The 115343-nt window shown below is 60.4% G+C and carries 80 protein-coding genes (2 of these 80 running past the window's edge); 41 read left to right on the top strand and 39 right to left on the bottom strand.

The annotated features are described in order from the left end of the window. The 6 genes in view from DX909_RS20535 to DX909_RS20510 are tightly spaced (at most 58 nt apart) and all read left to right on the top strand, a layout consistent with a single transcriptional unit that may run on beyond the window. Nucleotides 1-24, top strand: the 3' end of a protein-coding gene (locus tag DX909_RS20535; protein ID WP_128547081.1) for an MOP flippase family protein. It extends 1413 nt beyond the left edge of the window; the window shows 24 of its 1437 coding nt (coding positions 1414-1437); its start codon lies off the left edge, out of view; it ends in the stop codon at nt 22-24. A gap of 3 nt (nt 25-27) precedes the next feature. Beyond that, on the top strand, nt 28-984 hold the full coding sequence (locus DX909_RS20530; protein WP_128547080.1) for a hypothetical protein: 957 nt from the start codon (nt 28-30) through the stop codon (nt 982-984). A gap of 54 nt (nt 985-1038) precedes the next feature. After that, entirely contained in the window at nt 1039-1911 is an 873-nt protein-coding gene (locus DX909_RS20525; protein WP_128547079.1) for an alpha-1,2-fucosyltransferase, read from the top strand. Nucleotides 1912-1949: 38 nt separating this feature from the next. Continuing rightward, nucleotides 1950-3047, top strand: coding sequence for a glycosyltransferase family 4 protein (locus DX909_RS20520; protein WP_229311128.1), 1098 nt, complete (start codon nt 1950-1952; stop codon nt 3045-3047). A 41-nt stretch (nt 3048-3088) separates the two neighbouring features. Beyond that, complete coding sequence (locus tag DX909_RS20515) at nt 3089-4165, top strand: acyltransferase family protein (protein ID WP_229311127.1); 1077 nt, start codon at nt 3089-3091, stop codon at nt 4163-4165. 58 nt (nt 4166-4223) lie between these two features. Next, a complete protein-coding gene (locus tag DX909_RS20510) occupies nt 4224-5087 on the top strand; it encodes a glycosyltransferase family 2 protein (RefSeq protein WP_128547078.1) in 864 nt (287 codons plus the stop codon). 5 nt (nt 5088-5092) lie between these two features. Here DX909_RS20510 and DX909_RS20505 read toward each other — a convergent pair whose 3' ends face one another. Then, nucleotides 5093-5635 carry a PKD domain-containing protein gene (locus DX909_RS20505; protein ID WP_164851352.1) on the bottom strand — a complete coding sequence of 181 codons (543 nt, stop codon included), beginning with the start codon at nt 5633-5635 and terminating at the stop codon, nt 5093-5095. Nucleotides 5636-5839: 204 nt separating this feature from the next. On the opposite strand from DX909_RS20505, the gene DX909_RS20500 reads away from it, so the two are divergent. Continuing rightward, nucleotides 5840-7153 (top strand): T9SS type B sorting domain-containing protein, encoded by a 1314-nt coding sequence (locus tag DX909_RS20500; protein ID WP_128547076.1) that lies wholly within the window; start codon nt 5840-5842, stop codon nt 7151-7153. 79 nt (nt 7154-7232) lie between these two features. On the opposite strand, the gene DX909_RS20495 is transcribed toward DX909_RS20500, so the two are convergent. After that, nucleotides 7233-9854: a T9SS type A sorting domain-containing protein gene (locus DX909_RS20495; RefSeq protein WP_229311126.1), complete on the bottom strand. Its 2622-nt coding sequence runs from the start codon at nt 9852-9854 to the stop codon at nt 7233-7235. A gap of 789 nt (nt 9855-10643) precedes the next feature. On the opposite strand from DX909_RS20495, the gene DX909_RS20490 reads away from it, so the two are divergent. After that, nucleotides 10644-11078 carry a response regulator transcription factor gene (locus DX909_RS20490; RefSeq protein ID WP_128547074.1) on the top strand — a complete coding sequence of 145 codons (435 nt, stop codon included), beginning with the start codon at nt 10644-10646 and terminating at the stop codon, nt 11076-11078. 241 nt (nt 11079-11319) lie between these two features. Continuing rightward, complete coding sequence (locus DX909_RS20485) at nt 11320-12504, top strand: glycosyltransferase family 2 protein (protein ID WP_128547073.1); 1185 nt, start codon at nt 11320-11322, stop codon at nt 12502-12504. Nucleotides 12505-12696: 192 nt separating this feature from the next. Here DX909_RS20485 and DX909_RS20480 read toward each other — a convergent pair whose 3' ends face one another. Together DX909_RS20480 and DX909_RS20475 are read right to left on the bottom strand one after the other, a co-directional pair. Then, nucleotides 12697-14409, bottom strand: coding sequence for a GMC oxidoreductase (locus DX909_RS20480; protein WP_128547072.1), 1713 nt, complete (start codon nt 14407-14409; stop codon nt 12697-12699). Between the two features lie 50 nt (nt 14410-14459). Then, nucleotides 14460-15002: a gluconate 2-dehydrogenase subunit 3 family protein gene (locus DX909_RS20475; protein ID WP_310589868.1), complete on the bottom strand. Its 543-nt coding sequence runs from the start codon at nt 15000-15002 to the stop codon at nt 14460-14462. 387 nt (nt 15003-15389) lie between these two features. Here DX909_RS20475 and DX909_RS20470 point away from each other — a divergent pair, with 387 nt between their 5' ends. Beyond that, nucleotides 15390-18461 (top strand): SusC/RagA family TonB-linked outer membrane protein, encoded by a 3072-nt coding sequence (locus DX909_RS20470; protein ID WP_128547071.1) that lies wholly within the window; start codon nt 15390-15392, stop codon nt 18459-18461. A 12-nt stretch (nt 18462-18473) separates the two neighbouring features. Then, a complete protein-coding gene (locus DX909_RS20465) occupies nt 18474-20000 on the top strand; it encodes a SusD/RagB family nutrient-binding outer membrane lipoprotein (RefSeq protein WP_128547070.1) in 1527 nt (508 codons plus the stop codon). Nucleotides 20001-20054: 54 nt separating this feature from the next. On the opposite strand, the gene DX909_RS20460 is transcribed toward DX909_RS20465, so the two are convergent. The 3 genes from DX909_RS20460 to DX909_RS20450 form a co-directional block, all read right to left on the bottom strand. Beyond that, on the bottom strand, nt 20055-20726 hold the full coding sequence (locus DX909_RS20460) for a hypothetical protein (RefSeq protein WP_128547069.1): 672 nt from the start codon (nt 20724-20726) through the stop codon (nt 20055-20057). Nucleotides 20727-20922: 196 nt separating this feature from the next. Then, nucleotides 20923-21681 (bottom strand): glucose 1-dehydrogenase, encoded by a 759-nt coding sequence (locus tag DX909_RS20455; RefSeq protein WP_206513027.1) that lies wholly within the window; start codon nt 21679-21681, stop codon nt 20923-20925. Between the two features lie 67 nt (nt 21682-21748). Beyond that, nucleotides 21749-22336 carry a TetR/AcrR family transcriptional regulator gene (locus tag DX909_RS20450; RefSeq protein ID WP_128547068.1) on the bottom strand — a complete coding sequence of 196 codons (588 nt, stop codon included), beginning with the start codon at nt 22334-22336 and terminating at the stop codon, nt 21749-21751. Nucleotides 22337-22469: 133 nt separating this feature from the next. Between DX909_RS20450 and DX909_RS20445 the strand changes: the two genes are divergently transcribed. The 3 genes from DX909_RS20445 to DX909_RS20435 are packed head-to-tail and all read left to right on the top strand — an operon-like array spanning nt 22470 to nt 24442. Continuing rightward, a complete protein-coding gene (locus tag DX909_RS20445) occupies nt 22470-22985 on the top strand; it encodes a GNAT family N-acetyltransferase (RefSeq protein WP_128547067.1) in 516 nt (171 codons plus the stop codon). After that, the gene (locus DX909_RS20440) at nt 22972-23463 is read left to right on the top strand and encodes a MarR family winged helix-turn-helix transcriptional regulator (RefSeq protein ID WP_128547066.1); all 492 of its coding nucleotides are present in this window, start codon (nt 22972-22974) and stop codon (nt 23461-23463) included. Before DX909_RS20445 ends, DX909_RS20440 begins: the two co-directional genes overlap by 14 nt. Nucleotides 23464-23479: 16 nt before the next feature. Then, nucleotides 23480-24442 carry a ketopantoate reductase family protein gene (locus DX909_RS20435; RefSeq protein WP_128547065.1) on the top strand — a complete coding sequence of 321 codons (963 nt, stop codon included), beginning with the start codon at nt 23480-23482 and terminating at the stop codon, nt 24440-24442. On the opposite strand, the gene DX909_RS20430 is transcribed toward DX909_RS20435, so the two are convergent. From DX909_RS20430 to DX909_RS20420, 3 genes are all read right to left on the bottom strand, one after another. After that, the gene (locus tag DX909_RS20430; RefSeq protein ID WP_229311125.1) at nt 24420-27122 is read right to left on the bottom strand and encodes an ABC transporter permease; all 2703 of its coding nucleotides are present in this window, start codon (nt 27120-27122) and stop codon (nt 24420-24422) included. The genes DX909_RS20435 and DX909_RS20430 overlap by 23 nt on opposite strands. A 160-nt stretch (nt 27123-27282) precedes the next feature. Next, a complete protein-coding gene (locus tag DX909_RS20425; protein ID WP_128547064.1) occupies nt 27283-29262 on the bottom strand; it encodes an alpha amylase C-terminal domain-containing protein in 1980 nt (659 codons plus the stop codon). A gap of 89 nt (nt 29263-29351) precedes the next feature. Continuing rightward, complete coding sequence (locus DX909_RS20420; RefSeq protein WP_128547063.1) at nt 29352-30095, bottom strand: Mut7-C RNAse domain-containing protein; 744 nt, start codon at nt 30093-30095, stop codon at nt 29352-29354. A gap of 139 nt (nt 30096-30234) precedes the next feature. Here DX909_RS20420 and DX909_RS20415 point away from each other — a divergent pair, with 139 nt between their 5' ends. Next, nucleotides 30235-31965 (top strand): PAS domain-containing sensor histidine kinase, encoded by a 1731-nt coding sequence (locus DX909_RS20415; RefSeq protein ID WP_128547062.1) that lies wholly within the window; start codon nt 30235-30237, stop codon nt 31963-31965. On the opposite strand, the gene DX909_RS20410 is transcribed toward DX909_RS20415, so the two are convergent. The 5 genes from DX909_RS20410 to DX909_RS20390 form a co-directional block, all read right to left on the bottom strand. Next, the gene (locus DX909_RS20410; RefSeq protein ID WP_128547061.1) at nt 31950-32546 is read right to left on the bottom strand and encodes a biliverdin-producing heme oxygenase; all 597 of its coding nucleotides are present in this window, start codon (nt 32544-32546) and stop codon (nt 31950-31952) included. The two genes, DX909_RS20415 and DX909_RS20410, sit on opposite strands and share 16 nt — an antisense overlap. Next, nucleotides 32543-32974: a response regulator gene (locus tag DX909_RS20405; protein WP_128547060.1), complete on the bottom strand. Its 432-nt coding sequence runs from the start codon at nt 32972-32974 to the stop codon at nt 32543-32545. The genes DX909_RS20410 and DX909_RS20405 overlap by 4 nt, the downstream gene beginning before the upstream one ends. Before the next feature lie 3 nt (nt 32975-32977). Beyond that, nucleotides 32978-35218: an ATP-binding protein gene (locus tag DX909_RS20400; RefSeq protein WP_128547059.1), complete on the bottom strand. Its 2241-nt coding sequence runs from the start codon at nt 35216-35218 to the stop codon at nt 32978-32980. 168 nt (nt 35219-35386) lie between these two features. Beyond that, on the bottom strand, nt 35387-35752 hold the full coding sequence (locus DX909_RS20395; RefSeq protein ID WP_128547058.1) for a VOC family protein: 366 nt from the start codon (nt 35750-35752) through the stop codon (nt 35387-35389). Nucleotides 35753-35766: 14 nt separating this feature from the next. Continuing rightward, nucleotides 35767-37800, bottom strand: coding sequence for a glycoside hydrolase family 3 protein (locus DX909_RS20390; RefSeq protein WP_128547057.1), 2034 nt, complete (start codon nt 37798-37800; stop codon nt 35767-35769). Between the two features lie 137 nt (nt 37801-37937). On the opposite strand from DX909_RS20390, the gene DX909_RS20385 reads away from it, so the two are divergent. Further along, nucleotides 37938-38321: a DUF3471 domain-containing protein gene (locus tag DX909_RS20385; protein ID WP_229311124.1), complete on the top strand. Its 384-nt coding sequence runs from the start codon at nt 37938-37940 to the stop codon at nt 38319-38321. Nucleotides 38322-38391: 70 nt separating this feature from the next. On the opposite strand, the gene DX909_RS20380 is transcribed toward DX909_RS20385, so the two are convergent. Next, complete coding sequence (locus tag DX909_RS20380) at nt 38392-39621, bottom strand: PQQ-dependent sugar dehydrogenase (RefSeq protein WP_128547056.1); 1230 nt, start codon at nt 39619-39621, stop codon at nt 38392-38394. A gap of 264 nt (nt 39622-39885) precedes the next feature. Here DX909_RS20380 and DX909_RS20375 point away from each other — a divergent pair, with 264 nt between their 5' ends. Both DX909_RS20375 and DX909_RS20370 read left to right on the top strand, forming a co-directional pair. Next, a complete protein-coding gene (locus DX909_RS20375) occupies nt 39886-40650 on the top strand; it encodes a cytochrome b/b6 domain-containing protein (protein ID WP_206513026.1) in 765 nt (254 codons plus the stop codon). A gap of 1 nt (nt 40651) precedes the next feature. Further along, a complete protein-coding gene (locus DX909_RS20370) occupies nt 40652-41398 on the top strand; it encodes a molybdopterin-dependent oxidoreductase (protein WP_128547055.1) in 747 nt (248 codons plus the stop codon). A 23-nt stretch (nt 41399-41421) separates the two neighbouring features. Here the strand turns inward: DX909_RS20370 and DX909_RS20365 are convergent, their stop codons facing one another. Further along, nucleotides 41422-42852: a DUF1593 domain-containing protein gene (locus DX909_RS20365; protein WP_128547054.1), complete on the bottom strand. Its 1431-nt coding sequence runs from the start codon at nt 42850-42852 to the stop codon at nt 41422-41424. Nucleotides 42853-43386: 534 nt separating this feature from the next. Here DX909_RS20365 and DX909_RS20360 point away from each other — a divergent pair. From DX909_RS20360 to DX909_RS20345, 4 genes are all read left to right on the top strand, one after another. Beyond that, nucleotides 43387-46461: a sensor histidine kinase gene (locus DX909_RS20360; protein WP_128547053.1), complete on the top strand. Its 3075-nt coding sequence runs from the start codon at nt 43387-43389 to the stop codon at nt 46459-46461. Nucleotides 46462-46465: 4 nt separating this feature from the next. After that, nucleotides 46466-47110: a response regulator gene (locus DX909_RS20355; protein WP_128547052.1), complete on the top strand. Its 645-nt coding sequence runs from the start codon at nt 46466-46468 to the stop codon at nt 47108-47110. Next, nucleotides 47088-48017 carry a helix-turn-helix domain-containing protein gene (locus DX909_RS20350; RefSeq protein ID WP_128547051.1) on the top strand — a complete coding sequence of 310 codons (930 nt, stop codon included), beginning with the start codon at nt 47088-47090 and terminating at the stop codon, nt 48015-48017. The genes DX909_RS20355 and DX909_RS20350 overlap by 23 nt, the downstream gene beginning before the upstream one ends. Nucleotides 48018-48115: 98 nt before the next feature. Next, nucleotides 48116-48877, top strand: a complete 762-nt coding sequence (locus DX909_RS20345; protein ID WP_128547050.1) for a nuclear transport factor 2 family protein — start codon at nt 48116-48118, stop codon at nt 48875-48877. Here the strand turns inward: DX909_RS20345 and DX909_RS20340 are convergent. Further along, entirely contained in the window at nt 48874-49578 is a 705-nt protein-coding gene (locus DX909_RS20340; protein ID WP_206513025.1) for a formylglycine-generating enzyme family protein, read from the bottom strand. The two genes, DX909_RS20345 and DX909_RS20340, sit on opposite strands and share 4 nt — an antisense overlap. A gap of 120 nt (nt 49579-49698) precedes the next feature. Between DX909_RS20340 and DX909_RS20335 the strand changes: the two genes are divergently transcribed. Then, the gene (locus tag DX909_RS20335) at nt 49699-50265 is read left to right on the top strand and encodes a pentapeptide repeat-containing protein (RefSeq protein ID WP_128547049.1); all 567 of its coding nucleotides are present in this window, start codon (nt 49699-49701) and stop codon (nt 50263-50265) included. On the opposite strand, the gene DX909_RS20330 is transcribed toward DX909_RS20335, so the two are convergent. From DX909_RS20330 to DX909_RS20310, 5 genes are all read right to left on the bottom strand, one after another. Further along, complete coding sequence (locus tag DX909_RS20330; RefSeq protein WP_128547048.1) at nt 50255-50575, bottom strand: hypothetical protein; 321 nt, start codon at nt 50573-50575, stop codon at nt 50255-50257. The genes DX909_RS20335 and DX909_RS20330 overlap by 11 nt on opposite strands. A gap of 88 nt (nt 50576-50663) precedes the next feature. Then, a complete protein-coding gene (locus tag DX909_RS20325) occupies nt 50664-52445 on the bottom strand; it encodes a DUF885 domain-containing protein (RefSeq protein WP_229311123.1) in 1782 nt (593 codons plus the stop codon). A gap of 73 nt (nt 52446-52518) precedes the next feature. After that, the gene (locus DX909_RS20320; RefSeq protein WP_128547047.1) at nt 52519-53442 is read right to left on the bottom strand and encodes a phosphate/phosphite/phosphonate ABC transporter substrate-binding protein; all 924 of its coding nucleotides are present in this window, start codon (nt 53440-53442) and stop codon (nt 52519-52521) included. Nucleotides 53443-53523: 81 nt separating this feature from the next. Then, nucleotides 53524-54426 (bottom strand): pirin family protein, encoded by a 903-nt coding sequence (locus DX909_RS20315; RefSeq protein WP_128547046.1) that lies wholly within the window; start codon nt 54424-54426, stop codon nt 53524-53526. 125 nt (nt 54427-54551) lie between these two features. Next, entirely contained in the window at nt 54552-55880 is a 1329-nt protein-coding gene (locus tag DX909_RS20310) for a vanadium-dependent haloperoxidase (protein WP_128547045.1), read from the bottom strand. Nucleotides 55881-56099: 219 nt separating this feature from the next. Between DX909_RS20310 and DX909_RS20305 the strand changes: the two genes are divergently transcribed. The 4 genes from DX909_RS20305 to DX909_RS20290 all read left to right on the top strand — a co-directional run bounded on the left by DX909_RS20305 (nt 56100) and on the right by DX909_RS20290 (nt 67817). Next, entirely contained in the window at nt 56100-56972 is an 873-nt protein-coding gene (locus DX909_RS20305) for an alpha/beta fold hydrolase (protein WP_164851351.1), read from the top strand. A gap of 182 nt (nt 56973-57154) precedes the next feature. Next, nucleotides 57155-64426, top strand: a complete 7272-nt coding sequence (locus DX909_RS20300) for a HAMP domain-containing protein (protein WP_206513024.1) — start codon at nt 57155-57157, stop codon at nt 64424-64426. Between the two features lie 10 nt (nt 64427-64436). After that, nucleotides 64437-65723: a sensor histidine kinase gene (locus DX909_RS20295; RefSeq protein WP_128547043.1), complete on the top strand. Its 1287-nt coding sequence runs from the start codon at nt 64437-64439 to the stop codon at nt 65721-65723. Nucleotides 65724-65792: 69 nt separating this feature from the next. Beyond that, nucleotides 65793-67817: a beta-L-arabinofuranosidase domain-containing protein gene (locus tag DX909_RS20290; RefSeq protein ID WP_229311122.1), complete on the top strand. Its 2025-nt coding sequence runs from the start codon at nt 65793-65795 to the stop codon at nt 67815-67817. Nucleotides 67818-67879: 62 nt separating this feature from the next. On the opposite strand, the gene DX909_RS20285 is transcribed toward DX909_RS20290, so the two are convergent. Then, nucleotides 67880-70225, bottom strand: coding sequence for a hypothetical protein (locus tag DX909_RS20285; RefSeq protein WP_128547041.1), 2346 nt, complete (start codon nt 70223-70225; stop codon nt 67880-67882). 339 nt (nt 70226-70564) lie between these two features. On the opposite strand from DX909_RS20285, the gene DX909_RS20280 reads away from it, so the two are divergent. Then, nucleotides 70565-70981 (top strand): hypothetical protein, encoded by a 417-nt coding sequence (locus tag DX909_RS20280; RefSeq protein ID WP_128547040.1) that lies wholly within the window; start codon nt 70565-70567, stop codon nt 70979-70981. A 196-nt stretch (nt 70982-71177) separates the two neighbouring features. Here DX909_RS20280 and DX909_RS20275 read toward each other — a convergent pair whose 3' ends face one another. The 7 genes from DX909_RS20275 to DX909_RS20245 form a co-directional block, all read right to left on the bottom strand. Continuing rightward, nucleotides 71178-72869: a caspase family protein gene (locus DX909_RS20275; RefSeq protein ID WP_164851350.1), complete on the bottom strand. Its 1692-nt coding sequence runs from the start codon at nt 72867-72869 to the stop codon at nt 71178-71180. Between the two features lie 58 nt (nt 72870-72927). Further along, complete coding sequence (locus DX909_RS20270; RefSeq protein WP_128547038.1) at nt 72928-76356, bottom strand: nSTAND1 domain-containing NTPase; 3429 nt, start codon at nt 76354-76356, stop codon at nt 72928-72930. A gap of 7 nt (nt 76357-76363) precedes the next feature. Then, nucleotides 76364-78235, bottom strand: a complete 1872-nt coding sequence (locus DX909_RS20265) for a CHAT domain-containing protein (protein ID WP_128547037.1) — start codon at nt 78233-78235, stop codon at nt 76364-76366. A gap of 90 nt (nt 78236-78325) precedes the next feature. Further along, nucleotides 78326-80440: a sensor histidine kinase gene (locus DX909_RS20260; protein WP_128547036.1), complete on the bottom strand. Its 2115-nt coding sequence runs from the start codon at nt 80438-80440 to the stop codon at nt 78326-78328. Continuing rightward, complete coding sequence (locus DX909_RS20255; RefSeq protein WP_128547035.1) at nt 80437-82401, bottom strand: DUF5995 family protein; 1965 nt, start codon at nt 82399-82401, stop codon at nt 80437-80439. The genes DX909_RS20260 and DX909_RS20255 overlap by 4 nt, the downstream gene beginning before the upstream one ends. A gap of 279 nt (nt 82402-82680) precedes the next feature. Then, on the bottom strand, nt 82681-83520 hold the full coding sequence (locus DX909_RS20250; protein ID WP_128547034.1) for a gasdermin: 840 nt from the start codon (nt 83518-83520) through the stop codon (nt 82681-82683). 16 nt (nt 83521-83536) lie between these two features. Continuing rightward, nucleotides 83537-86587 carry a caspase family protein gene (locus tag DX909_RS20245; RefSeq protein WP_128547033.1) on the bottom strand — a complete coding sequence of 1017 codons (3051 nt, stop codon included), beginning with the start codon at nt 86585-86587 and terminating at the stop codon, nt 83537-83539. Nucleotides 86588-86761: 174 nt separating this feature from the next. Between DX909_RS20245 and DX909_RS20240 the strand changes: the two genes are divergently transcribed. The 10 genes from DX909_RS20240 (at nt 86762) to DX909_RS20195 (ending at nt 103980) form a co-directional block, all read left to right on the top strand. Next, nucleotides 86762-87703, top strand: coding sequence for a M20/M25/M40 family metallo-hydrolase (locus tag DX909_RS20240; protein ID WP_128547032.1), 942 nt, complete (start codon nt 86762-86764; stop codon nt 87701-87703). 437 nt (nt 87704-88140) lie between these two features. After that, complete coding sequence (locus DX909_RS20235; RefSeq protein ID WP_128547031.1) at nt 88141-89715, top strand: hybrid sensor histidine kinase/response regulator; 1575 nt, start codon at nt 88141-88143, stop codon at nt 89713-89715. 39 nt (nt 89716-89754) lie between these two features. Beyond that, nucleotides 89755-93384 (top strand): response regulator, encoded by a 3630-nt coding sequence (locus tag DX909_RS20230; protein WP_128547030.1) that lies wholly within the window; start codon nt 89755-89757, stop codon nt 93382-93384. Between the two features lie 63 nt (nt 93385-93447). Then, a complete protein-coding gene (locus DX909_RS20225) occupies nt 93448-93813 on the top strand; it encodes a response regulator (protein ID WP_128547106.1) in 366 nt (121 codons plus the stop codon). Between the two features lie 9 nt (nt 93814-93822). Next, nucleotides 93823-94632: a CheR family methyltransferase gene (locus DX909_RS20220; RefSeq protein WP_128547029.1), complete on the top strand. Its 810-nt coding sequence runs from the start codon at nt 93823-93825 to the stop codon at nt 94630-94632. Beyond that, entirely contained in the window at nt 94614-95198 is a 585-nt protein-coding gene (locus tag DX909_RS20215; protein ID WP_128547028.1) for a chemotaxis protein CheB, read from the top strand. Before DX909_RS20220 ends, DX909_RS20215 begins: the two co-directional genes overlap by 19 nt. Before the next feature lies 1 nt (nt 95199). Then, on the top strand, nt 95200-98220 hold the full coding sequence (locus DX909_RS20210; protein WP_128547027.1) for a PVC-type heme-binding CxxCH protein: 3021 nt from the start codon (nt 95200-95202) through the stop codon (nt 98218-98220). Between the two features lie 43 nt (nt 98221-98263). Then, a complete protein-coding gene (locus tag DX909_RS20205) occupies nt 98264-99073 on the top strand; it encodes a polysaccharide deacetylase family protein (RefSeq protein WP_128547026.1) in 810 nt (269 codons plus the stop codon). A 122-nt stretch (nt 99074-99195) separates the two neighbouring features. Then, a complete protein-coding gene (locus tag DX909_RS20200) occupies nt 99196-102408 on the top strand; it encodes a DUF1553 domain-containing protein (protein WP_128547025.1) in 3213 nt (1070 codons plus the stop codon). Between the two features lie 123 nt (nt 102409-102531). Continuing rightward, a complete protein-coding gene (locus DX909_RS20195) occupies nt 102532-103980 on the top strand; it encodes a DUF1501 domain-containing protein (RefSeq protein ID WP_128547024.1) in 1449 nt (482 codons plus the stop codon). A 6-nt stretch (nt 103981-103986) separates the two neighbouring features. Here DX909_RS20195 and dinB read toward each other — a convergent pair whose 3' ends face one another. After that, nucleotides 103987-105069: a DNA polymerase IV gene (gene dinB / locus DX909_RS20190; protein WP_128547023.1), complete on the bottom strand. Its 1083-nt coding sequence runs from the start codon at nt 105067-105069 to the stop codon at nt 103987-103989. A gap of 237 nt (nt 105070-105306) precedes the next feature. Here dinB and DX909_RS20185 point away from each other — a divergent pair, with 237 nt between their 5' ends. Beyond that, on the top strand, nt 105307-105660 hold the full coding sequence (locus DX909_RS20185; RefSeq protein ID WP_128547022.1) for a hypothetical protein: 354 nt from the start codon (nt 105307-105309) through the stop codon (nt 105658-105660). Then, complete coding sequence (locus DX909_RS20180; RefSeq protein WP_128547021.1) at nt 105639-105929, top strand: hypothetical protein; 291 nt, start codon at nt 105639-105641, stop codon at nt 105927-105929. The genes DX909_RS20185 and DX909_RS20180 overlap by 22 nt, the downstream gene beginning before the upstream one ends. 98 nt (nt 105930-106027) lie before the next feature. Here the strand turns inward: DX909_RS20180 and DX909_RS20175 are convergent, their stop codons facing one another. The 7 genes from DX909_RS20175 to DX909_RS20145 all read right to left on the bottom strand — a co-directional run bounded on the left by DX909_RS20175 (nt 106028) and on the right by DX909_RS20145 (nt 114621). Then, entirely contained in the window at nt 106028-106564 is a 537-nt protein-coding gene (locus tag DX909_RS20175; RefSeq protein WP_128547020.1) for a CopD family protein, read from the bottom strand. A gap of 137 nt (nt 106565-106701) precedes the next feature. Further along, entirely contained in the window at nt 106702-109332 is a 2631-nt protein-coding gene (locus DX909_RS20170) for an ABC transporter permease (protein ID WP_229311120.1), read from the bottom strand. A 7-nt stretch (nt 109333-109339) separates the two neighbouring features. Further along, nucleotides 109340-109681, bottom strand: a complete 342-nt coding sequence (locus DX909_RS20165; protein ID WP_128547019.1) for a PadR family transcriptional regulator — start codon at nt 109679-109681, stop codon at nt 109340-109342. A gap of 234 nt (nt 109682-109915) precedes the next feature. Further along, a complete protein-coding gene (locus DX909_RS20160) occupies nt 109916-111109 on the bottom strand; it encodes a sialidase family protein (protein ID WP_128547018.1) in 1194 nt (397 codons plus the stop codon). Nucleotides 111110-111232: 123 nt separating this feature from the next. After that, nucleotides 111233-112738 (bottom strand): carboxypeptidase regulatory-like domain-containing protein, encoded by a 1506-nt coding sequence (locus DX909_RS20155; RefSeq protein ID WP_128547017.1) that lies wholly within the window; start codon nt 112736-112738, stop codon nt 111233-111235. Nucleotides 112739-112767: 29 nt separating this feature from the next. After that, nucleotides 112768-114162 carry a CsgG/HfaB family protein gene (locus DX909_RS20150; protein WP_128547016.1) on the bottom strand — a complete coding sequence of 465 codons (1395 nt, stop codon included), beginning with the start codon at nt 114160-114162 and terminating at the stop codon, nt 112768-112770. 33 nt (nt 114163-114195) lie between these two features. Then, a complete protein-coding gene (locus DX909_RS20145; protein WP_128547015.1) occupies nt 114196-114621 on the bottom strand; it encodes a curli production assembly/transport component CsgF in 426 nt (141 codons plus the stop codon). A gap of 146 nt (nt 114622-114767) precedes the next feature. Here DX909_RS20145 and DX909_RS29945 point away from each other — a divergent pair, with 146 nt between their 5' ends. Next, on the top strand, nt 114768-115343 hold the 5' portion of the coding sequence (locus DX909_RS29945) for a glycosyltransferase (RefSeq protein WP_229311118.1). Its footprint extends 1293 nt past the window's final position; only the first 576 of its 1869 coding nucleotides appear in the window; the start codon lies at nt 114768-114770; its stop codon lies off the right edge, out of view.

Below are 115343 nucleotides of genomic sequence, written 5' to 3'. Positions count from 1 at the left end.
CGGGAATTCAGAAAAGCGGTCTGATCGATGGAACGACTGATCTTAAAAAGCCTCTACCTGGTCGCGCTGATCAAATATCCGAGAATCCGGAACGATCTGCGGTATTTTATCCGGGACAACTACTACTGTAAACTCTATCAGGTCCGGTATCTGCTCCAGGATTACGTCGTAAAAAGCAGATATAAAATAACCGATTATCAGGGCGAATTCGACCAGGAAATGCGGTACGTGATTCCGTTTGCCTACTGGCACCATCTGAACGGAACGCTTCAGAAAACCATCTCGGCGAAGAATACGAAAGAGTTTTACTTTTTCAGCGAAAACCACGAGGAGCGATACGACAAACGCATCTGGACCGAATCCTACGCGCATTACGACGTGCCGAACATGACGCACAGCAATTCGTACAGCTACCGGAAATGGGCGCCGGTGCCGTTCAAGGCGCATTATAAAAACGAGGTGTTCGTCTTCGATAAACCCATTCTGGTGATCGCCAATAAATACAATCTGGAGTGGGACCAGCCGCCGATCAACTACCTCGGCATCGACGATCTGGAGCGCATCATCACCACGTTTACATCAAAATACCAGATCATTTACAACCGGCCGTTATCGACGCATATCGTGCAGGATAACAGCGAGGTATATGACCTGAACGAACACGTCTGGCTGCGGGAAAACCATCCGGAAGTGATCCTGATGAGCGACCTTTTCGAGCAGTATAAATCCACGGTGGTGAAGAATTTCAATCACCTCCAGCTGATGGTTTACGCCAACAGCAATCACTTCATTTCGATGCACGGCGGCACGGCGGCCTTTGCCAGTTATTTCGGCGGGACCAATATTATCCTCTCCAACCCGAACTGGGGAATGGAACACCACTTCAACGAATATGCGAACCTGTTTCCGAAGTTTTCCGGTGCCCGCATCCTGCACGCCCGGACGAGGGAGGAGGTTTTTAATTACCTGAAGGCCTACTATTAAAAACAGGCGGAAAAGCGGAACCGGCGGGATTCGGTCAGTAAACGAAAATCGGAAATGATTGTCACGAAAATTACGAGTGGTCTGGGAAATCAGCTGTTTCAATACGCGGTAGGCCGGAATCTGGCCCTGCTGAACGGCACGTCCCTGTACTTCGATCTGAGTTATTATAAATCGACGTATGACACCGATACGGTCCGGCATTTTAAACTCGACCGCTTTCATATCAATTACAGCGTTCTGAACCGTTCCCCGCTCGAATACATCTCGAAAGGCACGAAGCTGTTTCCGAACCGGACCTTCAAACCCTTTTTCTCCTTAGTAAAGGAAAAACACTTTCATTTCGACGAGGAAGTGCTGCATTCGACCGGCTTCTGGATTACGCTCGACGGTTTCTGGCAGTCCGAAAAATACTTCTGGGAAAACGCGGACGTCATTCGTCGGGAACTGTCGTTCAAAGACGTCGACGAGGTGAATTTCACCCAATACAAACAGGAAATCACGGGCAGCGAAACGCCGGTTTCGATGCACATCCGGCGGGGCGACTACGTGACGCACCCCGACTTCAGCAAGACGTTCGGGTTTGTCGGGATGGAGTATTACCGGCAAGCCGTCGCGCTGGTGCGGGAGCGGTTTCCGTCGCACCGGTTTTTCGTCTTTTCGGACGATCATGCGTGGGTAAAGGACAATTTCGATCTCCGGGAGAATGACGTTTTCGTCGTCAACGAGGGGCAGGATGCCGACCTGAAAGACCTGCAGCTGATGAGCCTGTGCCGGCATAACATCATCGCCAACAGCTCCTTCAGCTGGTGGGGCGCCTGGCTGAATCCGAATCCCGACAAGCTGGTGATCGCACCGGCGAGATGGTACCGGAACAAACCGGACTGGAATACCAAAGACCTGGTGCCGAAAGGCTGGACCCGGCTATAAGTTTCAACTTAATCCCGTCTGATAAAAAGACAAACGGCATGATCAAGGTTCTATTCGACCACCAGAAGTTCACGACGCAGAAGTACGGCGGTATCAGTCGGTATTTCGCCAATATTCTCCAGTTCATCAAGGATACGCCGGATATGGATTATGAACTCGGTGTGCTTTACGCCAAGAATCATTACCTCCATAACGAGCACCTTCTGCTGAATAACAACCTCGGCGATCTGCTGCTGAAGCAACGGTCGAAGCCGCCTTATTTCATCAACGAAAAGTACTGCAACTACCTCCTGAGCAGCGATAACTTCGACGTCTTTCACCCGACGTATTACGATCCTTATTTTCTGAAAAATCTGAAAAAGCCGCTGGTCGTCACGATCCATGACCTGACGTATGAGCGGCTGCCGGAATACTTCTGGGCGGAAGATCCGCTGACGTATCAGAAACGGCTGAATCTGGAACGCGCCGACAAGATCATCGCCATTTCGAACACGACGAAGAAAGACCTGCTGCGGTATTACGAGGTAGATGAAAGCAGGATCGAAGTGATTTATCACGGGATGGAAACCGACGCTCCGTTCGTGACCCGCCCCGTCGCCCATCTGCCGAAGCACTACCTCCTTTATGTGGGCGACCGGAGCGGATACAAGAATTTTTATCTTTTCATGAACGCTTTCAAACAACTCTCGTCGGTCTATCCCGACCTGCACCTCATTCTGACCGGGGGCGGGAATCCGGGTATTGCCGACCGGGAGTTCATCCACCGGCTGAAACTCGGCGATAAGGTGCGGCACATCAACGCGACGGACGAAGAACTTAACTACCTGTATCAGAACGCGGCCCTTTTCGTTTATCCGTCGCTGCACGAGGGCTTCGGCCTGCCGATTCTGGAAGCTTACAAAGCCGGTTGCCCGGTGCTGCTGAGCGATACCGAATGCTTTCGCGAAATCGGGGCCGACGCGGCTTTATTCTTTAGCCCGCACGCCGTCGACGACCTGATTTCGGTGATCACCGGCTTTCTTTCCGATAGTGAAAAGCGCCGGGAACTGGTCCGGAAAGGGACGCAGCGGCTGGGCGATTTCACGCTGAAAGAATCCATGGAAAAGACGCTCGACATCTATCGGGCGCTGGCCTGAGCATGGTATTTCAGGCATAAACTTTGCACTATCCGGTCAATATGATGAGGTTCAGGACCATCGACGTTTTCAGGGGAATTGCTGCGGTCATGGTCATTTTTTTTCACATGCAGCACCTTTCGATTCTGTCCGGCAATGCCTTTATCGCCAAGAGCGATACGTTCGTGGATTTCTTCTTCGTGCTGTCGGGTTTCGTCATGACCCACAGCAACCTGAAGAAGATCGACGACCTGGCTTCGGCCCGGCAGTTTGTGGTGAAGCGGTTCTACCGCATCTACCCGCTGCACCTGTTCACGCTGCTGCTGATGCTGGGTTTTGAAAGCTTCCGGTACGTGGTGGACCGGTTTTTCGTGCCGCTGACCAACCCGGTTTTTGAAAAGAACAACCTGTTGTCGTTCCTGGCCAATCTGACGCTGACGCAGGCGCTGGGCCTGTTCGATTCGGTGACCTGGAATGACCCGAGCTGGAGCATCAGCGCCGAGTTTTACGTATACATCCTCTGGGCCCTGTCCCTGCTGGTATTCCGGAAGAACCTCGTGGCGCTGTGCGGAACCTATCTGGCCCTGGTCGCCTGGTTCATCGCGGCCCACGGCGGCAACATCATTTACAATTACGACTACGGTTTCATCCGGTGTCTGTACGGTTTCCTGGTCGGAGTGCTGACGTACCGGGTTCATCAGAACCTCGTTCCGCCGGCCGGTTTCCGGTTCAACTCGGTCCTGGAAGGGGCGGTGGCGGCCCTGACGCTGGTGTTCCTGTATTCCTTCACCCACCCGACGAGCTGGCTGATGCCGCTCTGGTTTGCGGTGGTCATCCTGGTATTTTCCCGGGAAGCCGGGGCGGTTTCCGGCGTACTTTCCCGGCCCCGGTTCGAGTTTCTGGGTAATCTGTCGTACTCCTACTACCTGAACCACTTCATCGTGCTGGCGGCCATGGACCTGTTTCTGTTCAAGGTGCTGAAACTGCCGCACACCGCCTGGGGAGAATGGGTTTACCTGCTGGTCTGCCTGACGCTCATCCACGGCATGTCGGTATTCACCTACCGGTATGTGGAACTTCGGTTTCAGAGCAAACCGCATTCGAAAATCAAAAACCGGCCTGCCGTCGCATCGGTCTGACCGCCTGAAATACGCAGAGCAATTTCTTCAATATTCACTTTTTAAATCGCAGTCTGGTATGGGATTCTTTCGTCCGCCGGCATGGTTGAATCAGTTCGATTATCCGTTTACCAAATCGGAGGAAATTCCTCCCTATCTGTTCGACAGTATCAACAAAGGTCTGGACCGCATCCAGAGCCCCGACCCCCTGGTCAGCATCGTCATTCCGGCCTGGAACGAAGAGGTCAACATTCTGCGGAGCGTAGCTTCCCTGTCGCATCTCAAGACCAAATATCCGCTTGAAATCATCGTCGTGAACAACAACTCGACCGACCACATGCAGGATACGCTGGACCGGCTGCACGTCCGTTCGGTTTTCCAGCCGATCCAGGGCTGGGGACCGGCCCGGCAGAAGGGGCTGGAAGCCGCCCGGGGCAAATATATTCTGACGGCCGATGCCGACGGGCTGTACCCGGAATGCTGGGTGGATGAGATGATGAAGGTGCTGACGCAACCGGGCGTCGTCTGCGTCTACGGCCGGTATTCGTTCATTCCGAGCGAGAAGTTTCCGCGCTGGAAGCTGTCGATTCTGGAGACGATGAAGGACGTGATCGCCGAACTGCGCCACTTCAAACGGCCGCACCTGAACGCCTACGGCATCAGCATCGGCTACGTTCGGGAGCAGGGGCTGAAAATCGGTTACGTGATGAAGAAAATCCGCGGGGAAGACGGCCGGATGTGTTTCGAACTGATGAAGCACGGCACGGTGATGCAGGTAAAATCAAACAAAGCCCGGGCCTGGACGGGGACCCGGACGCTGGAGAAGGACGGAAGTTTCGAAAAGGCGCTGGTGAACCGGATTGCCCGGGAGCTGGACCGGTTCACCAGCATGTTCACCCCGCAGGCTCCGCACGACACGAAGACGTCGACCAACGAGCGCTGAGCGAATTATTTGGCAATGAGCTTGGTCGTGCAGACCCCGTTTTTCACCGTGAAGGTTCCGGTCCAGTTGCGGGTTTTGGATTTGGCATAGAAGCCGTAGGTGCCGGTGGGCATGCTCAGGGAGACGAAGCCGTCGCCCCCGCATTCCGTCGGCGCCGAAGGCTGAAAGCGGGTGATCATCCCCTGAAGTACGTTATTGACGAAGACCTCCACGTCCGACCCGTTGTCTCCATTGGTCCAGAACGTCACCGTGCCGCTGGCCGGGATGCCGGTCACCTCGACACTTTTCTGCACCTCGTCGGCCCCCTGGTTGTTCTTCACGGCCAGCGAAATCGTATAAATACCGTTTTGGTGGTAGGTCACGGTCGGGGTTTCTTCCGTCGATGCCTGGCCGTCGCCGAAGATCCACTGATACCGGTCCGCATGCTGCGACTTGTTGGTGAACTTGAAATGACCGGGCTCGTTCGGGACGGGGGTGAAGGCAAAATCGGCGATGGGTTTCGGCTTCACGGCCGGCTGGCAGCCGAACATTCCAACGAGAAGGATCAAAGAAAGGAAAAGGCTTTTCATGTAATGAAAATTTGGTGAATGCAACTCCTATCCTGATCATCAGAAATTGTACCAATTGCTTCCTCCGGACCTGATTAAATAAGTGACGCGGCTCTTTAACCCGCATTAATTTAGGGTTAAACGGCAGAATTAACCAACTTGCCCGACCGGTCTGGTCCTATTTTTGGATGGTTTTGAGTGAACATGCCGGACTGTTTCCTTCATACTGCCCCCTGGCGTCGGATAAAGGCACGCCTTCGGCCGACGGCGGCCCTGTTGCTGCTGCACCTCGTTACGATCGGATCGGTCCGGGCGCAGTCGTGCAGCGGGGTGCTCGGCCCGGCCGTTCTGAACGAAACGTTCGGCGCCGGTCCCACCGGTCCGCTGGCGGCCGGGAAAACCACCTATGACTACCGGTCCCGTAGCTGTCTCGACGACGGCGAATATACCGTAGCCGACACGGTGGAGGGAAGCTGCCACGGAACGGCCTGGCACGAAGCGCCGGAAGACCATACGCCCGGCGATACGAGGGGCAATATGCTGGTCGTCAATGCATCGTATCAACCGGGGGAGTTCTATAGCCAGCTGGTTTCGGGACTTTGTGTCGGAACCACCTACGAGTTTTCATTCTGGGTACTGAACGTTAACCTGATCCGTCCGCCCGGCGCCTGCGGGCTGCTCGTCCCGCGCGACCCGATCATCGCCATGCGCATCGAAACGGCCGCAGGCGTAGTGGTCCAGTCGGTCAGCACCGGTTCCATCCCCCGAACCACAGGCCCCACCTGGGTCCGCTGCTCGATGCTGTTCACGGTGCCGCCTGAACGGGACGTCATCCTGCTGAAGCTGATCAACGAGGGCTTGGGCGGCTGCGGCAACGACCTGGCCATCGACGACATCCAGTTCCGGCCCTGCAACCCGACCCTGACCATCGCCTTCGCCGAAACCACCGCCGATCATCTCCAGGTCTGTGAGGGCGGGCCGGCCGTTATCCGGTCCACGCTCGGCGAGGGATACGTCAATCCCGCGTACCAGTGGCAGGTGAGCGACGACGCGGTGAACTGGAAGGCCGTTCCGGGCCAGAACGGCCTCGAACTGAAGCTGGAGGCCGATTTTCCGGATAAAAAGTACTATCGTCTGCTCTGCACGCAGGCCCCCAATTTCGGCAGCATCGGCAATACGCCCTGCCGGGCCACCTCCAACACCCTCTCGGTTTCGACGCAGGACTGCGCCCGGTTCAAAATCTCCATCCCCGACGTATTCACGCCCAACCAGGACGGCACCAACGATCAGCTGGACGTCTACTGCAAGGACTTCATTTCCTTCCGCCTGACCATCTACAACCGTTGGGGGAGCGTCATCTTCGCCAGCGACCATCCCGACAAGCGGTGGGACGGTACCTACCTCGGCCTGCCCTGCATGGAAGGCGTCTATCTCTGGGTGGTCCGGTTCGAATATGCCGAGGGCAGCCGTCCGGCCCGGACCATCGTCAACCGGGGCCGGGTGCTGCTGGTGCGGTAAGCCGGGGACCAAAAAAAACGGCCGCAAACCTGAGTTAACAGATTCACGGCCGGGGAGGTCAGAGATTGGTAAGTCCGGATTATTTTACTTTCAGCACCTTCCGGAACGCCCGGTCATTGCCCTGTTTGATCTCAAAGATGTAAACCCCCAGCGGCAGGCCGGAAATATCCACCTTCCCGGAAAACGTCTGCCCGCCCTTGCTCATCGAGACCTGCTGATGAAGCGTGCCGCGACCGGCTTCGAATACATTCACTTCCACTTTGGCCGGGTTGTCGTTTTCCAGGCGGATGGTGACCTGCTCGACGGCGGGGTTCGGATAGACGCTGACGGTGCTGTGCAGCGACAGGGCGGTTTCGGCCGTCGGGGCCTGCGTGGCGCTGACGCGGGCGTTGGGCGCCTGGTCGGCCGCGGTCACGAACATCGGCGTTTCCGTGACGGTCAGCGTCACCTTGCCCTGCACGGTGCTGACGGTTTCCACCTCCATGCTGTCGCTGCCGGCCTTCAGGCGGTAGATGTTCGCCAGCGTGGCGCTGCCCAGATCGAGCGTGTAGGAGGCCGTGCGGCCCTGTTCGTCGGGAACCATCAGCGCATAGGCCGATTTGCCGTTGCGCTCATACCGGTCGACGATCGGGTCCTGATGCAGGGTTTGCCTGTAGGTGTATTCACCCAGCAGCTTCCCGGCCTGGTAGAGGTAATCGGCGGCCGGACGGCGGGTCATGTTGCCGTTGGCCAGACCGGAGGTGCCGAACATACCCGGGCCGTCGTTGTCGTCGTACATCTGGTAGAAGAATACCTTCTCGATGCCCTGGCGGGCGTAGAACAGAGCCGTCCGGATGATCCAGTCGCCCTGGGTATGGAGGGCGGTTTTGCTGCCGATGGGGATGGCCTTCAGCGGGCTGCCCTGGTTGATGTCGTAGCCGGCTTCCGTAATCCAGACCGGCATGTCGTAGCACTGCTCATGGGCGGTTTTGATGAAGTCCTGAGCCACCTTGTAGACCGGAGTCACTTCCGGGGCCGCTCCGCGGGTGGAAGTGCCGCTCTGGGCCGAAGAGGTGTTGTCTGAGTACATGTGATAATTGATCACGTCCCAGCACAGGTTGACGGTGCCGTCCGGCTTGTAACCCCGGTATTGTTTGCACCAGTCGATCATGCCTTTGAGATAGTCGGCGCCGATGGAGGCTGAAGCCAGCCCGCCGATCACCACCTTCATGTTCGGATCGGCATTTTTGACGCCGACGCCCGGACCCATCGTGTTCTTATGGCCGTCGTAAAAAGCCGATAAGTTGGCGGCATATTCGCGGGCGGTCTGGTACGCTTTGCGGCCTTTCCACCATTTATCCCGTTCGTTTTCGCACTCGATATACTTGATTAAATTCAGCCCGATCTTGACGGAATTGGGCGTATCGCCGGTCCAGCGGGGCGTGTTATGAACGCTTAGCAGCGCCGGGTTTACATTGGTATTGCTGCCGTAACGGGCGGTATACTGGAAGGCCATTTTAGCCTGCTCGATATAAGACATCGGATCGCTGAAATTCTTGCCGTGACGGACGGGCACGTTTTCATGATCCTGTTCACCGGCCGGGTAAGTGGCCACCATCCAGTCGGGCAGGGTTTTCAGACAGGCCAGTACCTCGATCCCGGCGGCTTTGCAGCGTTCGTAGATGAGGTCGTAGTTCCAGCCCCCGCTGATGGTCGGGTTGTAGCTGTAAACGCCTTCGGACGACTCCAGCTTCTGCCAGTCCATGTAATGGCGGATGCCGGAGAAGGACTTGGCAATGTTCATTTTGAGTTCGTTGATCTGCCAGGGCGTGTTTCCGTCCTCGAAGTTCCACTCGTAGGCGTTTACGCCGAACATATCCTTCATTTTGATGGACTTCTGCGGCACCGGCGAAGGCTGGCCCGTGGGGGGCGTATAGGTACCGTAAAGTTCGATTTCGTTCGGGAAGGCGCCGTAGCTGTTGATCACCAGGTAACGGGCATTCTGAACCAGGGTGTCGACCCGGAAACGGGCATCGCCCGTGGCCTGCCGGGCCGGATCGGGGCCGACCCAGCTGTAATATTCGAAACCTTTGAATACACCGATCTGAATCCGCTGCCAGTTTTGGGTAATGACCGAAAGCGTCATCGGGTTGTCGCTGATAATCCCTTCCGCGTCAAAGAATTTAATGCCGTCGATCACCATGTTTTCGCCGTCCTTCAGCGGGTAGTAGGCGTCGTAGTTGTTCAGGATTTTGCCCCAGCCGGTCTGCACCTGGACGTTCGTAACCCCGTCGAACAGCCCTTCCAGGTTGTTGGTGGCATTATTCAGCTGATACCAGCGCTTGCCGTCGATGGGAATCTTGGTGGTCGAGATCGTCACGGAGGGCGGGGGCGTGGTTGTCGGGGGAGGGGTGGTCGTCGGCGGGTTGCTCAGGTTAGGGTTCGGCCCGGTCGGCTGGCCGTATACATTGATTTTCTGCGGAATGTCGTTGCCGAACTTATGAATCACGATGGCATCGGCTTCTACGGCGGTCGTCAGGGTAAGGTTGACCCAGGCCATATAATCGAGGCCCTCGAACTTGCCGAGGTAGGTCTTCGTCGTTCCCTTGAGCGCATAAATGGACACGGGGTTTTCGGTAAAGATGCCTTCCCGATCCCAGAAAGCGAGCCGGCTGACGAGCGCCCGCTTTTCGAGCTGGAGCGTCACGTCGATGTATTTCATATTACTTTGCCAGACAGGTTGAACCAGATTGTCCAGATTATCGGACAACCAGGGAGAATAGTCCTGACCTGTGTTTTCGCTGGGCGTAATCGTTACAAATTTGATTCGTTCTTCAGTTTGTGCAAAACAAATTACGGTAGAAACAATAAACAGTAAGGACAGTAGAACTTTTCTCATATTGAGGGTTTTTTAATAAGTGTTTATCTCGCATTAAATTCTGATTAATAGGTAACAAATACTCTGCCGCTTTTTAGGGATTTTACCTGATAGGAGATGTATCAGAAAGTAAGAGAATATTGAGTTGATTTATATCAGCCGGAATTTTTCCCCGAACCACCGGGCGGATGAAGGGGAAGGAAGCGGTCCGGAGAGCCTGATAAATTGTATTATTTTATGTCTCCTTTATCCCGGAAAAACAGACTCATCGAAAAGTTTGTATCGGTTAAATCTAATTTTTAATTACCGGCGTTATATTTTTCAGGGAAGGAAACTACTTAGCGCAAAAATATTTTACCATTTTATTTGTTTACCTTGAGTATCCCCTCTATCTTTGGTCAGGTATTCATAAAGGTCAGATCGGAACGGCTATAAAAAAGCGTTTTTATCCTATCGGAGGCCGGTTTCTCCTCCTGGCGACCAGAAAGCCAACTATACGGTTATTAAGTAGATTTACTCAATATTTTTTCGATTCCGGGTTCCCCTGCACAAAACTAGTGCGGGCGTAATACCTCTGAAAGATTACAATTGTCTGTTTTCTCTGTCTTTACCTTCTTCATCTTAAAAAATAGTATGCCGTCAGATCTGTGCAGGGTGCGGTTGAGCCTGCTGATCGTCGAGGAGAACCGGTTTCTGGCCCATGTCCTGAGACAGACGTTTCAGGAAGAATACAACGTCTGGGTAACGCACGATGCCGTGGAAGCGTTGATCTGGCTGGATCAGGGCCTTGGGACCGATTTTCTCATCACCGATCTGGATCTGCTGCCGGCCGGCGGGCTGGACCTGATCCGGCGGGTAAGAAACAATCCCCGGCATACGAATTTGCCAATTCTGGCCATTTCTGGCGTTCAGGACGATTCCGCCCTGATTCATTCCCTCGAAACCGGGGCCGATGCCTGCATCCCCAAGCCGTTCAGCCCCCGGGAGGTCCGGGCCAGAGTGCAGGCCCTTCTACGCCGGACCTCCGGCGCCGGCCTGGCTTCTTCGTCCTGGCTGCGGACCGTTTAATCAGTCATTTGCCGGACCCTCCAAACCCGGCCGGCCTCCAATTACCGAATACTAACATTTTGCCGCCCGGCGCGTCTCCTTCAGACTGGTATACTATTTGCTCACACATGAAAAATCAATTTTCAGCGGTGACCGGAGCAACTCAGGCTGAAAAGCGCATCCGCGGGACAGACGCCGGATTTTTATTTATCAGACAAGGCCCCGCTTCCGGTTGCCCACCAGACCAACTCTTTTCCCGGCTATGGACGTATTGGGATACGTGGTTTTTCTTCTGATGGGAGGCTTCCTGTCATTCAATGTTTTCTACATCCTGATTTCGGCCGTCGCGGGCCGTCTCGGCGGTCGCGACGACCAGCCGCTTTCCCGGAAGCCCGGTCGCATCCGGCGCATCGCCGTGCTGGTCCCGGCCTACAAGGAGGATAAGGTCATTCTGGATTCGGTGGAAGCCAACCTGAAGCAGACCTATCCGTTCGACTCCTACGACATTTTCGTCATCGCCGACTCCTTTCGTTCCGAGACGCTGGAGCGGCTGGCGGGTTTGCCCGTGAAAGTGCTTGTGGTCAGCTTCGAAGAATCGACCGTTCAGAAATCGCTGACGAAGGCGCTCGACCTGCTGCCGGAAAACGTCTACGACATCGTGCTCGTCTCGGACGCCGACAATCACATGGCCCCCGATTTTCTGGAGCGGATCAACCTGGCGTTCGACGCGGGCTGGCGGGCCGTACAGGGCCACCGCGTCGCCAAAAACACCAACACCAGCGTGGCGGTCTTCGACGCCATGAACGAGGAGGTCAACAACCAACTGTTCCGGAAAGGCCAGCGGGCGCTTGGGCTGTCGGCCTCCCTGATCGGGTCGGGCATGGCCTTCGAGCCGCAGACCATGAAACGCAACATGGCCCGGATCAAATCCGTGGGCGGTTACGATAAAGAACTGGAAATGAATATTCTGGTCGAGGGCGTAAAGATCGCCTACCTGGAAGACGCCTATATCTACGATGAGAAAGTCCAGAACCTGGAGGTGTTCGAACGCCAGCGGACCCGCTGGATCGCGGCCCAGGTTCACTTCGTCAAACTGTATTTCAAAACCGGCGTGCAGCAGTTGCTGAAAGGGAATATCCACGCGGCCAACGCCTTCATCAAGGGCCTGATTCTGCCGCGCACGCTGTTTCTGGCCGTCCTGTTTCTGGGCACGTTCGTGGGGCTGGTTTCCGGCAGCGGCCTGCTGCTCGGCACCTTCGGCGGGATGCTTACCCTGCTGATGGCCGGCCTGCTGCTCTCCATTCCGGGTTACCTGTGGCAGAAAATCTCCGTACGGGATTTCATGACCTTTCCGATGCTGATCTTCCGCATGATCCGCTCCCTGCTGAAAATCAAAGCCGCCGGCAAGAAGTTTCTGCACACCCCGCACGGGGAGACGGGACACTGAGGAGTCCGGGCGGCTTTTGACCCCCAACCCCCTTCAGGGGGATGTTTGGGGAAGCGTTCATCCTGAAGAACGATGGACGCCCGACCACCCCCGACCCCCTCCTTGCTAAGGAGGGGGTGGCTCCGCAGGGTTTGAATCGGGCAGCGCTCTCCCCCTCCTTGCTAAGGAGGGGGCTGGGGGGTGGTTACTCTTTCACAAATTCGCCTTCTTCATCTCCTTCACCGCATAATCCACCGCGCGGGCGGTCAGGGCCATGTAGGTGAGCGAGGGGTTCTGCGTCGAGGTGGAGGTCATGCAGGCGCCGTCCGTCACGAACACGTTTTTGCAGGCATGAAGCTGGTTCCACTTGTTGAGCAGGGAGGTTTTGGGGTCCCTGCCCATCCGGACACCGCCCATCTCGTGGATGTCCAGCCCCGGGTTGCGTTTGTCGTCGCGCACGCGGATGTTTTTGAAGCCGGCCGCCGTGAACATCTCCGTCATCTGCTCCTGATAATCCTTCACCATCTGGTCGTCGTTGTCGTCATAGGCGATGGAAATTTTCAGCTGCGGGATACCGAACGGGTCTTTCAGGCCGGAATCCAGCGCCACGTAGTTGCTCTCTTTCGGGATGGTTTCACCCATCATGTGTGAACCGACGTACCAGCCGCCCAGCGTCGGGTTGACCAGATTCTCCTTCAGGCTCGCGCCGAGGCCCTCCTGGTTGGTCCGGGACATCCGGCCCGCCGAGAAACCGGCCGCATAGCCGCGCAGGAAGCCGGTTTCCTGCTTGTAGACGTTCCGGAACCGCGGAATGTAGGGGCTGTTGGGCCGCCGTCCGTCGGTGGTGGATTCCAGAAAACCGTCATATTCGGCCGAGATGCCCGCCCGGTAGTTGTGGAAGGCCACGTATTTGCCCAGCAGGCCGTTGTCGTTGCCCAGCCCGTTCGGAAACCGGTTCGAGGTGGAGTTGAGCAGGATCAGGTTGGTGTTGAGCGCGGCCGCGTTGACGAAGATGATCCGGGCGTAATATTCCGTCATCTGTTTCGTATCGGCGTCGATCACCCGCACGCCGGTCGCCTTGCCTTTCTTCTCGTCGTAGATGATCGAATGCACCACCGCGTTGGGCCGCAGCGTCATTTTACCGGTCCGGGCGGCCCAGGGGAGGGTGGACGCGTTGCTGCTGAAATAGCCGCCGTAGGGGCAGCCGCGTTCGCAGATGGTCCGGTGCTGGCACTGCGCCCGGCCCTGCTGGAGGTGGATCGGCTGCGGTTTGGTGATGTGCGCACAGCGGCCCATGATCACGTGCCGGTCCTTGTAGCGGGCCGCCACCTGCTTCTGGAAGTGACTTTCGACGCAGTTCCACTCGTGCGGGGGCAAAAACTCACCGTCGGGCAGGGTGTCCAGCCCGTCCTTATTCCCGGAAATACCGGCAAACTTCTCCACATAGCTGTACCAGGGCGCCATATCGGCGTATCGGATGGGCCAGTCGACGGCGAAACCGTCGCGGGCGGGGCCTTCGAAGTCGAATTCCGACCACCGCTGGGTCTGCCGGGCCCACAGCAGCGACTTACCGCCGACCTGATACCCCCGAATCCAGTCGAAGGGCTTCTCCTGCACGTAGGGGTGTTCGTTGTCCTTCACGAAAAACTGCGTGGTTCCCTCGTAGAAGGCGTAGCATTTGCTGATGATGGGGTTGGCTTCCCGAACGGCCCGCGGAAGCTGGTTGCGGTGCTCGAACTCCCAGGGCTGCATCATGGTGGTGGGATAGTCCGTCACGTGTTTGACGTCGCGGCCCCGTTCCAGGACAAGCGTCCGGAGTCCTTTTCCGGTAAATTCCTTGGCGGCCCAGCCGCCACTAATGCCCGAACCGATCACGATGGCGTCGTAGGTCGCGGCTTTTACTGCATCTATGGCAAGATTCGACATGTCTTTACATGGAGGCCCTCCCGGCCGGTCTGCCGGATCAGGCGCAGGGTTTATTCTTTGGCGGAAATGGGTTTTTGTTTGACCGGAACGCAGCCGTGATAACGGCCGGGGGCGAATTCGAAATGCGTCAGGTTGGTCATGACATATTCGGAGGTCAGGTAGCCCCGGATGGTCAACCCCTTGACCATCCCGAAAAAAGCTTTCTGGTCGGCGTCGGCGGATTGTTCCATCGTTTTCAGGACGTCCATGCGCTGGCCCGCGTCACCGGCCGCGAAGGCCTTGCCGTAGGTCTGCTGTGCGAGGCTCTCGACCGCGGTCAGTCCTTTCGAAAGAGTTTGCTGCGCGGAAGGTTCCAGGCAGTCGGTGACGATTTTCTGGATGAACTGGTGGACGCCCAGGGCTTTGGCGCCGGGGGTTTCGGTGGCCGGCAGGATGGTTTCCGCGACTTCGGCCAGCAGGGCCTCCGCGACGGCCGGCAGCAGCGGCTTTCCGGTCTGCACGGTCGCCCGGGTCCAGCCGTTGGCCCAGGCCGGCAGGCTGACCAGCCCGGCGGCCGCCATCGCCATCGTTTTCAATGCGTTACGTCTTTCCACGTGGTAATCAGGTTACTATTTCTCGTTGGTTACTTCAGGTTAATCGGATTTTTAACTCATAGGCAACTCCCGGAAGTGTCGATCAGCGGTCGCTCCGGGTCAAGGGAGAGATCTTACGATAAATCGTACCTATTGTCGGGAGGCAAACGAGACAAAGATAACCAAATTTCCACAGGGGACCGATAAGAGAGCAGGAGTAGTGACAAAAGCCGGCCTGCTACGCCCCGGTTGTCCGGCATTCCATCCCGATTCAATTATTTTTTGCCCTAAGGGACTGTATTTTTACTTAGATTACCTATATCTTCCAATCGGACATATAGATTTTAAGTAGTAAGGCTCAGCGAGTGGAAAACGGATCGTTAACGGAACTCTAAACTCTAACCGCTTATGAAAACAAATTTATTGATTCTGAGGGTGATATTCCTCAGTCTGCTGTCAACGCTGAGCCTTGCCCAGACGGTCGAAGTCCGGGGGCGGGTGACGGAAGACGGCCAGGGCACGGCGATCAACGGCGCCAACGTGCTGATCAAGGGCACCACCCGCGGAACCCTTACCAACGATAAGGGGGAGTACACGATCCAGGTGCAGAAGGGCGCCACGCTGAAATTCAGCTCCATCGGTTTCGTGGCGAAGGAAGCCGTTGTCGGCAACTCCACGACCATCGACGTCGCCCTGACCTCCGAGGAAACCACCCTGAACGAGGTGGTCGTCACGGCGCTCGGGATCCGGAAGGAGAAGAAGGCGCTCGGCTATTCGGTATCCGAAGTGAAGGGGGAGGAACTGGTTCAGGCCCGGACCGTCAACCTGGCCAATAACCTCCAGGGCCGCGTCGCGGGTCTGAACGTCGCCAACACGGCCACCGGCCCGGGCGGCTCGGCCCGGATCATCATCCGCGGCAACGGCTCCATCTCCGGCAACAACCAGCCGCTGATCGTCGTCGACGGGACACCGATCAACAACGACAACCTCGGCTCGGCCGGGATGTGGGGCGGGGGCGACAGCGGGGACGGTATTTCCAGCCTGAACCCCGACGAAATCGAAACCATCTCCGTCCTGAAAGGAGCCACGGCGGCCGCGCTCTATGGCTCCCGGGCCTCGAACGGGGCCATTCTGGTAACCACCAAGGGCGGCAAGGCCAACCGGGGCATCGGCGTAGAGGTCAACAGCAACTACGTGGCCGAGGATCTGCTCATCAAGCGCTTCAAAGACTATCAGTACGAATACGGGATGGGCAGCAACGGCATCAAGCCGACCACCATCACGGAAGCCATGACCTCCAACAGCTGGGGCGCCAGACTCGACGGGTCGCCGACGATCCAGTTCGACGGCCAGCTGCGGCCCTACTCGGCGGTGAAGGATAACCTGACGAATTTCTACCGCACCGGAAGCACCTTCACCAACTCCGTCGCCCTGACCGGAGCCACGGAAAACATCACCTACCGCCTGTCGATGAACGACCTCAACAACAAGTCGATCATCCCGAACAGCGGCCTGCGCCGGAACAATTTCGCCCTGAACCTGAACGCGAACCTGGGCCGGAACCTGTCCATCGTCACGAACGTCAAATACATTCTCGAAAAAACCAAGAACCGGCCCCGCCTGTCGGACTCGCCGGGCAGCGCCACCTACGCCGTCAACGCCATGCCGACCTCGCTGGGCGTGGTCGCCCTGGAGGGAAGTCAGTTCAACCCCGACGGTTCGGAGAAGGTCTGGTCGGACAACATCTACATCCAGAACCCGTACGTGGCCGCCTACAACTGGAAACAGGAGGATAAGAAAGGCCGCGTGATCGGGGTGATCGAGCCCCGGTACAACATCACCGACTGGCTGTATGTCCGGGGCCGGCTGGGCTTCGACAATTTCAACTACCGCAGCCTCACCATCACGCCGTATGGGACGCCGTTCCAGCTTCGGGGCGGAATGAGCGTCAACAACCGGAATTTCACCGAAACCAACCTGGAGGTCCTGCTGGGTCTGAACCGGAAGTTCGGCGATGCCTTCGGAGTGAATGTCCTCCTCGGGGGGAACCTCATGAAGCAGGTCTACCAGAACTCCAGCTACGGCGGCAGCAACTTCAACATTCCGTTCTTTTACGACATCTCGAACATCGACCCGGCCGCCCGCAGCCTGAGCGAAAACTACATCGAGAAGCGGATCAACTCCGTGTTCGGATCGGCCGAGTTCTCCTACAACAGCTACCTGTTCGTGACGGCCACCGCGCGCAACGACTGGTTCTCGACGCTGTCGCCGGCCAACAACAGCATCCTGTATCCGTCGGTGGGAGCCAGCTTCGTGGTGTCGGAGGCCTTCAAGCTGCCGAACTTCCTGAACTATCTGAAACTGAGAGCTTCGTGGGCGCAGGCCGGAGGTGACACCGACCCCTATAACCTGTCGCTGTATTACGGTCTGGCCGGTGCCCACCTCGGCGCTCCCTTGGCCCAGATCAACGGCGACCGCGTCCCGAACTCGAATCTTCAGCCGCTGACCTCGACCACCTCCGAGGCCGGTCTGGAAGCCCGGGTGTTCAACAACAGGCTCGGAATCGACTTCGCCGTCTATAACCGGAAGACTACCAACGATATCGTCGGGGCCACCATCTCCAACACGTCCGGATACAACAGCGCACTTTTCAACGTCGGCGAGATCGCCAACCGCGGGATCGAACTGCTGCTGAACTACCGCGTGGCCACTTCCCGGGATTTCAGCTGGGATGCTTCGTTCAACATGGGGTACAACAAGAGCGAGGTAGTGAGCCTGTACGGCGACCTCAAGACGCTGCGTGTCGACGAAAACCGGACCCGGATCGCCTACATCCACCAGGACGTCGGGCTGCCCTACAGCCAGGTGAAGGGCTTTACCTACAAGCGCGACGCGGCCGGGAACGTCGTCTATGACTCGCAGGGATACCCGATGCAGGGCAATCTGGTCAACTTCGGGACGGGTGTGGCCCCAACCACCCTCGGCCTGAACAACTCGTTCCGATACAAGGGCGTCGGCCTGAGCTTCCTGATCGACGGGAAATTCGGGGCGGTGATCTATTCCGGCACGAACGCCTACGCCAACAACCGGGGGCTGCTCAACACCACCCTCGAAGGCCGTGAAACCGGCATCGTCGGGCAGGGCGTCAACGAAAAGGGCGAACCCAATACCGTCCGGGTACCGGCGCAGCAGTACTACCAGCGCCTGTTCAACATCGCCGATCCGTTCGTATACAGCGCCGATTTCCTCAAGCTGCGGCAGGTGATCATCGACTACACGCTCCCGGCACGAATCTACGCCCGGACGCCGTTCAAGGGCATTTCGGTGTCGCTCGTCGGCCGGAACCTGGCCATTCTGATGAAGCACACGCCGAACATCGACCCCGAATCGACGTACAACAACACCAATGCGCAGGGGCTGGAACTGGCCGGGGTGCCGCCCACCCGCTCGATGGGTCTGAACGTGAACCTGAAATTCTAAACCGAAGCCGACATGATCCGCAGAATATTTTTAATCACCACCCTTCTGGCGACGCTCGGCGCCTGTACGAAGGATTTCGAGAAGATCAACGTCAACCCGAACACGCCCTCATCCGTACCGCTGGATTATCTGCTGTCGCAGTCGACGCTGTACATTCCGGGTTCGGCCGGAGACCCCGGCTACAAGGCCTGGCGGGCCAACTTCATCTATGCCTCCACGGTCATCCAGCAGATGTCGTCGGTGGAGGTCGGTTTTTACCGGGGCACGGTCTACACCTACCAGGGGGATCTTAGCGAAGCGTATTTTGTGAACTCGTATCCCAACTCGGTCAAAAATCTGGTGAACCTGATCACGCTGGCGAAGGCCGACCCGAAGAACGTGAACATCCTGTCGATGGCCCGGATTCTGCGGGTGGTCGAGATGGCCATCCTCACCGATCTGTACGGCGACGTGCCGTACCGGGAGGCCGGTCTGGGCTTTCTGGAAGGGATTTTCTCCCCGAAATACGACGCCCAGAAGGATATTTACGCCGATATGCTGAAGGAACTGGATGAGTCGATCAAGGCCTTCAATGCCGGTTCCTATATCCCGAAAACCGCCGACTTCCTCTACGCCGGGGATCTGGAAAAGTGGAAGCGGGGCGCCAACTCGCTGATGCTGCGGCTGGCGATGCGGATGCAGAAGGTCGACCCGGCGGCCGCCCAGTCCTGGGCCAAAAAAGCCATCGACGGCGGTATCATGGCGAGCAACGACGACACCTTCGCCATCAAGTTCTCGAACACGGGCGCCGGCACCAACTCCAACGCCAACTCCTGGAACCTCGGCGCGGGCCGCGGCATCGCCAACGGCAACAACATCCAGTGGAGCAAGACGTTCATCGACGCCATGAAAGCCCGCAAGGACCCGCGCCTGACGGTGGTTTCGGCCCTGAAGAACGGCGACCGGACCGTGGCCAGACAGCGCGGCATTCCGCCCGGCACCGATCCGACGGTGCTGAAGACGCTCGACGAAACCAACCTCGACAACTACTCGCGCGTAGCCCCGAACATGTACCTGCTGGAAAACCCGTTCTTCATCATGACCCACGCCGAGGCCCGTCTGCTGAAAGCCGAGGCCATCGAACGGGGCTGGGCGACCGGCAACGCCAAAGCCGAGTTCGACGCCGGGCAGATGGCGGGCGTGAAGCAACTGACGTCCTACGGCGGAGTCATCCCCGATGCCGAAGCCGCAGCCTACAACACGGCCAACCCGTACCCGGCCGCCGGTTCGCTCGACGACAAGATGAACGCCATCCATACCGAAATGTGGCTCATCACCGGCACCACCCTGAACCACATCGAAGGCTGGTCGAACTGGCGCCGGACGGGCTATCCGAAGCTGACGCCGGTCAACTATCCGGGCAACGAAACCAACGGCCAGATTCCGCGCCGGCTGCGCTACCCGCAGGGCGAACCGGGCATCAATCCGAACATCCAGGAGGCCATCACCCGGCAGGGACCGGACCTGTTCACGACCCGCGTCTGGTGGGACAAACAGTAAGCGTCCGGCTCTTTCAAAACAAAAATGCCCGCTCACCAGGAGCGGGCATTTTTGTTACCGGGCGGATTTGGTTTCCCGAAACATCGTCCGGCTGCAGAAGAACATCCAGAAGTGGAAACACAGGGCGCTGCCCAGCGAGAAAGGCAGGAAATACCCCCGAACCAGCGTCAGCGACCCCAGCAGGCTCAGCCCCGCAATGACGAAGCCGGCGCGCGACAATCCTTTGTGGTTCGACAGCAGCAACGAGAAGCAGAGCAGGAACACCGAGCGCGGGATGGTGCTGAGGGCCAGCGAGTAGGGCGGTATGGCATCCAGCGCGGCCCCGGTGATATGATCTCCGCCCTGACCGGCGATGTTCACGCCCAGCAGCGAAATCACCATGCCGAACGGCCAGATAATGATCAGAATGGCCCCGCTGAGCAGGGCCGTAAACAGCAGGCTTTTCGCCGAGTCGAGCCGGCCGTCAAAATAAGAATAGGCTCCGCCCAGAAAGAGATAGAAGAACAGGGGCGGCAGAATCATCAGGTAATTGCCGAGCCGGAGCAGGTCGCCGTTGCGGGCGTAGGCGTCGAAGCGCTGCGCTACCGTCGCGTCGGGCGGCCCCAGTTCGGGCAGGATGAAGACCGCGCAGAAAAGAAAGATCAGAAGCTGGACAACGGAGTAAATCATTCCGTTGGCGACCATAAAGGGCTGAATGCCGGCCAGGGAAGGGAGGGAGGTGTTCATAAGCAAGTCGTTGGAAGTTGGTTCTGACGACAAAATTGCACACCCCGCCCCCGGTCCGGAACCCGGCTTCGTTCGAAGCGGCACCATTCCGGTTTAAAGCAGGCAGGTTTCCGTCCGAAAGAGCCCCCTCACCGAGCCCTATCGCCCGGTCGGCATCGAAGGCCCTTTTTCTTCACAGGCTGCATTCACAAAGCGTTTACCGCAGGCCGCCGTCGGCGTAGATCGTCTGGCCGTTGATCCAGCGGGCTTCGTCGCTGGCGATGAAGGCCACTACGTCGGCAATGTCCTGCGGTTCGCCCAGGCGTCCGAGGGCAGTATTGCGGATGACGGTCTGCTTCACTTCCGTTGGGAAACTGTCGCCCATGTCGGTGGCCGTCAGGCCCGGGGCAATGGCATTGACCGTGATGTGACGGGACCCCAGTTCGGCCGCCAGGCTGCGGGTGATCGAGTCGACGGCGGCTTTGGAGGCCGCGTAAAGCGAGCTGTAAGGCGAAGCCATCCGGCCCAGCACCGACGACAGGTTGATGACCCGGCCGCCGTCCGGCCCGAACCGCCGGACGGCTTCCTGCGTCGCAAACACCACTCCGCGCACGTTCAGGTCGAAGATGCGGGCGTAATCGTTCTCGTCCAGACCGTCGAGCGGGCTGCCGCCGGCCACCCCCGCGTTGTTCACCAGGATGTCGAGATGCCCGAAATGCTGTTCCACCTGCTCGAACAGGTTCTGGACGTCGGCGAGCTTGCTGAGGTCCGCCCTGACGGCCAGCGCCCGGCCGCCGTCGGCTTCCAGCCGGGCCACCAGCTCCCAGGCTTTGTCGGCATTCTGCGAGTAATTGACCACCACGGCGGCTCCGTCGTGGCTCAGACGTTCGGCGATGGCCCGGCCGATGCCGCGCGAGGCTCCCGTGACGACGGCTACTTTTCCGTTCAGTTTTCCGATGATTTGTGAAGTTTCCATGCGTTAAAAGATGAGTTGGTGAAACGAGGCTTTAAATTGACTGATCGGTCAAAAACCGGGTAAAAAATTAATCGAGTGATGTAAGGGCAATTTCGACGACCGGCCGCAGTTCGGCCGACGACCGGCTCGTCCGGGCCAACACCCGGAGGCCCTGCACGGTTGCATACAGATAGCGGGCCAGGGCCTCCGTCGCCTGCGGGTCGCGGGGCGGCATCTCACCGGCCGACTGTGCGGTTTCCAGCGCCTTTCGGAAGCTGCCGATCCAGACCGCGTTGACCCGTTCGGTTCTGGCGGCCACCGTATCGTCGCAGAGGGCCCGTTCGATGGCTGCGTTGGTCATCAGACAGCCGCGCCGGCCGGACTCGCTGCTCAGGACCGTCACCAGCCGGTCGAACAGGTCGCGGATGGCGGCTTTCTTCGGGCCGGGTTGTTCCAGGATGCGCAGCAGCGGGAAGCCGACGTTCCGTTCGTAGTATTCCAGCACTTCCATGAACAGCGAGTGTTTGTCGCCGAACGAGTCGTAGAGCGTGCCCCGGTGAATATCGAGGCCGGTGAGCAGATCGTGCACGGACGCGGCTTCGTAGCCCTTCGTCCAGAAGATATCCATCGCTTTCTGCAGCAGGATGTCACGGTCGTATTTAACGGGTCGGGCCATTATTCGGGTGATTGATGAGCCAAAGGTAAAAGAAGTTTTTGACTGATCGTTCAAAAATAATGAGAATTATTTTTTCAATAAAAGGTTCATAAATACGTAGCCTTCTACCTATTTTTGTAAAAATGACGCTGGAATGGATTCCCTTTATGAAATTAAATCGCTGAATAACAGCCATTGCCGGCAGATTGTCGATCTGATACTGCCCATTCAGCAGAACGAGTTCAACGTGCCGGTTACGCTGGAATCTCAACCCGACCTGCTCGACATCGAGACGCATTACCTCCGGCCGGGCGGTGGGTTCTGGGGCGCTTTTCACGGAGACGAACTGGTCGGCACGATCGCCCTCATCGATACCGGGCACCACGCCGGAGCCATCCGGAAGATGTTCGTCGCCCGGGACTACCGGGGCCGGACGACCGGCCTCGCCCGGCGGCTGCTGGAGACGCTGATCGCCTACGGGGCTGCCCGCGGCATGACCGACCTGTACCTCGGCACCGTGGCGCAGCTCCAGGCGGCCCGCCGGTTTTACGAACGAAACGGGTTTATTCCGATCGACAGGGATGCCTTACCGCCTTATTTTCCTAAAATGCAGGTCGATACGCATTTTTACCACCTGAACCTCGCCCCACGATCCGATGAGCGTGATTGACGATGCCGGAATTCTGGCCCTCTCGACCCGGCTCCAGCGCCTGAGCGAGCTGATCCGAAAAGACGGCCTGCTGATCTACCGGGCGCACGGCATCGACTTCGAGCCGAAATGGTTTCCGGTCATCTACGCCCTGCACCGGAAGCCGGTCCTGAGCGTGGTCGGGATCGCGGCCGAAATCGGGTATACGCACCCCTCCACGATCAGCCTGCTGAAGGAGCTGGAGAAGGAGAAGCTGATCCGCTCGAAGAAAGACAAAACCGACGAGCGCAAACGGCTCCTCCAGCTGACCGCAAAGGGCCGGGCGCTGGTGGAACGGATGCAGCCGGTCTGGCAGGGGATGGCCGCGGCCATGACCGACCTGACCGGCACCCGCCACAACCTCATGCAGGCCATCATCGAGGTGGAAGAAGAACTGAAGAAAAAAAGCTTCACGGACCGGGCGCTTCAGCTCCTGGCCGAAAAGAAACCGGAAGATTGAAGCAACTACGGAAAAGATGGAAGACAGGATTTTTATCATCGGGGCCGGGGCCGTCGGCCGGGTGCTGGCGGTCTTTCTCAAACGGGCCGGGCGGGAGGTAGTACTGCTGCGCGGCAGTGTCGACGGCCTGGCTGCCACCACCGAGACCGTTCAGGTGGCTTTTCCGGACGGAACCGAACTCGAAGCGGAGGTCGACATCGCCACGCTGAGCCACTTCCCGGCGCTGGACGGGCTGGTCGTGCTGACCAGTAAATCCTACGGCAACGAGGGGCTGGCCCGCAGCCTGGGCGGAAAAATCGGACGGTCGCCGGTCGTGCTGCTGCAGAACGGGCTGGGTGTCGAGAAGCCGTTCGTCGAGGCCGGGTTTCCGGAAGTGTATCGCTGCGTGCTGTTCACGACCAGCCAGACGGTTTCCGACACCCGGCTGAGCTTCAAACCCGTCGCCGTATCACCCGTCGGCATCGTCCGGGGCAACGAGCCGACCCTGAACCGGGTAGTCGAGACCCTACGGAATCCGCACCTGACCTTCCGAGCCGAAGCCGACATCCGGACCGTGTCCTGGAAGAAGGCCGTCACCAACTGCGTTTTCAATTCCATCTGCCCGCTGCTGGAGGTCGATAACGGTATTTTTCACCGCAGCCCGGAAGTGCTCGCGCTGGCCCGTCGGGTCATTGGGGAGTGTGTGGAGGTCGCCAATGCCGCCGGGGTGGCGCTGAACGCCGACGAGGTGACGGAGAGCCTGCTGCTGATCAGCCGGTCGTCGGACGGACAGCTGATCTCGACGCTTCAGGACATCCGCAACGGTCGGCCCACCGAAATCGAAACGCTCAACCTGGAGGTGGCCCGCGTCGCCGAAAGCCTGAATCTCGGCCACCGGGTGTCCCAGACCCGCCTGCTCGGCGAACTGACGAAGCTGAAATCCGACTTGAGCCGGACCGCACAACCGGCTTCCGGCATCATTCCGCCCGAAGGCTTTTGACCGGATTAGTCAGGGCGGTTCTGATGCTCTGGAAACTGACCGTCAGCACGGCGACGGCGACGGCCCCGGTACCGGCCAGCACAAACATCCACCATTCCAGGTCGATGCGATAGGCGAAACCGTTCAGCCACCGGCTCATGGCCCACCAGGCCAGGGGCGAGGCAATCAGAATGGCCACCACCACCAGTTGAAGAAAATCTTTCGAAAGCAGGACGGCGATGCCCGGAACCGAGGCTCCGAGCGTTTTCCGGATGCCGACCTCCTTTGTCCGCAGCTGGGCGGTATAGGCCGACAGTCCGAACAGACCGAGGCAGGAAATCAGCACCGCAAATCCCGCAAACACGTTCAGAACCTGACCGGTTCGCTGTTCGGCCTCGTACAGCCGGTCCAGCTTCTCATCCAGAAAGGTATGACTGAAGACGCTCCCCGGCACCACCCGGGCCAGCGCCGAGCGGGCGAACTCCAGCGTCCGGGCCAGCTGATCGCCTTTGATCCGCAGCAGAAAATAATTGGCGGCATTCGGGTAGTAAACGATCACCAGCGGTTCCACGGCCGTATGCAGGGAGGCAAAATGAAAGTTTTCAACGACGCCGACCACCTCCCCCTGAACGCCCTGCGTCAGGATTTTCTGACCGATGGGCGAAGTCAGCCGAAGGTCTTTCACGGCGGCTTCGTTCAGAATCACCGACATCGGTGCGCCTTCGGCTTTCGGGAAGAAATACCGGCCGGCCTTCAGACCGACCTGAAGCAGCGGAAGCGCCTGTTCGTCGGTCCACATGAACCGAAGCTGGCTTGCGGGTTCCGAGCGGCCCGGCAGCGTGAGCATGTCCGTCCCGAACCGGTCGCCGGGCAGGGTGGACGTCCGGGCCACCCCGACAATGGCCGCGTTCTTCCGGAATTCCTGCTCCAGCGTGTTCAGGTTCTTCTGCATATCGGGGCCGTAGAGTTTGACGGCAACGACCTGCTCTCGGTTGAACCCCAGGTCTTTGGATTGAAAAAACCGCATCTGACGGTACACGACGATGGTGCCGAACAGCATAAAGACCGATACGGCAAACTGAAACACGATCAGCCCCTTCCGGACCAGCGCCACCGACGGAGCCGCATTTTTCCGGCCCTTGAGGGAGTGAACCGGATCGAAACCGGCCACGAACCAGGCCGGGTACAACCCCGCCACAAGGCTGATCGATGCGGTCAGCAGGACCATCAGCGCCACGTTCGTCGGGGTGAACAGCACCTCGAACCGGAGTTGCTTGTCCGTCAGGGTGTTGTACATCGGCAGGGCCATCCGGAACAGGGCCAGCGCCAGCAGGGTCGAGACGAGCGTCAGCAGGAACGATTCGCCCAGGAACTGTTTGAAGAGCTGCACCCGGCGGGCGCCGAGGGCTTTCCGGACGCCCACCTCCTTCATCCGGGTGAAGGCCTGGGCCGTGGCCATGTTGATGAAATTGACCGAGGCAATCAGCAGAATGAACAGGGCGGAAATCGAGAAGACATAGACGTAGGTGATGTCACTGTTCGGTCCCATTTCCTTTTCCAGCTTCGACCGCAGGTGAATGTCCGTAATCGGCTGGAGAGGAAGCCGGCGGTTGGCCAGAATCTCCTTCCGGGTTTCTCCTTTGGCCTCATAAAATTTCACCATGAACCCCGGAATCCGGGACTCGACGGCCGCCCGCGACGTGTGTTCATTCAGCAGGATATAGTTATAGAATCCCGCCCAGCCCCTGCTCTGCTGCGTTTCCCGGTCGGTAGCGGCAGACCAGGTAGACAGGGAAATCAGATAGTCGAACCGGAGGTGCGCGGGGGCCGGGAATTCCCGAATGACCCCGGTTACGGTCAGAGGGCGTTTGTCCAGGTCGTCCTGAAGCACCCGTCCCAGCGGCTCCTCGTGGCCGAAGTACTTCCGTGCCATGGCCTCCGTCAGCACGATGGCGTTGGTCCGGCTCAGGGCGGTTTGCGGATCGCCCCTGACGAAGACCAGATCGAACACGTCGACCACCGTCGAATCGGCAAAAAAACCGCCTTTTTCCTCAAACTGCCGGGACGCCCCTCCGGTCGGTCGGTAGCTCAGCACCCGGTCCGGGTAAGGCCTGTGGAAGCGGGCGACCCGTTCGATGCCCGGAATCTGCCGCTGCATCTCCACGCCCAGAATCGGGGAGGTAGCCGCCCAGGCGCGGGTGGTCTGGCCGAGGTTTTCCGCCGTGATCCGGTAGATCCGGTCGGCTTTGGAAAAGCCCCGGTCGTAGCTCAGTTCGTGCTTTACGTGCAGGATCATCAGCAGGGCGCAGGCCAGTCCCAGCGCCAGCCCGCTAATGGTCAGGGTGCTGTTCAGCCGGTAGCGCAGGAGGTTCCGCCCGGCGATTTTGAGATAATTGCGTAGCATATCAGTCATGGCAGGGTTTTGATAATCAAGGCCGTAGGCCGGCCGGAGTGGTCGGTCCGCCGGAGAACGTCTGAAGAAGAAAGGCGTCAGGCAGTGCAGAACACCCCAGACATATTCGAACCGCGCCCGGGCCGGGCCGACCGCCCGGACCCGCTTGTGGAAGACCTCCAGCAGGTCGCCCTGCACATACTCCAGCAGATGGGGGGCCACAAATCCCCTCAGCAGGCGGTCGGCCCAGCGCGGGGGCCGGGTCGGTTTCGGGGAGCCGCCGGGTACGGAAGAATCGTTCTTTTTCAAAGCCGAAGAAGCGGTTTCTATTAGATACAATTTCTTAAATCAAATCCGGTGCCAAACGTCGAAAGGGGGCCTGGGAGCGAAAAAACGGGATAGGGCAGGAGAGGACTGTCCACAAACGGACGCGGGCCTGTCCACCGGTGGACAGGCCCGCGTCCGTTTGTCAGAAATCGCCCCGGTCCTGAGCGAAGACCAGCAGGCTGTTGGCGGGAAGGGTGAGCGTAGCCGAGAAAGGCAGGCCGTCCCAGCCCGGGCCGCCGGCGTCCAGACCGCCGGGATTGCCCTGCACGACGGGGTTGAAGAAGGTGTCGTAGACGTCGCTGTTGAAGACCTCGTGCCAATGCCCGCCGAAGGGCATTCCGATGCGGTAGCTGTGGTCGTAGAACGTATTCTCATTCAGGCCGGCAACCACCACCACATGCCGCCCCGTGCCCGGAACCCAGCGGTGAAAGGCCAGAATACGGTTGCCGTTGTGGCAGTGAAATACGTTCAGGCCGTTGCTGCGCAGGGCCGGATGCCTGCGCCGGAGCCGGAGCAGGTCCCGCATGAACCGGTGGTAGTCGACCATGTGGCGGTCGCGGCCCTGCTGGCCCGCCCAGTCGATGAGCAGGTCGGGGCGGCCCTGCCAGTCGGTCCAGTATTTCTGTTCCAGAAACTCCTGCCCCATGAACAGCATCGGCACCCCGGGGGCGGTCATCAGCAGCCCGGCGGCCACCCGGGCGCGGCTGCGGGCATACCAGGAGCGGGCGTCCGAGGGGTCGGCCAGGGCCGGGATGCGGGGCTGGCGGTCGCCGTGGTTGAAGTCGAGCAGGTCGTGGTTTTCGATGCACTGATACACCGTCCAGCGCCTGCCGTCGGCATAGGTCATCCGGAGGGCGTCGCGCAGCGGTTCGAGCTGCACCGGTGCGTGGGCGCCCCCGCTGGTCTGCCCGATCACCCGGCGGAGGGTGTCGCGGAGGGTGCCGCTGTAGCCCAGGTCGAAGCCCATGCCGTGGGGCCGGCGGGCGATGCCTTTCCAGCGTTCGCCGGCCCAGTATTCGGCGATCTGCACGGCCTCCGGCTTGACGAAGCGCAGCGTGTCGGTCAGGTCCTGGCAGAAAAACCAGCCGCCGTGTTCGTCGATCACGGTGACCTGGTCGTAGCGCAGGCCGTCCATGTGGTATTCCTGAAGCAGCATTTTGCCGTTGTCGATCAGAAACTGCCGGACCTCCGGCTTCCGGAAGTCGAACACCAGTCCGCCCGCGTGGCCGTCGCGCAGGAAATAGAGGCTGTCGGCGTTGTCGCCAGGCGGTTTCTGGTCGAAGAAATATAGGCTCTGGGCGTCGAAGCCGCCACCGGCGTGGTTGTAGACGACGTCCATGATCACCGCGATGCCGTAGAGGTGGCACAGATCGACGAGCGTTTTCAACTGGCTGATCTGTCCGCTCAGTTCTTCCAGGGTCATGGGCGGGTGTCCTTTGGCCTGGAGCAGCCGGTTGACGGCCGCGAGGTAGGGCGGAAGGTCATTCAGCCGGACGGTATAGTCCATTTCGGGCGAAAAGAGGTCGGTACCGTTGTAGCCGAGGCTGTTGGCCCCCTGGTACTCCTGAAAGGGCAGGGGCATGATGGCGTTGACGCCGAGGTCGGCCAGGTACTCGATCCGGTTGACCACGTCCAGAAACTTGCAGACGCGGTGGCGCCGGATGTCGTTGCCCTGCCCGTCTTCGGCGAAGAACACCCCGAAATGCAGTTGATACACGATCAGGTCGCTGAAGTCGGGGGTACGGTAGCCCTGATCGTGCCAGACGTAGCGGTCCGGGTCGCGGACGATGCAGTTGCACTCCGGGTAGCCGTCCAGGACCAGCTCGCGGGCGTAGGGGTCGCGCTTGAAGCCTTCGATGCCGGTCGGCCCGACCACGAAGAACCGGTATTCGTCGCCGTCGGACAGGCCCGGGAAAAAGCCGCCCCAGTAGCCGTTCGGGTCCCTGACGAGCAGGTCGTCGGGGTTCTTCTGCCAGTTGACCGGGAAGGCCGTACCGGGATCGCAGGCGGCCACGTAAACCTCCCGGGCGTTCGGCGCCCAGGTACGGAAGGTCACCCCGCCGTCGACCAGATTGGCGCCGAGGGGCGTTCCGGCGTGGATGTGTTGCTGGGATGCGGACATGGTCGGAAAGCGGTTTCGCTTTACTTGGTAAAGGTCCGCAAAAAACCATCGGCCCGAAACCGTAAAAATACCCCTTCTGCCGGGGTTAACTACGGGTTTCGCAGGACGGTATCGAGAAACTGCCGCATTCGCTCGTAATGCGTTCCGGGCCAATAGACTTTACCGCAGTCCGGACACCGGAAAAACGTCTCCTGTGCTTCCCGGACCAGGGGCGGCAGCTGCTCCAGTACGACCTCCTTCGCCACCGGAATCAGCAAACCGTTGCAGTGCAGACAGCGGGTGAAGGGCCGGACCAGCCCGGCAAGCCCATACCGCCCGATCACCTCCCGAACCTGAGCCTGAGGCTGCGTATACCGCACGTAATACCCGTACTGAACAATGCCGTGCATCAGCAGACCCCGGTCGCGGGTGAGCAGAATGCGGTTTTCCCTTGCGGAAACTTCGGCCAGCTCCGGGTCGTCGTAGTCGTTGCGGTAGAGGGTGTCGAAGCCCAGCATTCGCAGATAGCCGGCCAGCCGGCCCAGATGTGTGTCGAGAACAAACCGGAACTCCGGCAGGGGCGGGGGCAGCACCCGCGAGACGCCCGCGACCTCGAACCGGGAGAAAGCCGGGTAAACGCTGATCATGTCGCCGTCGGCCACCCGGTACGAAAAATCGACCGATTCGCCGTCGACCAGCAGCAGACCGACTTCCGGGTGCGGTACCCCGATGGATTCAATGGTATCTTTGATCGACATCCGGTGAATGAACGTCAGGGAAAAAGCCGTCTGCCGCCGGGAAACCGGCAGAAAATCGTTCAGGGTGTCGTAGAATCGGAAGGTGGCACTGGCCATAGGGAGCAAAGTCGGTTTTCTTTGTAACCATAAAACTGACCATAGGATACTTCATTGCCTATTTTCTGGCAGAAGACGACGGCTTCGTCTATATTTGATCGTAGCATTCGGTTAAAAGCGCTTGAGTTTGGAGACGGCAGTGGCAAAGTTGGCTTTTCTGGAAGGCGGGGGCGAAATGGGTGAGCTGATCCGAAACTTCGACTGGTCGAAGACCCGGCTCGGTGTGCCGGATCAATGGCCGAGGAGCCTTCAGATCATGGTCAGGCTCATTCTCCACTCCCGGGTTCCCATGTTCATCCTGTGGAGCGACGATCTGATCCAGCTCTACAACGACGCCTACCGGAAGCTGCTTGGGACCGACGACCGGCATCCGCGCATCCTCGGGCAAAAAGCTGAGGAGAGCTGGCCCGATGCCTGGGAGGTCATTAAACCGCTGATCGACAAGGCCATGCAGGGCGACTCCGTCGGCGGGGAGGATATGCGGGTTCCGCTGAACCGCAACGGCCGGTGGATCGACACTTACTGGTCACTCGACTACAGCCCCCTCTACGACGATGCCGACCGGCCCGCGGGCGTCCTGCTTACCTGTCAGGAAACGACCGAGACCGTGCAGAACCGCCGGAAGCTGCTGGAGACCCGAAACCAGGCGCTGGCCTTTTTCGAGCAGTCGCCGGTGGGGTTTGCCATCCTCAGTCGGGAAGGGCTTACCTTTCAGATGGTCAACTCCTTCTACTGCCGGCTGGTGGGCCGGGAACCGGATCAACTCGTGGGAAAGTCACTCCGCTCCGCCCTGCCCGAACTGGCCGATCAGGGCTTCGATCAGCTTCTGGAAAAGGTCATGGAAACCGGGAGTTCCCACGTCAGCAGTGAAGTGCCGATTCAACTCCTGCGCGGCAACCGGACGGAAACCCTCTATGTCGACGTGACGTACCAGCCCCTGCGCGACGACGACCGGATCACCGGTGTGCTGGTGGTGGTCGGGGATGTGACGCGGCAGGTGGAAAGCCGCCGGAAAGTACAGGAAAGCGGAGCCCATTTCCGGGCGCTGTCCGAGCAGCTCGATCAGCTGGTGCAGCAGCGGACCGAAGAACTCCGGATTTCCAATAAAGAACTGGCCGCCAGCAACTACGCCCTGAAGCTGGCCAACGTCGACCTCGTCCGGACCAACGAACGGCTGCAATCGTTCGTCTACGTTGCCAGCCACGACCTTCAGGAACCCCTGCGCAAGATTCAGGCGTTCGGCGACGTGCTGCAAAGTCAGTTTCAGGACAACCTTTCGGAAGGTGAACGCGACATGACGGGCCGGATTCAGAAGTCGGCCGGCCGGATGCAGCAGCTCATCAAGGACCTGCTGACCTACTCGCAGGTCGGCGTGCAGCGCAATGCCGACAAGCCCATTCCCCTGAACCAGATCGTGGAGGACGTCGTCAGCGACCTGGAGGTGCTGATCCGCGAAAGCAGCGCCCGGGTGGAAGTCGGGTCGCTGCCGACCGTGCTGGGAACGGCCTCCCGGTTGCGGCAGCTGATCCAGAATCTGCTCTCCAACGCCATCAAGTTCCGGCAGCCGGAGCGTCCGCTGCTGATCCGGATCAACGCCCGCCCGGCCATCCCGGAGGAATTACCGGGCGATCTGACCCGCCACGAAGCCTACTGGCTCATCACGGTGAGCGACAACGGCATCGGCTTCGACGAAAAATACAAGAACCGCATCTTCCAGCCCTTCCAGCGGCTGCATCACGGCACCGGTATCGGGCTGGCGATCTGCCACCGGGTAATGGAAACCCTCGACGGGGCCATCGAGGTCAGCAGCCGCCCGGATGAGGGCACCACCTTCCGGCTGTTCGTGCCGGTATATCAGTCTGCTGAATAAGCCGGTTCCGGCCGGAGGTCGGCCCTGGTGCGGTCGAACAATTCCTGAAACAGCCGAAACGCCTGCCGGGCGCCTTCCACCACTTCAGCCGGGGCGGCATCCTGCCGGCTCAGAAAGTCGATGAATGTCCGCCAGAGCGTTCCGGTTTCGGGTCCGTAGCCCCGGTAAAACCGGGCGTCCGCCAGCAGGGGCCGGAGCGCCGGACTCTGGTTCAGGTAGTGCCAGACGGTTTTTCCACCCAGCATCGAGCCTTCCCCTACATAAGCCGCCCCCAGCAGCTGGGCAGGCGACCAGTCGGCAAACCCCTCCGACAGAGCGGGCAGGGTCTGCCCGGCCGAGGTCAGGTCGGCCCGGAGCCAGGGCGTTTTGCGACGGCGGTCCGGTTCGTAGTCCGCAAAAAAGGCGGGATGCCGGTCGATGGCCTTTTCGAGGGCGTCGTGGTAAGCCGCCTGCATCCGCAGCAGATGGCCGTATTGCCGGGGAGAGAGCGTGCCGGAGCGGAGGGCGTCGGCGTAAAGAAGCTGTTCGGTCTGTTCGTGCAGCAGGCGGGTTTCGGCCCGCAGTTGTTCCAGTAACGTCATGTGAGGTCGGTTCGGGTATTGTCCATCAGCCAGAACCGGAACAGCCGCTCCAGCAGCGTGCCGGTGGCCAGGTAGCTGCCGGGTTTCACAATGTAGGCGTTGATTCCGGCCTGATAGGCGTTTTCAACGTCCCGGGGATTGTCGGAGGTGGTAAAGGCCACGATGGGCAGAAACCGGGTCCGGTCGTTCGAGCGGGCCCACTCCAGAATCTCGATGCCGCTCATTCCCATCAGGTTCAGATCCAGCAGGAGCAGTTTGGGCAGCCGTTCGGTGCGGTGTTGATACCGGCCCTGTCCGGACAGGTATTCCAGAGCCTCGGAGCCGCTGTTCAGGATGGTATAGGCCACGGACTGATCGAACTTCCGGACCAGCCGGCTGAAGATGTCCGCATCGTCGGCGTTATCTTCTACGTATAAAACGTCGATCATACTTCAGAAATTAGGAGCCGCCGGAAAGGCAACGAAGAACGTAGCGCCCCGGTTGGGTTCGCTCTGGTACCAGATTTTACCGCCGTGCCGGTCGATGATGCGTTTGACGATGGCCAGGCCCACGCCGGTGCCCTTGATGTTGCGGGCGTTGTCGAGCCGCTTGAACAGGTCGAACATCCGCCCGGCTTCCTTCATGTTGAAGCCGATGCCGTTGTCGGAAACGGAGTAGATGATTTCCTGTCCGGCCTGCCGCCCGGCGACCTGGATGCGGCCCTCCGGCATCGGCTGCGTATACTTGACGGCATTGGCCATCAGGTTGGTGAACAGCTGCGTCACCATCACCAGGTCGCCGTGGAGGGGCGGGGTGTCGCCGATTTCCAACGCCACGGAACGGTCTTTCTCGGTCACCAGCACCTCGTCCCGGATGCTTTTCAGCAACGCGTTCATGTCGATGGCCTGCGCATTGATCTCCGTCCGGCCCATGCGCGAATAATACAGGATGTGGCGGATCAGCGACCGCATCCGGCTGGTGGAATCGACAATTTTCTGGAGCAATTCCTGGGCGTCCGGGGTCAGTTCACGGCCGTATTCCTCCACCAGAATTTCGGAGTAACACCGGATGGACGACAGGGGCGTCCGGAGGTCGTGGGAAACCGTATAGCTGAACGCATCGAGTTCTTCGTAGGCCACCTGGAGCTTCTGGTTGAGCTGCCGGATCTCGTTGGCCTGACGCGTCACCACCTGGAGAATGTCCTCGCGAAGCTTGACGGCGGCTGCCATTTCGGCCTCCGACCAGGGCTCGGCCGTGTTCCGGACCATCTGGGTCCAGGCGGTAAAACTCTTCCGGGGGCTGAGGTGGGGCCGGCCGTCGTCGGAGACGGTGACCGGTTTTTCGGGGTTGCCGGCCCAGGTCACCTCCTGCACCTGCTCGGGTTTGAACCACAGCAGGTATTCGTTCAGCTCCCGCGACAGCACGATCGCCAGCAGCCCGGCGCCCGTGGCGGCAAAGGCTTCGGCCTCCGGAATCAGGTTGGGCAGCTGGTGGGTAGCCAGGAAGGTGTCGCTGCCGGTCGTTTTCAGCCAGTCGGTCACGGCCCCGACGGCCTCGGCGTCGGGCGTCCGGCCCAGGTGGTACTGCTGGTTGTTGAACACCAGCACGGCCCCGGTGGCCGAGGTCAGGTCGAGGGCGGTCACGGGCCGGCGCGTCAGGGCGCGGGCCACATCCTCGTCGGCCAGCAGCTGGTCGTGCAGGCGTTTGCCGGTTTCGTCCCGCTGTTTGAACTGGCTCTGGTCTTCCTCGTCCTTGCGGAATTCGAGGGCGGCCGACAGCAGCTGGCTGACAAGCCGGGCCGCCTGCCGCGAGCCGTAGTCGACGAAGCGGGGTGAATCGTGGTGGCAGGACATCAGGCCCCACAGTTCGCCCCGGTAGATCAGGGAAATGCTCATGGAAGCCGCCACGCCCATATTCTTCAGGTACTCGATATGAATCGGCGATACCGACCGGAGCGTGGAGTGGGTCAGGTCGACGGGGCGGTCGGCGGGCCAGCCGGGTTCCGACAGGATCGGGGAGGGCGTGCTGTGAACGTCGGCGATCAGCCGGACCAGATTCTTCTTATACAGTTCGCGGGCCTGTTTCGGGATGTCGGAGGCCGGGTAGTGCAGCCCCAGAAAAGGCTCCAGGTGGTCTTCTTTCTCCTCGGCCACGACGTGTCCGTGCCAGTCGGCCGCAAATTGATAGACCATCACCCGGTCGAAGCCGATGATGGTTTTCACGCGTCGGGCCGTGTTCTGGAGCAGGTCGACGAGCCGGCGGCTGGCCTGCACCTCGGTGAGGGCTTCGGCAATCAGCCGCTGGTTCAGCACGGCCTGCGCCGACCCGACCGCCGGTTCCCATTCGAGCAGCAGCAGGCCGTCGTGCTGATGCACGATCAGGTTCCAGGAGCGGCCGCTGAGCTGAAACAACTGGGGGTTGATGGTTTCCCAGGACTGGTTCCGCTGCCCCACGTTCAGCAGTTCGGTGAGGGTCGATGCGGGGAGGTCGGTCTTTTCCAGCAGCACGTCGAGGGGCCGACCGAGAACCTCTTCGGGCGCGCGGCCGCTCAGCTCGCCGATGTTGGCGCTGACGTGGGCGATGGTGTAGGTTTCGGGAAGAAGGCCGACGAGGCAACCGTGGGACTGGACGTGACCTAAAATGTGAATGGGCTCGCGCTCGCAGTTTGTCAGATCAACTCTGAACTCATTCATTCGCTAACAGGGCATTTCGTGCGGCTCCATTCCATCCGGGCGGCTCCAGCAAGTGCTAAAATCGGTTTAACCCGGTGAATATATACGTTTCATGACCCAATGACCAGCCGTTCCATCATTAATCAGAGGCTACGGGACGTAATCTTAGGCAAGAGGCTTCGGGTAATCCTACCGGTAGAACTCCCCGAAGTGCCAGAGGATGCCGGAGGGGTCGTGCAGGAAGCATTCGCGGCCCCAGTCGTGTTCCCGGATGGGCGTGAGCCGGACGCCCTCGTAACGGGCGGGCAGGTCCAGGGCCAGCAGTTCGTTCCAGTACCGCCCGACGTCGTCCACTTCCAGAAACACCATCGTGTTGTCGATCCAGTCGGGAACGTGGGCATCCTGAAGATAAAAGCCAAGGCCATCGGTGTGGAAATACGACATTTGGGCCGACAGCACACTTTCCTGAAAGCCCAGATCCCGGTAAAAACGCCGGGACCGATCATAGTTCCGGGCGCCGATGAAGGGCCGGATAGACTTCGCCTTATGTTCCATAATTTCGTCGGTGGTCAGTTCGGACCGTAGCCCAAGCCGTGGCCGAAGGGGAATAGCGCGTAGCCTTTCGGCTCCCGGCTGCCCGGCACGTCCGACTGGTTGTCGGCCACGGCTTTTTCCGAAGCCGGGATGGTAAAGGGCAGCTTTCCGGTCGGGTTGTAGGCCCCGGTGACGATGTCGAGCAGAGCGTCGGGGGTGGTTCCGAAGGTGGCCAGCACGGTTTTGGTAGCAGCCCCGTCGATTTCGGCGAGCACCCAGGGGCTGGAGAAATTGACGGCCAGGATGGTCGGTTTGCTCTGGAGAAGACCGGTGACGTGCCCCACATCGATCCGGTTTTTCGATACGCTTAGTTCGATCGGCTTGGCGGTGGAGCTGAACAGGCTTCCCGCGGAGGGAACCAGCCACAGCAGCACCACATCGGCTTCGTCCTTCGTGGCCACGAACTCGATCTGCGGGAACGTCCGCGTAGGTTTGTATACCGTGACCGGGTTGCCGTTGCGGCCGTTGTCGTAATAGGTTTCGAAATACACCTTCGTTTTCTGTTTCAGGGGAAGCAGGCCCGCGTCGTTCCGCAGCAGCACGATCGACTTGCGGTGCGCCAGATCGGCTTTTTTCTGAAACCCGGCGCTGCCGATGATCTGGCGGGCCTTCTCCACGTCCACATACGGGTTTTCAAACAACCCCAGCTCGAATTTCTCCTTCAGCAGCCGCCGGACGGATTCGTCGATCCGGGCTTCCGTCACCAGCCCCTGCCTGACGGTTTCCAGGAGGAGGGTCGGGTCGGCCGCTCCCGAAAACAGGTCGACGCCGGCGTTCAGCGCTTTCTGGTAGCGCTGGTGCAGCGTCAGGCTCTCGACCCCCCAGGGCATCATCTCGATCGGCCCCGTATCGGAGTTGACGATTCCCTGAAAACCCAGCTTTTTCCGCAGCAGGTCCTGAATCATGGCCCTGTTGTAAGAGAATCCCACCTCCTCGAATTCCTTTCCTTTCGGGCTGGAGTAATAGGGCATGATGGCGGAAGTGCCGGCCTCGACGGCCGCTTTGAACGGTTTGAGATGGTAGTCGAACATGCCGCCCGGATAGTGGGCGAATTTGCCATAATCGAAATGGGAGTCCAGTCCGTTTTCCTGCGGCCCCCCGCCCGGGAAATGCTTGGTGGTCAGGGCAACGGAGGTCGTTCCCAGCTTGCTTCCCTGAAAGCCCAGCACGACTTCCCGGATCATGGACGCGGCCCAGTCGGCATCCTCGCCGAAGGTGCCTTCGACGCGCTGCCAGCGGGGTTCGGTAGCCAGGTCGGCCATATACATATAGCCCTTGCGCAGGCCGGCGGCCGCCCATTCCTGCCGGGCGATGTCGGCAAACTCCCGGGTCTGCTTCAGGTCGTGCATGGCCGACAGGCCCAGCTCGCCCGGCCATTTCGAGAAGGCGGTGGTGCCGACGCTCAGCCCGACGGCGGCATCGATGGTGATGTGGTTGCGGGGGTTGGAGGCTACGATGGCCGGGATGCCCAGCGGAGTCGATTCGCAAAGCGCCTGGAGGTTATTGGCCCACTCGGCCAGCGTTCCGGCCGGCGGGTTGGCCCGCAGGATAAAGTGCCGGAGGTGAAACTGCTTCACGCCTTTGGTCGTCCCGGCAGCCGACATCATCGGCGCGGGGAGCGGTTTGCGGGTGAAAATGTTGTTGGCCTGCACCAGGTCCTCCTCGTTGAAGCCGCTGGTGATTTCGGTCCGGGGGGCGTTGGCCTGGAAGGCGTTGTCGCCGGCCATGCGGGTGGTGCTGATGAGCATGAAGCCCACTTTCTCTTCCAGGCTCATCCGGCCCACCAGGTCCTGCACACGTTTTTCCACCGGCAGCCGCCAGTCTTCGTAGGGGTCCAGCTTCCCGTTTTTGTTCAGATCCTTGAACGTGCGCCCGTTCTGGGTCAGCGTCTTCACGGACCGGTAACCCAGCTCCGGCTGGGCGGGGTTCTGGGCCAGGACAGGGGCCACGACCAGCCATCCCAGGAGGGCGGCTACGGCCGGTATTCGCAGGGCTTCCGGTTTTTTCATCGGTATGCAGGCTTGAGTTTGGCTTCCGGGAGAGAAAGGTGATTACTCAGATCCTTTTACTCAACACCGCCGTTTGAACGATCAAACCATCCGAATATAAAACCGATTTTGTAAGTTTAGGGAAATTTCGACCCGCTATGAAAAGCCTGCTTCTGCCCGCCATCATTCTGGGGATGGCCGCCCACGTCTCCTTTGAAACCGCCCACCAGACGGCCGTCGGCGTCACCATCAATGCCCTGCTCGACGAAAAAGAGCTTCAGCAATATACCGGTTCCTACAAGTTCACCGCAAACGATAACTTCCAGAAACTGACCGTCACCGTCGAAAACGGCGACCTGTACGGCCAGGTGGACGCCAACGACCGGTACAAACTCGTCAAACAGACGGAACCGGATACCTTCAAATCCACCAGTTCCTACGGCTCCGTCTTCACCTTCACCCGCGATCCGAACACCAAGGCCGTGACGGGCTTCCGCATGAAAATCATGGAGTACAATCTGGAGGGCACCAGAGAAAAATAGGCCCGGGCGGAAATAAAAAACCGGGTGCCCCGCGGAATTCCGCGGGACACCCGGTTTTTGTGTGCCTTTCTTACTGTTTGCTGACGCGGTAGATGACGCCGTTGTTGTCTTCGGAGAACAGCAGCGAGCCGTCGGGCAGGAAAGCCAGCCCGACCGGCCGGCCGAACTGCGCCTGGTTGTTGTTGACCAGGAAGCCGGTCACAAAATCATCGATGGCCGTGGGCTTGCCGTTCTCGAAGTGAATCCGAACTACCTTGTAGCCCGACGGTTTGGTGCGGTTCCAGGACCCGCGCATCGTGGCGAAGGCGTCGTTCACGTAGTCGGCCGGGAAGCTGCCCGGCGCCCCGGACGAGGTATAGAAGAACATCTGCATCGGGGCGGCATGGGCCTCATAGGAGTAGGAGGGCAGCGTGGTTTTCGCCAGAATCTGCGCGTAGGTGGTGTCGCCCATCGGCCGGGGATGCGGGTTGTAGTTGCCGTCGCCGTAGATGTAGGGCCAGCCGTAGAATGCACTCTGTTTGATCTGATTCACCTCCTCTTTCTGCTGCTCGTCGCCCAGCCAGTCGATGCCGTGGTCCAGACCGAACAGCTCGCCGGTTTGCGGATGCCAGTCGAAACCGATGGTGTTGCGCAGGCCGCTGGCGTAGATCATCCGGCCCGAACCGTCCGGGTTGGCCTTCAGGATCGTTGCGTGTTCGGCGTTGGGTTCCGCGCAGGCGTTGCAGGTGCTGCCGACGGTGATATACAGCATGTTGTCGGGGCCGAAGTCGATGGTCCGGTTGGGGTGCTGACCGGCGTCGGGCAGGTTGTTGATGAGCATCTGAGCAGTGCCCAGGGTACCGTCTCCGTTGATGGGGGCGGCATACAGCTCCTTGATCGCCACCATGTAGAGCTTGCCGTCATGAATGGCCAGGCCATGGACGTTTTTGATGGTCGCCACGGTCTCCTTCGAGTCGGCCACGCCGTCGTTGTTGGTGTCCTTCAGCAGGGTGACGGTGCCGGCGGCCCGGCTGCTGACGTAGACGCGGCCTTCCGGGCTGACGGCCAGGATGCGCGGTTTGTTGAGCTGGTCGGCAAATTTGGCGATTTTGAAACCGGCCGGCACCTTCAGCTGGGCGATGCGCTCGTCGGTGGCGTCTACCAGGGCCGGCTCGAACACGTTGCCCTGGATGCTGGCCGAGGTCGGTTCGCGGTTGGTTTCGGGGATTTTAGCGTCAATGAGGTGATCCTTTGAGCACGAACTCATCACGGCCAGGGAGGCCAGGGCGATGCCCAGCCCCAGAACGGATACATTTTTCATACGTTGATTTAGAAGTATAGATGTTTGCGTGAACGACCCGTCCCCGGTTATAGCTAAATTAAGCCGGAGGGTCATCAGGTTAACTCTATGGAAAAAAGAGGGTTTCGGGAAAACTGAAAACTTAGTCATTTTTTCAGAAAACCGAGCGTGACGCGGAAACCGGCCGTTGGGGAAAACATTTTCAGGTGGTTTTCCGATTGCCGGATAAAAAGGTATATTGAGCAGATAATCTTTTTGAAATCAATCTCTTACCTTCCTCTTACAATGGAAACGATGCCTGCTCCCACGCTGCATCCGGTTCTGGTGCGTCATCCGGCCTGGGTCCGGCTCTCACACTGGATTGTAGCGATGAGTTTCCTGGTACTGGTGTTCAGCGGGGTGGTGATTCTGATGTGCCACCCGCGGCTCTACTGGGGCGAGGTCGGGAACGATCTGACGCCCGCCCTGTTCGAGCTGCCCATCAGCCGCAACTACCGCCACGGCGGCTGGGAACAGAACGGAGCCTTTTTCGGGTATGCGGGATCGCCCGTCAGTGCAAGCCGGACCTACGACATCTTCAACCAGAACGGCTGGGGGCGCAGTCTGCATTTTCTTTCCGCCTGGTTTCTGGTGCTGACGGGGCTGCTCTACGTGCCGGCCGGCTTCTTCAGCGGTCATTTCCGCCGGAAGTTCTGGCCGGGGGCGGGCGAATTCTCCTTCCGGGCGCTGCGTCAGGATGTGCGGGAGCATCTGCAACTGCGGATTCCGTTCCAGACCGCCGAAAACCCGTACGGGCTGTTGCAGAAAGGCGCCTATCTGACGGTCGTTTTCGGGCTGCTGCCGCTGATCGTCCTGACGGGGCTGACGATGTCGCCGGCGATCACGGCCGTATTTCCGTTCCTGCTGAAGCTCTTTTTCGGGGCGCAGTCGGCCCGCACGATTCATTTTTTTGCTTCCGTTCTGCTCGTCCTGTTTCTGCTGGTTCACGTCCTGATGGTCGTACTGTCGGGATTCCGGCGGCAGATTCGGGCCATGACGCTGGGAAAATAACATGGAAAAACCGCAACTCATCACCCGGCGCCGGGCGCTGATCACCGGGCTGGCTTCCCTGAGCGGGCTGATGCTTCCCGGCTGTTCGCAGCCGCTGCCGCCCACCTACGGCAACCTCCTGCGGATGGGCGACGCGCTCACCTACCTGTCCCACCGGACGCTCCTGCCCGGTCAGTCGCTGGCGAAGGAGTACGACTCCCGGGACATCTCCTCGTTTCCCGCCACGGGAACCACCAACCCGGCCGACCGGGGCTTCGTCCCGGAGCTGAGAGAGGTCTACGGACGCCTGCAGAAAGACGCCTTTCAGGACTGGCGGCTGTCGGTGGAGGGCCGGGTGGCGCGGCCGGGCCGGTTTGCCCTGGCGGACCTCCAGCGCCTGCCCGCCCGGAAGCAGATCACGCGGCACACCTGCGAGGAGGGATGGACGGCCATTGCCGAATGGACGGGGGTGCCCCTGAGCGTGGTGCTTCAGAAGGCCGGCATCCTTCCCAGCGCCCGTTTCGTGAATTTCTACGCCTACGACGGCTTTTCCGACAGCATCGACCTCTACGATGCCTTTCACCCCCAGACGATTCTGGCTTACGGGATGAACGGCCGCAGCCTGCCGGTGCCGCACGGCGCCCCGGTCCGGCTGCGGGTCGAGACTCAGATCGGGTACAAGAGCCTGAAATACCTGCAGCGCATCGTGGTTACCGACGAGTTCGTCGATCCGGGCGACACCGGCTGGGCCTGGTATGTGGGCATCTGAGCCGATCGGGCTGCGGAACCCGTTTACGGGTTTTTGGGCAGCACCGTCACGATGACGCGCCGATACCGGGTGAGGGCCGGCATTCCGGTGTCGCTGACGGCCAGGATGAAATGCATCGTTTCGGGTTTGGCCACCTCCGGCGCCACGACCCGGGCCGTGATCTCCCCGGCCTTCTGAATCTCCGGCGGCCGGCTGCTCTCGAAACTGCCCGCTTCCCGGTAATAGATCCACTCGTAGGTCAGTGCCTGACCGTCGGGGTCGCGGGAGCCCTGCCCGCTGAGGGTGATGGTTTCTCCGCTCCGGACCTGAAGCCGGTGCGGATGGCCCAGCGCAGCCACAGGCGGGTGGTTGGCCTCCTTGAACGGTTTGACGCACCAGTCCATACGGGCCGCAAAGTCATGCTGATAGGCCCTCCGCCAGCGCCAGATCGTTGCCTGGTTGCCGGTATGATACGCCCCGTCAACCCCCAGCACCTCATCCATGGCATCTGTCCACAGGGGCCGGGTTTCCGGCTCCGAAAACCACCTGCGGGTCGGGGGGATATACAGCTCATACCGGCCGCCCCAACTGCCATGGTTCGGATGTTCGGGGTCGCTCAGCCCGTTGTCGATCAGAAACAGAAAGGACGGCGTGTCGCCTTCCATGAGAAACTTCGTGACGGGATACACCGCCCCCAGCGGGCCGTGGTTCCGGCGAACGTGTTCGTCCAGCCAGGGATTATCCACGATGGTGAAGTCGGCCCCCACGAAGCGGCCGTGGAACCGGTCGCCACTGATGCCGCTCCAGGTCGAGTAATGATAGGCCCCCCGGCTGTGGACCCCGGGGCTGGCCACATAGAACAGGCCGGGAAAGGTCTTCCGCAGCCAGGGACCCGCGTCGTCCTGATCCGAAATGGTATACACCCTGATTTTGGCGACAAACCGGTCGAGTTCCTCCGGCGGGCGGGTCATCTGCACTTTCCAGAGGGCCTGCGCCAGACAGTTGGTACCGCCCCAGGCCAGCACCCAGACCGGGCGCGGATCGGCCTGATCGACCGTTTGAATGATCCAGTCGGAACCCGGCGAGTCCTTGCCCGGCCCGACGCCCTGCATCCCGTACTGGGGCAGCCCTTCCCGGATGAGGCCCAGCAGACGATCGGTTTCGGGGTACCCGGGTTCGTGCAGGAGCAGATTGGCCCGCACCTTGCCGTAGGCCGTCACGATCTCCCGGATTTTTTCCGGTGCGACGCGGTTTTTCTGGTGAACCGAGGTAGTCGCCACCAGCCCTTCGACGTCCCACTGGTTCGAATAGGTCAGGAACCGGACCATCGACTGGGCATCGTCGGGTTCGTTCTCGATGTCGGTCAGCACCAGCACCCGGAGTTTCGACGGTGGCCCGTCCGACGGACGAGCCGGTATCTGAGCCGATGGCTGAAAGGAAACCGACAGGAGCAGCAGGCAGAATAGAAATTTCATGACAGGGCCGGAAAAGATGAGTCGAAGACGGAAAGGGAGAACTGCCCTCCCTTCCGACGAATATCCGAAAAAACAGGAAAAACCGTCCCGATTTCTTCAACCTACCCCAACCCCCTGCAAGGGGCTTTGCGCTGCCAGGCCAAACCAGCGGAGCGAAGCCCTTTTAGAGGTGGTTTGTGGAAGCGTTTTTGTCACCCCGGCCGGACCACCCCCGGCCCCCTCCTTGCTAAGGAGGGGGTGGTTCCACATTTTTGTCAACTCTCTCGTTTTGTCATCCCGAGGAACGAGGGACCTTGTGGCCGAATACCCCATCTGACCGAGTCCTACGCCCGGGATCCCTCCTGCGTCGGGAGGACAAAAACGCTTCCACCCAGTACCTCTGAGAGGGTTGGGGGAAAATGGGGGATGAGCAGCAATTTTTTAACCATTTCCGGGGAGTGACATTCCGGTTTTTATGGTATTTTTCGAGAACTGACCGACTGCCGGCCGCGTGTCTGTTCAACCCTCTGTCTTTTCCACCCAAAGAACTTCGCCATGAACCGGCCGTGGTTTATCACTCTGCTTTTTCTTTTTCCGGTAATCGCCCGGGGGCAGACGCCGGCCCCGCTCCGCTTCGAACACCTGACCGCCCGGGATGGTCTCGCCCATAACGTGGTGTATGCCATTCTTCAGGACCGCCAGGGATTCCTTTGGTTCGGTACCGACAACGGCCTCAGCAAATACGACGGTTACACCTTTACCAACTACCGCAAAATTCCCGGCGATACGACCTCTCTCTCCGGCAATGCCGTGATCCGGCTGATGGAAGACCGGCAGGGGAATCTGTGGCTGGGGATGCTCGGGCAGGGCCTCTGTAAGTTCGACCGGCGCACCGAACGGTTCACGAGCTACGGCCCGACCCCCCACACCCTCAGCCAGGGCTCCATCCAGTCGCTGGTGGAGGATGCGGAAGGGCAGGTCTGGGTGGTGAACGGCAATCCGGAACTCCGCCGGTTCGACCCCCGCACCGGCGCCTACTCCCGCTTCAATTATGCCGACCTGCTCACCGACCGGCCGGGCCGCCGGCCCCACCTCCACGACGTCTACCGCGACCGGTCCGGTACGATCTGGGCAGGCAGCACCCGCGGGCTGCACCGGATGCACCCGGACGGAGCGGGCCAACCACCCGGCATCCGGTTCACGACCTGGCCCTTCGGCCCCGTGTGGGAGATTTTTGAAGATCATGCCGGTGTGCTGTGGGTGATTACCGGCCGGGGCCTCGGCCGGTTCGACCGGAAAAGCGGTCGGCTGACCCCGCTCCCGTACCGGCTCGATCCGTCGCCGGCCGTGAATGCGCTCATCAACCGCAACTTACGGCACCTGTCCGAAGATCACCTGGGGAACCTCTGGATGGGCACCAACACCCACGGCCTGGTCCGGCTCGATCGCGACCGAACCCGGTTCGAAGCGGTCGGGCATGACCCGGGGCATCCGCAGAGTCTGAGGGCAAACCTGGTTCGGACCACCCTGGTGGACCGGTCAGGGCTGTTATGGGCGGGGGTCTGGGGCGAAGGAGTCGCCAAAGCCAATCCCGGGCAGCAGCCGTTCCGGCATTACCGCCCGCTGCCCGGAACCGCTTCGGCCCTGAGCAATAAATACGTCGATGCCATTCTGGAAGACCGCTCGGGCACGGTCTGGCTGGCGACCGGCGCCGGGCTGGACCGCCTGGACCCGCAAACGGGCCGGTTTACGAACTACCGGTTCGAGGACGGTCGCTCCCGGGACCGCCCCGTCTATGTCAACGCCCTGCTCGAAGACCGCGACGGCAATCTGTGGGTCGGCAGTCAGGGGGATCTGGCCCGGTTCGACCGCCGGACCGGTACTTTCACGTCCTACACCCGGGACTCGCTCCGCTATCCCGGCCTCGGCGGTAACACGAAAATTATTGCCCTGTACGAAGACCGGCAGGGCCTGATCTGGCTCGGAACGCAGAACGGCCTGAAAAGCTTCGACCGCAGGACGGGCCGGGTGGTGCATTACGCCTATGACCCCCGCAACTCTAAGGGCATCGCCGATGCCTGGGCCATCGCGCTCTGCGAAGACCGGCACGGCAACCTGTGGGTCGGATCGGGCAGCGTAGCCCTGAACCGGCTTGACCGGCGAACCGGGGTGTTTACGCACTTTCGGCCCGATCCGCGACGGTCGGGCAGCATCACCTCCGACGTCGTTCCGGCGATCTTTCAGGATTCGAAAGGCAACCTCTGGTTCGGGACCGCCGGCGGGGGCCTGTGCCGGTTCGACGAGGAAAAGCAGACCTTCCAGGCCTTCACCCAGGCCGACGGGCTGGCCGATCATTCTATCTATTCCATTCAGGAGGACAACTCCGGGCAGTTATGGCTGGGCACCTCGAAAGGCCTCTCCCGGTTTTCCTTTGCCGACCGGACCTTCATCAATTATGACCGCAGCGACGGGCTGCCGGAGGGCGGTTTCCGGATAGCCCGCTGCCGGGGTCGGTCCGGTATGCTGTATTTCGGCGGGGAAAATGGATTCACCGCCTTCGATCCCCGCCGGCTGACCACCAATCGCCACGTTCCCCCGGTTGCGGTGACGCAGATCAGGTTGTTCGATCGGCCGCTGCCCCCGGGCCGGGCGTCCGGGGCGCTGAATCTGAACTACGATGAAAACTTCCTGAGCTTCGAGTTTTCGGCCCTGAATTACGCCAATCCGGGGAAGAACCAGTATGCCTACCGGCTGGAAGGGCTGGAAGAAAACTGGGTCCGCAGCGGCTCCCGACGCCAGGCCACCTACACCGACCTCGATCCGGGGACTTATGTGTTTCGGGTGCGCGGCTCGAACAACGACGGGGTCTGGAACCGGCGCGGAACGTCCGTCCGGTTCGTGATTCATCCGCCCTGGTGGCAGACCGTCTGGTTTCGGCTGGTGGCGGCCGGCGTTCTGCTGCTGGGCGCATTTTCGGCTGTTCGTCTGTACACGCGGGAGCGCCTGAACCGGCAGCGGCAGGAGATGAAACGGGTGCTGGAAGCCCAGGAGGGCGAACGGCAGCGACTGGCGGCCGATCTGCACGACGACCTGGGGGCCACGCTGGCGGCCATCAAGGTGCAGCTGGAGATCGCCCACGAACCCGACGACGGCCTGAGCCGGCCGATCCGGCTCCTGGAAAAAGCCATCCTCGATCTGCGGCACATCTCGCACAACCTGATGCCGCCCGAGTTCTCCCGGCTCGGCCTGACCGAAGCCCTGCGCGACACCGTCAGCCGGACCGAAGCCAACGCCGGCATCAGCTTCCTCTTCATTTCCTTCGGCCCGGAACGCCGGCTGGACCATGAAGTCGAACTGACCATCTACCGGATTGCGGTGGAACTCATTCAGAATGCCGTCCGGCACGCCCGGGCGCGGCAGGTAACCATTCAATTGATATTTTACCCGCAGCACCTATCTTTACTGGTCGAAGACGACGGCCACGGCTATGCGGCCCTGGCGCGGACCCGGCCCGCCGGAATCGGCCTTCGCAACATCCGCTCCCGCGTAGCCTACCTCAACTCGAAACTGGTGGTCGACTCGGGGCAGCGGGGAACCACCGTCATCCTGGAAGTGCCGACCCTCACCTGATCCTATGCTTTCCGACGTTAAACCGACCACCATTCTGATTGCCGACAACCATCGGTTGTTCAATGAGGGGCTGCGAACCCTGCTGTTGCAGGAAAACGCCCGCTACAAAGTGGTCGATCAGGTGTATTCCGGCAGCGACGTCGTTCCGGCCATCCGGAAGGCCGCCCCCGACCTGGTGCTGCTGGACATCAACCTTCCCAACCGGAGCGGTCTGGAGATTGCCGGGCAGGTGGTCCGGGAGTTTCCGCAGGTTCGCGTGGTCATCATCTCCATGTACAGTTACGGAAAATTCATCGAAGAACTCCGGGGCATCGGCGTCTCGGGTTATCTGCTCAAAAGTGCTTCCCAGCAGGAACTGCTGACCTGCCTTCAGAATGTCGTGGAGGGAAAGCCCTATTTCGAACCGAAACCGGGAGAAACGGGCGGGGCGCTGCCCGAGGAGGACGTGCTGATCAAACGGTATCGCCTTTCTCCGCGCGAACTGGAAATTTTGGCGCTGCTCCGGCAGGGGCTAAGTCTGACCGAAATTGCCGGGCGTCTCTTTCTGATGGAGGAAACCGTCCGGACCTACGGGAAAAATATCGGTTACAAGCTGTCCATCGACAACCCGGCCGAGCTGATTCGGTTTGCTGAAGAACACGGTTTGTAAACGAAACCAGAACCCCGCCGTGACCAACGCCATCCGGACTTACGATTTCAAACCGGGCCTGCCGGCCGAGATCGAGCTGGTTCGGATCTCCTCTATTTTCAGACGGCACGAACAGAACGTCGTGCAGCCGCACCGGGCCGATTTTTATCACATTTTCTGGTTCACTGAAGGAACGCCCGTCCATACCGTCGATTTCATACCGATTCCGATTCAGCCCCATACGCTGCTGTTTGTCAATAAGTCCCGGGTTCAGTTTTTCGACCCCGGCGGTAACTACGACGGCTGGATGCTGCTCTTTACGGACGCCTTTTTCAATCAGAACCCGCAGGACGCCCGGTTTCTCCGGAATACCATCCTCTTCCACGATCTGCTCGACATACCGGTCGTGCGTCTGGACCGGACCGCCACCAGCCTGACCGTCCTCTTCGACCAGCTTCGCGAGGAATTTGCCCGGCCGGAGGACGCCGTTCACGTGCCGGTATTGAGAAATCTCCTGCATACCCTGCTGATGCTCGCCGACCGGGAACGCCGGACGCAGGGGTTTTCGGAAATCAGGAAAGGCCCCGACCTCGATCATACGCTGCATTTCAATGCGTTGATGGAGAAGCAATTCCGGCAGGTGCGGGCGGTCCGCGACTATGCCGCACAAATGAGCCTCACGGAACGGCGGCTCCAGCAGGCCACGGCCGCAGCGGTCGGCAAAACGCCCAAACAGCTCATCGACGACCGGCTCGTGCTGGAAGCCAAAAGGCTGCTGGTCCACACGAGCCTGTCCGTCAAGGAAATCGGTTTCGAACTGGGCTTCGACGAGCCGACCAACTTCACCCGCTTCTTCCGCCGGCAGATCGACCGGACGCCCGCCGACTTCCGGAAGCAGTTCAGCTCACCGGCCCGTTTCGCCTTCTGATCATTCTTCATCGCGTTTCTATCTTTCCTCTCCCGGCTTTCCCCGCGACCTTTGCAGGGTCCCTATTGAAAAGCAAACCGCCGGAAGGCACAACCGCCATGAACAGAAAAGATCAGGTTACCGCGTTGCTGAAAAGCATCGAAACCGGCGAAAGTGCGCCGATTGCCGTTATCAATCCTGAAAAGTACATCCAGCACAATCTGGCGGCCGCCGACGGTCTGGCCGGCTTCGGAGCGCTGCTGGCGCAGCTGCCGTCCCATTCCGCCAAAGTGAACACGGTTCGGGTGCTGGAAGACGGAGAGTACGTTTTTGCGCATACCGATTATGATTTCTTCGGACCCAAAATCGGCTTCGACGTCTTTCGCTTCGAGGAAGGCCGGATCGTCGAGCACTGGGATAACCTCCAGGAAAAGCCCGCTTCGGCCAACCCCTCCGGCCACACCATGACCGACGGCCCCGTTCCGCCTTCGGCCACGGCCGGTACCGCCGAGAACAAAGCGCTGGTCCGGCAATTCGTGGACGACATTCTGGTGAACGGCCGCCTGGAAAAACTCGCCGGCTACTTCGACGGGGATCGCTACATCCAGCACAACCCGCAGATCGGCGACGGTCTTTCGGGGCTGGGCGCGGCCCTGGAGGGCATGGCGAAGCAGGGCCTGACCATGAAATACGACACCATCCACCGCGTGCTGGGCGAAGGCGACTTCGTGCTGGTGATGAGCGAAGGAAGCTTCGGCGGAAAACCGACCTCTTTTTATGACCTGTTCCGGGTCGAAAACGGAAAGATTGCCGAACACTGGGATACGATCGAAACCATCCCGGCCCGGTCGGAGTGGAAAAACGATAACGGCAAATTCTAACCGATCCTATTCCGGGCGATGCGGAAGCCGAGGTCGTCGATTTTAAAGGAAGACGGATGGCTGCGCCGTCGGTTGGTGGCCAGACAGCCTCTTTCTTCATCGCACCATCCGCCCCCGCGGAAGATGCGATAGGAGCCGTAGACGGTTTCGTCGTAAACGTCCGTACACCATTCCCAGACGTTGCCGAGCATATCGTACAGGCCCCAGGCGTTGGGTTCCTTCAGCCCCACGTCGTGGGTCGTTCCGCCGGAATTGCCTTTGTACCAGGCAATTCGGTCGAGGTCTCCATACCGGCTGTCTTTGGTTCCGGCCTTGCAGGCATATTCCCATTCGGCTTCGGTGGGCAGGCGGTAGCCGTCGGCGGCTCCATCGAACCGGACGTCCGCGCCCTCGCTGCCGAACGAATAGCACGGGCGGAGGCCGGTTTGTTCGGAAAGACGGTTACAGAAGCGGACGGCATCCAGCCAGGAGACGGTTTCCACCGGTTTCCGGCCCCCCGAAAACGTGCCCGGTACTTCACCGGTGACGGAAAAATAGAGTGCCTGGGTGACCGGATACCGGGACAGCAGAAAGGATTCGATGAGCACCGTCCAGCGGTGTTTGATCCGGTCGTCCCGGAGTTCGATCGCTCCGCCGGGGAGAGCCGCCATCCAGTCGGCGACGGCCGCCGGGTCGGGCGGGCTTAATGGTTTGAGGTTCATTCGTTTTTGTTGTCGGATGAAACGGCCGGATGGGGGCCGGTTTGCCCAAATCAGGGGAAAACTGGCCCAAAAGTAAGGAAAAGCCGTATTTTGCGGAGCTTCGTTTAACTTTTTCACCCCGTGGAGTACTACCAGCAGGTCTTTGATCCCTCACAGCCCGCCCCCGGCGAATGGGCCGGGCAGCAGTTCGAACAGTGTACGTTCCGGAAGCTCGACCTGTCGGGGCAGGCGCTGACCAAAGCCGGTTTTGTCGACTGCCGCTTCGAGGACTGTACGCTGAGCCGCGTTACCCTGAAAGAGACCAAACTGTACGACGTCGTTTTTATGGATTGCCGGCTGCCGCACGTCGATTTCGGGGCCTGCGATCCGTTCGGCTTTCACGTCGATTTTTCGGGCTGCCGCCTGGATTCGGCGGTATTTACCGACCGGAAGATGAAGAAATCGAGGTTTGAGGACTGTTCGCTGCGGGAGGCATTTTTTCTGAACTGCGAGCTGGTCGGGGTGCTCTTTCGGAACTGCAACCTGGAAGGCGCCCGCTTCGACAGGAACGACCTCAGCCAGGCCGACTTCACGACCTCCTATCACCTCCGGCTCGACCCCGACGCGAACCGGCTGAAGAAGGCGAAGTTTTCCCTTTACAACCTGCCCGGCCTGCTGAGCCGGTATGATCTGGTGATTAAGGAGTAGCCTTTTTTCGGGCTTTCTTCGTTTCCAGCAGAATCACCCCGTTTTTGGCCTCGGGGCCATATTTAGCCACCAGATCGCCGTCGGGTCCCGGTTTCAGCACGGTGATGGTCGCGATGTCGTCGATATTCACACCGGTCTTTTTAAAGGTTTCGATCGGCTTTCCGTCCACCAGAAAGAGCGTGGGACTCTGGGGCGGGTAGACCGACCCCTGCCCTTTGGCCGGTTCGGGCGCTACCCCGTTGGAAGCCGGGCTACAGGCGGCAAGGCCGGCTGCCAGCACGCCGGCCAGGAGAGCTTTTGGGGTTCGCATCTGATAATGAGTTTCAGGTTCTGTTCCGTGATGGCAAAGATAAAATAAACGGTTAGAATCCGTGCGCCGATGGCTCGGTGCCAGGATCTTAGCTTTTCTTTCCGGCGGCCGCCCGGCTTTTAATCCAGGAATCCATTTTGGCTTCGAAGATCTGGAGCGGCATGGAGCCGTCTTTCAGTACCTCGTCGTGAAATGCCCGGAGGTCGAACGCCTTGCCGAGGGCTTTTTCCGCCCGTTGCCGCATCTCCAGAATTTTCAGTTCACCGATTTTGTAGGAGAGGGCCTGGCCGGGCATGGCGATGTACCGCTCGACTTCCTGAACGGCATTCGCTTCGCTGATCGGCTCGTTTTCCAGAGAGTAGGCAATGGCCTGCTCGCGGGTCCAGCCCTTGTGGTGCAGGCCGGTGTCGACCACCAGCCGGATGGCCCGGTGGATTTCGCCCTGGTAGCGGCCCAGCAGCTGGTAAGGATCGGTATACAGCCCCAGTTCCCGACCCAGCGTTTCGGCATACAGGCCCCAGCCTTCCACGTAAGCTCCGTAGCGGCCGACCCGCTGCGGGCCGATAATGTCCGGGTTTTCCGTTTCCAGCGACCGCTGGTAGTGGTGGCCCGGAATGGCCTCGTGCAGGAACAGGTCTTCCATGCGCCAGTAGTTATATTTCGGAGCGTCGAGAACGGGGAAGTAAAAAATGCCGGGCCGGGAGCCGTCGGGCGTACCGCCGAAGTAGTGAGCGGCCGTCGCGGCTGCCCGGTATTTTTCGATCGGCCGAATCTCGAAGGCCGTTTTCGGGACCCGGTTGAACAGCTTCGGAAGGTGCGGCTTCATCGTTTCGTGGATTTTCAGGTATCCCGCCACGACCTCTTCCTCCGTCCGGAAAGGCAGGAATTTCGGATCGGTGAACAGGTGCTGGAAAAAGGCGTTCAGATCGCCTTTAAAACCGACCTGTTGCCGGATGGCCTCCATCTCCCGGCGCACCCTGGCCACTTCCTTCAGTCCGATTTCGTGAATCTGGTCCGGGCTCAGGTCGGTGGTGGTCCAGCTTCTGACCAGGTAGGCATATTCCTCTTTCCCGCCCGGTACGGCCCCCAGCGCCACCGTCGATCGGCAGCGGGGCAGGTATTCATCTTGAATAAAGGTATACAGGCGCTGGTAGGCCGGCAGAATTTTCTCCCGGATGGCGGCCGTATAGGCGGTGGTCAGGCGTTGTTTGTCGTCGGCCGGAACCCCGGCGGGCAGATTTTTGATCGGCAGATAAAAAAGGCTTTGCGTCACGTCGTCGACCAGCATGGCCCTGATCTGGGGCTGTACTTTTTCCATCACGACCCGGGGCTGTACGCGGTTCAGGGCAATGCCTTTCCGCATGAGGACGATAGCGGTATCGGTCCAGGCCACAAAGCCGTCGACCCGCTTCAGAAAATCGTCGTAATCCTTCACCGTCCGGAACGGATGGACGTTGCTGCCCGAGCCCATCTGTGAAAACTGAAGCCGGAAATCGCTCATCTGGCTGACCGGGGTCAGGTAAGTGGTGAACTGGAGGCCCTCCCGGTTGCGATTCAGATCGTACTGCATGATCTGGTAGCTCAGACGGTCACGGGGTTCGAGCTGCTGTTCCTGATAGGTTTTGAGCGAATCCAGATACCGGGTATAAAGCGCCGTCATCCCATTGCGGTAGGCCTGGCTGCCGGCGTTCTCCAGCCGGTCGTTATAGCGGTAATCGCCCTTGAACGAAGCGATGGTCGGGTTCAGCCGGAGGTATTCCTCATAATACGACTGAAGCATCGTCCGGAATCGGGCGGAAGAGCCGGCCGGCGTCTGACCAAAAAGAGAAAATACGCACAGCAGGAGAGACGCAAGCAGAGGATAGCGCATGACCGACGTAGTTGGATTTACGCTCAATCTATTGAATTTTAGCGAGTTTTCCACCCAGAGCCGCCTGTTTTCGTTACCGGATCAGGCCCGAAAACTGCTCGATAAGCCCCTGAGAAGCGCCGATCCGCTGCCGGTACGACTCGTAGAAAGCCCGGTCGACGGGCCGGAACTTCTCCGCCTGACGGGCTTCCGACCAGCCCGCCCGCAGGGATTCCAGCGCGTCGGAGTGTTTCCGGTGCAGCGCCAGCAGCGCGTGGGTGATCTTCTGCCGCTGGGCGCTGTCCAGCGAATTTTTCAGCAGAACCGGCCCCAGCGGAATTTCCTCCGACTCCCACAGCAGCCGAACCTGATGGGTCAGACCCGGATCGTGCCGGAGGGCCTTGTGGTATTCTTCACTGCCGAAAGCCGCCAGGTCGGTTCGGCGGTCGAGCAGGGCGGTCAGGCCCTCGGCGTGGGTTTTGCTGTAGGTCACCTGCAGAAACTGCCGCTCCGGTTCGGTCAGGCCGTTGGCCGACAGGAAGGCCCGGGGGATCAGGTTGCCCGAGGTCGAGGTCTCACTTACGAACGTCATGCGGTAGTCGGCTGCGTGGGCCTTCAGGTCGGACAACTGCCGGATGGGCAGGGAGGCATGCACGACGATGGCCGATTTGTAGTTGTCGCGCACACCTTCCGGCACCTCCAGAGCCGCTGCGGGTGTGTAGGGACTGTTGCCCCGGTTGATCAGCAGCAGATACCCGAAGGTGCTGATCAGGGCGATGTCGACCTCCCCCGCTTCGAGGCCCGCAATGAATTGTTTTACGTTTTCGTAACTCCGGGTCCGGACCGGGATGCCCAGCTTCCGGCTCAGTACCTCGGCCAGGGGGCCGATGTTTCCCAGACGGTTGTTGTCGGCGTAGGTGTAGGTGGCGAGGGTGAGCGGCCGGGGCTGAGCGAAGGAAGCGGCAAAGGAAACAGTAAACAGGCAAACCAATAGGAAACGAAACACAATACGAATCATGTGTGGTGGGTCAATCAAATGAAAGAAGCCGCAAAATTAAGGCGGCTTCTTCAATTGGGCAACAAGGGCGTCGATATAGGATCAATACCGGTATTTCCGGTCGTCGGGCAGGGTCAGCACGTGTTTCATGCCGCCGGCCTGGTATTCCTGATACAGCCGGATGATGTCCCGCTGCGTATCCCCGATGAAGGGGCCGTATGGATAAATCCGGTCGTGCTGGGGTTGCCCGGCGTACAGCACCAGCCGTGCGCCCCCCGGCCCGGCCGTCAACTCCAGTTCGCTCGTGGCCGGCCCGGCGGTTTTATCCAGCCACCCGATCTGATTCGCTTGCAGCACTTTCCCGTCGGCACCGACGGAAACCCGGCCCTCCAGCACGTAGAGAAACGCGTTGAAGTCGGCCGGAAGCGACTGCGCCGTGTGGACCCCGGCCGCCAGGTGAAGGTCGGCGATGATGACCGGGACGTGATTCCGGACGGGCGAGGTAACGCCGGCCAGCGACCCGCTGTAGACCCGGATCTCCAGGCCGTCCGTCGTCACCTTCGGAACTTGTTCGAACGTCAGGTCCTGCAGGCGCGGGTCGGCCCAGCGGTCTTTTTTCGGCAGCGTCAGCCACATCTGCAGCAGCCGCATCCGGGATTTTTTGTCGATGGTTTCCGTGTGGACGATGCCGCTTCCGGCGGTCATCATCTGAAAGTCACCCGCCTTCATGCGGTGGTCACCGTCGCCGATTTCCCCTTCGATCAGGAGGGACACGGTTTCAAAACCGGCGTGGGGGTGCGGCCCGCCGACCGGATCGTCGTTCTTTTTATCGAGAAAGTCGTCCATCAGCAGAATGAACGGGTCGCTCTGCTCAAAGTGGTCATGAATGACGGCCCGGGCGGTGTGGTCGGGGCCGAGAAAGCCCTGGTGGGGCGGGGGCGTCTGGACGTCGACCAGCTTTCGGCGGAAGGTTCGGTCGGTCTGTACGGTGAATTGCGTTTCCATGGGGTGGTCGAGCCGGCCGGTAAAAACAACCGGACTGGGTTGCCGTGGCCGTTCGCTTATCCCTGCAACAAAAAACCGGGCTTTCCCGTCCGGACGACCTGCTATACAAAAGTATAGCTGATCGGTCAGGGCCGGAATTTGAGTTTTTCCGCCACGTTCCGGGCGATAATTTTCCCGCTTTTCAGGCTTACGTCGCAGGAGTGCCGGTAATGGATGCCGCCGTAAACGCGCGAGTCGCCTGCTTCCTGGGCGGCTTCCTGAAAGGACCGGTACGACCGGGGGCCGAGGCCGAGCCAGTTGTAGGAGGTATCCGTAAAGGCATAATTTTCACCGAACAGAAGTGCCAGCGTCTGGGCCGCCGAGCCGGAAATCAGGGCATGGCCTGAAGGGTATTCAGGGTGGGGCGGGGTCACGATCAGCGGACTCCAGTCGGGCTGCTTCATTACCGTCCGGATGTAGGTGACCGGCCGCATGCCGTTGTATTTGTACTTCCCCTTGAAGATACAGACTCCGGCTTCGGCCGTGGCGATACCCAGGCGGGCAAAGGCGATGGCGGCCGCATCCAGGGCCGGTTTCCGGGCCGTCAGGATTTGGTTCAGGATGGCCATCCAGTGCCCTCCGCCGAAACTTTTTCCGTCGGGATCATCGGCCCAGAACAGGGCGATGGCCTTCTGGTCGGGCGTCAGGTGCTGCGACAGGTCGAAGACCTCCTTCGCCTGGGCGAAATAGGCCGAAGACGGGTCTTTCGAGAAGGGAATGGGGGCGTCGCGGTCGGCGCCTTCCAGGCTGCCCATCAGCATCGGCCGGCATTTTCCCCAGTAGGGCAGGGCCGCCGGGACAAACCGGGGCGGAGTCAGTTCATACAGGCCCTCACCGACCGGCAGGGCATACGTCTCGTTGTTGTTGCTGCCGTCGGCTTCGGCCCACCCGAATACCGCGGCTGCGATCTTCCGGCCGAAATCGACAGACCGGCTCAGCTCGTCGGCGGGGCGGTTTCCGGCGTATTGGGCGGTATTGGCCGCTTCGAGTGAGTCGACGGCGGCTTTGTTGGCCGGGGAGGTCATGGGATAAAGATACCGGTTCATGGCGGCCAGGGCGGCATTGGCGCAGGCCGGCCAGTGATAACGGGCTCCGGGCGTTACCGCCGGCAGGCCCGCCAGGCCGTTGAGCTGCGGAGCGATGGACTGATACCCCGCCATGCCCGGCGCCAGGGCCTCGTACAGGGCGACGGCCGTATACCCGAACCGCCGGACCGTAAAGGGCGGGGGCGCCGGGGTGGTTCTGACAATCCGGAGCTGAAGGTTCAGCCAGGAAGTGATGACGTCGGCAGGGTGAGTTCCGGCATCGCGGTTGGCCGGCTGGGAAAAGGCCAGGCCGGAAGCCGTAAGGAAAACAAAAACCAGCGCCCCGGCAAGGGTGCGACGCGCGAATCCGAGTGGTTTGAGCGGGTTCATAAGAGGTTGAGAAAGGAATAAACGGCAATGAATGGGAGCGGCCCCGGACAAGTTCTGAAATCCTCCGGCCCGAACCTGCCTTTTTTTTTTCAGCGGGGCTACTTTTTAGGAAGCGGCAGTGGGTTGCGACTCAATGATTTAGTATAAAAGTACCATTGGCCCGGCCGCCGGGGCGGGCGAATTTTGCGGTCCATCCAACACATCATACTAATGAAGCTCATGAAAACGGTTTTTAATCTTTTCATTCTGTTCCTCCTGACCGGTCTGTTCACCCCGGCAGCCGCGGAGCGCAGCCCTGCCTGGCCCGTCGAAAAGTCGACCAAATTGCCGAACGGAATCACGCTGCACTATGTCGAGCAGGGTGATACCGGGGGAATTCCCGTCATCTTCCTGCACGGCATCACCGACTCCTGGCACTCGTACGAGCGGGTGCTGCCCCTGCTTCCGAAAACCATCCACGCCTACGCCCTCAGTGAGCGCGGCCACGGCAACTCCACCAAGCCCCTGACCGGTTTCCGGCCCGAAGACTTTGCCGAAGACCTGGCCCTGTTCATGAAACATCACCGGATCGGGGAGGCCGTTATCGTGGGCCACTCGATGAGCAGCACCATTACGCAGTGTTTTGCCGTCCGCCATCCCGAACTGGTCCGTTCGGTCGTGCTGGTCGGTGCCTTCGCCGACTATAATACCGAACTGATGACCGGCTTTGTGAAGGAACTCGCCACCCTGAAAGACCCCATCGATCGGAAATACGCCGAAGAGTTCCAGAAAAGTACGCTGTACCGGCCCGTTCCGCCGGCCTATTTCGAAACCGTGGTGGACGAATCGATGAAGGCACCCGCCCGCGTGTGGTATGGGGTGATGAGCAGTTTTTTGAAGGTCAATTATTTAAGCGGACTGAGGGCGTTCCGGAAACCGACGCTGGTGATCTGGGGTGAAAAGGACACTTACGCCCTGCGGAATGACCAGGACCTGCTGCAAAAAGCTATTCCGGGTTCGAAACTGCTGATTTATGAGGAAACGGGTCACGCCGTTCACTGGGAGGATCCTGAGCGTTTCGTCCGGGATCTGCTGGATTTTACAGGGCAGTAATATCAGACAAAAAACCGGATGTGAAAACGTCCGGTTTTTTGTTTCAATAGGTTAAAAACCGCACGTATATGGCACATCGTTTGTGATTTTTCGGATTTGGGGAGAAATCTTACTTATTGGTTCGGAATTAACTTTTTTTTCTAAGTACTTTCCGCATTTTCCAAAGCTATTCCGCCTGATCCATGAGTGCCTATACTTCTACCGATGAATCTGACAAGGGGCCTGTCGTCAATGGGCCCCTAATCGTGGAGGCTCCCCCCTCCCTGACCCTGCCGGCCAATGACCATCAGCAGGGTATCTTTCTTTCCAAAGCCGCTTTTGAGGAACTTCTGACACGGGCTACCGCCAGGGATCGCGACACCATCGACGAACGCGACCTCCTGGCCGTTCTGTCGGAGGTCCGGAACGGAAACTTCAGCGTTCGGATGCCTCTCGACCGCATCGGCATCAGCGGAAAGGTCTGTGATACCCTTAATGAAATCATCGCGATCAACCAGCAGCTGACCCTCGAGCTGTCCCGCGCCAGCAAGACCATCGGCAAGCAGGGCAAACTGGCCCACCGGGTCGAGGTGCCGAATGCCCGGGGGTCGTGGAGTACCAGCGTCGAGGCCATCAACGACCTGATCTCGGACCTTGTTCACCCGACCATCGAAATCGCCCATGTGATTTCTTCGGTGGCCAAAGGGAACCTGTCGCAGGAGATGACCCTTCAGATCGGTGACCACGTGCTGCAGGGCGAATTTGCCCGCATCGCCCGGGAAGTAAACGGCATGGTGAAACAGCTGAACCTGTTCTCGGCCGAGGTAACGCGGGTGGCGCGGGAGGTAGGTTCGGAAGGAAAGCTGGGCGGACAGGCCACCGTCAAAGGTGCCGGCGGGGTGTGGAAAGACCTCACCGACTCGGTGAACCAGCTGGCGGGGAACCTGACGGTGCAGCTGCGGGACGTCTCGAAGGTGGCCACGGCCATCGCCAACGGGGACTTGACCCAGAAGATCACCGTCGATGTAAAAGGCGAAATCCTCCAGATCAAGGACGTGATCAACCAGATGGTGGATCAGCTCAACTCCTTCTCCTTCGAGGTAACGCGGGTGGCGCGGGAAGTAGGGACGGAAGGGAAGCTGGGTGGGCAGGCGTTCGTGCCGGGTGTGGCCGGGACCTGGAAAGACCTGACCGACTCGGTGAACGGGATGGCCTCCAACCTGACCGGCCAGGTGCGGAACATCGCCGAGGTGACCACCGCCGTCGCCAACGGTGACCTTTCCCGCAAAATCACCGTCGACGTAAAGGGAGAAATTCTCGAACTGAAAAATACCATCAACACGATGGTGGATCAGCTCAACTCCTTCTCGGCCGAGGTAACGCGGGTGGCGCGGGAAGTAGGAACGGAAGGCAAGCTGGGCGGACAGGCCGAGGTGCCGGGGGTTGCCGGAACGTGGAAAGACTTGACGGATTCCGTGAACCAGATGGCGTCGAACCTGACGGGCCAGGTGCGGAACATTGCCGAAGTAACCACCGCCGTAGCGAAAGGGGACTTGTCGCGCAAAATCACCGTCGACGTAAAGGGAGAAATCCTCGAACTGAAGAACACCATCAACACGATGGTGGATCAGCTGAACTCGTTCGCCTTCGAGGTGACGCGGGTGGCGCGGGAGGTAGGCTCGGAAGGGAAGCTGGGCGGACAGGCCGACGTGCCGGGCGTGGAGGGTCTGTGGAAAGACTTGACCGACTCGGTGAACAAGATGGCCGGGAACCTGACAGCCCAGGTACGGAACATCGCCGAGGTAACTACCGCCGTGGCGAACGGTGACTTGTCGCGCAAGATCACTGTCGACGTTAAAGGCGAAATTCTTGAATTGAAGAATACCATCAACCCGATGGTGGATCAGCTCAACTCCTTCTCGGCCGAGGTAACGCGGGTGGCGCGGGAAGTAGGAACGGAAGGCAAGCTGGGCGGACAGGCCGAGGTGCCGGGGGTTGCCGGAACGTGGAAAGACTTGACGGATTCCGTGAACCAGATGGCGTCGAACCTGACGGGCCAGGTGCGGAACATTGCCGAAGTAACCACCGCCGTAGCGAAAGGGGACTTGTCGCGCAAAATCACCGTCGACGTAAAGGGAGAAATCCTCGAACTGAAGAACACCATCAACACGATGGTGGATCAGCTGAACTCGTTCGCCTTCGAGGTGACGCGGGTGGCGCGGGAGGTAGGCTCGGAAGGGAAGCTGGGCGGACAGGCCGACGTGCCGGGCGTGGAGGGTCTGTGGAAAGACTTGACCGACTCGGTGAACAAGATGGCCGGGAACCTGACAGCCCAGGTACGGAACATCGCCGAGGTAACTACCGCCGTGGCGAACGGTGACTTGTCGCGCAAGATCACTGTCGACGTTAAAGGCGAAATTCTTGAATTGAAGAATACCATCAACCAGATGGTGGATCAGCTCAACTCCTTCTCGGCCGAGGTAACGCGGGTAGCGCGGGAGGTAGGTTCGGAAGGAAAGCTGGGCGGACAGGCCACCGTCAAAGGCGTCGGCGGGGTGTGGAAAGACCTTACCGATAACGTCAACCAGCTGGCGGGGAACCTGACGGTGCAGCTGCGGGACGTCTCGAAAGTGGCCACGGCCATCGCCAACGGCGACTTGACCCAGAAGATTACCGTCGATGTAAAAGGCGAAATCCTCCAGATCAAGGACGTGATCAACCGGATGGTGGATCAGTTGAACTCGTTTGCGTCGGAAGTAACCCGGGTGGCCCTCGAAGTGGGGACGGAAGGGAAGCTGGGCGGGCAGGCCAGGGTGCAGGGCGTGGCCGGGACCTGGAAGGATTTGACCGACTCCGTGAACCAGATGGGTTCCAACCTGACGGCCCAGGTACGAAATATTGCGGAAGTGACCACCGCCGTCGCCAACGGTGACCTTTCCAAGAAGATTACGGTGAACGTCGAGGGCGAAATTCTCGAACTGAAAAAGACCATCAACACGATGGTGGATCAGTTGAACTCGTTCGCGTCGGAAGTAACCCGGGTGGCCCTCGAAGTAGGTTCGGAAGGGAAGCTGGGCGGACAGGCCAAAGTGCAGGGCGTCGGCGGTACGTGGAAGGATTTGACCGACTCCGTGAACCAGATGGCGTCGAACCTGACGGGCCAGGTACGGAACATTGCCGAAGTAACCACCGCCGTGGCGAAAGGGGACCTTTCCCGCAAGATCACGGTGGATGTGCGCGGGGAAATCCTCGAACTGAAGAACACCATCAACACGATGGTGGATCAGCTGAACGCCTTCGGTTCGGAGGTGTTCCGGGTAGCGCGGGAGGTAGGTTCGGAAGGGAAGCTGGGCGGGCAGGCCGACGTGCCGGGCGTGGAGGGTCTGTGGAAAGACTTGACCGACTCGGTGAACAAGATGGCCTCCAACCTGACCTCCCAGGTACGGAACATCGCCGAGGTGACCACTGCCGTCGCCAACGGAGACTTGTCGCGCAAGATCGAGGTCGACGTCAAAGGCGAAATTCTCGAACTGAAAAACACCATCAACACGATGGTGGAGCAGTTGCGGGCTTTCGCATCGGAAGTAACCCGGGTAGCGCGGGAGGTAGGAACGGAAGGAAAACTCGGCGGGCAGGCCAACGTGCCGGGCGTCGGGGGGACCTGGAAGGACCTGACCGACTCCGTGAACCAGATGGCCGGGAACCTTACGGCCCAGGTGCGGAACATCGCCGACGTGGCCATCGCCGTTGCCAACGGGGATATGTCGCGCAAGATCACGGTCGACGTGCGCGGGGAAATCCTCCAGCTGAAGGAAACCCTGAACACGATGGTGGATCAGCTGCGGGCCTTTGCCTCCGAAGTAACCCGGGTGGCGCGGGAGGTAGGAACCGACGGGAAGCTGGGCGGGCAGGCGTTCGTGCCGGGCGTGGCCGGAACCTGGAAGGACCTTACGGACTCCGTGAACCAGATGACGGGGAACCTGACCCTGCAGGTGCGGAATATCGCCGAGGTGACCAAAGCCGTAGCCTCCGGTGACCTTTCCAAAAAAGTAACCATCGACGTAAAAGGCGAAATTTTCGACCTCAAGAACACCATCAACACGATGGTGGATCAGCTCAACTCGTTCGCCTTCGAGGTGACGCGGGTGGCGCGGGAAGTAGGAACGGAAGGAAAACTGGGCGGGCAGGCCGAGGTGCAGGGCGTGGCCGGAACCTGGAAAGACCTGACCGACTCCGTCAACATGATGGCCTCCAACCTCACCAATCAGGTGCGGGGGATTGCGAAGGTCGTGACGGCCGTGGCGACCGGGAACCTGAAACAGAAGCTGTCCATCGTGTCGCGCGGGGAGGTGGCCCAGCTGACCGACACCATCAACGAGATGATCGATACCCTGGCGGTCTTTGCCGATCAGGTAACCACCGTGGCCCGCGAGGTAGGGGTGAACGGGCGGCTCGGCGGACAGGCCAGCGTGCCGGGCGCTTCCGGAACCTGGAAGGGTCTGACGGAGAACGTGAACCAGCTCGCCGAGAACCTCACCACCCAGGTGCGGGCCATTTCCGAAGTGGCCTCCGCCGTAACGAAGGGTGACCTGACCCGAACCATCCGGGTCGAAGCCAAGGGCGAGGTGGAAGAGCTGAAGGATACGATCAACCAGATGATCGCCAACCTGCGCGAAACCACCCTCCGCAACCAGGAACAGGACTGGCTCAAATCCAACCTGGCGAAACTGACCCAGATGCTCCAGGGTCAGAAAGACCTCCACACCGTAACCCGGCGGATTCTGTCGGAGCTGGCGCAGGTGGTCAACGCCCAGCAGGGGATGTTCTACATCCTGGAGCAGGACGAAAACCTTCAGAACAAGAAGCTCAAGCTGTTCTCGGCCTACGCCTACCATCAGGAAATCAGCATCGGCAGCGAAATTGCGATGGGTGAAGGGCTGGTGGGTCAGGTGGCGGTCGAAAAGGAGCGGATTCTGCTCTCGAACGTGCCGCGCAACTACATCAAGATCAAGTCCGGTCTGGGCGAGTCCCGGCCCAAGAACGTGATCGTTCTGCCGGTATTGTTCGAAACCGAGATCAAGGCCGTGATCGAACTGGCCTCGTTCGAGCCGTTCAGCGACATTCACCTCGACTTCCTCGGCCAGCTGACGGAAAGTATCGGGATCGTACTGAACACCATCGAAACCAACTCCCGGACGGAGGAACTTCTCGCCCAGTCGCAGTCGCTGACCGAGGAGCTGCGCCGGACCAACGAAGAACTCCAGGACAAGGCGCACCTGCTCGTCAAACAGAAAGAGGAGGTGGAAGCCAAGAACAAGGAGGTGGAAGAAGCCCGCAGCTCGCTCGAAGAAAAAGCCGAGCAGCTCCAGCTGACTTCGAAATACAAGTCGGAGTTCCTCGCCAACATGTCGCACGAACTGCGGACTCCGCTCAACTCGCTGCTGATCCTGGCGCAGCAGCTCTACGAAAACCGCGAAGGCAACCTGAGCGAGAAGCAGGTGCGGTACGCCAAGACCATCCACAGCTGCGGGGATGACCTCATCCAGCTCATCAACGACATCCTCGACCTGTCGAAGATCGAGTCGGGTTACATCTCCACCGATTTCGGGAAAGTGCGCTTCCGCGAGATTTCGACCTTCGTGGAAACCACCTTCAAGCACATCTCCGACAGCAAGAACCTGCGGTTCAGCATCGACATGGACGACAACCTGCCGGAGAGCCTCGAAACCGACGCCCAGCGCCTGAACCAGATCCTGAAAAACCTGCTGTCCAACGCCTTCAAATTTACCGACAAGGGCGAAGTCCGGCTGCGGATCTTCCAGGCCGACCGCAAATGGCGACGCGGCAACCCGATCCTCGACAAGGCCGAGAAAGTGGTGGCCTTCGAGATCACCGACACCGGGATCGGGATTTCCAAAGACAAGCAGAACATCATTTTTGAAGCCTTCCAGCAGGCCGAGGGCTCGACCAGCCGCAAATACGGCGGCACCGGCCTGGGCCTGTCCATCAGCCGCGGGCTGGCCGAACTGCTGGGCGGTTCCATCGAACTGGTGAGCGAACCGGGCCAGGGCAGCACCTTCACGCTCTTCCTGCCGATCGACTACAATCCCTCCGACCTCAAGAAGGAAAAGCCGGCCGGGATCGCCAAAACCATCACCATCAGCGAATACCATCTGGAACAGGACGATACGGATGCGCCCATCCAGTCGGTGCCGACCGTCAAGCTGCCTGAACGGGATATCGAAAACATCAACGAAATCCTGAACGAAACCGGCGACGACCGCAACATCATCGGCCTCAACGACCGCGTCGTGCTGGTGGTGGAGGACGACCTCCGGTTTGCGCGGATCATGATGGAGAAATCCCACGAAAAGGGCCTGAAGGTCGTCGTGGCGGCCTCGTTCAGCGAGGTGCTGAGCCTGACCAGCAAATACAACCCGATTGCCGTGACGCTGGACGTCAAGCTGCCCGACGCCAGCGGCTGGCGGATTCTGGACATGTTCAAGAACGACCCCAACTTCCGTCACATTCCGGTCCACCTCGTGTCGGGGGAGGAAAACCGCCTGCTGGCGATGCAGCGGGGCGCCCGCAGCTTCCAGCTGAAACCGCTCCGGAACGAAGACCTCGAAATGCTCATCGCCGACATCATCGGGTTCAACGAACGCCGGAACAAACGCATCCTGCTGGTCGAGAGCGACGCCGGGCTGGCGGACGGCATCGTCGGGATGCTGACGAACGAACCCGTCATCCAGGTCGAATTCGCTGCGACCGGGGCGGAGGCCCTCGCCAGGATGGAGAGCGAACCGTTCGACTGTGTTCTGACGAATTATGTGCTTCGTGATGCCGGCGGTGTTAAATTTGTCTCCGAAATCGACGCCCGGAAGATTCCGCTGACGCCCGTGCTGGTATATGCCGACCAGGACGTTTCGACCCGGGAGCGGACGGCGCTGAAGCCGTATGTCCACCGGTTTATCCGGAAGGAGGAAAACTTCCTGGAGCAGCTGCTGGAAACGACCGTGACGCACAACCACCTGAGTTTGCGCGAGTTGTCGGCCAACCAGCAGCGGGTGATCGAGACGTTCCAGATGCAGGAGGATGTGCTTTCCGGAAAAACCATTCTGGTGGTCGACGACGACGTCCGGAACCTGTTCGCCCTGACGACGGCCTTCGAGCGGTTCAATCTGAACGTCATCACGGCCGAAAGCGGTCAGGAAGCCATCAACATTCTGGCCGACAGCAAAAGTATCGACATCGTGCTGATGGACATCATGATGCCCGAAATGGACGGCTACGAAACCACCCGGAAGATCCGGCGCGAACACAAGAACAACAACCTGCCGATCATCGCCGTAACGGCCAAGGCCATGAAGGGCGACCGGGAGAAATGCATCGACGCCGGCGCGTCGGATTACATTACCAAACCTGTCAAAATTGATCAGCTGATGTCTCTGATGAGAATCTGGCTTTATAAATGATCCGGCCTGAATGGAAACCCAAAGCGAAGTGAAAATCCTGGTGGTCGACGATCGGGAGGATAACCTCCTCTCGATCGAGACCATTCTGGACAAAGACAACTACAGGATCGTAAAGGCCAATTCCGGGACGAATGCATTGAAGATTCTCCTGAACCAGAGTGATTTTACCCTGATTTTGATGGACGTCCGGATGCCCGGCATGAGCGGCATCGAGACGGCTGAACTGATCTACCAGCGCGAAAAGCTTCGCAACATCCCGATCATCTTCATCACCGCCTTCGACAAGGACGAGGAGGGCATGGTGCAGGGCTACCGGATGGGCGCCGTCGACTTCATCTATAAGCCGATCAATCCGCAGCTGCTGCGCTATAAGGTAGGTGTTTTCGTCGAGCTGTTCCAGCAGCGGAACAAACTGATGGCCCAGGAGCGGGAATTGCGGACGATCAACGCCAGCCTGGAGAAGGAAGTGGAGGAACGGAAAGCGTCCGAGCGCCGGGTCCGGGAGCTGAACAACCAGCTCGTACAGAACAACCAGCAGCTGAACGCCATCAACGAAGAACTCGACCGCTTCGCCTACGTGGCCTCCCACGACCTTCAGGAACCGCTCCGTAAAATCCTGCTCTATACCGAGCACGTACACCACACGCTGTTCGGCCGGCTGGCCCCCGAAGTGGATTCCAGCCTGGAGCGCATCCGGTATTCGGCCATCCGGATGCGCGAGCTGATCCGGAGCATCCTCCAGTTCTCGCGCACCACCCACGCGCCCGACAACTTTCAGGTCGTCGATCTGAACACGGTGGTGAAGGAACTGCTGTCCGAGATGGAAGAGGAAGTGCAGAGCCACGGCGCCCGGATCCGCGTCGGCGAACTGCCCCGCGTCTGGGGCGTGTCGATGCAGTTTTCCCAGCTGTTCCAGAACCTGATCAGCAACTCCATCAAGTTCCGGCGGAAAGACGTCAGCCCCGAAGTGGAGATTTTCTGCGAAACCGTCGACGCGGAGGACGTACTGGACCTTAAGGAGAACCGGCCCGTTCAGTTTTTTCACCGCATCTACGTCCGCGACAACGGCATCGGCTTCGATATGGGCCACGCCGAATCCATCTTCACCGCTTTCAAACGGCTGCACAGCAGCAAGGAATACGAAGGCACCGGCATCGGCCTGTCCATCTGCAGGAAGATCGTCAGCCGGCATCAGGGACTTATCCGGGCGGAAAGCCAGGTCAATCAGGGCACGACCTTCATCATCACCCTGCCCGAACTGACCGGAGAACCCGTGCAGGAAGCCTCCGCTTCGTAAACGTCCGTTTCGCGGCATTTTCCGGTAGGAAACGCCGGTATTCCGCCTTTTGGCTGCATGAAAGAAAGAATGACGCTATTCGTTCTCCTGGCCGGGTTTGCCCTGACGGCGGCCGGCCAGGGAACCACCCCCCGCCCGGCACCAACGGAAGTTCCGCGGGGCAGCCGGGCACCGCTTCGTCCCAATCCGTTCATCGAACTGCCGCTGGGCGCCATCCGGCCGCAGGGCTGGCTCCGGGAGATGCTGCTGCGCCAGAAGACCGGCGCCACCGGCCGGCTGGATCAGCTGTATCCGCTGGTGATGAATCAGCGGAACGGCTGGCTGGGGGGCGACGGCGATCAGTGGGAACGCGGCCCCTACTGGATCGACGGCCTGCTGCCGCTGGCCTACCTTCTCGACGATCCCGAACTCATCGCCAAAACCAAACCGTGGGTGGAGTGGGCCATCGCCAGCCAGCAGCCCGACGGCTATTTCGGACCTTCCAAAGACTATGGCCCCGAGCCGGGCATCCAGCGCAACAACAGCCGCGACTGGTGGCCTAAGATGGTGATGCTGAAGATCCTGAAGCAATATTATTCGGCCTCCGGCGACCCGCGCGTGATCCGGCTGATGACGAACTATTTCCGGTATCAGCTGAAGGAACTGCCGCAGAAACCGCTGGATCACTGGACCTTCTGGGCGCGTTACCGCGGGGCCGACAACCTGATGGTGGTCTACTGGCTGTATAACATCACGGGTGACCGGTTTCTGCTCGACCTCGGCGACCTCATCCACCGGCAGACCTTCGATTATACGGACGCCTTCCTGAATACCGACCTGCTCGCCCGGCCCGGCAGCATCCACTGCGTCAACCTGGCGCAGGGCATCAAGGCACCGGCCGTGTATTACCAGCATCATCCCGACAAAAAATACCTCGACGCCACCCGGAAAGGCTTTGCCGACCTGCGGAAGTTCAACGGCATGGCCCACGGGCTGTATGGGGGCGACGAGGCCCTGCACGGCAACAACCCGACCCAGGGCTCCGAACTGTGCTCGGCCGTGGAGATGATGTTCTCGCTGGAAACCATCCTGGCCGTCACCGGCGACCCGGCCTATGCCGACCAGCTCGAAAAGGTGGCCTTCAACGCCCTGCCCGCCCAGGTCTCCGACGACTTCATGACCCGCCAGTACTTTCAGCAGGCCAATCAGGTGATGGCGACCCGCCACATCCGCAACTTCGACGTCAACCACGGCGGGACGGACCTCTGCTTCGGGCTGCTGTCCGGTTATCCCTGCTGCACCTCCAATATGCACCAGGGCTGGCCGAAATTCGTGCAGAATCTGTGGTATGCCACCCCCGACGGCGGGGTGGCGGCTCTGGTCTACTCGCCCAGCGAGGTGAAAACGACGGTCGGGAAGGGCATCCCGGTTTCGGTGAAGGAAGAAACCGGGTATCCGTTCGGGGAGACCATCCGGTTCACGGTGAATGTGGAGACCGGCGGAAAAGCCGTGTCGTTTCCGTTTCACCTCCGGATTCCCGGCTGGTGCCGGAAAGGGTCGGTGAAAATCAACGGAAAGGTCTGGAAGGAAGCGCCCGGCAATCAGCTCGTGAAAGTGGAGCGGGCCTGGCAGTCCGGGGACGTCGTGGAGCTGGAACTGCCGATGCACCTGTTCAGAAACACCTGGTACGAGAACTCGGTTTCCGTCGAGCGCGGGCCGCTTACCTACGCCCTGAAACTCGGCGAATCGGCCCGGCCCGTGAAAAACGAAAAGGACCCCATCGACTACGGCGCTACCTATGAGGAAATCCGCCCGACGACCCCCTGGAATTACGCCCTGATTCAGGTGCCCGACGACCAACTGAACGAAGCCTTCCGGGTGGAAAAGGCCCGGCCGGTCTCCGACTTTCCCTGGAACCCGGAGAGCGCCCCGCTGCTCATCCGGACCCGGGCCCGGCGCATCCCGTCGTGGGGTCTGTACAACGAAATGACCGGCCCGATTCCGTACAGCATCACCTACCAGCTGGAAACGGCCCCCGAGTTGGAGGAAATCACCCTGATTCCCTACGGCTGCACGAACCTCCGGATTTCGCAGTTTCCGGTGGTCAGGAAGTGAGACAAAACACAAAAAAGAAAGCCGGACGACCTGAGTCGTCCGGCTTTTTGATGCCTGATCGGTTAAAATGCGCCGACGCCCGGCCACAACTGATTGATGGTCTTTTCCAGGTATTCGGCTTTAAAAAGGACCAGTTCCTTTTCCAGGAGCTGAATATCGTCCTCGTCGGTTCCGAAGCCGTGCCGGTGGGCCCGGATCAGCGAATCAATGACGGCGGAGGGGTTATGTCCGCGCATGGCCTGATAACAGGCCTGAAAAAAATAGATTCGGCGGTGTTCTTTCTGGCGAAGCTGGAGATTTTTCTGCGTCACGGTGTCGACCGGCAACAGGATCAGGCGATTGATTTTTCCAGATAAATAGTTGATTATCATTAATTTGTCCGGGTTTTCCTCCGGATCGGTCCACTCCTGATACGTGGTGTCGGTCGTATCGGTGATGACGTCTTCGTACGTAAGATCGCCGAAGGGATAATTCCGGTCGGTCGGGGCCGGCGGCTGGGCCGACGGGTAATCCATCAGGAGTTCGACCCGGGCTTCGGGAGCATTGCCCCGACGGATGGAGAGCCCCATCAGTTTCGTGAGGTCTTCGGGGGACGCGGACTGATACCAGAAAACAAACTGAATGTAATCGGTTTTCGTACCGGGGATCGGAGAGCCGTCGTTCATGCGGAAGGTAACGGCCAGGTAATGGTCCCCCCATTGAAGATCCTGGGTTTCCACAGGATCGGAATCTTTCGAGAACCCGATCCAGGCGGTGCCGGTCTCGTCAATTCGAAACGGATACTTGACGATGAGATACCGTCGGATGTTGACGTTTTTTTTAGGATCACGGATCCATCGACGCTCCAGTGAATAGAGCCGGAAAAGGCCGGTAAACCGCGGTGCCTGATGGCCGGTTTTGTAAACCGTTCCTTTCAGCCGGGCCACCGTCATGGCCTCGGTCAGGTGCTGCTCGGTTTCACCCACGAAGAAATCGAGCAGTTTCGCACTGTCTTCTCCCGTCGCTATCTCAAAATCTGCCTTGCCGCTTAGGGGGAAAATGACGGGTTCTACCGGTTCGCCAACCCGGCGGATGGCCGTCCGGCTGGTAATGATCGGCTGGGATTTGTCGTTTCCGAGGCCGCTGCCGTGCCCCCAGTGCCAGCCCCCGGCCGGACCAATTTTAAACAGAAACCGAAAACGGTATTGATCCAGCATTCGCTGGAAATCGAAATGCAGCGAAAGAAGCTGGTTGTAATTCCCGATGATCCGGACCTGGCCGTTGATGAACCGGGAGGGGGCATCGACCTGCTGGTCTTGCTCTTCGGGGGAGGTGGCTTCTTCCGGCTTTTCGTCGGCCGGCAGATTCAGGGAGGCCCTGCCGGAAGCATCGATAGTCAAAGAAAACCGGTGCAGTTCTCCCCCGCTCGTATTTATATAGTACCCGAGGTAATGGCCCGTCAGCCCGGCGAGTTGCGCCCATCCGTTTAAAATCTTCACCGTCGTTTCCTCATCGGGAGGGGCAATCACCTTCCGGGAGAGAAAATAACTGATCTGCTGTAAGTCGGCGTCTTTGGTTTCGCTGGAAGCGGAGCCGGGTTTCAGGAGCATCAGGCCGACACTCGGAACGGCCCCGTATTCTTTCGGCAGCGTATACAGCGTGGAGAAGGTGCCGAGCAGAAACGAGTGGGGATCGTTCAGGGAAAAAGGAGCAGCCGCTACGCCGGCAAACACCTGGGTGGGGCCGCCGGACAGAATCAGGTCGATGCGGTTCCGGTTTCGGGAGCGCTCCGACTGGATCAGGTCCACGAACACCGTGGAAGAGTCCTTTGCCTGCCATTTTCCTTCAAACCGTTCCCCGGCGCCCGGCTTCCCGGATGCTTCCGGATGGGTGGCCGGGTCGGCATTGTTCACCTTGTCCGGGAGTTCGAGCGCGGCCCCGTTGCCTTTTTTGGACAGCGTCAGCCGTCCGCTCAATACCCGTCTCTTGTGAATGTTATAATAGAAGCACTGATAATGAACGGTTTCCTGCTCCTTAATTTCCTGGAAGCGGAACGGAGGCTGCTCTACGCCCTGAATCGAAACCAGCAATTCCACCGGCCCGGCCCCGACGGCCCGCCGGATCTGAACGTTCTCCGTTCGGAGGAAGGCCTGGAACAGTTCGTGAAACTGGGACTCCTGATGCTGGTGGCTCGGAAACGGCTGGGTCAGCCTTTCAATGGTTGGGCCGCTCAGGGAGCGGATCTTCAACGCGTCGATTTGTTTTTTTACGTCCCTGAACCGGCTCCCCTGAGCGCGGAGCCGGTTTTTTGTGTAAACCGCCAGCTGGCGGAGTTCCGTCAGATCAAACCCCTTCAGGGCAGCCTCCAGATCATTTTCCGTATAAGGGTGGACAGAATCACTTCCGGTACTTTGTGCCGATTGAATCATGCGTAAGGGAAGGAAAGAGAAAGTCAATCGTGCTCAAAAGGAGCTACCCTTTAAACTTATCGATGTTAATTTATTTCTTCAAATATTTTTATCATGATAAAAACCGCCGGCCGGTCATTTTACCCGGATTTATTTAAAAATTTATCACGCGTCGTCAGAATAAAATTTTAAAAATGATATATTTATTAAAATTAATTAGTAACTATATACGGAATAACAAAATAATATTGCTAAAAACTTGCTTTTTGCGAAATGAATTTAATATCTTGGTTCTACAGATTTCGAGTTCTTTTTCAACCGGTTTTCTTCTGATTTATCACAACTCAACCATTTACCCGTATGAACAAAAATACCGTACTTCAAACGCTTGGGCTGCTGCTGGTCAGTTTTGAAGCGCTGGGCTTCATCGACCACTCCGATTCACACGTCCATCCCGTTCAGGAAGGGCCGCTGGCCGTCTTTCTGATGCAGGCTTCCATTATTTATCTGGTGTTGATGAATCTGGCCGTTCACGAAAACTACCTGGTTTCAAAACCACGGAAAAAGAAGGTCGTCCATTACATCCTCCTGACCTTGTCTCTGTGGCTGTGCCTCACCGGGGTTTTGAAGGTGTACACCGACGTATTTGAAACCGGAGCGTATCTGAAGAGCCTGGTGGTGTTCTTTTACCGGAGCTTTTCCGTGCCGGCTTTGACGGGGCTGGTGTACGTAACGGCCTCCGTTCGTCGGAATGCGGGGAAAAAAGGCCCTACCTGATCCGGGAGCGCTTCGTGATCCGGCCCGTTGGGGCCAAAAAGAAAGCCGGACGACCTGAGTCACCCGGCTTTTTATTCGTTGCTTAGTAGCAGTTTTAATTGTAACAAATACGTTTCAAGTATTCTGCAGGAAGCAACTTACACTACCATAACTCGCCGGCTTTCGGGATTGTTTGAAAAAAGTAATTTTTTTTCACTTACCGGATCGACGCCTGCACGTCGAGCGTGCCGGTGGCCGGGTTGGTGCTGACCTTGTACATATAGCCCCGGTCAAGTATCTGTTTCCGCTCCTGGGCCCCGTTCCGGATGCGGATGTTGAGCCGCGCCCGGTCGAAGGTGATCATGAGCGATTCCCCGCCCCCGACAAATTCCGTTCTCCATTCCCCGTTGGGATTCTGATACTGGATGTCGATCTTTTTGTTCTCCGAGTTCTTGATCCGGGCGCCGGTTTCGGGCATGCCTTTGTTGAGGCCGCGGGTGGTGGAGCCGGTGACGCGGTCGACGTTCAGGACCCGGATGTAGGGCACGTCGAGGATGTCGTTGTCGGGCTTGTACGGAGTCTCGGCACCGCTGCCGTTCCCGACCAACACGAGTGGCGGGGGGCTGGCCGCGTTTTTCCGCCGAAACAGAAAGGCCCCGTTTCCGGCCGGCAGGCCCAGCAGGTCGCCGAATTTCGGCGTCTGCTTCCCCGCCGTGCGGTTGTGGATAGGCAGCTTCACGGACTCGAACAGTTCCTCGGCCGTCAGGTATTCTTCCTCATTTTCGGTCAGCCTCCGGACAAAGTAATTGATGAAGGCGCTGCTGTCGGGGATCTCGGCGAGGTGGCTGCTACTCAGGACCTTACGGCTGCGCTGGCCGTATAGTTGCCCATACAGCGCCACGTCCTTATCGTCGGCACCGTACTGCCGGCTCTGGATCAGCCCGGAGCCGTAGCAGGCGTCCGTCACGACCAGCAGGTGCTGGACCGTCAGAAACTTGAGCAGGGAAATCAGGGATTCGTTGGAAAAATAACTGTCGAAATCACCGTTTCGGGCGTCCTGGAGCGCCCAGACCCCCATGCCCCGGTCCGACTGCGCTCCGTGGCCGGCAAAGAAGATCAGCAGGTTGTCGTCGCGGAACAGCTTGTAGGCATAGGCCGCCAGCGTATCCTTCAGGGCTTTCTTCGTCGGATCGATCATCCGGGTGATCGTGCTGAACTCATACTTTTCCCGCAGGATCTTCTCCAGCTTCAGGACGTCGCTCTTCGGGTTCCTCAGCTGAAGGGACGGGTCCCGGTAATTGTTGACCCCGATCAGCAGCGCGTGGTATTTGGCCCCCTGAAGATTGGGCAGGTAGATTTCGGGCGTCCGGTACTCGCTGACTTCGACCGGCTTTTTGATCAGATCGACCTCCACCCGGTATTTGACCTGGGAGCGGGTCCCGTTCTTGATACTGACGAATATGACCTCCAGACTCGTATTGTCCCGGAGCTTGGTCCGGTTGTTGTCCAGTTCGTCTTTTACCTCGGATTCGTAGGTAATAGGAATCGAAAGCGTATTGTCCTTCAGGTTTTGGAGACTCTCCGAAATCAGCAGGTCGCCTTTCGTCTTTTTGCCGGAAGACCGCAGGTTGGAGTAACAATTACCGTAACACAACTCGATTTCGATCAGTAGATCCTTCACGGGGGGGTCGATGTCCGAAAGCCGGACCTTGAGCGTATCCCCGAAACCGATGCCCTGTTTCTTTACTTCGAACGGGAAAAAGTTTCGCGGATACATACTCTTATCGTTGGTGTTGGTGGCCCCGGATATGTTCCCTTCGATTTTCAGGGGGAGATTGTAATCATAACCGCCCTGCCCCCGGGCCAGAAGGGTCACCAGACTCAGCAAGGTCACAAAAAGGGTTTTCATAACAGGTAATGGGTTTCTTTCCATCGGAATCAGGTTGTGGCTCTGCGTTTGCCCCGTTTTACCAGAGCGTGGTCGACAGATTATATTTTTTCTTCGCCGTTCGAATCATCTCCTTCCGGCGGTCGGGCCCGAACCGCTCGTTCAGCCAGCCGGGAACGGCATCCGGTCCGGGCCAGCGCTGAACCTCATGGCCGCGGATGGTCAGGAAAGACCGGCCGTCGGCCGCAAATTCATTCAGGTTGTACTGCGTACCGGACGACAGCAGCGGATTTCCGTCGGCGGTCCAGAGATACAGCTGGCGGTCGGTGCTCGACAGCAGCGTCCGGCCGTCGGTCGAAAAGCCGACCCGCTGTACGCCCGAGTTATGCTGAAGGGGCTGAAGCCGTTTTTCCTCCGGTGTCCAGAGAAAGGCCCGGTCGTCGTAGGTCGCCAGCAGAATCCGGCGTCCGTCGGGCGAAAAAGCCGCCTGATGAACGATCTGTCCGTCCAGCACCAGCGAGTCGATCCGCTTTCCGGCTTCGTTCCAGCGGTAGACCCGCCCCTCTTCGGTGGCCGTCAGCAACTGTTCATCCGGCCCGAAAACCGCCGTTTCCACCCCCGAGGGGTGCGAAAGCGCCGTCAGCAGCCTGCCCGCCCGGACGTACAACTGCACCGTGCCGTCTTCCCCCACGAGGGCGAGTTTCTCTTTCGGCGAAAAAGCCGCCGACCGGAACCGGCCGGCAAAGACCCGGACGCTGCCGGCCGGTAGCAGGCTGCGCCACTGCGCTTTCCCGGCCTCCGAAATCAGCACCACCGCCCGCCCGTCGCCCGACAGCCGGGCAAAGGCCACCGGTTCGGAAAGGGCCAGACTATCGGTTCGGGGGCCGGTCCAGCGATACAGGTGGCGGCCCGCAATGGTCAGCACGGTCTGCTGGTCGGGCGTACCGGTGGTCAGCCGCACGGGTTCCCGATGCCGCATCGTGACGGCCCGGATGTCGTTCCGGTCCCAGATGTAGGCCCGGCCATCCTCGGTCACGGTCAGGACGGCCCGCCCGTCCGGCGAAAAACCGGCCGACCGCAGCGGAACGTCGTGCCGGTATTCCGACAGTTTAAGCCCCTCCAGGTTGAACAGTTCGATCTTCGACTGTTCGGACACCGCCATCACCACCTGCCGGTCGGGCGACAGAAACAGGTTCTGTACCCCTTCACCGAAGTGCAGCCGGGCTACTTCCCGGCCGTCGGCGTCCCAGAGAAGGGCCTCGCCGTCGTCGGCAAAGGTAAGCAGAAGCCGGCCGTCGGTCGTCACGTCGGCGGAGCGGACGGTGGTTTCGTGGGGCAGGTTGAGAAAGCGCCCGGCCGCCGGTTTCCAGAGATAGGCTTTTTCGTCGGCCAGCGCCAGCAGAGGGCCTTTTCCCGGAAACTGGATATCGCGCACCGAGCCTTCGAGGTCGAGGGCGGTATAGCGTTTGGCGGCCAGGTCCCACAGAAAGGCCCGTTCGTCGCTGGTATACACCAGAATGGAGCGGTTGTCCGGAACGTAGGAGGCCGTCTGGGCCGGGCGGGGGGCGGGCGGAAGCCGTTCGACGAGCCGGCCGCCCAGCGTCCAGACCGAAACCACGTTGTCGCGGCCGGTCGTCAGAATCCTCCGGTCGTCGGGCGAAAGCCGTGCCGTCCGGAAGGCTTCCGGGGTGTTGAGCCGCCCCACCTGCCGCAGGCCGGGCGTCCAGCGAATCACTTTGCCCGATTCGGTCAGCACCAGCACGTGCCGCCCGCTCAGGGCGATGTCGAAGCTGAGGACCGTTTCCGGCAGCCGGATGCTGTCCTGAAGATCACCGCTGCGGCTGTCCCACAGGCTGAGGTGTCCGTCTTCACTGACCGTCAGCAGCGTTTTGCTGCCGGGCAGAAAAGCCGCCTGAACGATCGGGGAGGAAGATTCGAACAGCCGGGTGTACAGATGGCGGGTATAGAAGTTGCGGTACAGGGCCTTCTCGCTGATCTCGCTTTTCCGCGTATCGACGGCCCAGGCACTCATGGCGAGGGCACTCAGGGGGTCCATCTGGTCGGTCTGGAACACGATGCTTTTGACGTTGGACGTCTTCCACTCCCGATAGGCCCAGAGCCCCAGCGCCACCGCCGTCAGCAGCAGGCCGGAAATGACGCCCACCACCGTCCGCAGCCGCCGGATGGCCTGCTTCTGGGTCCGGACCAGATGCCTGCGGCTGTGGCCGACGTATTCCAGAATGGCTCCTCCGTCGGGGATGTTCCGGGTTAGTTCCGCTTCGACGGCGTCCTGATAGAGCTGGATTTCGGAGAGCCGTCGCTGGGGGAGAAGGAGGTCGTCGGCACGGTCTTTTTCGAGGTATTCGCGGTAGGCTTCCTTCAGCCGGCGGAGAATGTCGTTGACCTGCCGCTGTTCGACGGAACGGCTTTGGTCGATCACCCGGGCCAGGCTGTCGTGAGCCAGTTCGTAGATGCCCTCCTCGTAGCGCAGGATGCGGGCGCGTTCCAGTTCGGCCAGAATCAGCCCCAGCAGCGACGGCGCCAGCCCGGTTTCAGCAGTCAGGGTGTCGCGGTGGTGTTCCCGGCGGGTCCCTTCGTAGGTTACGAAGGCTTCGAGCACCTTCCCGACGGCCGACTGGTCGGCCGGCGGAACCCGGGTGAGCAGGGCTTCTTTCTGTTCGGCCAGAAACTGTTCCAGAACGTCGTCGATCGGCCCCACCTGCCCGACGAGGTCGGGGTCGAAGGTGACGGGGTCGGTGGCCTGAAGCCGGCGGGCGGTGCGCCAGAGCCGGTCGAGATACACCTGCAGGTAGGGCAGCTGGAACGTGCGCCCGGCCCCCTGAATGTTGCGGATGATGAGCTGGACGGTTTCGCGGGAGTCTTCGAGCCGGATGCGGTCGGTCTGGCGGCAGGTGCCGGTAATGACTTCGGACAGGTTCCGCTCGCTCATCGGTTCCACCCGCAGCCGGAAGTCGAACAGACTCGGGACGGCTTCCTCGAAGGCATGGAGGTGGGCCAGATAATCCTCCCGGATGACCAGAAGGATCTTGCAGGATACGGAAGTGGCTAAAAGCCCTTCCAGCATACTCAGAAAGCGGTTTTGTTCGTCCTGATCGCCACTGACGAACAGCTCCTCCACCTGATCGAACAGCAGGTACACCGGCCGCAGGGAATACTGCGCCAGCCGGGTCACCTGCTCCACCACGTCGCCGGGCTCCTCTTCCAGAATACCGGCCAGAGCGGTTTGCAGGGCGGTGGGAAAATGGCCGCGCCGGCGGATCAGCACCGGAAAGTAGTCCGACGCCGAAAGCGCCTTGGCTAACCCACACTGGATCAGGCTGGTTTTGCCCGAACCGGAAGCGCCGTAGACCAGGATCAGCCGCGAGCGGAACACCAGTTCGATCAGATGCTGCAACTCGGCGTCGCGGCCGAAAAAGGCGTCGCGGTCCCGGGCCGTGTAGGCGTCCAGAAACTTGAAGGGGCCGGGAGTGGTCGGGTTGGCGATCATGGACGGGTCAGTCGGGTAAGGAAAGCAGGCTCAGGTCGATATCGTCGGATTGGGCAGCGGCCGATACCGCTTCGCCCGGCCACGGCGCACTGAACAGGCTTAGCACGGTCCGGTATTGGTCCCGCAGCACGGTATAGTCCTGCTGGTGTCCGTAGTCGGCCTCGTCCAGCCCGATGCGCAGCAGCGGGTCTTCCGGACGGGCAATGTGCCGGAACTGAAGCCGGTTTTCCTCCAGCGAATGAAAACTATATAAATCGAACACCGAGTTGTCGCTTCGCAGAAAGGCGTTGCGGTCGACGATCAGCGGGGACAGGTTCAGAAATCCGACGGCGACGGGTTCGTCCGGCCGGCCTTCCGGACCGGTCCGGCGCTCGGTCTTGACCAGCAGCACCGACTGGCTGTCCCACATGTCGCTGAGTTTCACTTCCTGAAAATACCATTCGTCGAGCCGGTAGCTCTGGCTGGTCCGCAGCACCACCTTTTCGTGGGCAAATTCGGGTTTTCGGTTGAAAAACCGCACCGTCCGGATGTTCTTGACCGACTCCAGCCGGTAATTGGCCCAGAAGCCGAGCTGTTTCAGGAGTTCGGCGAGGTGGTCTTCCCCGATCTGGCAGAGCGACGGGATGCTGCCGGGTCCGGAAGACGAACTCAGGCGGCCGCGCAGGTCGTGGAAGAACAGAATGCTTTCGAAGAAGGTCACCTGTTCGCTGAACTGGCGGGACAGCCCCTCCATCTCCCGGATGAACAGTTCGACCCGGTTTTCGACCAGAAACCGGCCCATCGCCTTCAGCATGGTCACCAGCGGCTGCGGGGCCAGCGTCGACCAGCCCCCGGTCAGCAGGCTCTGAATCACCTGGTTCAGGTCTTCGTGCAGGGGAAGCACTCCGTTGCGGTCCCCGGTGCTCTGCAGGTTTTCGCGGATCTGGGCCAGCAGCGTCCCGACCAGCAGATCGACCGTGCTGTCGAAGAGGGCCACGTAGTAGAGCAGCCGTTCCCGCGAGGTGGTCACGGGCAGCAGTTTGCCTTCGGGCGAGAGCTGCGGGCAGAGGAGTTTGCGGAGCGGTTCCGAAAGCGGGTAGGGCAGCCGGCGGAGCAGTTCCTCGTTCAGCCAGCTTTTAAGGGCTTCGGGCGGCAGGCCCTGCTTGGTTTTGAAGGCTTCGGTGAGCCCCGGATCGAAAGCCCGCAGTGACTGGAACAGGGCGGTTCGCAGGGCGGCATTGGGTTTGTAATCGACGGCCGCCGACTCCTCGCCGGTCGGCAGTTCCCAGCGGGCCAGCTCGGGGTCGGGGCAGAAAAAATACCACTGGTTGCGGCTCACTTCCTCCAGCGAATCGACCAGCGCCCCGCGCTCCACGACGCCGATCTGTGTCGGGAGGGTGAGCTGAAGCTTCATCCGGGCGTTGTCCAGAGCCTCCCGGAGCGTATGCTGGTTGGCGAGCGCCCGGTAGAAGTCCTGGGAAAACTGCGCTGCCACCCGGTCTTCGATGGGGGTGCAGGTGGCGATGACGGCGGCCTTCACCCCGTGGGCGGTCAGGGATTTCAGGTGGTCGAGGGTGGAGCAGCCGTTCAGAAAGACCAGTTTCAGATTCGGGCACTGGGCCAGCAGCTGGGCCACGCCGACCCCCCGGGCGGTGGTATCCTCGAACTGAAGAATCCGGCCGCCGGCATGGCCGCTGAAGTGAAACACGCAGAGCGAATCCCGGTAGGTCAGGAGTTTGTTGGCGACCGAGTCGGTCGTGGCAAAGGACTCGCGGACCTTCAGGAAGTGGTTTTTGCTGCTTCGCGGGTCCAGCAACTGCTCGATGCCCTCATCCTCCTCCTTCAGGCTGGCCAGAGGGCGGTCACGGTCGTTGGCAAAGCAGAATAAAAGTGTATTCATCCGATAACTGCTGGTCGTTCAGTAAATTAGTAGGAATTCGGGCGTTTTGCAAAACGCCCCGCCAAAACGGGGGCGGGCTTTCGTGAGCGGTCAGCCCGGCAGCCGGACCATAAACTCCGTGAACTCCCCTTCCCGGGAGCTGACGGTCAGTTCTCCGCCGTGTTCCCGGGTGACGATGTCGTAGCTCAGCGACAGGCCCAGACCGGTGCCCTCGCCGGTCGGTTTGGTCGTGAAAAACGGCTGAAAGATCTTCTGCCGGACGGCTTCCGGGATGCCGGCCCCGTTGTCGTTGACCCGGATCAGCACCTGCCCGTCCTGCCGCAGCGTCTGGACCTTCACTTCGGGCCGGTAGCCGCTGCCGGCCTGTTTGGCTTTCTGCCGGACGGCATAAAACGCATTGTTGAACAGATTGATGAACAGCCGGCCGATGTCTTCCGGAACGACCAGCACCGGCCCCAGCGCCGGATCGAAGTCCGTCACCAGCCGGATGTCCGCCGGGCCGTTTTTGGACAACTGGCTGTGGAAGGAGAGCTGCAGCGACTGGTCGGCCAGGGCATTGAGGTCCACGGACTCCTTCTTTCCGGTGGAGGGGCGTGAATGTTCGAGCATGCCTCTGACGATGGCCCCCGCCCGTTTGCCGTGTCCCGCTATTTTCACCAGGTTCCGGCTCAGGTCGTCGGCCAGCACCGCAACCTCCTCGGCATTGCCCGCGGCCAGTTCCTTTTTCAGATCGTCGATCAGTTCGGTACTCACCTCCGAGAAGTTGTTGACGAAGTTGAGCGGGTTCTGAATCTCATGGGCGATGCCGGCCGTCAGTTCCCCGAGCGAAGCCATCTTTTCCTGATGAATAAGCTGCGCCTGGGTGGTTTGCAGGTCTTTCAGGGATTGCTGAAGCTCGGCGGTGCGCTGCTTCACCTTCTGTTCCAGAACCGTATTCTGTTCGCGGATCAGCTTTTCGTTTTCCTGCAGGGCCGCGATCCGCTCCCGGACGGCCAGCGCCCGCTGCCGCTTCAGCAGGTTGATCTTCGACGCCAGGGCCATGGCGAAAAAGGTGATTTCCAGCGCCGACCCGATGGGCAGGCTGTTGTAGGTCAGGAACCCGTGCGGCAGCGGTCCGAAGGCATAAAGCAGGAAAATGAAAATGGACAGGAAGAAGAACAGGTTGCCGATGATGAAATACGAAGCCGGCCGGAAACCCCGTCGATACACCGCCACCCCGGCCGAAACGTTGAAGACGCCCTCCAGCAGGGCCACGAGCGGAATCAGGTCGGTTTCGGCCTCGCCGTTGCGGCTCAGGGTGACGTCGGTGATTGTCCAGAGTGTCGCCAGCACATACAGCGCCAGCACCGTCATCCCGAAGCGGAAAAAGCCCGGCGACCGGTCGCGCAGCCGCAGAAAGGTGATCGTGAACGGAATATGAACCATGCCGGTGATGCCCGCCAGCGCAACGCCGTATTTCTCGACGCCGGGAAAAGCCGCATACAGAAACTCGTTCAGGTGGCCCCGGAACAGGGCGATCTGGAGCCCGACGAACAGCACCCAGACCACATACAGCAGGGTGTCGCGGTCGCCGACGCGGGCGTACAGCAGCAGGCTGTAGACCACCACCGCCAGCACCAGCCCGTAAAACAGCCCGAAAAACAGGTCGGCGCGGTGAATACCGGTCACCAGACTGGCGGTCGTCAGGCAATAGATGGGCTGATCCTTCGTATAAACGCCCTGAAAATACACGTAATACCGGTGGGTCTGGCCGTTCCGCACCGTCAGGGCGCAGAACGGATTGCTCTTGCGGACGGGATACCGGGTTTCGGCGTTGAGGGCTCCGAGCGCATGCCGGGCCAGCACCCGCCGGCCGTCGGTTTCGTACAGGTCGATGGTTCGGGTGCCGTTGTAGATGAACTGGAGAAACAACTCCTCGTCGGTTTCGTTGGTGAGGTCGAACGTGAGCCAGTAGCCGAACTGCCCGCTTTTCGGGACGATCGGGTGCTGCGAAACCGGCTGAAAACGAAAGGACTCCGGCCGGCTGAGGAGGTCCTGGATCGAAACGGTACGCTCCGGCTTCAAAATCAGCGCCTTCTCGTACACCGCGACGACCTGGTCCGGATCCCGGACCCGGAACGACTGGGCCGGGGCCGGGAGGGTGGCCAGCAGGACCGGCAGCAGGCACAGCCGGAGAGCGGTTCGGAGCAGGGTGCCGGCGTTCATTGGACGGTGGGTAATAGAGCGGAACGAAGCATGACGTCGATTTTCTGCGCCACGGTGCCCACCTCGTTGCGGGCCACCAATTCCAGCGGAAGCCGCAGCAGCAGGGGCGGGTCCACGAGCTTTCGGCCCAGCCGGGCGGACTCCTGTTCGAGGGCTGCGATCCGTTTCCGGCGGTCGGTTTCATCGGCGGCCTGCGCCAGGCTGATGCTGTTCTGCCAGGCTTTTTCGCGGCCCTCTCGCATGATGGCCCGCTCGGCCCGTAGGATGCGTTCATCGAAATACCGCAGCATCGTGCCGAACGGCCGGAAAATCCGGCCGATGTTGTCGTTCATCTGGTCGTACATGGCGTCGAACAGCTCGTTCATTTTCATGAAGTCGTTGTAGAACCGCTGCACCTCGTCGCCGGGGAACAGCTCCGAAACCACCTGCGGAAGGTCGTAGCCGATGTGGGCGTTGCAGGCCGAGAAAATGTGCTGGTTGGCGATCAGGGGCCGCCGGGCCGCATCGAACGACACCTGCCACGGCGCCGGCGCCGGCTCGTCGTCGAAATACCGGTTGACGGCCTCGAAATACAGCGTGCAGAACCGGGTGTCGACCTGTTCCATCTTTTCATTATTCTCGAAAAGCCCCTGCCGGATGCCTTCGGCCACGCGCTCCGTAACGATCTTGTAGACGGCCGTAAACAGCCCCATCGGGTTGTTCTGGGCCTTGAAGTGGCGGGTCAGTTTCTCGAAGTAGAAAATGGCGTCCCCGATGCCGGTCAGGGGCGGCACCCGGAAGTCGGGTTTGGTTTCCTGCCAGGTCCGGGTCAGGGCGGAGGGCATGACGAACTGTTCGTTCTTACTGCCGTTGTGGTAGTCCAGCACCATTTCGATCATGCCGCTGCTGAACGACCGGCCCAGGGCGGCCACCAGCACGTTCCGCTCCGAAAGGCCGCGAAACCGCTTGTCGAGCCACTGGACGGCATTCAGCAGCCGGGAGTCGCCGGCGTCGTCTTCTTTCGGAACACTGAGCATGTCGGCATACCGGTCGCCGATAAAAAACCGCACGAACACGTGCGAGATGTCCTTGAACGGTCCGAACGAAAGGCGGCTGTTCATCAGGTCGATGCAGGCGTCGGTCAGCTCGGCGCCTTCGGCCGAGGGCCCGGCCTGCTGTTCGAGGATGGCGTTCATCAGAAACCGGCAGTCGTCTTCGGCTTCCGGGTTCAGGTCGTCATCGACCCCGATCAGGTACCCGACCACGTGCCAGAGGTGGAAAAAGGCTTCGCGTTCCTCGGGCGTCAGCTCGATGCCGAGCTGTTCCAGCCCGTCGACGATGACGACGCTGAACGACAGCAGTGTTCCGGACAGGTCTTCCTGATTGATGGGCAGCCCGTAGACCTCCGTGTCCCAATCCCGTTCCTGCGCAAAATACCGGATGGCGGCATGGACGAGCCGCACCTTCTGGATGGCCACGATGGCGTGGCCGTCGTGCTCGAAGCTGTCGGGCGTTAGGATGTCGACCACGAACTGGGCGGTTTCCATCAGCCGGCGGGTAAAGGAGTTCAGCGAGCCGTCGTGGACCCGCAGGCGGCCGGTCCGGTACAGCACTTTGGCCCCCCGCCAGCAGGTGTAGCACAGCGGCAGCGATTTGCAGAGCAGCACCAGCAGGATTTTGGGGCCGTACTGCCGGAAGAGGTCGGCCGCGACCATGAGTTTGAACGGCTCGGCCCAGTCGGGCAGTTTCCGGGTGGCGACGAAGTAGCCTTCGATCAGGTCGCGGACGTCGGTGGGCAGGGCGTCGAAGGCCGGGTTGGGGAAGTCGCGGTTCCGGACCAGCATCTGAAAGATCTGATCCACCTCGCCCTTCTGGTTCCGGTCGACGAGCGTTCGGAAGACCTGGTCGGCTTCGGGGTCGCCCACGAGTCGTTTGCTCCAGAGAAATTCATCGGTCCAGACAGAGGGGGAGGGGGTATTCATGTTGGTAGGTTACAATCAGGTTCAGGAACCGCTACTTAAATATAATTACTTATTCGATCCATTGCTCATTTTACTTTTGCTTCTTAGGTGCAACCGACAGGATGAAGTATTATATTGCTTGTATCTGCATTTAAAACTCCCAGGGAGAGTGGAATGAGAAAAAACGTTACGACGCAGATGGAATCAGCCGGAACGATTGCGAAGATTTTGTGAATGCCGTAAACGATTTGATCACATGGACAAGACAACATGGGTAGAAAAACTCCGGGAAGTTTTAAATCAGGCGGGTTTTTCCAGACCATCATCCCAGCTTAGCAGGCCGGGTTCAAATTCGTCTTCGTCCAGTTCGACATAGGGGGCCGCTTCCGGCCCGGCATCCCCGGTTCCCCGGACGTCGACGGCCTCCCGGATCTGGATGGCCCCGGTCGCCGGGTCGGCCTGCAGCCGCACACAGGAGAAGGCGAACGTCAGATAATCTTCTCCCTCGAACAGAATGGACGATTTTTCGGAGGAAACCCGCTTCAGGTCGGTTTTGGCCTTCGCCAGGTACTCGGTCCATTCCGGCAGACCGGCCGACAGCCCCGCTTCCCCGCCCGACTCGTCGTTCAGCGCGATCAGGTTGCTCACGATCACGTCCGAAACCAGCAGCATCTCGTGGGCATCCTCCCCCTGAAAAATGCCCATCGACGGGTGATTCATGTCGATATGGACGCCCGCCAGCGCCTGCCCCAGCAGGTTCAGGTCGGCATACCGGCGCCGGACGTTCCGGAAGCTGAACGACAGCGTTTTCAGGTTTTTCAGGGCCGCATGCACCGGGGCGGTTCCGGCGTTCAGGCCCTTCAGAAAGCCCTGCAGCAACTCCAGACCGATTTCGGCGTCGACCTTGCGGGTCCGGTCCAGGGAAGCGGACGAGACGGGGTCTTCCGACAGGGAAAACGTCCAGTCGGGCTTGTCGAGCAGGTATTTCAGTTCCCCGCGAAACTGGATATTGTCTTTCCGGCGGGCCACGACCACCAGCGGTTTCACCCGGGCTTCGGGAATGCGCAGGGGCGTGGCGCCGAAGGTTTGCCGGAGCCAGTGGGTCGTATCATTCCGGCAGAGACGAAAGCGGAAACTCATGATTTCAGGGTTGAAATTAAGTATTGACGGAAGTCCCGACGGCCATTTTCCGGATGCCGTTGATCCGCTGAACGAATTTGGAAGCTACGCTCAGGAAGCCTTTATCATTGGGATGAATCTCATCGTACCAGTAGTCTTCCAGCCGCTCCGTCCGCCGGACCGTGCCGCGCAGGTCCAGGTACGACACCCGCGGAAACTCGGCCGCCACGGCCTCCAGCCGCCGGTTGAACTCGTCCAGAATGTACCGGATCACGGCTTCGCGTTCGGACTGCTCCGGGATGCCGCGCTCGATCATATACCGCCCCAGCCAGCTGCTTTTGCCCGGTTGGGCGACCGTGTCGATCGGAATGATGTAGTCGTAGCCGTGGACCAGAATATGCACCTCGGGATGCCCCAGCCCCACCTGGCGGAATATCCGGCGGTGGGTTTCCTGGAGTTTGTCCAGCGCCGGCAGGAGGCTGTCGTTCAGGTAGCAGCCGGGAAACGGCAGGGTCGGATCGGGCCGGTCACGGAGATACGTCCGGAACTGCTCGCCCAGAATGTCGTTGCCGCCCCCGCTCAGCAGAAAGAAGGTGGGCTTCACCTGAGCGATGGCTTCCAGAAATTTCGGTTGGGCGAGGTAGTTCGTCAGCAGGTCGCCGGCCGCGGACAGGCAGTGAATGTTGTAGACGCCGGACAGGTAATCGATGATGTCGCGGACCAGGAACGGATACTGAAACCAGGAATCGCCCTCGGCCACCATCCGCAGCCGGTCGGGATACCGGATGAGGGTCTGTTCGTACTGCCGCATCCGCATCCGGCTCGCGATCCGGTTGGCGACGGCCAGTTTGATGTCCATCCAGAGCCCTTTCTCCGCCGGGTCGGCCGCGATCAGGACAATCTCCGGTTTCAGTTGAAGGTCGGGCGTCCAGGAGGTCCCGGGCAGCAGATCGTAATACAGGCCCAGCGTAAAGTCGGCCAGGACGTCGCTCGCGAAGGTGTCGGTGGTTTCCGACAGGGCGGGTTCGAGCCGGCGGCCGAGTTCGGCGGCCTGTACCCGGTTATGGAGCGGATTCGGCAGGTGCAGCGTCACCTGCTGCGTCCACCAGGTCGGGAAGGTACCGGCCTCTTCGTCCTCCAGCACCATGGCGCCCCGGACGGCCAGTTCCTGCTGCCGGTCCTGAAGGGTGGGCGGGGAGGGCAGGGCTTCGAGCGTCAGAAAGGCCAGGGTCGTTTCCGAAAGCGGGTCGGCGGTCAGGAGGAACTGAAAATGCTCGGTCACTTCCGGCCAGTTGTATTGCCGCACCACCTCCTCCAGCTGCAGGGTCACGGAGGTTCGGCGACCGGTTAGGCTTTTCGGATCGGCCAGCCCGAGGGTCAGGGTCCGGCCCGGTTCGAGCCGGGTGTTGGGCGCCAGCAGGCCGGTGAAGGACATGAAATCACGCGACAGATACAGTGCGTTGCAGTACACCGGCCGGTCGGTCGGGTTCGTCAGCCGGACTTCCATCGTGACGCTCCACCTGCCGTTCTTTTCCTGAAAGGGGGTTGTAATATCCTGACTATCATTCGTTATGCTGACTGGCGCGGAGCCGGAAGGTACCACTTCCAGATTCAGCAGCCCCTGCACCGCTTCCGGGTTCCGAAGGTCGCGGAGGAAGTGCCACCGGGCGAGGTGTCGGATGAACTGAACGAGTTGACTCAGGGCGCCGGGGTCGTCGGTCGGGATGGGTCGGACTACGGGCCGGTATTCGTCCTGCGGGCGGGTAAGGTAGTAAAGGCCGTCGCGGACGTGCAAGGTATAGTCGGCGCGCGTTTCGTTTTCTTCGGGCGTAAAACAGCTTTCGGCCCGTTCGATGAGGGCGGCCAGCAGCCGGGCGGCTTCCTCCGGGCTGCCGCTCGTATTGGTCAGGTGCAGCCGGATGGTGCGGGTCAGCAGGCCGTCGACGGTGGCGGTATAGGTGCGGTCTTTCAGCAGGTTCCGGCGGGCCGCGTCGGGCATTGCCAGCACCGTATAGTCCGGTCCGACGGTTTCGACGGCGGCTGCCACCGTCTGGTTCGTTTCGGAGTCCAGGAGCCGGATTTCGCCCGTCGAGGTCCCGACGCCATGGATGGCTCCGACGTCCAGCAGCCAGCCCTGCCGGGGATTATACGACACTTCGACCGACGGTCGGTCGGCGGTGCCGGGGCGATTCAGGAACAGCTTCTGCAGGAGGGAGTCGGCCGCTTCCCCGGCCCCGTAGATGCGGGGCCGCTGTTCGTAGCCGAACCGCATATACTGGCGGACCCGGTTGTGCAGCGATCCGTAGGAAACGGCTCCGCCCGATGCCTGAAGCACTTTCAGGAGGTTCTTCGTAAAAATACCTTCTCCGTTGATCTCCACCGCCGATTCGTCGGACTCGCAGGCCGCCAGCTGCACGTGCCGGCCCTGCGGCAGCGCGGTTTCCGGGCCCTGCGCCTTCAGGTCGGCTTCCGTGACCCGGTCGCTGAAGAGAAAGCCCTCGTAGGGCCGGCGGGGGGCGGTCTGGCTCAGACGTCGTTCCCGGACGTCCTGCTCCGCCAGAGCGGATTCGAGCCAGGCGTAGTTGCGGGTATTGTCGCCGGAATGGCAGCAGTCGAACACCGTGACGATATGCGCGCCGGTGTCGGCGGCCTGCCGGAGCAGAAACCGCAGTTCCTTGTCGGCCAGCATGAACTCCCAGGGTTGTTCGGCCTCCCCGTCATGGCAGACCAGGCACTCCAGCCGCCCGTCGGTTTCCGTGGGCCAGAGGCTGCGGTCGGCCTCTTCCTGAGCGCCGTGGCCGGAGAAATAAAACAGGATGGTATCGTCGGGGCCGGCTTTCGCCAGATGATTCCGGAAACCGTCCACGACGGCCGGTTTGGTGGCATCCGCGTCGGTCAGCAGGAGCAGGTCATGGCGGAACTCGGGACGGCTGCGCAGGTAGCTGGTCAGGGCGTGAACGTCGGCGACGGGGCCCCGCAGGGGCCGGACGCGCCGGTATTGATCGATGCCGACCAGGAGGCCCAGCAACCGCACCGACGGGCCGCTGCGCTCCTGTGCTTCCGGGGGAGAAACAAGGGCTTGTATCATTCGTGATTCCAGGTTAGGAGGTCCGGCAGGAAACGGAGAAAAGCGGAAATTTGATCGGAGGACCAAGTTTCTGATAATCAGTTCAAAGTATATAAAAATTAATCAATCGCAAAACCCGGTCACAGTTTCTTAATTTTGCCGGCTCCGATCCATCCCGTTTTCAAGGTAAACCGAATGACGTTTCTGAAGAAGATTCCCCTTTTCGCCTTTCTCTTTTTGGCAGCCCCTCTTTTCGGCCAGCTTCCCACCGCCGACCGCGTCGCCCGGCACATCCGTTACCTGGCCTCGGACCGGATGCAGGGCCGTGGAACCGGCAGCCGCGAAAATGCCCGGGCGGCCGCCTACATCGTCCGGCAATTCCGGAAGGCCGGTCTGACGCCCCGCGGCACGGACGGTTTCTACCAGCCGTTCACGGCCCGCGTCCGCCGGGTGGTGGTCGCCGACAGCCTGCGTCCGGCCTCCAACGTGGTCGGTTTTCTGGACAACGGGGCGGCCGGGACCATCGTCATCGGAGCGCACTACGACCACCTGGGCCTGGGCCGTCAGGGCAGTTCCCTCGACCCGAAGCCGGAGGGGCAGATCCACAACGGCGCGGACGATAATGCCTCCGGCGTGGCCGGGCTGATTGAACTGGCCCGTTATTACGCCCGGAATGACCGGAAAGAGCCGTATAATTTTCTGTTCATCGCCTTCGGCGCCGAGGAACTGGGCCTTCTGGGTTCGCGCCATTTCCTGAATCACCCCACCGTGCCGACGGCATCGCTGAACTTTATGGTCTGTATGGACATGATCGGGCGATATAACCCCGAGCGGGGCGTCGGCATCGGCGGCTACGGCACCAGCGACGCCTGGCCGGAAGTCTTCAAAGGGGTGACGGCGGGGGTGAAATTCTTCACCGACCGGGCCGGCAACGGCGGCTCCGACAACGCGGCCTTCTACGCCAAAGGCATCCCGGTGCTGTTCTTCCATACCGGCGGCCACCCCGATTATCATAAACCCGGCGACGACCCCGACAAGATCGACGCCAGGGCCGAAGCGGAAATCCTCCGGCTCGAAATCCGGCTGGTCGACCGGGCGCTGGACCTGCCTAAAATGACCTTTACCCCGGTCCGCTGAGCGGTGGTTTGGGGAAGGGGTTTTGCTTCCAGGTCGGATGGTCATCCGGGGGAACCAGGGCCGCCGGACCACCCCCCAGCCCTCTCCTTAGCAAGGAGGGGGTGGCTCCGCAGGACTGAAAAGGGGCAGCGCTCTCCCCCTCCTTAGCAAGGAGGGGGCTGGGGGGTGGTTTGGCGGCCCTGGTTATTCAGGATGAACGCTTCCCCAAACCACCTCTCAGGGGCCGGGACTGGGGACCTCCTTCGGGAAACGGTACTGAATAGATTTTTGGGCCGGGGAAGGGTCCGATTTGGAAGAACCCGGTTCCGTACCCTATCTTCACATAGAGGTTACCGGTAAGGGAGTGATGGAAAGAAATTGCCGTCGTAAGGGGTTTGCACAATTACCCGACCGGTCCGCCGGCGTGGACTTAGCCTGGCTAAATTGCTGTCTGGAACATGATCCTAATTGTTGATGACCGGGTGGAGAATATCCTTCCGTTAAAGAAAATACTGGAACTGCATCAGTTTGAAGTCGATACCGCCCTTTCGGGGGAGGAGGCACTGAAGAAAGTCCTGAAAAACAATTACTCGGTCATCATCCTGGACGTGCAGATGCCCGGTATGGACGGCTTCGAGGTGGCCCATGCCATCGCCGGTTTCAGCAAGGCCAAAGACACCTCCATCCTGTTCCTGTCGGCCGTCAGCAAAGAAAAGAAATTCATTGCGAAGGGCTATACCTCCGGCGGCATCGATTACCTGACCAAACCCGTCGATCCCGATATTCTTGTTCTGAAAATCAAGACGTTCACCCGGCTGTATGAGCAGCAGCAGGAACTGCGCGCCATTCAGCATTCGCTCCGGAAAGAGATCGAGGTGCGGAAAAAGGCGCAGGAGGAACTGGCCGAGCGCATCCAGGAACTGCGTTCCGTGCTGGAGTCGCTGCCCCAGATGGCCTTCACGGTAACCAGCGACGGCAGGATCGAATACGTCAACGAACACTGGTACCGTTACTCCACCGACCCGACCGCCTTCCCCGAAACCCATCCCGACGACGAAGCCGCCTGCGCCGAGTGGAAACGGTCGCTGGAGCAGGGCGTCGAATACAGCCGCGAAATGCGTCTGAAGGACCTGCAAACCCAGGATTACCGCTATCACCTGCTCCGGGTCGTGCCCATCCGCCAGCCGGAGGGCATCGTGCGCTGGGTGGGTACGTTCAGCGACATCGACCTTCAGAAAAAAGCCGCCGAACACCTCGAACGCCAGGTCGAACTCCGCACCGGCGAACTGCTTGCGAAGAACCTCGAACTGGAGCGGACCAACCATGAACTTCAGCAGTTTACGTGGGTGGTGTCGCACGATTTGAAGGAACCGCTGCGTAAAATCCAGCTGCTCAACGACTTCATTCGGGATAAATACCTCGACGGCAACTCCGAAGCCGTCACCTACCTGAACCGGTCGATCCGGTCGTCGGCCCGGATGTCGCAGCTGATCAACGACCTGCTGTCCTATTCCCAGCTGTCGACGCCCGGCCAGTTTCAGCTCACCGACCTCAACGCCCTGCTCGACGATCTGCTGGCGGATTTCGACGAGCAGATACGGGGGAAGCAGGCCGTCGTCCGCGTCGAGCCGCTGCCCGTCATCGACACCATTCCTGGGCGCATCCGGCAGGTGTTCCAGAACCTGATCAGCAATGCGCTCAAATTCTCCCGACCCGACCAGGCCCCCGAAATCGGAATCTCCGCCGAGCGGGTCGCCCGGAAGGAGATCGGATCCCCGCCGGCACCCGACGGGCCGTTCTGCCGCATCGTGGTGAGCGACAACGGCATCGGCTTCGATGAAAAGTTTCTGGACCGCATCTTCGTCATTTTTCAGCGGCTCAACGATCAGGCCAGTTACGAAGGCACGGGCATCGGGCTGGCCATCGCCAAAAAGAACATCGAAAAGCACAACGGCCTGATTTCGGCCCGAAGCCGGGTGGGGGAAGGAACCCGGTTTATCCTGGTCCTGCCCGTTCACCAGCCGAACCGGTAAGCCGGTGGCTCAACCCTAAAACCGCCATTTAAACCAACCATGCCGCAGCCATCGTCCAATACCGTCACCCGGCAGCTCCAACTCGTATTTTCCCTTTCCACGATATTACTTCTGGTCAGCCTGGCCGCTTCGTTTTACAGCATCCAGAAGCTGATTGCCAATTCAAAGCTGGTCAACCATACGAATCAGGTCCTGCTGGAGGCCGAAAACATAATCTCCGGCATGAAGGACGCCGAAACCGGCCAGCGGGGATATCTCCTGACGCTCGACCCGGCCTTTCTGCAACCCTACAACGGCGCTCTCGAAAAGGTCAACCGGAGTTACGGGGAAATCCGGAACCTGACCAGCGAAAATGCGGCCCAGCAGCCCAGCCTGGAGCAGATTCATACGCTCTACGAGCGAAAGTTCCAGCAGATGCAGCGGGTCATCGACCTCACCGCCCGCCGGATCGCCACCCGCCGGGATACGGCCGAGCGGTACCGTGAAATGCTGAAGGGCAAACGGATCATGGACAGCCTCCGGGTGGCGGTCGATCAGGTGAAGCGGGAAGAAAACCGGCTGCTCGACGAGCGGATCGGACAGCAGCAGGTCTACATCACCTACACGCCCTTCCTGCTGGCCGTGGCCGCCCTGATCTCCATCCTCATCACCATCAGCACCTACCTGCGCATCAAGCGCGACCTCGACCAGCGCATCGCCCGCCAGCAGGCCGACGAGGAAAAATATCGCGAAACCGCCCGGCGCATCTCCGACATGGAGGACGTGACCGCCCTGATTGCCGCCGGCGATTATTCCGTCCGCAGCCCCGACATCGGCGACGACGAACTGGGCCAGATCGGCAATGCCCTGAATACCATGGCGGCTTCGCTGGAGACTACCTTCACCGACCTTCAGAACCGGACCTGGCTCCAGGCCGGAACCGTCCGCCTGAGTGAGGCCATCCGTGGGGAACGCAACCTGAAAACGCTGGCTTCCGGCCTGATCGAGACCATGGCCGGTTACCTGAACGCGCCCGTCGGCACGGTATACATCCTCGACTTCAACGGCACCTTCAAACTGGCCGGTAGCTATGCCGCCAGCGGAGTACCTGAAACCGTCGTTCCGGGCGAAGGGCTGATCGGGCAGGCCATCCGAAGCAGGAAGACCATCGTCGTCCAGGACCTCCCCGACAACTATCTGGTCATGACCTCCTCCCTCGGCCGGACCACGCCCCCGACGCTGGTGGTGGCTCCGCTGGTGTATGCCGGCGTCTGCATCGGCGCCATCGAGATCGGGATGCTCCGCCCACCGGGACCGCTGGAACTCAGCTTCGTCGAATCCAACCTGGATGCCGTCGCCGTCGGGGTCAATGCGGCTTTGGATTATGTCCGGCTCCAGAACTACCTCGAAGAAACCCAGGCCCAGTCGGAAGAACTTCAGGCCCAGCACAACGAGATGGAAAATCTCAACGCCGAACTGGAAGCCCAGACTCTCAAACTTCAGGCATCGGAGGAAGAACTGCGCGTGCAGCAGGAGGAGCTTCGCCAAACCAACGCCGAACTGGAGGAACGCAGCTTTCTGCTCGAAGAACGCAATGAGGACATCCGCAAAAAGGCCGAGGAACTGGAACTTTCGACCCGGTACAAGTCGGAGTTCCTGGCGAATATGTCGCACGAACTCCGGACGCCCCTCAACTCCATCCTGCTGCTGAGCCGCCTGCTGGCCGAGAACAATGAAACCAACCTGACCGATGATCAGGTCGACTACGCCAGGGTAATCCAGTCGTCGGGCAACGGCCTGCTCGCGCTGATCGACGAAATCCTCGACCTCTCGAAGATCGAAGCGGGGCAGATGAAGCTCGAGTTCATGGACGTTCCGGTGTCCGAGGTCGTCGAGGAGCTTCAGGCCCTGTTCGGACCGCTGGCGGCCGACAAAAAGCTGGATTTCAACGTGGTAGTGGAGAACAGCGTGCCGCCGGTGATCGAAACCGACCGGATGCGGCTCGGCCAGATCCTGAAAAACCTGATTTCCAACGCCCTCAAGTTTACGGCGAAAGGCTCCGTCACCCTCACCATCCGGCAGCCGGAACCGGGCCGGCTCAGTTTTGCGGTAAGGGACACCGGCATCGGCATTCCGCCGGAGAAACAGCACCTGATCTTCGAAGCCTTCCAGCAGGCCGACGGCTCCACCAAACGTAAATACGGGGGCACCGGTCTGGGGCTGTCCATCAGCCGGGAACTGGCCAAACTGCTCGGCGGGGAGATCGTGCTGTGGAGCCGGGTCGACGAAGGCAGCGAATTTACCGTCAACCTGCCGGTGTCTGCCCCCGAGGCCGCTACCCCGGGGGCCGTTGAAAGCCATCCCGCATCCCCGACCCCCGGGGTGACGGCCCCCGGTCCCGGCCACCCCGAAGCAGCCGCCAACGGAAAGGCCGACGACCCGGCCGCCCGCTACCTCAGCACCGTCATTCCCGAAGCCGTCCCGGACGACCGCCATACCCTCACCGGGTCGGACAAGGCCATCCTGATCGTGGAGGACGACACCAGCTTTGCCCGTTCGCTGCTGGAATATTCCCGGCGGAAAGGCTACAAGGGCATCGTGGCCGTGCGGGGCGACGAAGGGCTGAAACTGGCCGAAACCTACAAGCCGGTCGGGATTCTGCTCGACATTCAGCTGCCGGTCATGAGCGGCTGGCAGGTGATGGACGCCCTGAAGGCCAACCCGCAGACGCGCCACATCCCGGTTCACATCATGTCGTCGCACAAGGTGAAAAAGGAGAGCCTCGTCCGGGGGGCCGTCGATTTCGTGAACAAACCGGTCGCCTACGAGCAGCTGAACGAAGTCTTCGAAAAGCTCGAATACGTCCTCAACCGCCACGGCGGGAAGGTGCTGATCGTGGAAGATAACCCCAAACACGCCCGGGCGCTGGCCTACTTCCTGGAGACGTTCCGGATCAGTTCGGAGCTGAAAAGCAGCATCACCGAGGGGGTGGAAGCCCTGCAGAAGGAAGAGATCGACTGCGTGATTCTGGATATGGGCATCCCCGACCCCAGAGCCTACGAACTGCTCGAAGAGGCCAAAAAGAATCCCGGGCTCGAACACCTTCCGATCATTATCTTTACGGGCAAGAGTCTGTCGCTGGCGGAGGAACAGAAGATCCGGAAATACGCCGACTCCATCGTGGTCAAAACCGCCCACTCGTACCAGCGCATGCTCGACGAGGTGTCGCTGTTCCTGCACCTGGTCGACGATAACCGGCCGGCCGGCGGCTCCGGCGGTGATTTCCGGAAACTGGGCGCCCTGAGCCAGGTCCTCAGCAACCGGACGGTGCTGATCGCCGATGACGACGTGCGGAACATCTTCTCCCTGACGAAAGCCCTGGAAACCTACCAGATGAACGTCGTGACGGCCCTCGACGGGAAGGAGGCCATTCAGAAGCTCCACGAAAACCCGAACGTCGACGTGGTGCTGCTCGACATGATGATGCCCCAGATGGACGGCTACGAGACGGCCCGGAAAATCCGGGAAGACGCGCGCTGGAAAAACCTGCCCGTCATCGCCGTGACGGCCAAGGCCATGACCGGCGACCGGGAGAAATGCATCGAAGCCGGAGCCTCGGACTACATCACCAAACCGGTCGACATCGATCAGCTGATGTCGCTGCTCCGCGTCTGGCTCTACGAAAAATAAAACCGAGGGCCGGCAAACCCCTTCGAAACCGGTTTCCCGCCCGCTCACACCATGGAAAAACAAATGAGCCGGAAACGGGTATTGATCATTGACGATGACGCCCGCAATATCTTTGCGCTGAAAGCCACCCTGAAAGCCCGGTCTTTCGACTGTCTTTCGTGCGGCAGCGCCCCCGAAGCCCTCGACCTGCTGAAAACCGGCGAGCCCGTGGACGCCATCCTGATCGACATGATGATGCCGGAAATGGACGGGTACGAAGCCATTCCCCTCATCCGGCAGATCGAAAGCCGGAAGGAAACCCCGATCATTTCCGTGACGGCGCAGGCCATGGTCGGCGACCGCGAAAAGTGCCTCCGGGCCGGCGCGAACGATTACATTTCGAAGCCGGTCGATGTAGACCGTTTGCTGCGGCTGCTGTCGCAGCTATAATCAGAACTCATGATAGAAGATATAGAGGTTGAATGGATACTGAACGATCTGCTTGATTTTTACGGCTACGACTTCTCCAATTATTCCAGGGCTTCGCTGAAACGACGGATCACCCGGCTCATGACGATGGATCGGTTTCCGAGCTTCGCCGAATTCCGGTACCGCGTCCGGATGGACCCCGACTACCTGAAGCGGTTTGTGGAGGAGATCACCGTGACGGTTACCGAGATGTTCCGGGACCCCCATTTTTATAAAAGCCTCCGCACCGAAGTCGTCCCGACGCTGGGTGCCAAACCGTTCATCCGGGTCTGGCATGCGGGCTGCGCGACGGGCGAGGAGGTGTATTCGATGGCGATCCTGCTGAAGGAAGCCGGACTTCTGCACAAGTCCCTGCTCTACGCCACCGACCTCAACCCGGGCGTCCTCGAAAAAGCCCGCCACGGCATTTTTCCGATGGCTCCCATGAAGCTGTACTCCGAGAATTACATCGAATCCGGCGGTTTGGAGGATTTCTCCGCCTATTATACGGCCCGCTACGACCAGGTTAAATTCGACGAATCGCTCGGAGAAAAGATGATCTTCTCGACCCACAACCTCGTATCCGACCGTTCATTCAATGAATTTGACCTGATTCTTTGCCGTAACGTGCTGATTTACTTTGATAAGGACTTGCAGGAAAGAGTCCTGAACCTGTTTGACGAGAGTATGGGCCAGCTGGGCTATCTGGCGCTGGGATCGAAGGAAACCCTGAACTTTTCGGCCATCCGGCAGAAATACAAACAGCTCAACCGGGAGAAGATATGGCGAAAAATCGGCTGACATCTCCCTGTAAAGCGGTCGTGATCGGCGGGTCGGCGGGAAGTATCGACGTGTTGATGAAGCTCCTCCCGGCCCTGCGTCCCGATCTGTCCTTTTCGCTGCTCATCGTTCTGCATCGCCGGCATTCCGGCGAATCCTCCCTGGCGAACCTGCTGTCCGTCAAAACCGTCATGCCGGTCCGGGAAGTGGAAGACAAGGACCCCATCCTCCCGGGACAGGTTTATCTGGCACCGGCGGATTACCATCTGCTGATCGAGAAAAACCAGTATTTTTCTTTAGATTTCTCCGAAAAAGTAAATTTCAGCCGTCCCTCTCTCGACGTCACCTTCGAATCGGCCGCCGATGCCTGGGGACCGGAGATGGTCGGCATCCTGCTGTCGGGAGCCAATGCCGACGGGTCGGACGGGCTGCGGGCCGTCAAAAAAGCCGGGGGCGTCATCATCGCCCAGAAACCCGAAACCGCCCAGTCGGCCTTCATGCCGCAGCAGGCCATTCTCTCGACGCCCATCGATCACGTGTTCGATGTCGTAGAAATCGCCGAATACATCAATTCCATCAACCGCTGATATGGTTCGCCCGCTTCTGTTTTATGCGCTGATGCTCAGCCTGCCGGCCCTGCTGGCCGGGTCCGGGAATACCGTTCCTGCGAATCGCTCCGGCGTGCCGCCCGAAGCCGCCCTCGCCACGTTCGAACTGGAGCCGGGTTTCAGGATCGAACTGGTGGCCGCCGAACCGCTCGTGGCTGACCCCGTGGCGATGGAGATCGACGAGGAAGGGCGGCTGTATGTGGTCGAGATGCACGGCTACCCGCTCGACAAAAGCGGCTCCGGCCAAATCAAACTCCTGACCGACACCGACGGCGACGGCCGGATGGACAAAAGCACCGTGTTCGCCGATAAACTGGTTTTGCCGACCGGCCTCATGCGCTGGAAGAAAGGCGTCATCGTCACCGATGCCCCGGATGTGCTTTATCTGGAAGATACCGACAACGACGGCCGGGCCGACCTCCGCAGGCCCCTGCTGACCGGCTTCGCCCTTTCCAACCCCCAGCATAACCTGAACGGGCCGGTGCTCGGCCTCGACAACTGGATTTACCTGGCCCACGAGTCGGCGGTTTCAGCGCAGGTGTATAAAGCCGAGTTCGGCGACCGGGGCGGAGACGTCCGGTTTCCCGACAAACCGGACGGGCCGCGTCTGCCGGATAATGCCGGAGGACGGAGCGTGCGGTTCCGGCCCGACCGTTTCGAACTGGAACCGGTGTCGGGCAACACGCAGTTCGGGCACACCTTCGACGCCTGGGGCCGGCGGCTGCTGGTGAGCAACGCCAACCATATTTACCACGAGGTGCTGGCGGCCCGCTACCTCCAGCGCAACCCGGACCTGCTCATTCCTGGAGCCGTTCAGTCCATCTCCGACCACGGCAACGCGGCCGAAGTGTTCCCCATTACCAAAAATCCCGAACACCAGCTGCTGACCGACGTGGGCGTCATCACCTCCGCCTGCGGCCTCACCGCCTACCTCGGGGGCGCGTTTCCTCCGGCCTACGACCGGGTGACTTTCGTAGCTGAGCCGGTCAGCAACCTCGTTCATTTCGACCGCCTGAGCGATCAGGGTGCTACGTTCAGGGCCAGTCGGGTGCGGCCGGATAAGGAGTTTCTGGCATCGACCGACAGCTGGTTCCGGCCGGTCAATTTCTACATCGGGCCGGACGGCGCGCTGTATGTGGTGGATTATTACCGCCAGATCATTGAACACCCGGAGTGGATGGCCGAGGAAGTAACCCGCTCGGGCGCACTCTACAACGGCACCGATCAGGGGCGCATTTACCGCATCACGCCCAAAGAAGCCGCCCCCGCCGACTGGACCCGGGGCCTTTCGCTGGGTCGGGCCACCACGACGCAGCTGATCGATTATCTGGCCCATAAAAATATCTGGTGGCGCCGAAACGCCCAGCGGCTGCTGCTCGACCGGGCCGCAGCATCGGATGTTGCCGCCCTGGAGAAAATGGCCCGGAACCCGGCTTCGCCGGTCGGACGACTCCATGCCCTCTGGACGCTGGAAGGACTTGGTAAACTCCGCCCCGAGCTGATCGGGCAGGCGCTGAAGGATGCCGAACCGGGCGTCCGGGAAAACGCCGTCCGGCTGGCCGAAACCCATCTTTCCGAAGCGCCCGCGCTGGGCCGCAGCCTGCTCGCGCTGACCGGCGACCCCAACGCCAAAGTCCGGTTTCAGCTGCTCTGTACGCTGGGCTGGGTGGAGGGAAAGGAGGCAGCCGATGTCCGGGAAAAACTACTTTTTCGCGACCTTTCGGACCCCTGGGTACAACTGGCCGCCCTGACGGCGCCCTCCGCCGGAAACGGCGAACTGCTGAAGGCGGTGTTGGCCCGCTACCGGCCGGGCGACGACGCCCACGCTTCGTTGATCGAGCGGCTCGGCGCACTGCTCGGAGCGGGGCAGCCGTCGGCGGAAATTCACCGGCTTCTGGAGAAAGCCGTCGATCCCGCGAGCGGTTCCGATGGGCAGGCGGCCTTGCTGAAGGGGCTGGCCCAGGGGCTGAAACGCCGGATGACCCCGCCGGAGGAATGGGCCCGTGAACGGGAGTTGCTGACGAAAGCATTTTTCGGACATCCTTCGACGGCCGTTCGACAGGGGAGTCTTCAGATGCTGCGGGTGATTGGATGGCCGCCGGAAAGCCGCATGAGCGAGGCCGAGACCCGGGCCGTCCGCACGGCCGCCGATCCGAAAGGGGCCGTCGAAAAGCGAACCGAAGCCGTCGAGTTTCTGAGCCTGCGTCAACCCGCCACCCATAGGAAACTTCTGGAAAGCCTGATCGTTCCGACGGAACCGCTGTCGGTGCAGGTGGCGGCCCTGCGCGCCTTGTCGGCCGTGCCGGATGCGAGCGTCAGCCGGTTTGTGCTGGACCACTGGGCCGTGATGACCCCCGACCTCCGGGAGCCGGCCCTCGGCACCTTCCTGACCAGCCAGGAGCGGGTTCGGCTGCTGCTCGACGCCATTGAAAAAGGCATTGTCACACCGGCCAGCCTGGGGTGGCCGCGGAGTGTACGGCTGATGTCCTACCCCGATGAAACGCTGCGTAACCGCGCCCGCAAACTGCTGACGCAGAAGGATGAACAGCGGCAGGCGGTCCTGAAACAATACGAATCCGTGCTGGCCCTGACCGGCGACCCGAAGCAGGGCGCGCTGGTATTTCAGCAGAACTGCGCCCTCTGTCATCAGATCGGCGGGTCGGGCGGTATTGCCTTCGGCCCCGACCTCGGGACCATCCGAAACCGCCGTCCGGCATCCGTCCTGACCGACATCCTGAACCCGAATCTGTCCATCGCCGACGGTTTCGACACCTGGACGGTGAGCCTGAAGACCGGGGAGACGGTGCAGGGCGTAATTCCGTCCGAAACGCCCACGGCGCTGACGCTACGAAGCCCCGGCGGTCAGGAAATGACCATCGCCCGGCAGGACATCCGGTCGCTGAAGGCCGAGGGAATGTCGGCCATGCCGTCGGGTCTGGAGAAACAGATCAGCCCCCGGCAGATGGCCGACCTGCTGGCCTATCTCCGAAAGGCACCATAAACCGGTTATTCCAAAATGGATAGATCCTAAGCCCATAAAAACCATGAAAATGCTTACCGCCACCTTCATTCAGTTCCTCAGCCTCTTTTTACCTTTTTTGCTTTCGCTGCCCACGCTCGCTCAAACCCTGGTCCGCTGGCCGGAGGGCAAACGCGTGGCGGTGAGCCTCAGCTTCGACGACGCCCGGCTAAGCAACGTCGATGCCGGAACTGCATTACTGGACCAGTACGGGGTCAAGGCCACGTTTTTCGTGCTGCCCGGCGGGGTCGAGAAGCGGCTGGACGGCTGGAAGAAAGCCGTTGCGAGCGGGCACGAAATCGGCAATCACTCCGTCAACCACCCGTGCAGCGGCAACTTCCCGTGGTCGCGGCAGAAGGCACTGGAGGATTACACGCTGGAGCGGATGAGGACCGAACTGCTGGAGGCAAACCGCCAGGTGGAGCGGCTGCTGGGCGTGAAACCGGAGGTGTTCGCCTATCCCTGCGGGCAGTCGTTCGTCGGGCGGGGACGTGATACCAAAAGCTACGTGCCGGTCATCGCCGAGCTGTTTCTGGCCGGTCGGGGCTGGCTGGACGAAGCCCCGAACGACGCCGGCTACTGCGACATGGCCCAGCTGACCGGGATTGAAACTGACGGCAAGGATTTCGCCCAGATCCGGGAGGTTATCGAAAAGGCCCGGGAGCAGGGGCAGTGGGTGGTGCTGGCCGGCCACGAAACCGCCGAAGCCGGTGCCCAGACCACCCGGCTCCAGATGCTGAAACAACTCTGCGAATACGCCAAAGACCCCGCCAACGGCGTCTGGATCGCGCCCATCGGTACGGTCGCCAAATACGTTCAGAAGCAGCGGAAGTAAGCCGGAAAACCACCCCCGGCCGGTACAGGACAGATCATTCCGCCTTTCTTCGTATTTTTCTAAAATTTCAGTTGAAAGTGATGTTGGAAAAAATCCCTGGTCAATTCTCCCGAAACCGGCTGATGCTCGGACTGGCCGTGCTGGCCGGCTTCCTCGGCATCGTGCTGGCGCAGAGTTGCGGGGTGGAAAAACCGGCTGCGATCGTCGGGCTGGAGGCCCGGCTGCCCGAGACGGTAGACTATAACCGGCACGTCAAGCCGATCCTGTCCGACAAGTGTTTCTTCTGCCACGGACCCGACCGGAACAGCCAGAAAGCCGGTCTGGAGCTGGCTACCCGGGAAGGGGCGCTGGCGGCTTTGAAGAAACATCCCGGCAAACACGCCATCGTTCCCGGCGATCTGGCCGCCAGTGAGTTGTTCCACCGCATCGTGTCGACGGACGCCGACGCCATGATGCCGCCCCCCTCGTCGAACCGCAGCCTGACCGATTACGAAAAGGCTATTCTCATCCGCTGGATCGAGCAGGGGGCCGAATACAAACCGCACTGGGCGCTGCTCAAACCGCAGAAAACCGCCCTGCCGGCGGTGAAACATACCGCCTGGCCGAAGAATCCGATCGACTATTTCGTGCTGGCAAAAATGGAGGAAAACGGCCTGTCGCCGTCGCCGGAAGCCGACCGGGAGACGCTGCTGCGCCGGGTGACGCTCGACCTGACCGGTCTGCCGCCCACCGTGGCCGAGATCGACGCCTTTCTGGCCGACCGAAGCCCGAATGCCTACGAAAAGGTGGTGGACCGGCTGCTGCGGTCGCCCCACTATGGCGAAAAGATGGCAGTCGACTGGCTCGATCTGGCCCGCTACGCCGACACCCACGGTTACACCGTCGACCGCTACCGCCCCATGTGGCCCTACCGCGACTGGGTCATCAAAGCCTTTAACCGGAATATGCCCCTCAACCAGTTCATTACCTGGCAACTGGCCGGCGATCTGTTTCCGAATCGCAATGGCGGACCGGCGTCCCGCGAGCAGCGGCTGGCGACGGCCTTCAACCGGGTGCATTCGCAGAACATGGAGGGCGGCATCGTCAACGAGGAATTCCGGGTGGAATACGTGGCCGACCGGACCAATACCCTCGGCACCGCCCTGATGGGGCTCACGGTGGAATGCGCCCGCTGCCACGACCACAAATTCGACCCGATCAGCCAGAAGGATTATTACCGCCTGTTCGCCTTTTTCAACAACGTCGACGAAGCCGGGCAGATTTCGTGGGATGACGCCATGCCGGTGCCGACGATGCTGCTGACGGAACCGAAGCAGGACAGCCTGATTGCCTTTCTGGACACCCGGATCAAAGCCGCCGAAGCCGCTCTGGCCCAAACCGCCCGGACGGAACGGCCGGCCTTCACCCGGTGGCAGGCTCAAACCGGCGGCACCGTTCCGTTCGACGCCCGGAAGGACTTGCAGGCCCATTTTACCTTCGACCGGTTACAGGGCGGTGCGTTCCTGAACGCCGTCAATGCCAAAGACAGCGGCAAGGTGGCCGATCCGGTGCTGGTGCCGGGCCGCCGGGGAATGGCCTTCCGCTCGAACGGCGACGATATTCTCAAACTGGGCCAGGTCGGTATTTTCAACCGATCGCAGCCCTTTTCCATCGGCGCCTGGGTTTGGATTCCAAAAGAACTGACCAAAGCCGCCATCATTCACAAGGGCAACGGAGATATTCTGTACAACTTCCGGGGGTATTTTCTCAACCTGCGCGACGGCCGGGCCGAACTGCTGATGGCCCACACCTGGCCCTATAACAACATCGTCCGCGTCAGCCGGGAGACGCTGCCCCGCGACCGCTGGGTTCACCTGACGATGACCTACGACGGATCGAGCCGGGCCGCCGGCTTCCGGTTGTTCGTCGACGGCCGGGAAGCCGCCATGCAGACCGAGAAGGACAATTTGTATAAGGACATTCTGTTTAAGGGAAAGCAAACCGGCCTGATGCTGGCGGCCGATATGCGCGGCCCGGGCCTCCGCAACGGCGCTATCGACGAACTGACGGTATTCGGTCGGGAACTGACGCCCCTTGAAGTGCAGGCCCTGCCTGAATGGTCCGAAACGGTGGCGGCCGCGACGGGGCCTGCGCTGGAACGATATTACCTGCACAGCGTGTCGGAGCCGTACCGGGCACAGCTCAAAGAACTGGAGCGCCTTCGGGCGGAACGGAATCAGGTGGTGGAGCCTATTCCGGAGGTCATGGTGATGGAGGAGATGAAAACGCCCCGCCCGGCCTTCGTGCTGAAGCGCGGGGTCTACGACGCCCACGGCGAACGGGTGCAGCCCGGCGTTCCGGCCGGCGTGCTGCCCTTCCCGGCCAACTACCCTAAAAACCGGCTGGGTCTGGCGAAGTGGCTCCTGCATCCCGACAACCCCCTGACCGCCCGGGTGATCGTGAACCGGTACTGGCAGACCTATTTCGGAACCGGCCTGCACAAGGCATCCGACAATTTCGGCAACCAGGGCGGGGTGCCGACCCATCCCGAATTGCTCGACTGGCTGGCCCTAAGGATTCAGGAGCGTGGAGGACCCGACCGGGCGCATCAGGTGCTGGGCTGGGACGTCAAGGCCCTCCAGAAGCTGATCGTGATGTCGGCCACCTACCGGCAGTCGTCGCGCCCGACGCCGGAGATGCTGAAAAAAGACCCCGAAAATACGTGGCTGTCCCGGGGTCCGAAATTCCGCCTGACCGCCGAAATGATCCGCGACAATGCCCTGGCGGCCGGCGGTCTGCTGTCGAAACGGATGGGCGGGCCGAGCGTCAAGCCCTACCAGCCCGAAGGACTCTGGTCGGTCAACAGCGCCGTGTATGAACCCGACAGCGGGGAGAATCTGTACCGCCGGAGTCTGTATACCTTCTGGCGACGGACCAACCCTCCCCCGTCCATGAACACGTTCGACGCGCCTTCGCGGAGTTATTGCGTGGTGCAGCGGCAGAAAACCAGCACGCCCCTGCAGGCGCTGGTGCTGCTCAACGACCCGCAGTTCGTGGAGGCCGCCCGGGTGGTGGCCGAACGCTCGCTGGCGCCGGACCGGCCGCTAACCGACCAGCTGACGCAGGTGTTCCGGCGGCTGACGGCCCGAAAACCGACCCCCCGTGAACTGCGCATCCTGACCCGGCTGTACGGGCAGGAATACCGGAAATTTGTAGAAAACCCCGCCAAAATGCGCGGCTGGCTGACGGCCGGAGAACACCGCACCGCCGGTACTCTCGAACCGGCCGCCCTGGCCGCCGGAGCGGTGGTCGCCAGTACGGTCATGAACTCGGAAGCGTTTATAACGAAGCATTAAAAATACCACCCCCCGGCCCCCTCCTTAGCAAGGAGGGGGAGTGCGCTGCCAATTTCTAAAAATTGCGAAGCCACCCCCTCCTTACCAAGGAGGGGGGCGGGGGGTGGTCAAAACACCGACACGATGAAAGATAAACTCGCTCAGCATCTGGCCGATACGTTCAGCCGGCGGTCGTTTCTGAACCGGGCCTCACTGGGGCTGGGGTCGCTGGCGCTGGGGTCGTTATTGCCGGGAAACCTGTTCTCCGGTCCCTCGGCCGACGACCGGCTGGTGGTGCCGCACCGGGCGCCCAAAGCCAAACGGGTGGTATATCTGTTCCAGAGCGGAGGCCCTTCTCAGCTTGAGATGTTCGATTATAAACCCCATCTGGAAAAGATGCACGGCAGGGACCTTCCCGAGTCGGTCCGGAAGGGGCAGCGGCTCACGGGTATGAGCGCCCAGCAGTCGGCGCTGCCGCTGGTGGGGTCGCCGTACCGGTTTGCTCAGCACGGGAAAAGCGGGGCCTGGGTGAGCGAGCTGATGCCCTACACGGCGAAGGTGGCCGACGACCTGTGCTTCGTCAAATCGATGTTCACCGAGCAGATCAACCACGACCCGGCGCTGACCTTCTTCCAGACCGGCAACCAGCTCGCCGGCCGGCCCAGTATCGGCTCCTGGGTGAGCTACGGACTGGGCTCGGCCAACGAGAACCTGCCGGCCTTTATCGTGCTGATTTCCAAAGACGCCCCGCAGGACCAACCGCTGTATGCCCGGCTCTGGGGCAACGGTTTTCTGCCTTCGCGGCATCAGGGCGTCCAGTTCCGCTCCGGGACCGACCCGGTGCTGTACCTGAGTAACCCGGAGGGCTATACCACCGCCGACCGCCGGAACATGCTCGATGCCCTGAAAGACCTCAATCAGGCCCAGGAAGAACTTTACGGCGATCCGGAGGTCAGCAACCGCATTGCCCAGTACGAAATGGCGTTCCGGATGCAGACCTCCGTGCCCGAGGTGAACGACCTCTCCGACGAGCCCGACTGGGTTTTCGATCTGTACGGCCCGGGTTCGCGGGAGCCGGGTACGTTTGCCGCCAACTGCCTGATGGCCCGCCGGCTGCTGGAACGCGACGTCAAGTTCGTGCAGCTCTATCACCAGGGCTGGGACCAGCACGGCAACCTGCCTTCGGCCCTGACGCGGCAGTGCAAAGCCACCGATCAGGCGTCGGCGGCTCTGGTTCAGGACCTGAAACAGCGGGGTTTGCTGGATGATACGGTCGTCATCTGGGGCGGGGAGTTCGGCCGGACCAACTACTCGCAGGGCAAATTGACGAAAGACAATTACGGCCGGGATCATCACCCGCGCTGCTTTACGATCTGGATGGCCGGGGGCGGCATCCGGCCCGGCATCACCTACGGCGAAACCGACGAATTCGGCTACAACATCACCCAAAATCCGGTGCATGTGCATGATTTTCAGGCGACTCTGCTTTACCTGCTCGGTATCGACCACGAAAAACTGACCTACGAGTTTCAGGGCCGCCGGTTCCGGCTGACCGACGTAGCCGGCAAGGTGGTGAAGGGCATTCTGGTCTGAAGCCGCTCAGAAGGGGAGGACCAGCTGGTGGCCCGGCGACTCGTCGATGGGTTCGAGGTTGGAGAGTGTTACGCCCAGGAGCCGGACGCCCTTCGGCACCGGCAGCAGGGCCGTCAGCAGGTCGTGGCTGATGCGTTCGAACACCTCGGCCTGGGTGACGGGGGAGAAGGCCGTGCGGCTACGGGTGATCTGCTCGAAATCCGCATATTTGACCTTCAGCGTAACCGTCCGCCCGATGACCTGATAGCGCCCGCCGATGCGCCAGACCGACTCGATCAGGGGCTGCAGGGCTTCGGCCAGTTCGGCGGGTTCGGTCAGGTCGTGGTCGAAGGTGTTTTCCGAACCGATCGACTTCCGGATGCGGTCGGGCGTGACGGGGCGGTTATCGACAGCCCGGGCGATATGGTAATAAAAACTCCCCGCCTTCCCGAAATGCCTCCGCAGGTCTTCTTCTGACTGCCCGCGCAGGTCCAGCCCCGTGAAAATGCCCATCCGGTTCATCTTTTCGGCCGTCACCCGCCCGATGCCGTGAAACTGTCCGACTTCCAGCTTCTCGACGAAAGCCGGCCCCTGACTCGGTTTGATGACGTACAGACCGTCCGGCTTCCGGTAGTCGGAGGCCAGTTTTGCCAGAAATTTGTTGTAGGAAACCCCCGCCGAAGCCGTCAGGCCGGTTTGTTCGCGGACGGCCGCCCGAATTTCTTCCGCGATGCGGGTGGCCGACGGGAGGTTTTTAAAGTTGCTCGTGACGTCCAGATACGCTTCGTCTAAGGAAAGCGGCTCGATCAGGTCGGTGTACTGGGCGAAGATGCCGCGGATTTGCAGGGAAACGGCCTTATAGGTATCGAAGCGGGGTTTGACGAAGATCAGGTCGGGACACTTGCGCAGGGCCAGCTGCGACGACATGGCCGAACGCACCCCGAACTGCCGGGCCTCATAGCTGGCGGCCGCCACCACCCCGCGCTGCCGCGAGCCGCCCACGGCCACCGGTTTGCCCCGGAGGTCGGGATTGTCCCGCTGCTCCACCGACGCATAAAACGCATCCATATCGATGTGGATGATCTTCCGTACCGTTTCCGACCCATCCATAATTTGTCAGCTCTTCAAACTTTTTGTAACCTTTTTTAAAGCGCTCTTTTATCCCATGGAATTATTGGCTACCTGACGTTACTCGACGGCGGCTCAAACGTCGTAATAAAAAATCGAAATTGCTTTTCCTATATTTGGCCAGATGAAAGCCTGGTAGTTTATCAGTGCTTTCTTCTTCTCTACACCGGATTCAGAATGCTCAGTCACAGTCAGTTGTAGGAGCTTGCCCTCTTGCGTTTGCAGGAAGCCGAGTCTTTATTAATGAACCATTTCCATTCAGGAGCGTACTATTTTGGAGGAATCGCTCTGGAAGTTGCGCTGAAGGCAACCATTGTGAAACATTTGCAAACGGATACGTTACCCAGGCTAATGGAAATGCATGATTTAAATAATCTGGTGGTTTTTGCCGGGCTTTGGAAGGAGATGCAGCTTGAAAAGCACCGAAGCACAAACCTCTTTAAAGCCTGGAATAAAGTGACCGATTGGAAAGTAGACCGCCGATATGAATTGCCACCTTCCAATCCGATTGTTGTTAACAATTTTATGCTGAACGTAAAAACGGTTTTCAAATGGATCGAAATGCATTGGTAAACGCCATAAAGGATAAGCTGAGCGATTTGAATCGCCTGCACGAACTCCAGCATCGTATGCCGTTTGTGGATGCTTTTGTGCTGGTTAAAACCTTAACCGGCTTTTTCGATAATGTGTATATCCTCGGTGTCAGCTCTCCGGCCTTAAAAAAGAAACTTCTGGAGGAGTTCGAAGTATCCGATAAACTGATTGACTTTCTGAGTGAACACCTGACTCTGGAAGCCTGGAGTAAAATCGATCGGGTCCGTGCCTACCCGACGCTGACCTGACTGAAGCAGGAGGCCCAGCGCGGAATTGATTATGATCCCGACAACCTAATCTCCGTTCCCGGAATAAGAGTAGTTCATGTATAGAGAGCAAAACTTCTTCACCCCCCCGACCGCTCCCGGAACCGCTTATAAAGCTGGATGGCCATGCCCAGCATCACCACCAGGGCGATCATGCCGAGCATTCCCCAGAGCATGCTGAGGGCGTCCTTCAGCACGACCAGGAACACGATACCGAACAGAAAGAGTGTGGCGACTTCGTTCCAGACCCGCAGCTGGGTGGACGAATACCGGATGATGCCCTTCTGATGCTGCCGGAAAATGGCGTGGAGGGAAAAATGATAGGCGTAGAGCAGCGCCACCAGAATGAGCTTGTAGATGAGCCAGTCGGGCGTGGCGCCGTAGTTGTACCAGGTGCTCAGGCCCATTACGAGCGTTACGACGGCCGAGGGCCAGGTGATGCCGTACCAGAGCCGGCGCTGCATGACCTGAAACTGCCGCTGGAGGGCTTTTCGCTCGGCTTCGGGTTTATCGGCGGCTTCGGCGTAATAAATGAATAGCCGGGGCATGTAAAAGATACCGGCAAACCAGGTGACGACGAAAATGATATGTAAGGCCTTGAAATAAAGGAACGTCATCGGAGCTACAGTCGGTTGGCCCGGCACCGGCTTCCTCTCGGGAAAGCCGGTGCCGGAGACATGATTTTACGCCAAATATACGATCCGAAGGCCAGAAGCCGACGGCACCGGCTTCATCATTTCAGGGCCGGGGGCCGTCACTCCGACCGCAGGCTTTTGACCGGGTTGAGCAGGGCGGCTTTGATGCTCTGGAAGCTGATCGTCAGCACGGCGATGCCGACGGCAATGGCCCCGGCTCCGGCAAACAGCCACCATTCCAGATCCGTCTTATAGGCGAAGTCCTGAAGCCAGCGCGACATGGCGTACCAGGCCAGCGGGCAGGCGATGAGAATGGCGATCAGCACCAGCCGCAGGAAGTCTTTCGACAGTAGGGAAACAATGCCGAATACGCTGGCACCCAATACTTTGCGGACGCCGATCTCCTTCGTCCGCTGCTCGGCCGTGAACGCCGACAGTCCGAACAGCCCCAGGCACGAGATGAAGATCGCCAGGAAGGCGAAGTAGTTGGCGAGCCGCCCGACCACCTGCTCACTATGGTATAGCTTGCGGTACTCCTCATCGGCGAACTGATAGGCGAAGGGAAACTTCGGATTGACCTGCCGGTATACGGTTTCAAGGCTGGCGAGAGCCTCGCGGGTCTGGCCCGGCTGCGTCCGGACGATGATGTTCTTGCCGGCGGCTTTCGTGCTGAGCCGGACGATGGTCGGCTCGATGGGCTGGTGCAGCGATCCGGCGTGGAAGTCCTCCATGACCCCGATGATGGTTCCGGCCTGGCCCCACATCGTCAGTGGTTTGCCCAGCGGTTCGCGGTAACCGATGCGCCGGGCGGCCGTCTCGTTGATCAGGAAGCTGACCGAATCCATGCCGTATTCCCGGGAGAAATCACGCCCTTTCAGTTTGAGTTTCAGCGTTTTGGTAAAGTCGTAATCGACCGTCGAAAACTGGAACTGGATGCTGGCGTTCGGGTCTTTTCCGGGCCACTGCACGTTGCCCGTGCTGCCGTGGCGGTGGGTGGGCGTGCCGTCCATGTAGGTCAGCGTCTGGATGCCGGGCATCCGGAGCAGCTGTTCCCTGAAGGTCTCATATTTGGTGCCCAGATCGCCCTCGGCCTGGAGGTAAATGAGATTCTCGCGGTCGTATCCCAGGTTTTTGGTCTGGGTGTATTCGATCTGGCGATAGACGACCATCGTCCCGACGATCAGCAGCATCGACAGCACGAACTGGAACACCACCAGCCCCTGCCGGAAAAACCGCGCGCCCGAGCCGAACCGGATTGCCCCTTTCAGGACGCGGATGGGGTGGAACGAGGAGAGGAAAAAGGCCGGGTAGCTGCCCGCCAGCAGGCCGGTCAGCACGGTCATGGCCAGCAGCGTCCCCCAGAAGGCCGGGCTGGTGATGCCGAGCGAGATATGCTTGTCGGTCAGGCTGTTGAAGGTCGGCAGCAGGAGCCAGGTCAGGCCGACGGCGATCCCGAGCGCCATCAGCGTCAGCAGCAGCGTCTCCCCGAGAAACTGCCCGATGAGCAGACCCCGCACGGCCCCGACCACTTTCCGGACGCCCACCTCCCGGGCGCGTTTAGCCGAGCGGGCCGTCGCCAGATTCATGAAGTTGATGCAGGCGATCACCAGAATCAGCACCGCCACGATGCCGAACAGCCGCACGTATTCGATGCGCCCGCCGTCCGGGTAGCCGTTCCGGAAGTTGGAGTACAGGTAGGCGTCCTGGTGCTTCTGAAGAAACAGCTGAATGTCGAAATTACCGGTTTGCAGGCTCTTGCTGCGGCTTTTCAGGAAGGATTTCAGGTTGACTTCGAGCCGGGCGGCCGCTTCCTCACCGCCTTCCGGCCGGAGCAGCAGGTGTGTTTCGATCACGTTCGTTCCCCACTCCTTCAGCCACTCGTTGCGGGCGATGAAATCAGGCCAGGTCAGCAGGAAGTCGTACCGGAGGGAGCTGTTTTCGGGCAGGTCCTCGAACACCGCGCTGACGCGATAGTCGGTTTTGTTGTCGAGCCGCACCGACTTACCGAGGGCGGCTTCAGGGCTGCCGAAATAGTTGCGGGCCAGTTTCCGGGAGATCGCCACATTATTCGGGCCGTCGAGGGCGGTTTCGGCCGTGCCCTGCAGCAGCGGAACGCTGTACATCCGGAACCAGTCGGCCCCGGCGAAGCGGCCCTTCTCCTTGTTGAACCGGTTGCCCACCAGAAAGGTGTGCTGCTCTTCCCAGGAAAGGCCGGCGGCTGCGGCAATTTCCGGAAACTGCTTCTTCAGCTCGTCGGGCAGCAGCCCGGGCGTTCCCGAGCCGACCTCCACCTTGCCGTCGTAGAACTGGCGCTCCAGCACGTGGTAGAGGTGCGGTCCGTTCGCATGATAGGCGTCCATCCGGTATTCGTCCTGAATCCAGAGGTAAATCAGCAGGCTGCAGGCCATGCCGAGGGCCAGGCCCAGCAGGTTGATGGCCGAAAAGGTCTTGTTGTGGATGAGGTTTCGCCAGGCGACGAGAAGATAATTGCGTAACATATCGGGGTTTGCAAAATGGGTAGACGGTTCGGGATTCGGTTTTCGACGGATGACCGACGGGCGCAGGTAGGCCAGAACGTCCCGGCGGTACAGGGCGCGGGCGCGTTTCGGACCGAGCCGCTCCGCCCGGAGGTAATATCGCTCGTGCAGGTCGCCCAGCACCTCTTCCCGGAGGTGGGGCGCGCAGATCCGGTTCAGCAGCCGGTCGATCCAGACCGGGGGTTCGGGGGTTACCTTTGGGTGCGGGTTCATGGCGGTTTCAGGCTAAATCCAGTCCGGGAAAGGTTTGCGGTTCGATGCGGTCCCACAGGCGGTTTCGCACCGAGCGGACTTCGCCCAGCACCCGCCCGCCCAGGGCCGTGACCGTGAACAGCCGCTTCCGGCGCCCGCCCCGGACGGCCGTGGCCTCGCCCAGCACGGACGACACGTACCCTTTGTCTTCCAGCCGCTGTAGGGCGGCATGCACCGCGCCGGTGTTGACCGACTGGCCGGTTTCCTGTTCGAGTTCCTCCGCAATGGCGACGGAGTAGGCGGTCGGCGCCAACACCGCCACCGTCAGGAGAACCACTTCTTCAAATTCGCCAAGATCGCTGCGTCGCATACACGGAAGGAGAAACCAGCTTGAATTGATATCATCTATTTCCGTATATCAAATGCTTTGCCAAAGGCGATCAATAGCGGCTGAGAGGCTGAAAAGGCGGTTTTTGCTGAAATCCACACGAAGCTGCCTGTCCAGATTCGGACAGTTTTTGTACGCTTGTGGACAAGGGGAATTGCTGAGTTGCTGAATGATTGAATGATTGAATGACGGTTCGCCGTAGCGATTGAGTTGGGGTTAGTCGGGGAGGGTGATGAGGGTGAGGGTGGAGGTGGTTTCTCCGAGTCGGGTGTAGGCCAGGAGCAGGCCGGTCGGGGTGGCGAGCAGGGTGGATTGGGCGGCTGTTTCGCCGGTGGGCGTAAGGTAGCGTTCGGAGAGGGCCTTGCCGGTTTTGTCGAAGTATTTCAGGCCGATTTTCCGGTAAGCCCCCGGTCCTTCGCCGACCCATTCCTCCCAGCACAGGGTGGTGCGGCCGTCGGTCAGGACGGCCACCTGCGGGAATTTCATGGCGGAGGTGCGCGGTTTTTCAAGAAGATCCTCCCGGCCCAGACCGGCCAGCCGGATGCCGGCTTCCCCTTCCCGCCCGCTGTACCAGGTCGCCAGAACGCCCCCGGGAGCGGCTACCAGCTGCGGCCCGGAATGCGGGCAGGCGTCGATCTGCCAGTGGTCGGCCCGGACGAGTTGCGGCCGGCTGAAGGTGCGTCCGCCGTCGGCAGAGGTAGCGTAGCTGATGTCGCGGCTGCCGTCGGGCAGCAGGTCGCGGTAGGCGATGTACAGGGTTCCCGCTTCGTCGCTAATAACGCTGGTCCGGCAGCACTGGCAGGCGTTGGAGTCGATCAGGACTTCCGGCCCGAAACCACCGCCGGGCTCGGTTTTCGCAAATTTTACCGACCGCCCTTCCTGGCCGGGCATCTTTTCATCGAGGAAGACGATGCCCACTTCGCCGTCGGGCAGGCGGTTCAGGTCGCTGAACGAGTGGCTTTTGCCGGGGCTGGTGTCGCGGTGAACGGCCGCGGGCCGGGTCCAGTGGCTGCCGCCGTCGCGGGAGAGCACGAAGAGCAGGTCACCGGCCCGGGGCGCTTCCTCCGTGGGGCGGCTGACCTCGAAGGTGGCGATGAGCGTGCCGTCCTTCTTAAAGGCGATTTTGGGCTTTCCTTCCGTATGAACCGAGAATTCGGCCGGTCCAGGCACGGTCTTCTTCGGTCCGAACGTCCGCCCGCCGTCGGTGGACAGGCTGTAACAAAAGACCAGACTCCGGCCGGTTTTTTCGACCCAGCTGATGACCGGATTCCCGCGGTGGTCGGTGGTGAACCGGGGGAGGGATGCGTTGATCCCGGCCGGAAGCCGCACCGGCTTTTGGGCCGAAACGGGAATGAAAGAACTCAGAAGCAGGAAAAAACCGCCAAGAAAGGAAGCAAGCCGACTAACCATCAGTTACGGAAGAGTGGAAACCGGAGCAAAGATAATTGTTGAATTGTTGAATTGTTGAATGATTGAATGGGCTTCGCAAAGCTGGCCCGGCAGCGCACATTCAACAATTCAACAATTCAACAATTACTGTTTCCAGTCGGGCATTTCCCCGCTGGCGACCGCCTGCTCGCGTCCTTTGCCGTCGATGCCCACCGTCAGGATGCGCCGGGGGCCGGTGCCGGTGTTGTCGGTATTGACGAAGATGATGCGGGCGCCGTTCGGCGAAAACCGGGGTTCCAGGTCGTTGCTGCCGACGGCCTTGCTTTCCCCGCTGCCGTTTTTCTCACCCGACAGATCGAGCAGACTTCTGGTTTTTACGTCCAGCAGCATCAGCCGGGCGTCGGTCTGGCGCCCCTGCTCGTCCTGGTAGCTGCCCCGGTCGAGGCTGAACAGCAGCCGGGTGCCGTCGATGGAAAAAACCGGGTTGCTGATGCGGCTTTTCAGCGCCAGCACGGTACTCGTGTCTTTTCCTTCAGGCGTCATCAGCAGGATGCGGTTGTCGTACAGGCTGCCTGTGCCGACGGTCCGGGCTGCGATGCGGTTGCCCTGGCTCGTCCAGTCGCAGCCCGTGAAGAACCGCCCGGCGGGTGCCTGGGCCACCCGGGTCAGGCCGGTGCCGTCGGCCCGGACGCTGTAGAGTTTGTCGTTGGCGGGATACAGCAGCCGCGTGCCGTCGGGCGACCAGCAGAACGACAGGTCCGTGGGCAGGCTGCCGCCGACCGGCACGCTCGTTACCCGGCGCAGGTTGGCGCCGTCGGCATCCATCACGTACAGATGCTGTTCCGTGTCGGCATTGGAAAGGAAGGCGATCTGCACCCGGTTCGATCCGGTGGCGGGGCCGGCCACCGGCCGCCAGTTGCTGCCGTCGCGGGTCAGCTGGATTTCCTCTCCGCTGCCGTTGGACGTAAAAATCTGGTAGCGCCCTTCCACCTTGCGGGCATAGACGTAGGCGAAGGCCGGAAACGGCCGGGTGCTGAACGACCAGACCGGACCGTTGACGGCGTTGACCGCATCCCGGAACACCACCTGCCAGGTGTAATTTGATCCGTAAGTTAATCCTTCCAAGACCAGCGAATCGGCTTTCAGTCCGGTAAACGTCCGGAACAGGGTGCCCTGGCGGTAGAGCGTCAGGTCGTAGGTCAGGAGGTCGTTTTCCGGGTCGGTAGCTTTCCACCGAAGCGCCACCGTCGTGGGGAGAGCCGTGGTGCCGTCGGCCGGGAAGGGCCGGCCGGTCGGGGTGGGGGCGGCATTCGACTCGCCGGTCAGCAGGAGCGTCGTCTCCGAAGCGACCCCGGCGACGGCCTCCACCGTGGCGACCTCGTTCCGGCAGCCTGCTTTCGTTACCTGAAGGGTGTATTTCCCGACCGGCACGCCGGGGAAGCGGAAGGCTCCGGTCGTATCGGTTTCCACGGTCAGGCCGGTCGGACTCAGCCGGGCCACGGCATTGGAGACCGGTTTCAGGTTGGTTTTGTACCGGATGATGCCGCCGATGGACCCTGACTGCCGGGGTTCGACCAGCGTTTCCTCGTTGCAGGCCCACAGGCCGGCGAGCATCGGAAGGAGCAGGAAAAGGCAGGTAAAGCGTTTCATTGGTCTGTCTGGTTGAAGTGGGTAAAGAATCACCGGCGCAGGGGCCGCCCGAGGTAGATGCAGAGGCCCGCGGAACCGCGCAGGTAATAGTCGTAATAGCGCCCGGCCGTCGTCGCGTCCAGTTCGTCGGTCATCGGCTGCTGGTATTCGAGCATCGTGCGGAGGCCGACCGCGGGGCCGAGGGCATACTCGACCCCGAAGCCGCCCGTCAGCAGCGGGTATTTCCGTCCCTCCGGCCCCGGCGCGGAGCCGCTGCGGGCCGCGATCATCCCGGCGCCCACCGACACCAGCGGGGTCATTTTCCGGAACGGCAGCGAGCGGTAGAGCAGGCTGCCCTGCACGGAGGTGACGGATTGGGAGAAGGCCCGGCCGGCGCCCAGCGTCCCGGTGCCGGCGTTCAGCTGAAGCCCGAAGTGTCTCGACAGGTAAACGTCCACGGCCAGTCCGTAGCCGGTCCGAAAACCGGGAGCGGCATAGTCGCCCTTATAGCGCAGGGCCGAGACGTAGGGCTGGAGGGTCAGGCGGGAGGTCTCGCTGGTGTTGCGGCCACCGTAGAGGTCGGTTTCGCTCATGGCGGCCTTCTCGCGTTCATAGGCCGCCAGGGCGGCATCGGCCTGTTCGGCGGCCGGTTCGCTCACCGTCCAGAGGTGATCCCGGATGCCTTCCAGCACCAGCGAATGCACGGCTTTTTCGATGGCTTCGGTGACGGCCAGCTGCGAGGGTTCGTTGGTGGCAAAGCCGGTTTCGGCCTCCAGCAGCCGTTTGAAGCTGACGTACCGGAACGTCCCGGCATCGACCGACTGCGACAGGATGGTTTTGGAGGTATATACCGTTTTGAGAATCCGCCCGGTTTTGGTCGCCACGGCGCGGAGGTATACCGTGACGCGGTCCTGACGGTACTGGCTGGAGCCGCCCGTGCCGAAAAACCGCAGGCCCGCCCCGCCGGTGATGGTGTTGGCGTCGTAGGAGACGATGCCGCCTTCCAGGATGATCCCCGCGAACAGCAGCGGGGGCAGATTGTCGGTTTCCTGGCGGGCCTGGGCCATGCTCATCCGGACGATTTTTCGCTCGTTCATCAGGTCGCCGACGTTCTCGCGTTCGATCGGTACGAACCAGCCGCTTTCCTCCAGGGCCTTCAGCAGGATGCTGGTGGTGCCCTGGGAGACGGCCGTCGACCAGCCGGCGCCGGATTCGGTGGGTTTATACTGACCGGTCTGGTCGCGGAATTTGTAGACGGCGGCCACGATTTTCTCTTTCGGGGCCGGCAGCCGGCGCAGGTCGGCGGTGGCGGCCGTTTCCTCGCCCGGCCGCGCGTTGCGGGTTTTGGTCGGCTGGTGGAACCCGGCGCTGCAGCCCGACAGAAGGCCGACGAGCAGGGCGTAAAGCAGGGGGGCAACGGAGGTTTTATTCGGTAAAGTTTTCATGATGATGAAAATGTTAGTAAGTGGTTGGAAGGCTCAGAAGTAGGGGACGGTGATGGTGCTTTCCCCTCCCTTGCCGTCGGTGACCCGGATCATGACGCCCTCGGTGCCGTTGCTGACCGTCACCTGCATTTCTCCGAAGGTGAACGTGCCTTCCTTCAGGCCCTCCTCCCCGAACTGCTTGCCGATCAGGTCCTGCGTGATGCGGCTGAGGAGCTGGCGCTGGAGGTTGTCGGTGAAGTTCTGGAGCGTCGAAGCGCCGTTCAGGCCGTTGGCCGGACCGGTTTTCTTCGCGTTGGGGTCTTTGTAGGTGTCCTGGGCCTGGGCCGAACCGAGCAGCCACTGGGCGTTGAAGGAATTGCCGCCGAAAGCCGGGTTTTTCGGCTGATACGTCAGGGCCTGCGCCTTCAGGGCTGCGGTGCCCGAAAGCAGAAACAGGGCGGAGAGTAGTATTTTTTTCATGGACAGGGGCGGAAGGCGATGGGCGTTCCGACTGTCTATCGGGGGAAAGGCGGAAAGGTTAACAGCTCCGGGCGGTTTTCAGGCAGGATTTTTGCAGATGTAACCACAGGTTGATAAGACCCGCCGTACGCTAAAAAGACCTTTGAGTGGACCGTATACCAAAATCCCCTCCTGAAATCCCTCCCCTGAGTGATTCAGGACACCGGCCGTTGTGGTCGGTGATGATCCCGGCCTATAATTGTTCCAACTATCTGGTCGAAACGCTCCCATCGGTGCTGTCGCAGGCCCCGGGGCCGGAGCAGATGCAGATCGAGGTGGTGGACGATGCCAGCACGGACGCCGACGTGGGGGCCTTAGTGGAACGCATCGGCCGGGGCCGGGTAGGGTATTACCGGCAGGAGCAGAACGTGGGCAGCCTGCGCAACTTCGAGACGTGCCTGAAACGCTCGCGGGGCCATCTGGTTCACCTGCTGCACGGCGACGACCGGGTGCTGCCCGGTTTTTACGAAAAGCACGCCGAGCTGTTCCGCCGGCATCCGGAAATCGGTGCCTCCACCTGCCGCTACCATTATATCGACCGGACGGGGAAGCTGACCATGACCCAGGAGCCGGAGATGGATACCGAGGGCGTACTTCAGGACTGGCTGTTCAGGATTGCGGAGGTTCAGCGGCTTCAGTATGTTTCGGTCGTGGTGAAACGGGCCGTATACGAAAAAGTCGGT

The organism is Larkinella soli, assembly GCF_003703975.1.
Classification (GTDB): Bacteria; Bacteroidota; Bacteroidia; order Cytophagales; family Spirosomataceae; genus Larkinella; species Larkinella soli.
This window is presented reverse-complemented; position numbering and strand designations above follow the sequence as displayed.

Coding starts and splice junctions, on each gene's coding strand:
- DX909_RS20530 (WP_128547080.1), top strand. CDS start 28: ATGGAACGACTGATCTTAAAAAGCCTCTACCTGGTCGCGCTGATCAAA.
- DX909_RS20525 (WP_128547079.1), top strand. CDS start 1,039: ATGATTGTCACGAAAATTACGAGTGGTCTGGGAAATCAGCTGTTTCAA.
- DX909_RS20520 (WP_229311128.1), top strand. CDS start 1,950: ATGATCAAGGTTCTATTCGACCACCAGAAGTTCACGACGCAGAAGTAC.
- DX909_RS20515 (WP_229311127.1), top strand. CDS start 3,089: ATGATGAGGTTCAGGACCATCGACGTTTTCAGGGGAATTGCTGCGGTC.
- DX909_RS20510 (WP_128547078.1), top strand. CDS start 4,224: ATGGGATTCTTTCGTCCGCCGGCATGGTTGAATCAGTTCGATTATCCG.
- DX909_RS20500 (WP_128547076.1), top strand. CDS start 5,840: ATGCCGGACTGTTTCCTTCATACTGCCCCCTGGCGTCGGATAAAGGCA.
- DX909_RS20495 (WP_229311126.1), bottom strand. CDS start 9,854: ATGAAATACATCGACGTGACGCTCCAGCTCGAAAAGCGGGCGCTCGTC.
- DX909_RS20490 (WP_128547074.1), top strand. CDS start 10,644: ATGCCGTCAGATCTGTGCAGGGTGCGGTTGAGCCTGCTGATCGTCGAG.
- DX909_RS20485 (WP_128547073.1), top strand. CDS start 11,320: ATGGACGTATTGGGATACGTGGTTTTTCTTCTGATGGGAGGCTTCCTG.
- DX909_RS20480 (WP_128547072.1), bottom strand. CDS start 14,409: ATGTCGAATCTTGCCATAGATGCAGTAAAAGCCGCGACCTACGACGCC.
- DX909_RS20470 (WP_128547071.1), top strand. CDS start 15,390: ATGAAAACAAATTTATTGATTCTGAGGGTGATATTCCTCAGTCTGCTG.
- DX909_RS20465 (WP_128547070.1), top strand. CDS start 18,474: ATGATCCGCAGAATATTTTTAATCACCACCCTTCTGGCGACGCTCGGC.
- DX909_RS20460 (WP_128547069.1), bottom strand. CDS start 20,726: ATGAACACCTCCCTCCCTTCCCTGGCCGGCATTCAGCCCTTTATGGTC.
- DX909_RS20455 (WP_206513027.1), bottom strand. CDS start 21,681: ATGGAAACTTCACAAATCATCGGAAAACTGAACGGAAAAGTAGCCGTC.
- DX909_RS20450 (WP_128547068.1), bottom strand. CDS start 22,336: ATGGCCCGACCCGTTAAATACGACCGTGACATCCTGCTGCAGAAAGCG.
- DX909_RS20445 (WP_128547067.1), top strand. CDS start 22,470: ATGGATTCCCTTTATGAAATTAAATCGCTGAATAACAGCCATTGCCGG.
- DX909_RS20440 (WP_128547066.1), top strand. CDS start 22,972: ATGAGCGTGATTGACGATGCCGGAATTCTGGCCCTCTCGACCCGGCTC.
- DX909_RS20435 (WP_128547065.1), top strand. CDS start 23,480: ATGGAAGACAGGATTTTTATCATCGGGGCCGGGGCCGTCGGCCGGGTG.
- DX909_RS20425 (WP_128547064.1), bottom strand. CDS start 29,262: ATGTCCGCATCCCAGCAACACATCCACGCCGGAACGCCCCTCGGCGCC.
- DX909_RS20420 (WP_128547063.1), bottom strand. CDS start 30,095: ATGGCCAGTGCCACCTTCCGATTCTACGACACCCTGAACGATTTTCTG.
- DX909_RS20410 (WP_128547061.1), bottom strand. CDS start 32,546: ATGACGTTACTGGAACAACTGCGGGCCGAAACCCGCCTGCTGCACGAA.
- DX909_RS20405 (WP_128547060.1), bottom strand. CDS start 32,974: ATGATCGACGTTTTATACGTAGAAGATAACGCCGACGATGCGGACATC.
- DX909_RS20400 (WP_128547059.1), bottom strand. CDS start 35,218: ATGAATGAGTTCAGAGTTGATCTGACAAACTGCGAGCGCGAGCCCATT.
- DX909_RS20395 (WP_128547058.1), bottom strand. CDS start 35,752: ATGGAACATAAGGCGAAGTCTATCCGGCCCTTCATCGGCGCCCGGAAC.
- DX909_RS20390 (WP_128547057.1), bottom strand. CDS start 37,800: ATGAAAAAACCGGAAGCCCTGCGAATACCGGCCGTAGCCGCCCTCCTG.
- DX909_RS20385 (WP_229311124.1), top strand. CDS start 37,938: ATGAAAAGCCTGCTTCTGCCCGCCATCATTCTGGGGATGGCCGCCCAC.
- DX909_RS20380 (WP_128547056.1), bottom strand. CDS start 39,621: ATGAAAAATGTATCCGTTCTGGGGCTGGGCATCGCCCTGGCCTCCCTG.
- DX909_RS20375 (WP_206513026.1), top strand. CDS start 39,886: ATGGAAACGATGCCTGCTCCCACGCTGCATCCGGTTCTGGTGCGTCAT.
- DX909_RS20370 (WP_128547055.1), top strand. CDS start 40,652: ATGGAAAAACCGCAACTCATCACCCGGCGCCGGGCGCTGATCACCGGG.
- DX909_RS20365 (WP_128547054.1), bottom strand. CDS start 42,852: ATGAAATTTCTATTCTGCCTGCTGCTCCTGTCGGTTTCCTTTCAGCCA.
- DX909_RS20360 (WP_128547053.1), top strand. CDS start 43,387: ATGAACCGGCCGTGGTTTATCACTCTGCTTTTTCTTTTTCCGGTAATC.
- DX909_RS20355 (WP_128547052.1), top strand. CDS start 46,466: ATGCTTTCCGACGTTAAACCGACCACCATTCTGATTGCCGACAACCAT.
- DX909_RS20345 (WP_128547050.1), top strand. CDS start 48,116: ATGAACAGAAAAGATCAGGTTACCGCGTTGCTGAAAAGCATCGAAACC.
- DX909_RS20340 (WP_206513025.1), bottom strand. CDS start 49,578: ATGAACCTCAAACCATTAAGCCCGCCCGACCCGGCGGCCGTCGCCGAC.
- DX909_RS20330 (WP_128547048.1), bottom strand. CDS start 50,575: ATGCGAACCCCAAAAGCTCTCCTGGCCGGCGTGCTGGCAGCCGGCCTT.
- DX909_RS20325 (WP_229311123.1), bottom strand. CDS start 52,445: ATGCGCTATCCTCTGCTTGCGTCTCTCCTGCTGTGCGTATTTTCTCTT.
- DX909_RS20320 (WP_128547047.1), bottom strand. CDS start 53,442: ATGATTCGTATTGTGTTTCGTTTCCTATTGGTTTGCCTGTTTACTGTT.
- DX909_RS20315 (WP_128547046.1), bottom strand. CDS start 54,426: ATGGAAACGCAATTCACCGTACAGACCGACCGAACCTTCCGCCGAAAG.
- DX909_RS20310 (WP_128547045.1), bottom strand. CDS start 55,880: ATGAACCCGCTCAAACCACTCGGATTCGCGCGTCGCACCCTTGCCGGG.
- DX909_RS20305 (WP_164851351.1), top strand. CDS start 56,100: ATGAAAACGGTTTTTAATCTTTTCATTCTGTTCCTCCTGACCGGTCTG.
- DX909_RS20300 (WP_206513024.1), top strand. CDS start 57,155: ATGAGTGCCTATACTTCTACCGATGAATCTGACAAGGGGCCTGTCGTC.
- DX909_RS20295 (WP_128547043.1), top strand. CDS start 64,437: ATGGAAACCCAAAGCGAAGTGAAAATCCTGGTGGTCGACGATCGGGAG.
- DX909_RS20290 (WP_229311122.1), top strand. CDS start 65,793: ATGACGCTATTCGTTCTCCTGGCCGGGTTTGCCCTGACGGCGGCCGGC.
- DX909_RS20285 (WP_128547041.1), bottom strand. CDS start 70,225: ATGATTCAATCGGCACAAAGTACCGGAAGTGATTCTGTCCACCCTTAT.
- DX909_RS20280 (WP_128547040.1), top strand. CDS start 70,565: ATGAACAAAAATACCGTACTTCAAACGCTTGGGCTGCTGCTGGTCAGT.
- DX909_RS20275 (WP_164851350.1), bottom strand. CDS start 72,869: ATGAAAACCCTTTTTGTGACCTTGCTGAGTCTGGTGACCCTTCTGGCC.
- DX909_RS20270 (WP_128547038.1), bottom strand. CDS start 76,356: ATGATCGCCAACCCGACCACTCCCGGCCCCTTCAAGTTTCTGGACGCC.
- DX909_RS20265 (WP_128547037.1), bottom strand. CDS start 78,235: ATGAATACACTTTTATTCTGCTTTGCCAACGACCGTGACCGCCCTCTG.
- DX909_RS20260 (WP_128547036.1), bottom strand. CDS start 80,440: ATGAACGCCGGCACCCTGCTCCGAACCGCTCTCCGGCTGTGCCTGCTG.
- DX909_RS20255 (WP_128547035.1), bottom strand. CDS start 82,401: ATGAATACCCCCTCCCCCTCTGTCTGGACCGATGAATTTCTCTGGAGC.
- DX909_RS20250 (WP_128547034.1), bottom strand. CDS start 83,520: ATGAGTTTCCGCTTTCGTCTCTGCCGGAATGATACGACCCACTGGCTC.
- DX909_RS20245 (WP_128547033.1), bottom strand. CDS start 86,587: ATGATACAAGCCCTTGTTTCTCCCCCGGAAGCACAGGAGCGCAGCGGC.
- DX909_RS20240 (WP_128547032.1), top strand. CDS start 86,762: ATGACGTTTCTGAAGAAGATTCCCCTTTTCGCCTTTCTCTTTTTGGCA.
- DX909_RS20235 (WP_128547031.1), top strand. CDS start 88,141: ATGATCCTAATTGTTGATGACCGGGTGGAGAATATCCTTCCGTTAAAG.
- DX909_RS20230 (WP_128547030.1), top strand. CDS start 89,755: ATGCCGCAGCCATCGTCCAATACCGTCACCCGGCAGCTCCAACTCGTA.
- DX909_RS20225 (WP_128547106.1), top strand. CDS start 93,448: ATGAGCCGGAAACGGGTATTGATCATTGACGATGACGCCCGCAATATC.
- DX909_RS20220 (WP_128547029.1), top strand. CDS start 93,823: ATGATAGAAGATATAGAGGTTGAATGGATACTGAACGATCTGCTTGAT.
- DX909_RS20215 (WP_128547028.1), top strand. CDS start 94,614: ATGGCGAAAAATCGGCTGACATCTCCCTGTAAAGCGGTCGTGATCGGC.
- DX909_RS20210 (WP_128547027.1), top strand. CDS start 95,200: ATGGTTCGCCCGCTTCTGTTTTATGCGCTGATGCTCAGCCTGCCGGCC.
- DX909_RS20205 (WP_128547026.1), top strand. CDS start 98,264: ATGAAAATGCTTACCGCCACCTTCATTCAGTTCCTCAGCCTCTTTTTA.
- DX909_RS20200 (WP_128547025.1), top strand. CDS start 99,196: ATGCTCGGACTGGCCGTGCTGGCCGGCTTCCTCGGCATCGTGCTGGCG.
- DX909_RS20195 (WP_128547024.1), top strand. CDS start 102,532: ATGAAAGATAAACTCGCTCAGCATCTGGCCGATACGTTCAGCCGGCGG.
- dinB (WP_128547023.1), bottom strand. CDS start 105,069: ATGGATGGGTCGGAAACGGTACGGAAGATCATCCACATCGATATGGAT.
- DX909_RS20180 (WP_128547021.1), top strand. CDS start 105,639: ATGGATCGAAATGCATTGGTAAACGCCATAAAGGATAAGCTGAGCGAT.
- DX909_RS20175 (WP_128547020.1), bottom strand. CDS start 106,564: ATGACGTTCCTTTATTTCAAGGCCTTACATATCATTTTCGTCGTCACC.
- DX909_RS20170 (WP_229311120.1), bottom strand. CDS start 109,332: ATGAACCCGCACCCAAAGGTAACCCCCGAACCCCCGGTCTGGATCGAC.
- DX909_RS20165 (WP_128547019.1), bottom strand. CDS start 109,681: ATGCGACGCAGCGATCTTGGCGAATTTGAAGAAGTGGTTCTCCTGACG.
- DX909_RS20160 (WP_128547018.1), bottom strand. CDS start 111,109: ATGGTTAGTCGGCTTGCTTCCTTTCTTGGCGGTTTTTTCCTGCTTCTG.
- DX909_RS20155 (WP_128547017.1), bottom strand. CDS start 112,738: ATGAAACGCTTTACCTGCCTTTTCCTGCTCCTTCCGATGCTCGCCGGC.
- DX909_RS20150 (WP_128547016.1), bottom strand. CDS start 114,162: ATGAAAACTTTACCGAATAAAACCTCCGTTGCCCCCCTGCTTTACGCC.
- DX909_RS20145 (WP_128547015.1), bottom strand. CDS start 114,621: ATGAAAAAAATACTACTCTCCGCCCTGTTTCTGCTTTCGGGCACCGCA.